The 115,343-nt window shown below is 61.0% G+C and carries 101 protein-coding genes and 7 pseudogenes (1 of these 108 running past the window's edge); 56 read left to right on the top strand and 52 right to left on the bottom strand.

Going from position 1 to position 115,343, the window contains the following annotated elements; all coding sequences use genetic code 11:
- The 5 genes from FJ949_RS23540 to FJ949_RS23520 all read right to left on the bottom strand — a co-directional run.
- On the bottom strand, window positions 1–933 hold the 5' portion of the coding sequence (locus FJ949_RS23540; protein ID WP_140499644.1) for a succinylglutamate desuccinylase/aspartoacylase family protein. The gene continues 84 nt to the left of window position 1, outside the view; the window shows 933 of its 1,017 coding nt (coding positions 1–933); the start codon lies at window positions 931–933; its stop codon lies off the left edge, out of view.
- Window positions 934–1,012: 79 nt separating this feature from the next.
- On the bottom strand, window positions 1,013–1,801 hold the full coding sequence (locus FJ949_RS23535; RefSeq protein ID WP_056570895.1) for a transporter substrate-binding domain-containing protein: 789 nt from the start codon (window positions 1,799–1,801) through the stop codon (window positions 1,013–1,015).
- Window positions 1,802–1,836: 35 nt separating this feature from the next.
- A complete protein-coding gene (locus tag FJ949_RS23530) occupies window positions 1,837–2,568 on the bottom strand; it encodes an amino acid ABC transporter ATP-binding protein (protein ID WP_140499643.1) in 732 nt (243 codons plus the stop codon).
- Complete coding sequence (locus tag FJ949_RS23525) at window positions 2,555–3,205, bottom strand: amino acid ABC transporter permease (protein ID WP_140499641.1); 651 nt, start codon at window positions 3,203–3,205, stop codon at window positions 2,555–2,557. The genes FJ949_RS23530 and FJ949_RS23525 overlap by 14 nt, the downstream gene beginning before the upstream one ends.
- Window positions 3,202–3,873, bottom strand: coding sequence for an amino acid ABC transporter permease (locus tag FJ949_RS23520; RefSeq protein WP_140499639.1), 672 nt, complete (start codon window positions 3,871–3,873; stop codon window positions 3,202–3,204). Before FJ949_RS23520 ends, FJ949_RS23525 begins: the two co-directional genes overlap by 4 nt.
- A gap of 120 nt (window positions 3,874–3,993) precedes the next feature.
- Between FJ949_RS23520 and FJ949_RS23515 the strand changes: the two genes are divergently transcribed.
- Complete coding sequence (locus FJ949_RS23515; protein WP_181165404.1) at window positions 3,994–4,755, top strand: IclR family transcriptional regulator; 762 nt, start codon at window positions 3,994–3,996, stop codon at window positions 4,753–4,755.
- Between the two features lie 6 nt (window positions 4,756–4,761).
- On the opposite strand, the gene FJ949_RS23510 is transcribed toward FJ949_RS23515, so the two are convergent.
- Together FJ949_RS23510 and FJ949_RS23505 are read right to left on the bottom strand one after the other, a co-directional pair.
- On the bottom strand, window positions 4,762–5,919 hold the full coding sequence (locus FJ949_RS23510) for a Xaa-Pro peptidase family protein (RefSeq protein ID WP_140499635.1): 1,158 nt from the start codon (window positions 5,917–5,919) through the stop codon (window positions 4,762–4,764).
- Complete coding sequence (locus FJ949_RS23505; RefSeq protein WP_140499633.1) at window positions 5,919–7,118, bottom strand: RidA family protein; 1,200 nt, start codon at window positions 7,116–7,118, stop codon at window positions 5,919–5,921. Before FJ949_RS23505 ends, FJ949_RS23510 begins: the two co-directional genes overlap by 1 nt.
- A 123-nt stretch (window positions 7,119–7,241) precedes the next feature.
- On the opposite strand from FJ949_RS23505, the gene FJ949_RS23500 reads away from it, so the two are divergent.
- Window positions 7,242–7,838, top strand: a complete 597-nt coding sequence (locus FJ949_RS23500; RefSeq protein ID WP_140499631.1) for a TetR/AcrR family transcriptional regulator — start codon at window positions 7,242–7,244, stop codon at window positions 7,836–7,838.
- A gap of 91 nt (window positions 7,839–7,929) precedes the next feature.
- Here FJ949_RS23500 and FJ949_RS30845 read toward each other — a convergent pair.
- The 5 genes and pseudogenes from FJ949_RS30845 to FJ949_RS23480 all read right to left on the bottom strand — a co-directional run.
- Window positions 7,930–8,163 (bottom strand): annotated as a pseudogene (locus FJ949_RS30845) (transposase); the annotation flags it as partial.
- Between the two features lie 148 nt (window positions 8,164–8,311).
- Window positions 8,312–8,570: pseudogene (locus FJ949_RS30840) on the bottom strand (IS110 family transposase); the annotation flags it as partial.
- Window positions 8,571–8,791: 221 nt separating this feature from the next.
- Window positions 8,792–9,727 carry a choline/ethanolamine kinase family protein gene (locus tag FJ949_RS23490; protein ID WP_140499629.1) on the bottom strand — a complete coding sequence of 312 codons (936 nt, stop codon included), beginning with the start codon at window positions 9,725–9,727 and terminating at the stop codon, window positions 8,792–8,794.
- A gap of 9 nt (window positions 9,728–9,736) precedes the next feature.
- Window positions 9,737–10,822: a phosphotransferase gene (locus FJ949_RS23485; RefSeq protein ID WP_140499627.1), complete on the bottom strand. Its 1,086-nt coding sequence runs from the start codon at window positions 10,820–10,822 to the stop codon at window positions 9,737–9,739.
- 132 nt (window positions 10,823–10,954) lie between these two features.
- On the bottom strand, window positions 10,955–11,719 hold the full coding sequence (locus tag FJ949_RS23480; protein WP_140499625.1) for a DeoR/GlpR family DNA-binding transcription regulator: 765 nt from the start codon (window positions 11,717–11,719) through the stop codon (window positions 10,955–10,957).
- A 471-nt stretch (window positions 11,720–12,190) separates the two neighbouring features.
- Here FJ949_RS23480 and FJ949_RS23475 point away from each other — a divergent pair, with 471 nt between their 5' ends.
- The 7 genes from FJ949_RS23475 (at window position 12,191) to FJ949_RS23445 (ending at window position 22,135) form a co-directional block, all read left to right on the top strand.
- Complete coding sequence (locus tag FJ949_RS23475) at window positions 12,191–13,744, top strand: ABC transporter substrate-binding protein (RefSeq protein WP_140499623.1); 1,554 nt, start codon at window positions 12,191–12,193, stop codon at window positions 13,742–13,744.
- Window positions 13,745–13,801: 57 nt separating this feature from the next.
- Window positions 13,802–14,791: an ABC transporter permease gene (locus FJ949_RS23470; RefSeq protein WP_140499621.1), complete on the top strand. Its 990-nt coding sequence runs from the start codon at window positions 13,802–13,804 to the stop codon at window positions 14,789–14,791.
- Complete coding sequence (locus tag FJ949_RS23465; RefSeq protein WP_140499619.1) at window positions 14,791–15,705, top strand: ABC transporter permease; 915 nt, start codon at window positions 14,791–14,793, stop codon at window positions 15,703–15,705. The genes FJ949_RS23470 and FJ949_RS23465 overlap by 1 nt, the downstream gene beginning before the upstream one ends.
- Window positions 15,702–17,573, top strand: a complete 1,872-nt coding sequence (locus FJ949_RS23460) for an ABC transporter ATP-binding protein (protein ID WP_140499617.1) — start codon at window positions 15,702–15,704, stop codon at window positions 17,571–17,573. Before FJ949_RS23465 ends, FJ949_RS23460 begins: the two co-directional genes overlap by 4 nt.
- A 79-nt stretch (window positions 17,574–17,652) precedes the next feature.
- Complete coding sequence (locus FJ949_RS23455) at window positions 17,653–19,236, top strand: GMC family oxidoreductase N-terminal domain-containing protein (protein WP_140499615.1); 1,584 nt, start codon at window positions 17,653–17,655, stop codon at window positions 19,234–19,236.
- A gap of 34 nt (window positions 19,237–19,270) precedes the next feature.
- Window positions 19,271–20,707, top strand: a complete 1,437-nt coding sequence (locus FJ949_RS23450) for an aldehyde dehydrogenase (RefSeq protein WP_140499612.1) — start codon at window positions 19,271–19,273, stop codon at window positions 20,705–20,707.
- Window positions 20,708–20,725: 18 nt separating this feature from the next.
- On the top strand, window positions 20,726–22,135 hold the full coding sequence (locus FJ949_RS23445; RefSeq protein WP_140499610.1) for an amidohydrolase: 1,410 nt from the start codon (window positions 20,726–20,728) through the stop codon (window positions 22,133–22,135).
- 41 nt (window positions 22,136–22,176) lie between these two features.
- Here the strand turns inward: FJ949_RS23445 and FJ949_RS23440 are convergent, their stop codons facing one another.
- On the bottom strand, window positions 22,177–23,028 hold the full coding sequence (locus FJ949_RS23440) for an ISNCY family transposase (RefSeq protein ID WP_181172145.1): 852 nt from the start codon (window positions 23,026–23,028) through the stop codon (window positions 22,177–22,179).
- Window positions 23,029–23,227: 199 nt separating this feature from the next.
- Between FJ949_RS23440 and FJ949_RS23435 the strand changes: the two genes are divergently transcribed.
- Both FJ949_RS23435 and FJ949_RS23425 read left to right on the top strand, forming a co-directional pair.
- A complete protein-coding gene (locus tag FJ949_RS23435; RefSeq protein WP_140499605.1) occupies window positions 23,228–24,121 on the top strand; it encodes a S8 family serine peptidase in 894 nt (297 codons plus the stop codon).
- A 424-nt stretch (window positions 24,122–24,545) separates the two neighbouring features.
- On the top strand, window positions 24,546–25,319 hold the full coding sequence (locus FJ949_RS23425) for a hypothetical protein (RefSeq protein WP_140499601.1): 774 nt from the start codon (window positions 24,546–24,548) through the stop codon (window positions 25,317–25,319).
- A 904-nt stretch (window positions 25,320–26,223) separates the two neighbouring features.
- On the opposite strand, the pseudogene FJ949_RS30835 reads toward FJ949_RS23425, so the two are convergent.
- Window positions 26,224–26,660 (bottom strand): annotated as a pseudogene (locus tag FJ949_RS30835) (transposase); the annotation flags it as partial.
- A gap of 12 nt (window positions 26,661–26,672) precedes the next feature.
- Between FJ949_RS30835 and FJ949_RS23420 the strand changes: the two are divergent.
- On the top strand, window positions 26,673–26,963 hold the full coding sequence (locus tag FJ949_RS23420) for an FCD domain-containing protein (RefSeq protein WP_140499599.1): 291 nt from the start codon (window positions 26,673–26,675) through the stop codon (window positions 26,961–26,963).
- Here the strand turns inward: FJ949_RS23420 and FJ949_RS23415 are convergent.
- Entirely contained in the window at window positions 26,923–27,930 is a 1,008-nt protein-coding gene (locus tag FJ949_RS23415) for a LysR family transcriptional regulator (RefSeq protein ID WP_140499597.1), read from the bottom strand. The genes FJ949_RS23420 and FJ949_RS23415 overlap by 41 nt on opposite strands.
- Before the next feature lie 122 nt (window positions 27,931–28,052).
- Here FJ949_RS23415 and FJ949_RS23410 point away from each other — a divergent pair, with 122 nt between their 5' ends.
- Entirely contained in the window at window positions 28,053–28,751 is a 699-nt protein-coding gene (locus FJ949_RS23410; RefSeq protein ID WP_140499596.1) for an HAD-IA family hydrolase, read from the top strand.
- 31 nt (window positions 28,752–28,782) lie between these two features.
- Complete coding sequence (locus FJ949_RS23405; protein WP_140499594.1) at window positions 28,783–30,078, top strand: FAD-binding oxidoreductase; 1,296 nt, start codon at window positions 28,783–28,785, stop codon at window positions 30,076–30,078.
- A 20-nt stretch (window positions 30,079–30,098) separates the two neighbouring features.
- On the opposite strand, the gene FJ949_RS23400 is transcribed toward FJ949_RS23405, so the two are convergent.
- The 9 genes from FJ949_RS23400 to FJ949_RS23360 form a co-directional block, all read right to left on the bottom strand.
- Window positions 30,099–32,141, bottom strand: coding sequence for an NADH:flavin oxidoreductase (locus tag FJ949_RS23400; protein WP_140499592.1), 2,043 nt, complete (start codon window positions 32,139–32,141; stop codon window positions 30,099–30,101).
- Between the two features lie 142 nt (window positions 32,142–32,283).
- On the bottom strand, window positions 32,284–33,075 hold the full coding sequence (locus tag FJ949_RS23395; RefSeq protein WP_281405127.1) for an amino acid ABC transporter ATP-binding protein: 792 nt from the start codon (window positions 33,073–33,075) through the stop codon (window positions 32,284–32,286).
- Window positions 33,059–33,898 (bottom strand): ABC transporter permease subunit, encoded by an 840-nt coding sequence (locus FJ949_RS23390; protein WP_140499590.1) that lies wholly within the window; start codon window positions 33,896–33,898, stop codon window positions 33,059–33,061. Before FJ949_RS23390 ends, FJ949_RS23395 begins: the two co-directional genes overlap by 17 nt.
- Window positions 33,895–34,641 (bottom strand): amino acid ABC transporter permease, encoded by a 747-nt coding sequence (locus FJ949_RS23385; protein WP_140499588.1) that lies wholly within the window; start codon window positions 34,639–34,641, stop codon window positions 33,895–33,897. The genes FJ949_RS23390 and FJ949_RS23385 overlap by 4 nt, the downstream gene beginning before the upstream one ends.
- Window positions 34,642–34,689: 48 nt before the next feature.
- Window positions 34,690–35,550, bottom strand: coding sequence for a transporter substrate-binding domain-containing protein (locus FJ949_RS23380; protein WP_140499585.1), 861 nt, complete (start codon window positions 35,548–35,550; stop codon window positions 34,690–34,692).
- Window positions 35,547–37,133, bottom strand: coding sequence for an FAD-dependent oxidoreductase (locus FJ949_RS23375; protein ID WP_140499583.1), 1,587 nt, complete (start codon window positions 37,131–37,133; stop codon window positions 35,547–35,549). Before FJ949_RS23375 ends, FJ949_RS23380 begins: the two co-directional genes overlap by 4 nt.
- Window positions 37,134–37,202: 69 nt before the next feature.
- Window positions 37,203–38,153, bottom strand: coding sequence for a LysR substrate-binding domain-containing protein (locus FJ949_RS23370; protein WP_224646640.1), 951 nt, complete (start codon window positions 38,151–38,153; stop codon window positions 37,203–37,205).
- A gap of 198 nt (window positions 38,154–38,351) precedes the next feature.
- Window positions 38,352–39,890, bottom strand: coding sequence for an FAD-dependent oxidoreductase (locus tag FJ949_RS23365; RefSeq protein WP_140499581.1), 1,539 nt, complete (start codon window positions 39,888–39,890; stop codon window positions 38,352–38,354).
- 201 nt (window positions 39,891–40,091) lie between these two features.
- Complete coding sequence (locus tag FJ949_RS23360) at window positions 40,092–40,943, bottom strand: transporter substrate-binding domain-containing protein (RefSeq protein ID WP_140499579.1); 852 nt, start codon at window positions 40,941–40,943, stop codon at window positions 40,092–40,094.
- A gap of 280 nt (window positions 40,944–41,223) precedes the next feature.
- Between FJ949_RS23360 and FJ949_RS23355 the strand changes: the two genes are divergently transcribed.
- From FJ949_RS23355 to FJ949_RS23330, 6 genes and pseudogenes are all read left to right on the top strand, one after another.
- Window positions 41,224–42,018, top strand: coding sequence for a LysR substrate-binding domain-containing protein (locus FJ949_RS23355; protein ID WP_140499577.1), 795 nt, complete (start codon window positions 41,224–41,226; stop codon window positions 42,016–42,018).
- A 99-nt stretch (window positions 42,019–42,117) separates the two neighbouring features.
- Window positions 42,118–42,894, top strand: a complete 777-nt coding sequence (locus tag FJ949_RS23350; RefSeq protein ID WP_140499575.1) for an FAD-dependent oxidoreductase — start codon at window positions 42,118–42,120, stop codon at window positions 42,892–42,894.
- Window positions 42,869–43,402, top strand: coding sequence for an FAD-binding oxidoreductase (locus FJ949_RS23345; protein ID WP_140499573.1), 534 nt, complete (start codon window positions 42,869–42,871; stop codon window positions 43,400–43,402). Before FJ949_RS23350 ends, FJ949_RS23345 begins: the two co-directional genes overlap by 26 nt.
- 92 nt (window positions 43,403–43,494) lie before the next feature.
- Entirely contained in the window at window positions 43,495–43,878 is a 384-nt protein-coding gene (locus tag FJ949_RS30830; RefSeq protein WP_246680027.1) for a DUF1403 family protein, read from the top strand.
- A 58-nt stretch (window positions 43,879–43,936) separates the two neighbouring features.
- A pseudogene (locus FJ949_RS30825) lies at window positions 43,937–44,089 on the top strand (DDE-type integrase/transposase/recombinase); the annotation flags it as partial.
- Window positions 44,090–44,321: 232 nt separating this feature from the next.
- Window positions 44,322–45,419 (top strand): GSU2403 family nucleotidyltransferase fold protein, encoded by a 1,098-nt coding sequence (locus FJ949_RS23330; RefSeq protein ID WP_140499571.1) that lies wholly within the window; start codon window positions 44,322–44,324, stop codon window positions 45,417–45,419.
- A gap of 731 nt (window positions 45,420–46,150) precedes the next feature.
- On the opposite strand, the gene FJ949_RS23320 is transcribed toward FJ949_RS23330, so the two are convergent.
- Window positions 46,151–47,029, bottom strand: coding sequence for a GNAT family N-acetyltransferase (locus tag FJ949_RS23320; RefSeq protein ID WP_140499567.1), 879 nt, complete (start codon window positions 47,027–47,029; stop codon window positions 46,151–46,153).
- Window positions 47,030–47,256: 227 nt separating this feature from the next.
- On the opposite strand from FJ949_RS23320, the gene argE reads away from it, so the two are divergent.
- The 5 genes from argE to FJ949_RS23295 all read left to right on the top strand — a co-directional run bounded on the left by argE (window position 47,257) and on the right by FJ949_RS23295 (window position 52,461).
- Window positions 47,257–48,381, top strand: a complete 1,125-nt coding sequence (gene argE, locus FJ949_RS23315) for an acetylornithine deacetylase (RefSeq protein WP_140499565.1) — start codon at window positions 47,257–47,259, stop codon at window positions 48,379–48,381.
- A gap of 17 nt (window positions 48,382–48,398) precedes the next feature.
- Window positions 48,399–49,322: a glyoxylate/hydroxypyruvate reductase A gene (locus FJ949_RS23310; protein ID WP_140499563.1), complete on the top strand. Its 924-nt coding sequence runs from the start codon at window positions 48,399–48,401 to the stop codon at window positions 49,320–49,322.
- Window positions 49,323–49,336: 14 nt separating this feature from the next.
- Window positions 49,337–49,693, top strand: a complete 357-nt coding sequence (locus tag FJ949_RS23305) for a cupin domain-containing protein (RefSeq protein ID WP_140499561.1) — start codon at window positions 49,337–49,339, stop codon at window positions 49,691–49,693.
- A gap of 229 nt (window positions 49,694–49,922) precedes the next feature.
- Window positions 49,923–50,966, top strand: coding sequence for a tartrate dehydrogenase (locus FJ949_RS23300; RefSeq protein ID WP_140499559.1), 1,044 nt, complete (start codon window positions 49,923–49,925; stop codon window positions 50,964–50,966).
- A gap of 19 nt (window positions 50,967–50,985) precedes the next feature.
- A complete protein-coding gene (locus tag FJ949_RS23295; RefSeq protein WP_140499557.1) occupies window positions 50,986–52,461 on the top strand; it encodes an NAD-dependent succinate-semialdehyde dehydrogenase in 1,476 nt (491 codons plus the stop codon).
- Window positions 52,462–52,617: 156 nt separating this feature from the next.
- On the opposite strand, the gene FJ949_RS23290 is transcribed toward FJ949_RS23295, so the two are convergent.
- Window positions 52,618–53,307, bottom strand: a complete 690-nt coding sequence (locus FJ949_RS23290) for a haloacid dehalogenase type II (RefSeq protein ID WP_140499555.1) — start codon at window positions 53,305–53,307, stop codon at window positions 52,618–52,620.
- 321 nt (window positions 53,308–53,628) lie between these two features.
- On the opposite strand from FJ949_RS23290, the gene FJ949_RS23285 reads away from it, so the two are divergent.
- Both FJ949_RS23285 and FJ949_RS23280 read left to right on the top strand, forming a co-directional pair.
- Window positions 53,629–54,468, top strand: a complete 840-nt coding sequence (locus FJ949_RS23285; RefSeq protein WP_140499553.1) for a GNAT family N-acetyltransferase — start codon at window positions 53,629–53,631, stop codon at window positions 54,466–54,468.
- A 13-nt stretch (window positions 54,469–54,481) separates the two neighbouring features.
- Window positions 54,482–55,858, top strand: a complete 1,377-nt coding sequence (locus FJ949_RS23280; protein ID WP_140499551.1) for an aspartate aminotransferase family protein — start codon at window positions 54,482–54,484, stop codon at window positions 55,856–55,858.
- Window positions 55,859–56,031: 173 nt separating this feature from the next.
- Here FJ949_RS23280 and FJ949_RS23275 read toward each other — a convergent pair whose 3' ends face one another.
- The 6 genes from FJ949_RS23275 to FJ949_RS23245 form a co-directional block, all read right to left on the bottom strand.
- Window positions 56,032–56,508: an Lrp/AsnC family transcriptional regulator gene (locus FJ949_RS23275; RefSeq protein WP_140499549.1), complete on the bottom strand. Its 477-nt coding sequence runs from the start codon at window positions 56,506–56,508 to the stop codon at window positions 56,032–56,034.
- Between the two features lie 10 nt (window positions 56,509–56,518).
- Window positions 56,519–57,592, bottom strand: a complete 1,074-nt coding sequence (locus FJ949_RS23270; RefSeq protein ID WP_140499547.1) for a tartrate dehydrogenase — start codon at window positions 57,590–57,592, stop codon at window positions 56,519–56,521.
- 80 nt (window positions 57,593–57,672) lie between these two features.
- A complete protein-coding gene (locus FJ949_RS23265; protein WP_140499545.1) occupies window positions 57,673–58,998 on the bottom strand; it encodes an FAD-binding oxidoreductase in 1,326 nt (441 codons plus the stop codon).
- A 794-nt stretch (window positions 58,999–59,792) separates the two neighbouring features.
- A complete protein-coding gene (locus tag FJ949_RS23255; protein WP_140499543.1) occupies window positions 59,793–60,857 on the bottom strand; it encodes a cupin domain-containing protein in 1,065 nt (354 codons plus the stop codon).
- A 21-nt stretch (window positions 60,858–60,878) separates the two neighbouring features.
- Window positions 60,879–61,871, bottom strand: a complete 993-nt coding sequence (gene pdxA, locus FJ949_RS23250; protein ID WP_140499541.1) for a 4-hydroxythreonine-4-phosphate dehydrogenase PdxA — start codon at window positions 61,869–61,871, stop codon at window positions 60,879–60,881.
- Entirely contained in the window at window positions 61,868–62,914 is a 1,047-nt protein-coding gene (locus FJ949_RS23245; RefSeq protein WP_140499539.1) for a four-carbon acid sugar kinase family protein, read from the bottom strand. The genes pdxA and FJ949_RS23245 overlap by 4 nt, the downstream gene beginning before the upstream one ends.
- 73 nt (window positions 62,915–62,987) lie before the next feature.
- Between FJ949_RS23245 and FJ949_RS23240 the strand changes: the two genes are divergently transcribed.
- The 8 genes and pseudogenes from FJ949_RS23240 (at window position 62,988) to FJ949_RS23205 (ending at window position 73,600) form a co-directional block, all read left to right on the top strand.
- Window positions 62,988–63,875, top strand: coding sequence for a LysR family transcriptional regulator (locus FJ949_RS23240; protein WP_140499537.1), 888 nt, complete (start codon window positions 62,988–62,990; stop codon window positions 63,873–63,875).
- Window positions 63,876–64,666: 791 nt separating this feature from the next.
- A complete protein-coding gene (locus FJ949_RS23235) occupies window positions 64,667–66,331 on the top strand; it encodes an ABC transporter ATP-binding protein (protein WP_140499535.1) in 1,665 nt (554 codons plus the stop codon).
- A gap of 23 nt (window positions 66,332–66,354) precedes the next feature.
- On the top strand, window positions 66,355–68,025 hold the full coding sequence (locus tag FJ949_RS23230) for a peptide ABC transporter substrate-binding protein (protein WP_140499533.1): 1,671 nt from the start codon (window positions 66,355–66,357) through the stop codon (window positions 68,023–68,025).
- Between the two features lie 80 nt (window positions 68,026–68,105).
- The gene (locus FJ949_RS23225; RefSeq protein ID WP_140499531.1) at window positions 68,106–69,056 is read left to right on the top strand and encodes an ABC transporter permease; all 951 of its coding nucleotides are present in this window, start codon (window positions 68,106–68,108) and stop codon (window positions 69,054–69,056) included.
- Window positions 69,057–69,088: 32 nt separating this feature from the next.
- Window positions 69,089–69,967, top strand: coding sequence for an ABC transporter permease (locus FJ949_RS23220; protein ID WP_140499530.1), 879 nt, complete (start codon window positions 69,089–69,091; stop codon window positions 69,965–69,967).
- 55 nt (window positions 69,968–70,022) lie between these two features.
- A complete protein-coding gene (locus tag FJ949_RS23215) occupies window positions 70,023–71,333 on the top strand; it encodes an FAD-binding oxidoreductase (RefSeq protein ID WP_140499527.1) in 1,311 nt (436 codons plus the stop codon).
- A gap of 62 nt (window positions 71,334–71,395) precedes the next feature.
- Window positions 71,396–72,006, top strand: a pseudogene (locus tag FJ949_RS30820) (IS481 family transposase); the annotation flags it as partial.
- A gap of 271 nt (window positions 72,007–72,277) precedes the next feature.
- The gene (locus FJ949_RS23205; RefSeq protein ID WP_140499813.1) at window positions 72,278–73,600 is read left to right on the top strand and encodes an FAD-binding oxidoreductase; all 1,323 of its coding nucleotides are present in this window, start codon (window positions 72,278–72,280) and stop codon (window positions 73,598–73,600) included.
- 438 nt (window positions 73,601–74,038) lie between these two features.
- On the opposite strand, the gene FJ949_RS23200 is transcribed toward FJ949_RS23205, so the two are convergent.
- Entirely contained in the window at window positions 74,039–74,977 is a 939-nt protein-coding gene (locus FJ949_RS23200) for an ornithine cyclodeaminase family protein (protein ID WP_140499525.1), read from the bottom strand.
- Window positions 74,978–75,109: 132 nt separating this feature from the next.
- On the opposite strand from FJ949_RS23200, the gene FJ949_RS23195 reads away from it, so the two are divergent.
- The 5 genes from FJ949_RS23195 (at window position 75,110) to FJ949_RS23175 (ending at window position 79,417) form a co-directional block, all read left to right on the top strand.
- Window positions 75,110–76,138, top strand: a complete 1,029-nt coding sequence (locus tag FJ949_RS23195) for a GNAT family N-acetyltransferase (RefSeq protein ID WP_224646636.1) — start codon at window positions 75,110–75,112, stop codon at window positions 76,136–76,138.
- Between the two features lie 11 nt (window positions 76,139–76,149).
- Window positions 76,150–77,328: an alanine racemase gene (locus FJ949_RS23190; RefSeq protein WP_140499523.1), complete on the top strand. Its 1,179-nt coding sequence runs from the start codon at window positions 76,150–76,152 to the stop codon at window positions 77,326–77,328.
- Window positions 77,329–77,385: 57 nt separating this feature from the next.
- Window positions 77,386–77,577, top strand: a complete 192-nt coding sequence (locus FJ949_RS23185) for a hypothetical protein (protein ID WP_224646634.1) — start codon at window positions 77,386–77,388, stop codon at window positions 77,575–77,577.
- Window positions 77,574–79,028: an aldehyde dehydrogenase family protein gene (locus FJ949_RS23180; RefSeq protein ID WP_140499521.1), complete on the top strand. Its 1,455-nt coding sequence runs from the start codon at window positions 77,574–77,576 to the stop codon at window positions 79,026–79,028. The genes FJ949_RS23185 and FJ949_RS23180 overlap by 4 nt, the downstream gene beginning before the upstream one ends.
- Window positions 79,029–79,171: 143 nt before the next feature.
- Window positions 79,172–79,417 carry a DUF982 domain-containing protein gene (locus FJ949_RS23175; RefSeq protein WP_140499519.1) on the top strand — a complete coding sequence of 82 codons (246 nt, stop codon included), beginning with the start codon at window positions 79,172–79,174 and terminating at the stop codon, window positions 79,415–79,417.
- Between the two features lie 252 nt (window positions 79,418–79,669).
- Here the strand turns inward: FJ949_RS23175 and FJ949_RS23165 are convergent, their stop codons facing one another.
- Both FJ949_RS23165 and FJ949_RS23160 read right to left on the bottom strand, forming a co-directional pair.
- Window positions 79,670–79,990 carry a hypothetical protein gene (locus tag FJ949_RS23165; RefSeq protein WP_140499517.1) on the bottom strand — a complete coding sequence of 107 codons (321 nt, stop codon included), beginning with the start codon at window positions 79,988–79,990 and terminating at the stop codon, window positions 79,670–79,672.
- Window positions 79,991–80,005: 15 nt separating this feature from the next.
- Window positions 80,006–80,215, bottom strand: a complete 210-nt coding sequence (locus FJ949_RS23160; RefSeq protein WP_140499515.1) for a hypothetical protein — start codon at window positions 80,213–80,215, stop codon at window positions 80,006–80,008.
- Between the two features lie 958 nt (window positions 80,216–81,173).
- Here FJ949_RS23160 and FJ949_RS23150 point away from each other — a divergent pair.
- The 4 genes from FJ949_RS23150 (at window position 81,174) to FJ949_RS30535 (ending at window position 84,221) form a co-directional block, all read left to right on the top strand.
- A complete protein-coding gene (locus FJ949_RS23150; protein ID WP_140499810.1) occupies window positions 81,174–81,383 on the top strand; it encodes a hypothetical protein in 210 nt (69 codons plus the stop codon).
- 696 nt (window positions 81,384–82,079) lie between these two features.
- The gene (locus tag FJ949_RS23145; protein ID WP_140499513.1) at window positions 82,080–82,613 is read left to right on the top strand and encodes a sigma-70 family RNA polymerase sigma factor; all 534 of its coding nucleotides are present in this window, start codon (window positions 82,080–82,082) and stop codon (window positions 82,611–82,613) included.
- A 28-nt stretch (window positions 82,614–82,641) separates the two neighbouring features.
- Window positions 82,642–83,385, top strand: a complete 744-nt coding sequence (locus FJ949_RS23140; RefSeq protein ID WP_224646632.1) for a hypothetical protein — start codon at window positions 82,642–82,644, stop codon at window positions 83,383–83,385.
- A 548-nt stretch (window positions 83,386–83,933) separates the two neighbouring features.
- A complete protein-coding gene (locus FJ949_RS30535; RefSeq protein WP_140736593.1) occupies window positions 83,934–84,221 on the top strand; it encodes a hypothetical protein in 288 nt (95 codons plus the stop codon).
- A gap of 706 nt (window positions 84,222–84,927) precedes the next feature.
- On the opposite strand, the gene FJ949_RS23130 is transcribed toward FJ949_RS30535, so the two are convergent.
- The 6 genes from FJ949_RS23130 to FJ949_RS23105 all read right to left on the bottom strand — a co-directional run bounded on the left by FJ949_RS23130 (window position 84,928) and on the right by FJ949_RS23105 (window position 90,912).
- A complete protein-coding gene (locus FJ949_RS23130; RefSeq protein WP_140499507.1) occupies window positions 84,928–85,353 on the bottom strand; it encodes a hypothetical protein in 426 nt (141 codons plus the stop codon).
- A gap of 809 nt (window positions 85,354–86,162) precedes the next feature.
- Window positions 86,163–86,879, bottom strand: a complete 717-nt coding sequence (locus FJ949_RS23125) for an ABC transporter ATP-binding protein (protein ID WP_140499505.1) — start codon at window positions 86,877–86,879, stop codon at window positions 86,163–86,165.
- Entirely contained in the window at window positions 86,876–87,619 is a 744-nt protein-coding gene (locus FJ949_RS23120; protein ID WP_140499503.1) for an ABC transporter ATP-binding protein, read from the bottom strand. The genes FJ949_RS23125 and FJ949_RS23120 overlap by 4 nt, the downstream gene beginning before the upstream one ends.
- On the bottom strand, window positions 87,616–88,602 hold the full coding sequence (locus tag FJ949_RS23115) for a branched-chain amino acid ABC transporter permease (RefSeq protein WP_140499501.1): 987 nt from the start codon (window positions 88,600–88,602) through the stop codon (window positions 87,616–87,618). The genes FJ949_RS23120 and FJ949_RS23115 overlap by 4 nt, the downstream gene beginning before the upstream one ends.
- An 8-nt stretch (window positions 88,603–88,610) precedes the next feature.
- Window positions 88,611–89,483 carry a branched-chain amino acid ABC transporter permease gene (locus FJ949_RS23110; protein WP_140499499.1) on the bottom strand — a complete coding sequence of 291 codons (873 nt, stop codon included), beginning with the start codon at window positions 89,481–89,483 and terminating at the stop codon, window positions 88,611–88,613.
- Window positions 89,484–89,643: 160 nt separating this feature from the next.
- Complete coding sequence (locus FJ949_RS23105) at window positions 89,644–90,912, bottom strand: ABC transporter substrate-binding protein (protein ID WP_210239474.1); 1,269 nt, start codon at window positions 90,910–90,912, stop codon at window positions 89,644–89,646.
- Window positions 90,913–91,587: 675 nt separating this feature from the next.
- Between FJ949_RS23105 and FJ949_RS23100 the strand changes: the two genes are divergently transcribed.
- The 4 genes from FJ949_RS23100 (at window position 91,588) to FJ949_RS23085 (ending at window position 95,689) form a co-directional block, all read left to right on the top strand.
- Complete coding sequence (locus FJ949_RS23100; protein WP_140499498.1) at window positions 91,588–92,397, top strand: SDR family oxidoreductase; 810 nt, start codon at window positions 91,588–91,590, stop codon at window positions 92,395–92,397.
- 111 nt (window positions 92,398–92,508) lie between these two features.
- Window positions 92,509–93,945 (top strand): glycosyl hydrolase, encoded by a 1,437-nt coding sequence (locus FJ949_RS23095; protein WP_140499496.1) that lies wholly within the window; start codon window positions 92,509–92,511, stop codon window positions 93,943–93,945.
- Window positions 93,946–94,732: 787 nt separating this feature from the next.
- A complete protein-coding gene (locus FJ949_RS23090; protein ID WP_140499494.1) occupies window positions 94,733–95,128 on the top strand; it encodes a hypothetical protein in 396 nt (131 codons plus the stop codon).
- A gap of 138 nt (window positions 95,129–95,266) precedes the next feature.
- Entirely contained in the window at window positions 95,267–95,689 is a 423-nt protein-coding gene (locus FJ949_RS23085) for a hypothetical protein (protein ID WP_140499492.1), read from the top strand.
- 688 nt (window positions 95,690–96,377) lie between these two features.
- Here the strand turns inward: FJ949_RS23085 and FJ949_RS23080 are convergent.
- The gene (locus FJ949_RS23080; RefSeq protein ID WP_140499490.1) at window positions 96,378–96,605 is read right to left on the bottom strand and encodes a hypothetical protein; all 228 of its coding nucleotides are present in this window, start codon (window positions 96,603–96,605) and stop codon (window positions 96,378–96,380) included.
- Window positions 96,606–97,892: 1,287 nt separating this feature from the next.
- Here FJ949_RS23080 and FJ949_RS23075 point away from each other — a divergent pair.
- From FJ949_RS23075 to FJ949_RS23065, 3 genes are all read left to right on the top strand, one after another.
- Window positions 97,893–98,792, top strand: a complete 900-nt coding sequence (locus tag FJ949_RS23075; RefSeq protein ID WP_224646627.1) for a class I SAM-dependent methyltransferase — start codon at window positions 97,893–97,895, stop codon at window positions 98,790–98,792.
- A 542-nt stretch (window positions 98,793–99,334) separates the two neighbouring features.
- A complete protein-coding gene (locus FJ949_RS23070; RefSeq protein WP_224646625.1) occupies window positions 99,335–101,956 on the top strand; it encodes an EAL domain-containing protein in 2,622 nt (873 codons plus the stop codon).
- A gap of 44 nt (window positions 101,957–102,000) precedes the next feature.
- Complete coding sequence (locus FJ949_RS23065) at window positions 102,001–102,243, top strand: hypothetical protein (RefSeq protein WP_140499486.1); 243 nt, start codon at window positions 102,001–102,003, stop codon at window positions 102,241–102,243.
- 421 nt (window positions 102,244–102,664) lie between these two features.
- On the opposite strand, the gene FJ949_RS23060 is transcribed toward FJ949_RS23065, so the two are convergent.
- A complete protein-coding gene (locus FJ949_RS23060) occupies window positions 102,665–102,877 on the bottom strand; it encodes a hypothetical protein (protein WP_224646616.1) in 213 nt (70 codons plus the stop codon).
- Between the two features lie 144 nt (window positions 102,878–103,021).
- Between FJ949_RS23060 and FJ949_RS30420 the strand changes: the two genes are divergently transcribed.
- Together FJ949_RS30420 and FJ949_RS23055 are read left to right on the top strand one after the other, a co-directional pair.
- Window positions 103,022–103,192, top strand: coding sequence for a hypothetical protein (locus FJ949_RS30420; protein ID WP_181165432.1), 171 nt, complete (start codon window positions 103,022–103,024; stop codon window positions 103,190–103,192).
- 383 nt (window positions 103,193–103,575) lie between these two features.
- Window positions 103,576–103,797 (top strand): DUF768 domain-containing protein, encoded by a 222-nt coding sequence (locus FJ949_RS23055; RefSeq protein ID WP_140499484.1) that lies wholly within the window; start codon window positions 103,576–103,578, stop codon window positions 103,795–103,797.
- Window positions 103,798–104,037: 240 nt separating this feature from the next.
- On the opposite strand, the pseudogene FJ949_RS23050 reads toward FJ949_RS23055, so the two are convergent.
- From FJ949_RS23050 to FJ949_RS23030, 5 genes and pseudogenes are all read right to left on the bottom strand, one after another.
- Window positions 104,038–104,220: pseudogene (locus FJ949_RS23050) on the bottom strand (transposase); the annotation flags it as partial.
- A 62-nt stretch (window positions 104,221–104,282) separates the two neighbouring features.
- Window positions 104,283–104,714 carry an EF-hand domain-containing protein gene (locus FJ949_RS23045; RefSeq protein ID WP_140499482.1) on the bottom strand — a complete coding sequence of 144 codons (432 nt, stop codon included), beginning with the start codon at window positions 104,712–104,714 and terminating at the stop codon, window positions 104,283–104,285.
- 853 nt (window positions 104,715–105,567) lie between these two features.
- Window positions 105,568–105,933, bottom strand: a complete 366-nt coding sequence (locus tag FJ949_RS23040; RefSeq protein ID WP_210239475.1) for a response regulator — start codon at window positions 105,931–105,933, stop codon at window positions 105,568–105,570.
- 106 nt (window positions 105,934–106,039) lie between these two features.
- On the bottom strand, window positions 106,040–108,721 hold the full coding sequence (locus FJ949_RS23035; protein ID WP_140499480.1) for a PAS domain S-box protein: 2,682 nt from the start codon (window positions 108,719–108,721) through the stop codon (window positions 106,040–106,042).
- Window positions 108,722–109,087: 366 nt separating this feature from the next.
- The gene (locus tag FJ949_RS23030; RefSeq protein WP_224646613.1) at window positions 109,088–109,846 is read right to left on the bottom strand and encodes a Crp/Fnr family transcriptional regulator; all 759 of its coding nucleotides are present in this window, start codon (window positions 109,844–109,846) and stop codon (window positions 109,088–109,090) included.
- 512 nt (window positions 109,847–110,358) lie between these two features.
- On the opposite strand from FJ949_RS23030, the gene FJ949_RS23025 reads away from it, so the two are divergent.
- A complete protein-coding gene (locus FJ949_RS23025; protein ID WP_140499798.1) occupies window positions 110,359–110,685 on the top strand; it encodes a low affinity iron permease family protein in 327 nt (108 codons plus the stop codon).
- 93 nt (window positions 110,686–110,778) lie between these two features.
- Window positions 110,779–112,029 (top strand): phospholipase D-like domain-containing protein, encoded by a 1,251-nt coding sequence (locus FJ949_RS23020; protein WP_246680026.1) that lies wholly within the window; start codon window positions 110,779–110,781, stop codon window positions 112,027–112,029.
- A 561-nt stretch (window positions 112,030–112,590) separates the two neighbouring features.
- Here FJ949_RS23020 and FJ949_RS23015 read toward each other — a convergent pair.
- The 4 genes and pseudogenes from FJ949_RS23015 to FJ949_RS23000 form a co-directional block, all read right to left on the bottom strand.
- A pseudogene (locus tag FJ949_RS23015) lies at window positions 112,591–113,099 on the bottom strand (DUF892 family protein).
- 116 nt (window positions 113,100–113,215) lie between these two features.
- A complete protein-coding gene (locus FJ949_RS30810) occupies window positions 113,216–113,440 on the bottom strand; it encodes a DUF4142 domain-containing protein (protein WP_246680025.1) in 225 nt (74 codons plus the stop codon).
- 245 nt (window positions 113,441–113,685) lie between these two features.
- Entirely contained in the window at window positions 113,686–114,243 is a 558-nt protein-coding gene (locus tag FJ949_RS23005) for a DUF1003 domain-containing protein (protein WP_140499474.1), read from the bottom strand.
- Window positions 114,244–114,607: 364 nt separating this feature from the next.
- Window positions 114,608–114,841 (bottom strand): hypothetical protein, encoded by a 234-nt coding sequence (locus FJ949_RS23000; RefSeq protein ID WP_140499472.1) that lies wholly within the window; start codon window positions 114,839–114,841, stop codon window positions 114,608–114,610.
- A gap of 307 nt (window positions 114,842–115,148) precedes the next feature.
- Between FJ949_RS23000 and FJ949_RS22995 the strand changes: the two genes are divergently transcribed.
- A partial coding sequence (locus tag FJ949_RS22995) for a Ku protein (RefSeq protein ID WP_348642177.1) occupies window positions 115,149–115,343 on the top strand: 195 nt, incomplete at its 3' end.

Genomic DNA, 115,343 nt, shown 5'->3' with positions numbered 1-115,343 from the left:
GACGATGCCGTCCGAGAGGTAGCGCACGGTCTCGGGCGCGCGGCCGGGGTCGGCCAGGTCGTGGATGCGGCCGGCGTCCTGGCCAGCATGGACCTCGGCGCCCAGCGCGTGGAACGGTTCGAACACGCCATTGGTGGTGGCCAGCACATAGCCGTCATGGCCGGGAATGCGCAGGATGTTTTCGGGCCTCGCGGCAGGCGGCCTGCCTGTCGGCGGCAGCACGCCGAGGTGGCTCAGCACATTGCGCACGCCCTTGCGGCAGATGCCGAGCGCGTCGAGCGAGACCGTGCCGGCGCCGGCCATCTCGGTGCCGACCGTGGTCAGCCCGGCCCGCACCGATGTGGCCGTGGAGGTGCGCGGCTCGCCGAGATTGTCGATGACGACGGTGAGCGGAGCATCGAAGGCGAGCACCGCCTCCGTGTTGCGCTTGCGGTGGGCGGCGTCGGGCGCCGGCTCGATGATGGCGCTGGGCAGGATGTTGAGCGAGGAACCGCCGGAGTGAAGATCCATATAGGCATGCCCAAGCGGCATGACGACGTCGCTGACATAGGCCGAGATCTGCTGGGTGATGGTGCCGGTTGGATCGCCTGGGAACGTGCGGTTGAGGTTCAGCCCGTCGACGGGCGAGGTGCGGCGGCCGGCCAGCACGGCCGGCAGGTTGATCGCCGGCAGGAAGATGATGCGGCCGCTGACCATGCCCGGGTCGAGATCGCGGATGAGTTCGCCGAGCGTGATCGGCCCCTCATACTCGTCGCCATGGTTACCGGCCTGCAGGATGACGGTCGGCCCGCTGCCGTTCCGGATCACCGCGAGCGGAATGCGGGTCGCGCCCCAGGCGTCGTCATGCGGCGAATGCGGAATGTCGACGAAGCCGATCTGCTTGCCGGAACGGTCGAAATCGATGGTGGTGCGGGCGGTGGACATGCGGGCCATGTTTCTCTTTGAAACTCTAGGGGATGGAGGTGGCGAGGGAGAGGCGGCGAGGGCGGAAAGGCCCCCGCCGCCGAAGAAGTCAGATCGGCGGCAGGGTCGGCAGCGTGGTGCCGATCCACTTCTGCGACAGCGCCGAGAGCGAGCCGTCGAGCATGCCGAGATGGATGTAGGTGTCGAGCCAGCGAAGCAGCTCCGGGCTGCCCTGCTGGATGCCGATGTAGCAGGGCGAGAATTGCAGGATGAATTTGGGTTTCAGCTGCACCTTGGCGTCCTTGTCCATCAAATCCTTGGCCACGACATCGGCGGTGGCCAGCAGTTGCGCCTGGCCGGAGGTGAAGGCGGCTGCGGCGGTGGCGTCGTCGTCGAAGCGCACGATCTTGGCGTTGGGCGCGGCCTTGGTCAGTTCGAGATCCTGCGTCGTGCCGCGCGCCACCGCGATGGTCTCGTCCTTGAGCTCGGCCGGGCTCTTCACCGTGATGCTGTCGGGGCCGAAGACGCCGATCGAAAGCGCCGCATAGGGCGAGGTGAAGGCGATCTGCAGCGCGCGTTCCGGCGTCGCGCCCATGGCGGCGATGACGATGTCGAGGCGGTCGGTGACCAGATAGGGCACGCGGTTGGCGCCGGTGATCTGCTGCAGTTCGAGCTTGACGCCCAGCGCCTCGGCGATCTTCCTGGCCATGTCGACATCGAGGCCGACCGGCTCGTTCTTGGCGTCGACCGAACCGAAGGGCGGCACGTCGATCGGCACGCCGATGCGCACCGTGCCAGCGGACAGGATTTTCTGCAGGTCGGCCGCTCGCGCCGGCATTGCCGAGACGGCGCCGGCCAGGAGCACGGCTGTGACGATCCTGGTGAGATGCTTGAACATGGAACTTCCCCTTTTTCTGGTTGGACTTTCTTTTCCTAGTGAAGGACGGCGCTCAGGAAGCTCCTGAGTTCGGCCGTACGAGGCTCGAGCAAGGTCTCACGCGCTGGCCCATCCTCGTGGATGCGGCCCTCGTGCATGAAGATCACGCGGTCGGCGACGTTCTTGGCAAAGTTCATCTCATGGGTGACGAGCATCATGGTCATGCCTTCGCTGGCGACGCTTTCGAGCACGCGCAGCACTTCGCCGACCAGTTCGGGGTCGAGCGCCGAGGTGATCTCGTCGAACAGCATCAGGGTCGGCTGCATGGCCAGCGAGCGCGCGATGGCGACGCGCTGCTGCTGGCCGCCGGACAATTCGTCGGGATAGGCAAGCAGCTTGTCGGCGAGGCCGACCTTGGCGACCACGGCGCGGGCGACTTCGCGGGCGGCCGGCGTGTCGAGCTTGCGCACCAGCTTCAGCGCCAGCGTGACGTTGCGCTCGACATTAAGATGCGGGAACAGATTGTAGCTCTGGAATACCATGCCGGCGCGCTGGCGCAGAAGGTTGAGGTCGGCCCTGGGCGCGGTGACGTCGATGCCGTCGACGACGATGCGGCCGGCCTGCACCTTCTCCAGCCCGTTGATGCAGCGAAGCATGGTCGACTTGCCCGAGCCGGAGCGGCCGATGACGGCGACGATCTCGCCTTTTTCCACGTTGAGCGAGATGCCCTTCAGCACCTCGATGGCGCCGAAGCGCTTGCGGATATCGGCGATTTCAACGAGCGACATGAAGTCTCCTTTCCAGCATGCGGGCGAGCTGGGAGAGGGAAAAGCAGATGACGAAATAGATGGCGGCGGCGGTGAGGTAGACCGGCAGCGGGGCAAAGGTCGCGCCGCTGATGATCTGGCTGGCGCGGGTCAGTTCGACGAAGCCGATCAGCGCGGTGAGCGAGGTGTTCTTCACCAACTGGACGAGGAAGCCGACGGTCGGCGCGACGGAGATGCGGATCGCCTGCGGCAGCACGACATGGCCGAGGCGCTGCGCGTAGGTGAGGCCGAGCGCGGCACCCGCCTCCCATTGCCGCTGCGACACCGATTGCAGGCTGCCGCGCCAGATCTCGCCGAAGAAGGCCGAAGCGTAGATCGACAGGGAAAGTGCCGCCGCCGTCCAGGCGTCGACCGAGAGGCCGATCAGCGGCAGGCCGAAGAAGAAGACGAAGAGCTGGCCGAGTAGCGGCGTGCCCTGGATCAGGTTGATCCAGGCGATGGCCAGCCAGTTGAGCGGCTTGAATGGGATGACGCGCAGGACGGCGACGACGATGCCGAGCAGCCCGCCGCCCACCGTGGCGGTGAGCGCCAGCAGCATCGTCCAGCGCGCGGCCTCGATCAGGTAGACGATATCGGTGCCGCCAAATTCGCGGATCATCGGCGCGGCCTCCTGACGAAGACCATCCAGTAGACGCCGGCGAAGAAGGCCCGGAAGCCCAGGGTCAGCACGAGATAGGAAATGGTGATCAGCGTGTAGGTCTCGAAGGAGCGGTAGGTGCGCGAGTCGATGAAGGCGGCCTGGTGGAACAGCTCGGTGGCGCCGATGGAGGAGACGACGCTGGTGGTCAGCATGATCAGCACGAACTGGCTGGCCAGCGCCGGGTAGATGGTCTTGACCGCCTGGAACAGCACGACATGGCGGAAGGTCTGGCCGGCGGTGAGGCCGAGCGAGCGGCCAGCCTCGACCTGGCTCTGGCGCACCGACTGGAAACCGGCGCGCAGGATCTCCGCGCCATAGGCGCCCATGTTGATCGACAGCGCGATCAGCGCAGCGGTGTTGGCGCCAAGCTTGATGCCGATCGAAGGCAGGCCGAAGAAGACGATGAACAGCTGCACCAGCAGCGGCGTGTTGCGCAGCGCCTCGACATAGACGCGAGCGCAGGCGCGCAGCGGCATCAGCGGGCTGATCGAGGCCATGGCGACGATCAAGCCGATGGCAAGGCCGCAGAGCATGGTGACGACCGAGAACTGCAAGGTCAGCAGCACGCCTTGCACAATCTCGGGGATATAGCGCAGCAGGACATCAAATTTGAAATTATAGCTCATGGAAGTAGAGCGTCCCCCTATGCAACTCCAGGCAGATCGCTATTTTCCGCTCGGATTTGCTGGACACCACGCTATTCGCTTCATATGTGACGTCAAGCGTCATCTATGAAGCGGATGCAAATGACGGACGACAAGCTGAATTACAGCGCGCCGGCCCTGGAAAAGGGGTTGGATATCCTCGAATTGCTGGCCAATGCCGGCCAGCGCATGGGCACGCGCCAGATCGCCGAGGAACTGGGGCGATCGAAGAACGAGATCTTCCGCATGGTCCATGTGCTGCTTGCGCGCGGCTACCTCCAGCGCGATGAGGGCGGCGAGGGGCTGATGCTGTCGAACAAGCTGTTCGGGCTTGGCATGCAGACGGCGCGCGCCCGCGACCTGGTCAGCACGGCGGCCCCCATCGTCGAGCGCTTCGCCGAGGAGGTGCACCAGGCGGCGCATCTGGTCGTCGCGCATCGCGGTGAAACCGTCATCATCGCGGCGGCATCGGGCGGGGCGGACATGAACTTCTCGCTCAAGCTCGGCTATCGCCGGCCGCTGGCGGATGCCCATTCCGGCCTGGTGCTGATGGCGTTCCAGCCCAAGCCCGTGCGTGACCGGATGATCGCCGAATGCCTGATGCTGATGCGTGAGCCGCCGGACCCGACGACGCTCGCCGCCGAACTCGACGCGGTGCGCGAGCGCGGCGCCATCATCCACGAGAGCCGCGACATCATCGGCGTGACCGACGTCGTCTGTCCGATCATCGCCGGCGACGGGCGCGCCGTGGCCTGCGTGACGGTGGCGGCGGTCAGCCGACGCAGCGCCGCGCCCAATTTCGAGGCCATGCTGGCGCGGCTGAAGCTCGCTTGTGCCGAGATCGCGCATGAGCTTGGAGGGTAGGGAGGCTCAGCCCGCGACGATGATGTCGCGCGGCGTGCGGGACAGCACCTCCGCACCGGCCGTGGTGACAAGCACATTGTCGATGATGCGGGCGCCAAGGCCTTCGGCGCCGATATAGACCGGCGGCTCGATGGTGACCACCATGCCGGCCTTCAGCATGTGCGGGCTGTCGCCGATCATGTGCAGCGGCTCGGCCCAGCTCGGCGGAAAGCCTGGCCCCAGCGCATAGCCGGACGTGTGGACACGGCAGGCTTCGAGCCCGGCCTCGCCGATGACGGCGCGGGCCGCCTGGTGCGGCACGGTTGCCGGCACGCCGTCGCGAATCGCCGCGATCATGGCGTCGCCGGCGCGCAGCACGATGTCGTGCAGTTCGGCCATGCGCGGCGTCGGCTTGCCCAGCGCGAAATTGCGGCCGATGGTGGCTGTGTAGCGGTTGAAGGTGGCGCCGAATTCGAGATTGCCGAAATCGCCATGTTCAAGCCGGCGCGCGGTCGGCGCGCCGTGGCTGTAGGCGGAGCGCGGGCCGGAGACGAGGTTGATCGGGCTGGCGGCGATGCCGCTGCCGTTGCGCAGCAAGGTCTCGTGGATGGTGCCGGCCAGCGCCAGTTCCGACAGGCCCGCCGCGAACTCGCCGGCAAAACGCTCCATGCCAAGGTCGGCAAGGGCCGCCGCGCGCCTGATATAAGCGATCTCGGCCGGCGACTTCACCAGCTTCAGGCCGGCGATCAGTTCCGTCGCCTCGGCAAGCAAGGTATCGCCGATGACGGCGCGAAGGCCGAGACAATGATGTGGGTGAAGATAGTAGGCCGGCACTTCGAGGCCGACGCGCCTGCCTAGCACGTCGTGGCGCCGCGCCACGTCGGCGAAGGCCGCGACCGGATCCTCGTTCTCGCCGCCGCCGAAGCCATGCACCTCGTCGGCACCTGAATCCGTTTCGAATTCGTGCACTTCGCCCTGGCGTGTCAGCACGACGAGCGGCTCGTTGCGCGCGCCGACCAGCAGGCATTGGAATTCCTGGTAGCTCTTGGCGTCGCTGCCGGTCAGCCAATGGATGGAGGCGGGGTGAACGGCAATCAGCCAGTCGAGGTCGCGTGCGGCCATGGCGGCGCGGACACGCGCCAGACGATCGGCGAATTCGGCGGCGGTGAAATCGTGTTTCGACATTAGCCTCGCGTCACCGCCATCGCCTCGATCTCGATCAGCAGGTTCTCGAAGGCAAAGCCGGCGACGCGGATCGCAGTCACCGCCGGACCGGGCTCGGGGAAGAATTCGCGCTGCACGCGGGCAATCACCGCGCGCGTCGCCTCGATCCCGGCCCAGCTGCCTTCGGCGTGATAGTAGATATAGAGCTTGGCGACGTCGCTTTCGTCGAGCCCGCCTTCGGCCAGCGTGCGGCGGATGAACTCGAAGACGTTGCGGGTCTGCGTCTCCATGTCGTCGCCGACGGCCTGCGCCTTGTTGTCGGCCGAGATCTGGCCGCCGATCAAGGCGAGCCCGCCAATCTTCCAACCTTGCGTGAACTGGGTGTTGGGAATGCTCCAGTCCCAATGGTTGGCCGGCTGCAGGCGCTGCTTGTCGTCGCCGAGCATGCCGATGCCCTCGACCTGGATCAGTTCGCCGGCATTGCCCATGCCCTGGATGCGCAGTCCGGCACCGGCCGCCGAAGGCACCGACATGTAGCGGCGGCGCACATTGGTCATCTTCTCCCAGTAGTCGGTGACCTCGCGGCCTTCGCCGAAAAAGCGGAAATAGGTGTTCTGGCGCATCAGGCTGTGGCGGTCGCCGCCGCCCGACCGCAGCATGGTGTCGAGGTTGCGGAAGGCCTCGTCGGTCTGCACCTCGATGTCGCCGAGCCCGAGCACATTGCCTTCGGCATCGAGCGAGCGCTGGCCGCCGACAAACAGCATGTCGCCGACCTTCCAGCCATGGACGAAGGGCAGCTCCCTGCGCCAGCGCCAGTGACCCGGGGGGTCGAGCAGTTCGCGCTTGCCGCCGATCACCACCCAGGCGTCGACCATCAGCAGCGCGCCCTCGCGGTCGAGGCCGCAGCGGATTTCGGTGGTGGTCGGGCCGGGAGCGGTGAAACAGCCGGCGCGCACGGCATCGAGTTCGTCGAGCAAGGCGCCCACGGCATCGGCCTTGCAACTGAAATAGATGTTGTGCTTGACCACATCGGTCATGCCGGCGCCGGCCTGGGCGAGAAGGGCCGCCAGCCGATCGAAAATGACGCGCGCCTGACCCGTTATGCCGGTTGCGACGATATTGCCGCTGGCGTCCGTCGCCATCAGCCCGCCGATGAAGACCAGGTCACCGGCGCGGACGGCCTGCGGCGCCGATCCTTCGATATCGCTGAATGTCCGCATCCGCACCACGTATCCTCCCGCTGATTTTCTACTTACTTACCTGCAAGTCAGTGTTCCGTCAAATGCTGGGGATGCAGCAAAGCTTCGGCGTCCACGGCCAAAGCATTTGGCTATGATGGAAGCATGGACGAGACCGACACCAGACAGGCGATCAAGGATACGGCGCTGGAGCTTCTGGTGCGCCACGGCTATCGCGGCACCAGCTTCGGGGATATTTCGGCGGCGCTCGGCACGACGCGCGCCAACATCCACTATCATTTCGGCAACAAACAGGCGCTCGTCGACGAGGTGCTTGACGACTACATGCAGGCGACGCTGAGCGGCTTGCGGGCTGTCTGGTCGCATGAGGGGTCAAGCCTCGAGGAGCAGGTCGAGGCGATGATCGCCTACAGCCGCGCCCGCTTCCGGCATTTCAACCCAGCCGGCACAGAAGGGCAAAACTGGAGCCTGATTTCGAGGCTGCGGCAGGATGCCGACCTCCTTGATGCCGACGGCCAGAAGATGCTCGGCCATTTCAGCGCGGAGCTCTCGGCGTTGTTTGCCGGCGCGCTGTCGGCGGCGGGCCGGCGCGGCGAGTTGTCGCCGAATGTCGTGCCCGGCGACGCCGCGCTGCTGTTCGCGGCGATCGCCGACAACGCCGCGCCAATTACACTGGGCGAAGGTGGCTTTGACGCGTTGGAGAAGACCTATCGCAGCCTGATACGGATGATCCAAATCTGACTCACCGAAACGACAATGTGAAACCCCATGTTATAGCAGTGAGCCTCGCTTCCTCTGACATTCTGTCTGAAGAATTGGTCGTCTGCTCGGCTTACCTTGAGACATTCTCGGTTGCTGGCTTAATCAGCCCCGCAAGTGTGATCTTGGTCATGAGCTTGTGCTTGGACTTGTCGTGGTGGCGATAGTCCTTCCAGCGGAAGCTGACCAGAACTCCATGATCCAGGCTCACGAGGCGGCTGTTGGCGATGGCGACGCGGTAGGTGTAGCGACCAAGGTAGGCGAGGACCTGTTTTGGACCGCCGAACGGGGGCTTGGCGTAAACGACCACTCGATCCGCTTCAGTCCAGCCAGTTGGGCGCAGAAAGTAGCAGGGTCGGCCAGGCTAGCGAGATCGCTGAAGAAGCGAAGCTGGCCGGCGTCGAAGGCGTCTCGGAGGCGCTCTAGGAATAGGCGGTGACAATCGGGCGGTTACTCTATGCTGATGGTTTCGTCAGGAGAGCTCCTTCTATAACGACTCCGGAATTCACGTATTTCCACAGCGCAACAAACAGTTTCCGAGCGAGGGCGACCATGCCGCCTTCTTGCACCGGCCACCATTCGGGATGACTCGCGCCCTGAACCACTGGCTCAGTGCGAATTGGGTTGATGGGGCACCCAGACCCACGCAACCTAGACAAGCGTCGGCCGGAGCCTAGGATTGCCGGACTTCGAGACTCCCTGCTCGCAATTAATTAATCTGCCCACTCTGCTCAACCGGCCACGGTCTTCCTCCTCCGGCGTTGGCACTCGCAACATTGCGCAAACCCGAGGCTCCCGCGGTTGTGGCCAACAACGAAGCTGACGGACTGCTTTCAGCGCAGAAAGCAGTCATTCCACCGGTGGCCTCCACTGCCCAGATGTAGCAACAATCCTCGAATGGCAAGGGAAGCCTCGAGCCAGAAGCTGGCGGGCTCCTACAGGGACGTGAGGGCGCGGTCCCAATATGGATTCTGAAGGGTCGAGCGCAGGCGCATCTGCTTCCACACGCCGTATTTGTAGAAGTCGAAGTCGATGCTCGAGGTAATGTTCTGGACCATGCACCACAGCGACCATTTCAAGTCGCCCAGCATCTGGTAGACAAACATGCGCGCCTTGGTGCTGGCTTCGACGCGACCGAAATAACATTCGATCGCCTCATCCTGCATCGCGTCGCTCAGGACCATTTCCCCACACCAGGTGGCGAGATCGCAGCAGCGGTCGTTGTTCGACGCGTATTCGAGGTCGACGATCAGGATCCTGTCTTCAGTCAGCAGGAAGTTAGCTGGTGCCGGATCGTTGCAGCAAGGAACGATGTCCAGTCCTGACGCTTCCAGCGCGGCGCGAGCGGTGCGGTACTTCATGTGAATGGTAGGAAAATCGTGCGGGAAGGCCGCCCCGAGCTCACGCAATTGAACGATATGTTCATCGATCATGTCAAACAGGGTCTTGGTTAAGCGAAGCGGGGCAGAATTGTTGAAGGTGCGGAACAAGTTAATAGTGGGCGCCCTAATCTCGGCGGAGTGGAAGTCGCGGGTGGTGCAGGGACGAGACCGCTCTACAAAGTCGCTGATTTCCACGCCGCGGTCGCTGAGATCACTATAGATCCGAGGCCCGATGCCAAGTTCGTGCGCGCGCCTGCCGGCCTCGAGCGAAGCGCTCCGATCGATAAACTTCTCGGTCCCGGGGCCTGGCATCTTAAGGAAAAACGTCTGACGCTCACCTCCGATCCTGACGTGCCAGTTAGAATTGCTAAAGCCCCCGAAGATTGGCCGGTAAAAGATGTCTTTGCCCTGCCATGGGGGTACCAAGGAAAGCATTGTTTCCAATGCCAGTTCGGAGGCCGATTGGCCTTCTCCGCACTTCCGTTCCATGAAGGGTTCTCAGAGCATTCGGGCGTACGAGCCGAAATCGAGGCTTCCGAGCGCGGCGCGGCAGCGGATGAAGCGCCAGAACCCGTAGCGGTAAAACTCGACATCCTTGCGCTGCGAGGTGGCGTCCATCACGAGACCCCAGAGACCCCATGCGAGATCGTCGGCGATCGCGTAGAGACGCACGCGACGGAGACTTGCCGGCCTCGGCGTGCCTTCGAACATTTCGAGGGCCGGGAGGAAGTCCTTCTCGTCTTCGAAAACCTCGTTGATCAGGATCCCGATCTCATAATAGGGGTCGACGTTGCCGGCACCGTCGAAGTCCACGAGCTCGATGCGACCATCCGGCCCGATGAGGATGTTCGAGGCCAGGCCGTCGGCATGGGAGGGCACACTGTCGACCCCCGATGCGGCGATCATGCGCTCAAAGCGCAAAACCTGCTCGAACAGGACCGGAAGGTCGGGAGGAGCCTGGGCCACGAGCCGATCGCATTCCTGCTTCAGCGCGCGGATCCGGTCGAACGGCGACACCGGGATCGTGAAGCGCAGTCCGCCGTGGACCCTGCGCTTAACACCTATCACCTCATTGAGGACGTCCAGCTTTTTCAGGTCGCTGACACGGGCGGTCGCCCAGCCGTCGCGATATTCCATGATGCAGGTCGCGCGCCGCGCATCGATGGCAAGGATCTTGGGCGCGCAGCCGAGGCCGGCCGCTTTGCGCTGCGCATCGAAGGATGCGGCCGCATCGATGAAGCGGCGCTGGTCGGGCTGGATGGTTTTGAGCAGGAGCGACGGATGCTGGCCATCGACCGACAGAAGCAGGCGGGTGCTGTCCACGCCACGATGCGACGGGACGAGAATGCCCGGCTCCATCTCCTGTGCCGATCTGCACAGCTGCGGTCCGGCACCAGAGCAGGCGGGCTCGTCGGGCGTCACAAGACAGAGGTCGGCCGGCGCCGTGAGGTCATCCGCAAAAAGGGAACGGACTTCTTTTGTTGCGGACGGGAGACGATGAATGTCCGTCGGGCCGATGCGGCGATCCATACCCTTTCGCGACAGACCAATTTCCATGAAGCCAGCGGAACCCTTGTAATCCAAGCAAGCACAACCGACCAGCGACGGCCCGTCCACGAAAGGGAGCGGGGGACAGGCGCGCCAGCAGGAAACGCAATGCTATATCTATGCGGGCGTGAGTAAAGTGCCGACGTGCCTATCGGCGCCGAGATGCACTTAAACGCGGATGAGGTCGACGCCCAGTTCGGCGAAGCGCTGGACGAATTCTTCGCCGACACCCTTAGTGGTGATGACATGTTGGGCGTCGGCAAGGCCGAATGCACGAACCGAGCCGAAGCGTCCGAACTTCGATCGATCGGCTACCATGACGGTGGTGCCGGCCTGACGCCTCGCCTCATCGTGCAGTGCAACCTCGTCCTCACCAAAGCCCATGAAGCCGTGATCGACATGGACGGCGCTGGCACCCATCAAAGCCAGGTCGAACCTGTGCCCTTTCAGCGCGGTAATGGTAGAATGCCCGAATGTGGCCTGATATTCCGGCACCATCGGACCGCCGAGCACGCGGACACTGGTGCCCCAGCCGTGGGAGAAAAAATGCGCCGCAATGGCGATGGAGTTCGTGAAGATCGTCAGGTCTGCATGCTTGTCAAGGTGCTTCACGCAGGCCAGCGTAGTGGTTCCCGAACTGACGAAGATCTTCATACCGTTCTGGATAAGGCTGGCAGCCCTTTCGGCGATCAAGTTTTTTTCCGGCGCATTGACCCGGCTGCGCTCGCCAAACGGCTTGTCCCCCTCTTTTGGCGTCAGTACCGCACCGCCGTAGACGCGCCGAGCCAAGCCATTTGTTTCGAGTAGACGCAGATCGCGCCGGATGGATTCCGGACTGACTTCGAGGCGATCGGCGAGCAGATTGACACTCGCGCGCTCATTCGCGCGCAGTATTTCCAGGATTTTTTCCTGGCGAAACTCAGAAAATCTCATGGACCGAATCTGCCTGTGACCATTTGGGTCTTTCCGGACTTAACATATCCCCGAGCACGTCGAACACTGCGAGATGCCGGAAGACCGAAAATCCCGGCGCCAAGCTAGCCGACATGCTCAAACCAGTCAAATCCGTCTTAGTCGCTCAACAGTCCTAGGGTCTAACAGCCTTGAGATTTAGACCTGTTCGGGACTGGGCACTCGCCGAGAGTAGGCCAAGCCGCGCTTGACCACAGGCAAATGTGTCGATATTGGTGTTTTTGACCGATTTGTGTGTTTTGAGAAATTGGATCGGTTTGAGGATGGATCTGGCGTCCAGTCAGGATTTGGAAGGCTCGTCTGGCAATGGCGAATAAGTGCCATGCTGCAGGTCGAAGCATGGAGTTCAACGGGCCGGCGCCGAGCAGGTCCTAGAAAACTAAACCGCACATCGGCAAAACAACTGCCGATACAAAAAGGGGAACAGGATCAATGATTACGCGTAGAGACATTATGGTTGGCGCGGGCGCGCTTGGCGTGGCCGGCGTGCTCGGCAAGCTCGCGGTGCCGGCCAATGCGCAGGGCAAGAAGTCACTCGTGCTCGCGTCGATGGGGCCCGTCACGGGTAATTGGGATCCGACTTCCCACACGACCCTTGGTCAGGGCAATTTCGAAAAGTTCGTCTTCAATGCGTTGACGCGTGCCCCGATGCGGGACGGCGAGGCGGACCTGCTCGAACCCGCGCTGGCGGAAAGCTGGAAGCTGATCGACACCAACACGTTCGAGTTCAAGCTGCGCGACGGCGTGAAATTTCACGACGGCAAGGAATTCAGCGCCGAGGACGTAAAGGCGACGCTCGAATACTCCTGCGACCCGGCCCGCCCGGCGGCTTCCTTTTGCCCCGGAAAGGTCGATGTCGAAATTGTCGATCGCCTTACGGTGCGACTGCACACCGAGAAGCACGGCTATCCGGCATCGGCTTGGTGGTTTATTTCAAGCGTGATCCCGATCCTCTCGGCGAAGGATGTTGCTGATCCGAAGATTCTCCAAAAGCGTCCGAACGGCACGAACGCCTTCAAGTATGTCGAGACCAACGGCGACAAAAATATTCTTCAGGCCTATGACGACTTCTTCGGCGGGCGTCCGAAGATCGATGAGGTCGTCTATGCCTATGTTCCGGATGCCAACACGCGGGTTCTCGGCCTCTTGAACGGCCAGTACCACATCGCCGAACGTCTCGAGCCGGAACAGTACGCATCGCTCGCCGGAAATCCGAAGGTCACCACTCGCAAGGGTCTCACGACCGAGAACAAATATCTGCATTTTCGCTGCAACAAGGCGCCCTTCGACGATCCGCGCATCCGCCTGGCGGCATGCCATTCGATCGATCGCAAGCAGATCCTCGAACTGATGGGCGAAGCGGCGCTCGAGTCAAGCTGTTACGTCTCCCCGATGAAGTTCGGCTTCACCGACATCAAGGGATATCCAGACTACAATCCCGAGGAAGCGCAGCGTCTGCTGGCCGAAGCCGGCTTCCCGAACGGGGCGGGGCTGCCGCAGCTCGAATATATCACTTCGATCGGCTTCTATCCCAAGACCAAGGAGTATGGCGAACTGATCGCCGCGATGCTCCAGGAGCAGGGCTTCAACGTGCAGTTGACGGTGCTCGAGCCAGCGGCCTGGGAAGTGGCGATCTATCGCCGCGCCGACGGTCAGGGCCAGGGCCATATGTGCGACGTCGGCTGGATGACGCCGTCGCCTGAGCCGGACCTCGTCCTGCGGCCCAACTGGCACTCCAGCGCGGCGCTGATTTCGGGCATCAATGATCCCGAGATCGACGCGGTCCTGGACAAGGAGCGCAACGCGCCCAATCCGGAACAGCGGCTGAAGATCCTCACCGAGGAAACCTTCCCGACGATGGCCAAGAAAGTCCCAAGCTTCTCACTGTTCTCTGCGCTCACCTTCCACGGCGCCGCCAAGAACCTTGAAGGCGCGGTCTACCTGCCCTACGGACCTATCGACCTGTCGAAGGCGGATCTCGTCTAACCTTTGGCCCAGCAGCGTCGCCATCCGGCGGCGCTGCTCCTTCGTGAGCCTGCCGTTATGCTTTTTGCAATAGACTTCTTCGTTCGCCGTCTTGCCCAAGGCGTGATCATTGTGGCGGGCATCGCCCTGTTGATCTTCACCCTGCTGCGCGTGGTGCCCGGCGACCCCGTGCGGCTGATGCTCGGCCCGATGGTTTCGCAGTCCGTGGCGGAGCAGACGGCCAAGGAGCTCGGCCTCCGGGATCCGATAATCGTCCAGTTCGGGCGGTATATGACCCAGATCGTCCGCGGCGATTTCGGCCGATCCTTCGTGCGCAGCGCCCAGGGCGGCAGCACTGGAGGTTCGCGCGGCGAATCGACCTTCGATGCCAGCAACCGGGCGCCGGTCATTGATCTGATCGGCGCGACATTGCCCTACAGCCTGCTGCTGGCCGGCCTGGCCTTCCTGATCTCACTGTCGATCGCGGTTCCGCTCGGCATCTGGGCCGGCCTTAACGCGGGCAGGGCGCCCGACCGATTCGCGCTTTACCTGAGTTCGGTCCTCGTCTCGCTGCCCAATGTATGGCTCGGACTGGTGTTCATTTATTTGTTGTCGGCCAGGACTGGCTGGCTACCTGCAATCGGCTACGAGAACTGGACCTATGCGATCCTGCCGGCCTTGGTCCTGGCGGTGGAACTGATTCCGATCATCGTCCGGTCGCTCTCGGTTTCGGTCTCCTCCAACCTCCTCGAGCCCTATGTCTATGTTGGCCAAATCCGCGGGCTGACCCGACGGCGCATGATCTCGGCGCATGTTCTGCGTAACTCCGGGATACCCCTTCTGAACGTGTTGGGCATCCAGGCGGTCGGCCTGATCCTCGGCTCGCTGTTCGTCGTCGAATACCTCTTCAACTATCCGGGGATCGGCCTGCTCATGATCAATGCGGTGTTCCAGCGCGATTTCCCGATCATCCAGGCGATCGCGATCTTCGCCTGCGCCGGGCTCGTCGGTGTGAACATCCTCGTCGATTTCGCATCGACCACGATCGACAGAAGGCTCCAGTACTGATGTCCGAACACACCATCGTCGACGCGGAAGTCAGCGTTCCCCCAAAAGCCCGAAGCCTCGGCGCTAATATCTTCCTTCAAGCATTCAAGACGCCGGAGTTCCGGGTCGGGGCGGTCATTTTCATCGCCGTGATCCTGCTCTCGGTCGCCGCGCCGGGGCTGCTCGGCCTTTCCGCGACGAAATTCAACGTCGGCCTCAAGTTCTCGCCGCCCTGGCCTGCCGAAGGTTCGGTCTGGCCTCATTTCATAGGGACCGACCAGTTGGGCCGCGATCTTCTAGCCCGATCGCTGATCGGCCTGCGGAACGCCCTGATGATCGGCATTACGAGCGTCATCGGCATGTTCGTTCTAGGTTCGGCGGTCGGGATGGTGGCCGGCTATGTCGGCGGCTGGACCAACCTGATCCTGATGCGCATCACGGATGCGCAGATGTCGATCCCGGTGATCATCCTCGCCATCACCATCCTCGGCGTGACGCGGCCGACGCCGCTGACGGTCATCCTCGTCTTCATCCTCGCGGGCTGGCCAGGCTACGCACGCGTGGCGCGTAGCGTCACCATGTCCGAGCGGCGCAAGGAATATGTGCGCGCCGCCAAGATCCTCGGCGCATCGGACGTCCGGATACTGCTGGTGCATATCGCGCCGAACATCCTGCCCCCGATCGCATTCGTCGCCGTGCTCGACGTCGCGCGCATGATGATCTTCGAAGCCATCCTCGGGTTCATCGGCATCGGCATCCAGCCGCCCACGCCTACATTCGGGACGATCATCGCCGACGGCACCAAGTATCTCCTGAATGCGTGGTGGATCACCACCATTCCCGGCCTGCTGCTGGCGATATCGCTGTGCAGCATCAACCTCATGGGCGGTGCCCTTGAGCGCTCCCGCAACAAGCTACTCCAAGGTGTCCTATGAGCGGGGAGAGTGTAAGCATTCTCGAGATTTCGGGCCTGTCGGTCGATCTAGCGTTGCCAGGCGGCGCAAGGCGCGCTGTTCTTCAGGACGTCAATCTCTCGGTTTCCCAGGACGAGGTCCTCGGCATCATCGGTGAAAGCGGCTCGGGTAAGACCGTCCTGTCGCGCGCACTCGTCAACTGGATAAGCCCGCCGCTGGTCGTGACCGGCGGGACGATTGCCTACCATGGCCGCAACCTGTTCGATCTCGCGCCCGCCGAGATGCAGAGATTGCGAGGGCGCAAGGTGGCCTATATAGGCTCCGACCCTGGCAGCGCACTCGATCCGACCATCCCGGTCGGACAGCAGATCATCGAGAAGCTGCGCGCCGTCGAGCCGGGCATTTCGACTGCGGAAGCCAAGGCGCGCGTGCTTCGTGTCCTCGACGCGGTCCGCATTCCTTCCCCGGCGCAGCGCTTTCACGAATTTCCTTTCCAGTTCAGCGGCGGGATGATGCAGCGCGTGCTGATTGTCGATGCCCTGGTCACCAACCCTGACCTGCTCGTCGCTGACAACATCACGCAGCCGCTCGACGTGACGGTCGCCGCCCAGATTCTTCGCCTACTGAGGGATCTCCAGCGCGATTTTCGCACGGCGGTCATCTTCGTCTCCTCGGCGCTCGGTGTGGTTAACGAGATCGCAGACAACGTCCTCGTGCTCGCCGATGGCCGCGTGGTCGAGTGCCAGCAGACCCGTAAACTGATCGACGAACCCCAGCACAACTACACGCGCAACCTCATCAAGAGCGTGCCGCGCATCTGGGGCGCCGAGCAGGTCACCGCCGCGCCGGGCTTGGCCAAGGACGACACACGCGAAATCATCCTTTCGGTCCGCGACGTCTACCGTTCCTACGCAACCAAGGACCGTGAGAGGCTGTTTGCGTACCGGGTTGTCCAGGCCGTCCGGGGCGTCTCGTTCGACGTCTACAAAGGCGATAATCTTGGCATCGTAGGCGAATCCGGTTGCGGGAAGTCGACGCTTTCGCGTCTACTCAGCCGCCTCGAAGCACCCAATCGCGGCCAGATCCTGTTCAAGGGCCAGGACATCGCGCATCTCGGCCGAAAGAAGCTGCTTGATCTGCGCCGTCGGTTCCAGCTGCTGCTGCAGGATCCCTACAACGCCATCCCGCCACATTTGGCCATTGGCCGGACGATCGCCGAACCGCTGCGCATCCATGGCGGAATGAGCGCCAAGGAGATCGGCGAGAAGGTCGCCTACACGATGAACGAGGTGGGGTTGCGCCCCGAGCTGACGGACAAACTGCCGGTAGGGCTCAGTGCGGGCCAGCGGCAACGCGTCAACATCGCCCGCGCCATGGTGCTGGACCCGGAACTCCTGATCCTCGACGAGACGCTGTCGGCACTCGACCAAGTGGAACAGGGCAAGCTGCTCGATCTTTTCGAGCGTCTGCAGGCCCGCCACGGCATGACCTACATCTATATCTCGCACGATCTGAGCATGGTGCGCCGCGTCTGCAATCGCGTGGCCGTGATGTATCTCGGTCGCATCGCCGAACTCGCCGGCAACGAGGCGACGTTCTTCGATCCCGGCCATCCCTACACGCGAGCCCTGCTCAGTGCGGTTCCGGCGATCGAGCACAAGCCCTACGACACGGCGACCTATCTCCTTGAAGGCGAGCCGCCGGACCCCATCGACATTCCTTCCGGCTGCACCTTCCGCACACGCTGCCCGTTCGCTTTTGACCGCTGCGTCACGGAGGATCCGGCGCTGCTGAAACGAAGCGACGTGGATTACGCCGCGTGCCATCTCGTCGAGGCCGGCTTGTCGGCGCCAAGGCTGATGCCGGCGGTCGATCTGAGCGGCCCGTAACAGCGGCGCAGTCCCTGACCGTCCTGGGCGCCCCCGACCCCGGCGCGGTGCCCCGCAATCCCGATGAGGCAAGCGTATCATGGAATTCGACTATATCGTCGTAGGTTCGGGCAGTGCGGGTTCACCGCTCACCGCCAGGCTTGTCGAAAAGGGTGCGAGCGTCCTTCTCCTCGAAGCGGGCAAGCGCGAGAAGCTCCACCTGACGCGCGTACCGGCCGCGCTCATGTATACGATCGGTAACAACCGGTACGACTGGAACTACGTCACCGAGCCTGATCCGAGCCGTAACGGACTGCAGGAAGCCTGGCCGCGCGGGCGGGTTCCGGGTGGTTCGTCGGCCATCAACGGGATGATCTTCATTCGTGGCGCGGCCGGCGACTACGACGCTTGGGAGGCGCTGGGAAACAAGGGATGGGGCTGGGCCTCCGTGCTTCCCTATTTCCGCAAGATGGAGACGGCGGACGACGACAGGGACAATTCTCACCGCGGCGGGATGGGTCCGCTCCGGGTTTCATCGCTGCGCTGGAAACACCCACTATCGCAGAAATTCATTGACAGCTTCGTCAATGCCGGCGTGCCCCGCAACCCGGACCTGAACGGGAGCTCGCATGAAGGGGTCGCCTGGAATCAAGGGTCCACGACAGGGGGCTTGCGTCATTCGGCGTTCGACGCCTTCGTCCTCCCACGTCTCAAGGACAATAAGTTGACCTTCATGGACGACGCGCTGGTGGAGCGTATCGTCATGGAGGGTAAGCGGGCCTCGGGCGTGGACATCATGCGCGGGGACAAGACAATCCGGGCAACAGCACGCCGCGGTGTGGTCCTGTCTGCAGGCTCCATCAACTCGCCACAGCTCCTAATGCTTTCGGGCATCGGCGATCCGGCCGAACTGAGTCGCCATGGCATCGAAGTGCGCGTCGCCAGCCCCGACGTCGGGCGCAACCTGATGGAGCATCCGGGCCTCTATGTCCGCGCCGAAATGGACGTCAAGACGGGCAATGCCTATGCGTCGGCCCTGGGCCGGCTGCGCGCCGCCGGGCAGTGGGCGCTGTCGCGCAGTGGCGTGCTGAGCGTGCCGACCGCGCAGGTGCTCGCCTTCCTCAAATCCACACCCGAGCAGGAGGTGCCCGACCTCCAGTTCCACCTCTTCCCGTTCGGCTATTTCAGCGAAAGCGGACGCCTGCGCGTCCCCACGCGCAATCTCGTCACCATTCTGGCGAACGTGAATTACCCCAAGAGTACTGGCCGTCTGGAACTACGCAGCAGCGATCCGCGCACGCCGCTCGCGATTTATCCGCGGCTCCTCGACCACCCAGACGACCTGGACTGCGTTCTACGCGGACTGGCCTGGATTCGCCGCCTTGCTTCGACGCCGCCATTCGGAAACCACGTGCGCGAGCTGATCGACGTGCCGCCCGAGGGGGCCGGCCGCGATGCGGAGGAGCAGTATGTGCGCAAGGCAACGGTCCCCTTCCTTCACCCGGTCGGGACCTGCCGGATGGGGATCGACGATAAGGCGGTGGTGACGCCGGAACTGCGCGTGCGCGGCACCGAGAGGCTGTGGGTGGCGGATGCCTCGATCTTTCCGCGCCACATCGCGGGCAACACCAACGCGACTGCAATCATGATCGGCGAGCGGGCGGCGGATCTCATCCATCCCTGATCCCAGGCAAGCCGGAACAGGAGCCAGACGGGCAATGACCAGGAATTTCAAGCACAATTTCATCGGCGGCAGGCGCGTCGACCCGCTCGGCCCGGAGTCCATCGAAGTTCGTTCGCCCTACGACGGCAGCCTGGTCGGCACGGCTCCGCTCGCCGCACAGGCGGACATCGACCTTGCCGTCGACGTGGCGCGCAAAGCGTTCGACGAAGGGCCGTGGCCGCGCATGCCGGTAGCCGAGCGCATCGCGGTCATCCGTAAATTCACCGACCTCTACGAGGCGCGGTCCACGGAATTTGCCCGACTGGTCACGGCAGAAATGGGCGCTCCCGCGTGGTTCGCCGCGGCGATCCAGGCCCTGATCCGTGATCAGGGCCTGGCTTATCTGACCGCGGCCGAACACTATCCCTGGGAAGTGAAGCGCGAGGGCTTCCCGAAAGGGACGTCCATCTGGATCCGCGAACCAGTCGGCGTGGTTGCCGCCATCATCCCCTGGAATGCACCGCATCAGGTCGCGCTAGCGAAACTCTTTCCGGCTCTGCTTGCCGGATGCACGGTGATTCTGAAATTGGCGCCGGAGACGGCGATTGACGGCCAATATCTGGGCGAACTTTTCAGCGAAGCCGGACTGCCGGACGGCGTGCTGAGCATCCTGGTAGCGCACCGGGAAGTGAGCGAGTATCTCGTCACGCATCCGGGAGTGGACAAGATCGGCTTTACCGGGTCGACCGCCGCCGGAAGCCGCATCGCCAGCCTCGCCGGTGCGCAGCTGAAGCGAGTCAGCCTAGAACTGGGTGGCAAGTCCGCGGCGCTCGTCTTAGACGACGCGGATATCGGCGAAACGGTCGAGGCGCTGCGTTACCGCTCGTTTCCGAACAACGGCCAGGTCTGCGTTGCGCAGACTCGGATACTCATATCGCGCCGGCGCCACGATGCCTTCACCTCGGCGCTGGTGGACAATGTTACGGGTATGAAGATCGGGAATCCGGCCGACCCGCAAACTTTCCTCGGTCCGGTTGCTGCCGAGCGCCAGCGCCAGCGGGTCAGTGACTACATCCAGTCTGGGCTGGAAAGCGGCGCGGAACTTGCGACGGGCGGCCTTGGAATGCCGGAAGGCATCAATCACGGCGCCTTCGTGAAGCCGACGGTTTTTGCCAATGTCGACAACAACTCACGCATCGCCCAGGAGGAGATCTTCGGCCCAGTCGTCTGCGTCATCCCCTATGACGGGGTGGATGAGGCAGTGCGGCTCGCCAACGAGTCGGAGTACGGTCTCTCCGGTTCGGTTTGGACGAACGATACTGACCAGGGTCTGGCGATCGCCCGCCGCATCCGCAGCGGCGGGCTGACGATCAACAACGCGGCCTCGGACCTGCTCTCCCCCTTTGGCGGCTTCAAGCGAAGCGGCGTGGGACGCGAGTTCGGCCCGGAAGCCATCAATCACTACATCGAGCACAAGACTGTCGCAGTCTGAGGGAGTTCCGGAGCGATAATGAGCAACGGCCATGGAATATGGATGCATGTCGACGGTCAGGCCGGGCGCTTCATCGAACTGAGCGACAGGGTTTGGGAAACGCCCGAACTGAACTATCAGGAACATCGGTCGTCGGCCGAGCATCTGAAGGCGCTTAACGATCAGGGCTTCCGAGTTGCTACCGGCCTTGCCGGCATGCCGACGGCCATCATGGGCGAGGCAGGCGAAGGCGGCCCGGTCATCGCCTTCCTCGGCGAGTTCGATGCATTGCCGGAGTTAAGCCAGGAAGCCGGCGTAGCGGAACACCGGCGTCTTTCCGGCAATGGACCGGGACATGGCTGCGGACACAATCTGCTCGGGGCCGGCGCACTGCTCGCCGCTACGGCGACGAAGGATTGGCTGGCCGCGAACAGCCTGCCCGGGCGTGTACGCTATTATGGCTGCCCGGCCGAGGAGGGCGGATCGGGCAAGGCGTTTATGGTTCGCGACGGGGTTTTCGCTGACGTCGACGCGGCGCTTTCCTGGCACCCCTTCTCGTTCGCGGGCGTAATGGAGCCGGCCTCGCTCGCTTACGCGATCCTTGATTTTTCTTACACTGGACGGTCCGCCCATGCTGCGGGCTCGCCGCATCTCGGCCGCAGCGCGCTCGACGCCGTTGAGCTGATGAGCGTCGGCGTCAACTATCTGCGCGAACACATCCCCTCCGATTGCCGGGTTCATTACGCCTATCTCAATGCGGGCGGTCCGGCGCCGAACATCGTGCAGGCGGCCGCAATTGTGCGCTACATGGTTCGGTCGCCGCGAGCCTCCGAGGTGTTGATGCTAGTCGAGCGGGTCAAGCGCATCGCGGAGGGTGCAGCGCTGATGAGCGAGACACAAGTGGAGTCGCGCTTTGTCTGTGCGATGAACAGCCTGCTTGGCAATCGCGTTATGGAGGGAGCGATGGCGCAGAATTTCGAGATGCTGGGGCCGCCGGAATTCGATGCGGCTGACCAAGCGTTCGCGGGGCAGATCCAGGCCACGCTGACAAGGGAGCACATCCAATCAGCCTATGCGATGTTCCGGCTTCAGGAGAGTGACAGCGCTCTCAGCGACGGTATCGTCGGCGCCGCTTCCGGTGGCAAGCAGATGCTTGGATCGACTGATGTCGGCGATGTGAGCTGGGCCGTACCGACCGTGCAGGCATATGGCGCGACCTATGCCATCGGCACGCCTTTGCACACATGGCAAGTAACGGCGCAGGGCAAATCGCCACATGCACACAAGGGCATGATCCATGTTGCCAAAGCGCTGGCGGCGACGGCGGCGGACCTCTTTAGCCACCCCGATCTGCTAGCTTCAGCTAAGGAGGAACATGCAGCAAGGTTGGCGCGCGATCCCGCAGTACAGATCCTGCCGCCCCACCTCGCGCCCCCGTTGGACGGCTAGATGTATGATGCCGGGCATCGTGCTCATCTTTGTCGTCCTAATCAAAGGAACCGCTGGAGCGAAGCGACATACTTTGCCCGAAGATGGGCGGCCTCGATGTCGGCAATTCCGGCCAGCGCCAGCTCCCTCGGCAGCCGATCCTGCAAGGTGGAGAACATCCGCTCCGAGCGGCCTCGCGCTTCAGGGGAATAGGCTGGAATATGTTCGATACCCAGCCGCTCGAGCGCCCGGCCGACCTGGGTCAGCCGGCTTTTGTCGACCGCCTCGCCGGCCTTCAGCGTCACGAAATAGTGGCTGCCGCGATCGCTGTAGAGGCTCGATGGCAATCCCTTGGCGACGAATGTCTCCAGAAGGCCCTGAAAGCTCGACGCCGTGCCTTCCTCCTCGATCAGGAAAGCCGAATAGATCGTGCTCGTCGCATCGTCCATCGTCACGATCAGGTCCAGCATCGGCTCACCCGCCAGCCATCGATGACGGCTGCCATCCTGATGCAGCATCATCCCCTCGCAAGGCTTCCTCTCCCGCTTGCGCCGGTGAGCACCGCGCCGCTTGGCCCGTTCCACAAGGCCCGCCGCGTGGAGCTGCGTCTTGATGAAGGTGTAACCCCAGCTGAAATGGTGATCGCGCAGCAGGTGCTCGTGGAAATGCTTCACATTCCAGCCGAGGTAGCGATGACGGTAAAGCTCCAGCATCTCCTCAATCGCTTCCGCCGGCACCCGACGCGTCGAAAGCTTGCCCAAGCGCCGATCCAGCAACCCTGCTTCCCCAGCCTCTTCGTACCGGTCGCGGTAGCGTCGGAATTGCCGCTCCGACATGCCAAGCAACTCCCCTGCCTCCATCATCGAAAGATCGCCGCCATTCCAGCGCTCCAAAACGTCCCGAAACTTCTGCATTCTCCGGTCCTGTAGCCACGCTGCCCGCTTCATCCCCAGCCTCCATCCGCTGGCGATAAAACCGGACAACTCACGTGCTACCTAATCCGGACAACTCATCTGCTTACGACATTGCAACCGGATGGGGTTGCGTTATTCCTTGCGGCGTGTAGGATAAAAAAGATGCTGGGAGGTCGATCGCGACGATCGTCCAACGCAGATGGCGCCCTCTGCTTCTTTAGCCTTAGTCAGCCTCACCGCGTTGATGGAACGCGGCAGCGGTAGCCCGGAAGTGAAGATCGGGCTCATCGATGGACCTGTCGTTACCCAACATCCCGATCTGACAGGCGAACACCTCCACGAGATCCTCGGAAGCAGCGGTGGCACATGCACCCAAGCTAACAGCGCGGCGTGCCTACATGGAACGTTTGTGGCCGGCATCTTATCGGCCCGGCGGAGTTCCGCTGCGCCCGCCATTTGCCCCGACTGTACCCTACTCATACGCCCTATTTTCACCGAGACGACCGCCGGGCGCGAACATATGCCCAGTGCAACACCCCGGGAGCTTGCCACGGCGATTGTCGAATGCATTGGCTCAGGCGCGCGAGTAATCAATTTAAGCCTCGCCCTTGCGCAACCTTCAGTTAAAGACGAGCAGGCGTTGGAAGAGGCGCTCAATCTCGCCGTCAGCCGCGGCGTCATAATCGTTGCAGCTGCGGGCAACCAAGGCACGCTTGGAAGTTCCGCCATCACCCGCCACCCGTGGGTCATCCCGGTGGTGGCCTGTGATTTTCGAGGTAGGCCGATCGACGAATCGAACCTGGGTAGTTCCATCGGCAGGCGGGGTTTTCGCGCGCCCGGCGACAGCATTACCAGTCTCGGCAGCGAGGGCCAGTCGCTTGCGCTCGGTGGAACAAGTGTTGCGGTGCCCTTTGTGACCGGTGCGATTGCACTTCTATGGTCGGAATTTCCTTCTGCGACCGCGGTACAAATCAAGCTCGCCCTGACCCAAGCTTCCACCTCGCGACGTGCTTCCGTCGTTCCACCTTTACTGGATGCCGCGGCGGCCTACCAAGTACTATTGGTGACAAATGGGAGGAGGCGAACAGCGTGACAAAGGCAAATGAAGGCAACGACTCGCCAAACCAGAGCGAACATCCGCCTTACCGGGTACGCCTGCCTGGATTTATCACCGACGAGGAAATCGGGTTAGGCGATGCGGTTGGACGAGCTACCTCCTATCTGGGGATACAATCCTGCGGAGGCTGTGAACGCCGGGCGGCCGCGCTAAACCGCCGGTTTGTCTTCACCGGCCGTGCCCATTAACCCAGATCCATTGATCTGTGATGTGATGAATGAGGATTACTATGGAACAAGAATCGACAGAACGGTCGACAGGTCATGATGAGGCAAGATGCGATGCCGCTGTGTTCACGGCCGCCTACGGTCCCGCTGGGGAGGAAAACCTCCGATCGTCGTCGACCTCTCCACTCTCGAGGGAGACGCCCTGCCCAACCTGCGCAGGAGGCGCGAACTCCATGTCCCTCTCTTATGTTTACGCCATTGGTCGGGTCGAAGCGCGTTTCCCGAACCTCGCCGCGGAAAAGGAATTTGCCCAGGCGACAGGACGCACGGAGACCGCCGGGAAGACCGATCAACAGACCTTCTACGCCGTGCTATCCAAGCGCGAGCACCGCTACCTAGTGCGCCAACTATGCTGGGTCCTGACCATCCAGGGGCTGGAAACTTACCTACTGCAGCCACGCGATCCGGCGGACATTGATCTGCTGGTGGAAGCCACTCGTCCCGCCCCTAGCCCTAATGACATCGATGTTGTCATCGGTATGCGCGGTCCCATCGCGCCGCCGCAAATGTGTAATGGCCTGATGGTACCCATCGTCGCATTCGATCAAATCTACTCCTTCGACCGCGACGCCCTTATCAAAGCCATCCCGAAGCCGGAGAAAACCACTGCCCAGCAGTTCGGACCGGCGGCCGAGGAACTGTTCGGCAGGATCATGCAGCTGACGGACAATGCCGGCGCGACCGACGAGCACCGCGCCTTGAACTACCTGGCCATGCGCTATCCCGCTATCTATGGCAAGGCCGCTGAGGAATTTGGGCGGGACTTTTCGTTGACCGGGGTGGAAGTGCGCCCCTCGCCCTTGAGCGCCACCCGCAACATCGTTGACGTGATCTTCTCTTATACCAACCGCAACAGCGATTTTACAGAGAAGTTCTCTACGCGCTGCGACGTAACCGAAGAATTTCCGTTCCTCGTCGCGAAGATGTCGCCGTACTATGACCGTTAAATCTAAGTAAGTGTAAGGAGATACAAAATGAATATGCCTGGATTTACTGCAGAAACATCGCTATGCAAGACGAGAGGTCACTACCAATCTGCAATAAACCAACCACACAACAATATTGGAGAAGGAGTGATGGCTCAATTGCGCGGCGGCGGCGGAGGCATGATTGGGGGAGGTGGTGTGCTCTTTGGGTTTTGGTCATGCCTTGCATGTACTACTGCTTGTTCAATACTTACTGCTGGCGATATACCGGCATGTTTGACCGCATGTTATGCGTCTGGCTTCTGCTAAGCGCAATTCAGAAGCTTCGTTCGCAAGATCCGGATCGCCCGTTCATGCGGGCGCTCCTTGGTTAAAGCGTTCCTGCATGTTGGCGGACTGAAGGAGACCCCGTTTGTGTCGACAAATCGGGAGTTAGTCTGGTCAAATGCTATGATCGATAAAACCAACAAAGGAGGCGATCAAAATGAATATTCCTGGATTTGCTGCAGAAGCCGCTCTCTTACAAGAAAGAACCGGGCGCTACCGACTCATGCGATTTCCGATTCAAGCAGGGCCAATTACGCCGAGTCATGAAGGACGTTTCCGCAAACCGGTGAATCCCCAAGCGCTGAATTGGGGAGGAAGTCGACCGGGGAGCTGTGTGGACCGTTGTTTGGCGTCGTGCCCAAGGGACTCCGTCGGTGGAATCGAGGTCGCGTGTGCCCTCAACTGCCTTTGGATCTGCTCCGGATCTCGAGTTCTTGGGTATGCTTCCTTTGCCGCCACCTGAGTGCCGGTGCCCGTGGGCAAAGTTGGCGTCCGCGGACCCCATCCTAGTGGCAATCCGTATCGACATTTTCTTTTGAGGTATTTTGATAGTCACTTCCTCCTCTCGCTCAGCCAAACCGGTTGAGAACCGCTTCTCCATGCCGATCTCGATGTCGACCATGTTGAGCCAACTGGCGTGCTTGGGCGCATAGTGGAATTCGATGCGCCTGAGCAGGCGGCGCGCTTCCGATGACGGGAAGGCCGCATAGAGGACGGCGGGCGTGTGTCGACAGATTGACCAGCACGATCTGATGTACTCGGCCTTTGGGAAGTGGAGATCGACGAGTGCATGCAGAGCGCGAAGTCATCGGAGGTTCGCCGCTCGGTCACCTTGACGTTCCCCCATGACCGATGGGCATCGAGGCAAACGAAGAGATTGGCGGTTCCGTTGCGGCGATACTTCGTAATCGATACGCTGCGGCTTTCGCGATGCGGCGCCGTTCGGCTGGCGAAGTTCGCCGATGAGCTGGATCGGGCTCTTGTCGAACAAACGACCGGTCGTCGGGGGATCGGGAGCTGAGACGCCTGGTCGAGGCGCAGCGCCAGATGACGCATGATCCCGTCCGGTTGCAGATTTCCGACGCCGAATTCCACCACGCCATCTATCGGGCCGACGGCAATCCGCTTGTGGCCGATTTCTGCACGAGATTGTATTCGTTCGGCCTGGAATTCCGCCGCCGGGTGCTTTCGGCGGACGGCGCCGTGTCACTGAGCGTCCACGATCACACCCGAATACTCGACGGCTTTGAAAAGGGCGATGCCGCCGCAGCCGCTGGAGCAATGGAGAAGCACCTTATCAGAATCCACCGCACGATGCTGGATGTGATGAACTCCTGATCGGATTACGGACATTTTCCTGGCGCGCTGGATCGGCACCAAATTCGAGGCCAGGATACTGCGCGTCGACGCGCTTCATATCGGTGGTGAATTCGGCATCCATCCAATCGCAGATCTCGGAAACTACAGGGGTCTCCTGCTTGCGGGCGATGACCAGTTCGCACGTCCGGCCGGTCTTCATGACCGGGCCTACCGGCACCAGGACCCCGCGCGCCAGGTGATGCGACACGACGTTGAGCCAGCCGAGAGCCACGCCCTGCCCGAGCAGGGCGGCCTGGACCACGACTGTATAGTCCGAAAACTGCAGCCCGCCCGCCGTGCCATTTGCCGTGTTCTCCGAAAACAGGCCCGACCAGTCCGGTTCTGCCGTGCTGAGATTGATGATCCTGTCGAGCGCCGGCATGAATGCGCCGGTGGGCGCCTGTTTTTCCGGCAGGTGAGGAGCGCGGATCGGCACCAGCAATTCCGGCATCAGCTTGCGCGCGACGTGCCGGGCGTTGCTGCCATGATCAAAGCGCATCGCAATATCGACACCGTCCACGGCTCCGCCAAGCGGTCCGCTGATCAGCTGGAAGCGGATATCGACTTTCGGGAATCTCGACTGGAACAGCGCCAGCCTGGGCATGAACCAGTGCGTGGCGAAGGCAGACGACACCGAAAGAACCACTGTCCGCATTCCCGACTGCCTTGACTGCTGCACCCGCAGGACTGTTCGCTCGATTTCGTCGAAGCTGCCCGAAATTCCCGAAAAAAGCACGCTGCCCTGCTCCGTCAGGACGGCGCCGGAAGCGGTCCGGTGGAAAAGCACGACGCCCAGATGGGCCTCCAGCCGCCCGATCGTGCGACTGACAGCCGGGCCGGTGACGCAAAGTTCCTGTGCGGCACGAGCAAAGGTCCCGCAGCGTACGGCCGCCTCGAAGGTCACGAGCGCATTGAGCGAAGGAAGCAGGTGTCGAAGGCGGGACATTACAAAATGTAAGCTCCCCGATCAGCATTTGTGGAATTGCGGCGACGCACCCTCTTCTGTTCATTGAACGCAAGCTTCCGCCGGTCGGAAGCCGGTTTCAGCGTGGAAGAGAGGCAGGTCTGATGTCCTTCAAGCAATTCAAAGTTTTGACATTCGACGTCGTGGGGACGCTCATCAATTTCGAGAAAGGCATTCTCGACGCGTTCCGCTCGATCGGCGGAAAGGCTGCCGAGGGGCTGAGCGACGACGATCTCTTCGCCCCCTATCTTGAAGGGCGCGTCGATCATCCCGGCCGCTCCAGCCAGGTGATGGCGGACGTCTACCTCCATGTGGCGCATAAGCTCGGCCTGCCTGCGGACCAGCGCTCGGCCGACGCTTTCCAGATTGCCGTGCTGCGCTGGCCGGCATTCGAGGATTCCGCCGAGGCACTCAAGCGGCTGCGCCGGCATTTCCGCCTGGTCGCCATGACGAACGCCGACCGCGTCGCCTTCAGCGCCTACTCGCACACGCTGGGGACCCCTTTCCACGATGCCGTCACGATGGACGACGCCAGATGCGCCAAGCCTGACCCGCGCTTCTTCTCGCATAATCTCGGGCGGCAATCCGCCTTCGGCTATCGCCAGGAAGACATACTGCACGTTGCACAGAGCCAGTATCATGATATCGGCGTTGCCCGCTCGCTCGGTTACAAGGTCTGCTGGATCGAGCGGCGGATGCACCAGGAAGGCTATGGCGGCACACCGCATCCGGGCGAAGTGACGAAGCCGGATTTCCATTTCGCCACACTGCGCGACCTCGCCGACGCCGTCGAGCGGGAATAGCTCCGCCGGCGCCCAAGGGAGGACGATGCCGATGCCGGACCTGGCACATCCACGATCGCTGTGGCTGGAAACGGCCTCGCCCGCGCCGCCGCCGGTCGCGCTTGAAAACGCGGTCAAGGCCGATATCGCCATCATCGGCGGCGGATATACCGGCCTCAATGCCGCCTTGCGCGCCATCGAGCGCGGCCTGCATCCCGTCGTTCTGGAAGCGGTCGAAATCGGCTGGGGCGCTTCCGGCCGCAATGGCGGGGTCGTTTCCACCAAGTTTCGCGCCTCGCTAAGCGACATCGCGGCGCACCATGGGCTTGAAGCGGCGCGGCGCATGCACCGCATCGGCCATGATGCGATGGATCGCGTCGAACGGAATATCCAAGAACTGGGTCTTGCCGACGCCGGCTTCATCCAGACCGGCAATTTGCGTTGCGCCCACAACGAACTTGCCCAGAAAAGGCTCGTGGCCGAAGCGGAGACGGCGCGGGGTATGTTCGGCGATGCCAGCCTGACCATACTTAACGCCAGCGCGGTGCGCGAGGAAACCGGTTCGGCCGATTTCGTCGGCGGCGTGCTTTCCACCCATGCCGGCATCGTTCATCCGCTGAACTATGCGCGGGGGCTTGCCGGGGCAGTGCGCACGGGGGGCGGCGAGATCTTCGAGAATTCGGTCGTGGTGGCACGCCGGAAGGACGGCGACCGCACCGTTCTGACGACGGCGCGAGGCCAGGTCGCAGCCGGGCATGTCTTGATCGCCTCCAACGGCTATTCCGACATTACCGCCGCCACGGCGCCGGTGCGCGGAACGGTGATCCCCTTCCGCAGCGCCATGATCGCGACCGAGCCGCTTGGCGCCGACCTCAGGGTCACGCTGATGCGGCACTGCCGCAGCTACAGCGAGACGCGGCGCATGATGCGCTGGTTTCGACCCGCCGGCGACCGGATGCTGTTCGGCGGGCGCGGGGCCTTCGGGCGCGAAGATTCCGCCTCCGCCTTCCAGGCGCTCGAAAGGGCGCTGAAGGAGATGCTCCCCCAGCTTGCCGGCACCGCGATCACCCACCGATGGTCGGGGCTCGTGGCCATGACCATGGACAGCCTGCCGCAGATCGGCATGCTCGACGAGCGGACCGGTTTCGCGCTCGGCTACAACGGGGCCGGCATCGCCATGTCGGGCCTCATGGGCCGCCGCGCCGTCGACCTGATGCTGGGAGACAGGCCGGAACTCGGCCTGATGCAACGCAACGAGCCGCAGTCCATCCCCTTCTATTTCCTGCGCGAGCCGGCGGTGCGCACAGTGGCGGGCTGGTATCAGTTTCTCGACCGCATCGGCCGCTGACACCGCCGGCGCGCGCACCGTCACAGCGCGCTGCATATGCGCAAGGCGTCCAGCACCGCGGCATGGATGTTGCGGCTCGAAACCGCGTCGCCGATACGGTGCAGTTCGAAGCCGCTTTCCCGCAGGCGCGGTTGCGGCGCCGCCTTAACCATGGCGTCGAGATCGGTGACGCCATCATTCGCCGACTGGCTGCGCAGCGCAAAATAGGCTTCATCCATGGGAATGCTGCCCTGCTCGACGATGACCTGGTCGACAAGGACGCTCGTCACCTCCCGCGAGATTTCATTGACGAAACTGGCTTCCAGCCGGTTGTCCTTGCGCTGAACCGCGAAGAGCCGGCTCTCGAAGACTGGCCTCACGCCAAGCTGCAGGAAGCGCTTCTTCCAGCGCAGTCGCTCGGCATAGGTCAGTTCCTCCGAAAGCTGAGCATCGATCGAGACATAGGCGACCTCCGCACCTGCCTCTCTGGCTTGTTCGGCAGAAAGCGGCCCTGGATGCCGTCCGGTTCCGTCGTAAATCATGACTTCGCCATGCAACGGCACCTGTCCGGTCAAGACGTCCCATGTGTTGAGACAGAGTTCCGCGCCTTCCTGCAGGTCGATCTGCGGCAGGCCGCCCGTGGCGAGGATGACGACATCCGGTTCAAGCGCCGCGATATCGGCGCTTTCCATATAGGCGTTGGTATGGACGGCAACGCCGAGACGCCGTAATTCCGCTTCGCGCCACTCGACAATGCCCATGAGGTCGCGACGCCAGGAGCCGGTCGCGCCGATCCGGATCTGCCCGCCGAGATCGCCACCCGCCTCGTAGAGCGAAACGGCATGGCCGCGCTGGGCGCTGATACGCGCCGCCTCCAGGCCGGCCGGTCCGCCGCCGACGACGACTACCTTGCGGGCAGGGCCGTCAGTCTTCTGGATGATGTGGCGCAGCGTCAGTTCGCGGCCTGTCGCGGCATTGTGCAGGCAGGAGGGGCGATACAGCGACTGGCAATGCGTGGCGCCAACGCAAGGGCGTATCTCGGTCTCGCGGCCGCCGGCGAGCTTCTCCACCAGATGGGGGTCGGCGATCTGGGCGCGCGTCATGCCCGCCATATCCAGCCTGCCTTCCGCCACCGCGAAACGAGCCGAAGCGACATCGGCAATGCGCGCGGCGTGGAACACGGGCAACCCGACCTCGTGGCGGAAGGCGCCGACCGGTTCGACCCATGGAGCCAGCGGCGAGCCCATGCCGGGCATGTTCTCCTCCGTAAGCGCGCGTGTCGTATCCATCGTGCCGTAAATGGCGTTGAAGAAGTCAACGCTCCCCGCCGCCTTGAGCATCAGGGCCGCCTTGACGCATTCCTCGACGTTCAGGCCGCCATCGGGGCCTTCGTCGACGACAAAACGTATGCCGACGAGGAAATCATCCCCCACGGCCTTGCGGATCGCTTCGTGCACCATCAGGCCGAAACGCAGGCGGTTCTCAAGCGCGCCGCCGAAACGATCCGTGCGGCGATTGGTCAATGGCGACAGGAATTGCCCGATCAGATGCCCCGCCGCCAAGGTCTCGATCCCGTCCAGACCGCCTTCCTTGCAGCGCAGGGCAGCCTGGGCGTAAGCCTTCACGACACGGTCGATGTCGTGCTCGTCCATCTCCTTGGGGATGCTGCGGTGGAGCGTCTCGCGCACTGGCGACGGTCCGATCGTGGAAAGCCGGTCGCCGGCATAGGGATCGCCGCGGCGACCCAGATGGGTGATCTGGCACATCAGCGCAGCACCGAGATCATGCATGCGCGCGCTGAAGCGCTGGAAGTGCGGGATGATCGCATCGGTGCCGACATTGAGCTGCCGGAAGATGTTGGGGGAGTCCAGGTCGACGTTGGACGAGCCGCCGAACATCGACAGCGCCAATCCGCCGCGCGCCTTCTCCTCGTGATAGCGCTGATAAGCTTCCTCGGGCATGCCGCCGACTTCCAGCCCGCAGGCATGGCTGGTGCTTATAATACGGTTGCGCAATGTCAGCTTCTTGATGGTCAGCGGCTGCAGCAGCGGATCCCTGGTAATGGTCTTGACCGGCCCGTTCATTTCATTCTCCTGCCGAATTCCGGCCGAGCACGATCGATCGCGCAGACGGATCGGTCCGCACGCCGCCGTTGCCGGCCTGTTGGTTCAATTTCCGAGGCCCAAGGCTCTTGGGCCTAAACTCCTAGTCCGAGGGCCTGCGGCCCTAAAGAACCTGACTCAAGAACTGCCTCGTCCTGGGATCCTTCGCCTTGGTGAAAAACTCGTCCGGTGGGCCGTGCTCCACGATCACGCCCCGGTCGGTGAAATAGATGTGGTCCGCCACCTCACGGGCGAACCCCATCTCGTGGGTGACGAGAATGCAGGTCATGCCCTCTGCCGCCAGTTCCCGGATCGTGAGCAGCACCTCCTTCACCGTCTCGGGATCGAGCGCCGCCGTGACTTCGTCGAACAGCATGATGTCGGGGCGCATGGCCAGGCTGCGCGCAATGGCGACGCGCTGCTGCTGGCCACCCGACAGTTCTCCCGGATAGGCGTTTTCCTTGCCCTGCAGGCGGACTTTGGCGATCAGCGCGCGGGCGCGCTCCTCGACTTCCCTCTTCGGCTCCTTCAGCACCAGGACCGGCGCCATCATGACGTTCTGCAGGGCCGTCTTGTGCGGGAAGAGATTATATTGCTGGAACACGATGCCGACTTTCTTGCGCAGCGCGAGAAGATCGAGCTTGGTGTCGTTCACCTCCTGCCCTTCGACCTTGATCGAGCCCTTCTGGACAGGACTGAGCCCGTTGATGCAGCGGATCAGCGTCGATTTACCCGAGCCGGACGGGCCGATGACGCAGATCACCTCGCCTTTGCGGACATCGAAGCTGATCCCCTTCAGCACCTCCAGGGCGCCGAAGGATTTGTGCACGTCGCGCAGCGATATGATCGGCATGTCCGGCGACCAGCCTGATTTCAGCTTTGCTTCGTCGGTATTCGATTTAACTTGCAACGACATATTTTCGCTCGAGCTTCCGCGTCCAGATTGCGATCGGATAGATGTAGGCGAAGAACAGGCACAAAAGAAAAAGATAGAACGGAATGAGGAATTCCGGCCGCGCGCCCGCCGCTTCCATGGCGGCCTGGGCATTGCCGACCGCCTCGTGCACACCGAGGATCGAGGCCATCGGCGTCGCCAGCGCCAGCAATGCGTACCAATTCATCCATGGCGGAATGGCGCGCCTGACGCATTGCGGCAGGATGATCCAGCGCAAGGTCTGGCCACGCGTGAAGGCAAGGCTCTCCGCCGATTCCCACTGGCCCTTCGGGATGGAGTTGATGGCGCCGCGCAGCACCTCGCTGATATTGGCCATCACCGGTAGCGAAAAGGCGAAGGTGGCCTTGATCCAGTCCGGTATCGCCACCGTTCCGAGGCCGGGCAGGCGCATCTCGAACGGCACCAGCAGCATGACCGTGAACAGGATCACCAGCCACGGCGAATTGCGGAACAGATGCGTCACGAACCATGCGGGCGTCCGCAACAGCTTCGAGCGGCTGACCCGCAGCAATCCCAGCCCGATTCCCAGCAGGGTCGCGACCGCCATGGCGATGAAGCTCATCAGGAGATTAAGAGCGAAACCCTTGAGAATGAAAGGCAGCCACAGGATCAGCGTGGAAATGGCCGACGGGGCCTGCTGCTGGGGGTCCGATTGGGCATAGGCGAAGGCAAGCGAGCCGAAGAAGGCGAGGACGAGCCACAGCCCGTGCCGCCAGTGGATGCGCGAGCAGAAGCTGCCTTCTGCGAAGCGGCGCCTGTCGATACGAAAAGCCGCGCCGCTCATTGGCCGTATCCCGGCAGGGTCAGCCTGTGCTCGATGAAATGGAGCCCGGCGGCCAGGAGCGAGACGACGAGCACATAGAACAGGAACAGGAGCAGCATCATCTCCGGCACGTTCACATTGTCCGACCACACCTGGTTCAGCGTATAGGTCATCTCCGGGACGGAAATGACGTAGGCGAGCGATGTCGTCTTGGCGAGACTGACGAGATTGTTGGTGAGGGCCGGCAGGCTGATGCGGAAGGCCAGCGGTAGGGTGACATACAGGTATATCTGCCACTTGCTCATGCACAGGCTCTCGGCTGCTTCCTTCGTCGATCCCGGCACCGCCTCCAAGCCGGCGCGGAAGATCTCGACATTGAAGGCGCCGCCGAAAATGCCGAGCGAGATGATCGCCCAGGCGAAGGACGAGATCAGCGGCTGGTAATAGCCGCCAACATCGACCTGCGGCGTGAAGGCGCCGAGAGCGAAATAGAAGAACAGGAGCTGGATCATCGGCGGCGTGTTGCGGAATGCCTGGATATAGGCATCCATCAGGACCCGCAGGACGGGAGACCGGGCGCTTTGCGCCCAGGCCCCCAAGACGCCGATCACCAGCGACACGACGATCGACCAGAAGATCAGCTGTAGCGATATGCTGATGCCGGACAGGAAGCGCCCATATTCATAGCTGTCGTAGAAGACGATGAAATTGAGGCCCGTGCGGTCGTAGAGATCCTGGAAGAAGGGCGCGATCAACTGGAACATTTTAGCTCCGGCAGCCGGTCATCGATCAGCGTTTCGCAGAGCATCGGCTCAGTTGCCGCCCTTCAGGTAGCTCGTGTCCCACTCAGCCTTCTTGTGCTGCTCGGCGATCCACTGCGACGGCTTCACCTTCCATTTCTTTTCAAGCTCGACCAGCTTTCCGGACGCTTGCCAGCGATAGGCCATGCCTGCCATGAACACGCCCAAGGCCTTGTCCACTTCCGCCACGGGCACCGCGGCCGCCCAGGGATTGTCGAAGAGAACGGAAACAGGCATCTCATAACCCTTCCACTCGCCCGAAGCGAGGTCGGCCATAATGCTCGCATCGTCATAGACCCAGGCGATGCACTTGCCGGAGCGCAAGGCTTCCTTACCCTCCGTGTTTCCGGTGAAGGCGACGACCTTGGCGTGATATTCCGTCTCCACCAGCTTGTTGTAGTAGACGCCCTGCTTGGCGCAGACCGGCTTGTCGGCGATGTCCTTCCAGTCCTTGATGACACCCTCCTTGGCCAGCAGGGTCGGACCGGACGTCCAATAGGCCGGCTCGATGATGCCGACCGCCTTGCGCCGCTCAGTGGTGTCGTACATGCCGCCGATGATGACGTCGATCTTGCCCTGCTGCAGGAACTGCATGCGGTTGGCGGACGTGACCACGACCGGCTCAAGCTTGACGCCGAGCGCATCGGCCACCGACTGGGCGAGGTCCACCTCGATGCCTTGCATCGAACCATCCGGCGATGGGAAGGACCAGGGCTTGAACGCGCCGAGAACGCCGACACGCACGGCGCCTCGTTCCAGAATCTGCTGCAGATGCGATTCGGCCGCCTGCGCGCTGCTGGCGGGAAGGATCGCACTTGCGGCCAGCGTGACTGCAAGGGCGGCGATGGTTGTCAGTGCTGATCCGATTTTCATGCTTCTACATCTCCCATTTTGTGTGCTGCCGGCTGAATTGGAAGGTCCGATGCGGCGCGGAACGCCGTCTTCTGGTATCGGATGAACCCGTCGATTTCACTGACGGTCCGCTCCGGCGCCCAGCCGACCAGATCGGCAATGGCGTCGGCAGCCTCCTCGACCTCGGCGCGGTCGAGATGGCGGCGCCAGGCGAGGCCTGTCCTCGTATAGAGAATACCTTTCAGGTCGCGGGCATGCTCGACCGAAACCGCTGTGCGGAAAGCGGCGCGCCTGCCTTGCGAAAGCGGCCTCGAAATTGCGAACTCCGCACCGCTGTCGCCTGTCTCCGGGATCCGCCTCGCCACGGACTTGCGCGTCGGCTTCAGTTGCTTCTCGACGATCCGCAGCATCTCGCGCCCTGCGCTCAGATGGCTCATGACCGGCCCTGCCGTCATCGCGAAGATACCCGGCCTGCCGGCAGATGCGAGATCGTGGATCTGACGCGTGCGCCGCCCCATCGGCTCGGCTGCATCGAAGGTGAGCGGCCGCACGCCGGCCCAGGTGAATTCGACGTGGCGGCGGCCGAGCCGCAGGCCGGGAAGCATGTGATTGGCTTCCGCAAGCAGGAAATCGATGTCTTCGTTGGTGGCTGCGGCACCGGCGGCGTCGCCGTCGAAAGGCGTCTCCGTCGGCCCGAAATAAAAGCAGTCGTCATGCGAAGGCAGACAATAGAACGGCATACCGCTGCGGTTGATCGTGGCGATGCCGTAGCCGCGATAGGAATCCGGCAGCCTGACCGCGATATGAGCGCCCTTGGTGCCGCGAACAAGGCAGGGCGCTGGCTTGCCGGCGACGGGATTGGCGTTCACCGCGTCCACCCAGGTGCCGGCCATGTTCAGCACGACGGACGCGCGAACCTCGGCCGCTTCCCCCTTACCGTCGCACAGTTCGACGAGCCAGCCTTCCGGCTTCCTACGTATAACGGAAGCTTCGCAGAACAGGCGTATTTCGGCGCCGTTTCGCTCGGCGTCGAGGGCGGCATCCACGCACAGCCTGTCCGGCCAGTCCATGATGTATTCACGGTAGGTGGCAATCGACCGCAGACTTTCGGGGTCCCGCAGGTCGTTTGCGAATGGCAGGTGGGTTTCGAAATCACTCTTCAGCCGACGATAGGCGAGCGCCGGTTCCGGTGGCCCGAGACGGCGCAGGATGCGGAAACCGAGATCCAAATGCCAGCCGCGGACGGGGCTCTCCGGATAAATCGGAAAGCACATGGTGAAGGGCTTGCACCGTTGCGGGCTCCGCCCGACAAGTTCGGTTCGCGCTTCCATCCCCGCCCGCGCCATGCGCAAGGCCGCGGCGAAGCGCTGCGGATGAAACGCAAAGGTGCGGATCGGGTTGGGCGTTTCGAAATACCGAAGGCCGCAATGCAGGATGCGCGAGGATCGGCTGGAGGCGCCGGCGGCGAAATCGCTCCTGTCGACCAGGAGGACGCTGTAACCCGCTGCGGCCAGTTCCCGCGCCGCGCTCGAACCGTTGATGCCGGCGCCGACCACGACGACATCGTAGTCCCGGCCCTGCATCTCGGTAATTCTAGGCGACATTGGCGGCCTGTTTTCCTGGACGGTCGATCACGCCAATAAAGCGCTGATACCGAAATGTTCAAAATAGAATTATCGGCGATTGATATGCGTAGTGTGCATATCGTCCTGGTCCGGCAATTGTCTCAGGATCCGATCGCGCTTTTGCGCCATCAGCTCCAGCAGGGCATCGGCGGCGGGGTTGGGCCCGCGCGACTCCGGGCGCAGCAGGGCAACGTTAAACGGGATCTTCGGCGCGAAGGGGATCAGCCTGACCCGGTCGTCCAACTGCTCGACCGCGGTGTAGGGATCGATGATCGCAATACCGATCCCGTGCTTGACCATTTCATAGGCCGACACCGAAAAGGTCGTCTCATAGGCGGCATCCACCTTGACGCTGCTGGACAGCAGCGCCTGATCGAGGAGATGCCGTGCCGAGACGAAGGAAGTCCAGGAAATGAATGGCCCCTGGCGCAGGTCGGCGGGGCCGAGCCGGCTGCGCCCGGCGAGCGGATGATCGCGCGGAACGGCCGCGATGTAGGGCGCGTCGCTGAAGACTTCGGTCCGGAACCCCGAGCGCTTGAACGGTGTTTCCGCCAGTCCGAAATCGATCTGCTGCGCGGCCGCCCATTCCTCGATCTTGACGGACATGCGCACGTTCAGCGTGACCTTGGTCTTCGGCCAGTCCTTCCTGAAATCGGCCAGCAGATGCGGCACGAAATTGATGCCCAGCGCTGGCATGACCGCAAGGCTGATCTCGCCGCCTTCCCCGCTTGCCAGCCGTGCTGCGAAGCTGCTCAACGCATCCAGCGAGACATAGGCCCGCTCGATCTCGTCGAGCAACAGATGCGCCACGGAGGTCGGCGTGATCAGGCCCCTGCGGCGCTCGAAAAGCGAAACGCCAAGCTCGTATTCCAGCTTGTCGAGAAGCCGGCTGACGGCCGGCTGGCTGCGCCCCAGCAATTCGGCCGCGCCGCTGACGGTGCCGGTGAGCATGACGGCGCGAAATGCCGAGTAGTGCAGAAGGTTCAACGTACTTGTCATGGCGCACCGGTCTTCCCCGGACTCCCTGCAAAGCCATTCGTCCCGCAATCGCGATTCCCGCGATCGCGTACCGGCTGTGTAGCATCTATCCATCAGCAGGCTGTCATTATCTTTGACGGCTTCAAGGCGCGGACTGTCCTGTTCCTGTAAAGAGGGCATAAGAGACTGCCTCTGGTGGCAGGTGGGCCCGATATTGGGTCAAGCGGGCGGATCAATGTGCAGCCGATGGGCGATAACCTCCCGGGCGGAAGCAGCTTCCTGCCGCTTCCTCTGCGCCGACCATGAACGCGCGTTGGCAAGCACCTCGACTGCCAGGTCCACGTCTTCGCCAAGCGGGTCGTCGTTCCAGACGAGGCCGCTGCGGCGTACCAACAGATCGTCGATGGTCTCGGCATGTTCGCTCTCCACGCCCCGTTGCATGATCGAAAGCTTGTCCTCGCGTGAGCTGTTCCCGGTTTCGCGCGGAACGCTCCTGGAAGCGAAATCCGGCTGCTGGCTCGGCCGTGACGGTGCCAGTCCCTTGCTCAGTGCCGTCAATGCGAGCTGCCCTGCCGAGCGATGGCTCATAATCGGCCCTGCCGTCATGGCGAACAGGTTGGGCGCTCCTTCAGGACCGAAGTCGTGCAGTTGCCGCGAACGTGCGCCCATGGGCTGCGCCGGATCGTAAGTGAGCGGCCGCACGCCCGCCCAGCCATAGAGAATGTCGGACCGCCTGATATCGAGCGTCGGCAGGAGATGATTGGCTTCGCCGAGCAGGAACTCGAAATCCTCCTCAGTCGGATGGATGTCGTCGGGATCGCCGTCATACAACGTTTCGGTCGGTCCGAAATAATGCAGGCCACGCCACGGGATACAGTACAGCCCCTCATTCAGCCGGTTGAGCGTTGCGATGCCGAAACGGCTGCATTCGGGCGGCAGGCGGACCACGATGTGCACGCCCTTGGTGCCGGTGATGCGACGACCGATCCGCCCGGCCTCGACGCGCGCATTAATGCGGTCGATCCATATCCCGCCCATGTTGAAAACACTGCGCGCGACGACGTGAACGGGCCGGGCGGCAGCATCCAGCGTATCGCCGAGCTCCAGGTGCCACAGATCGCCCTGCTGCGCCGCATGGGTGACTTCGGTATAGTTGCGCACCGACGCACCCAGACGCTGCGCTTCCAGCACCGCATCCACCACCACCCGTTCGGGCCAGTCGAACTGGTACTCGTCGAACATGGCGACCGACTGAAGCGCCTGTTTATCGCGCAGATGTTGGAGAAGCGGCATCTGCGCGACTTCTGCGCCCGATAGCCGGCGGTAATTGAGCGGCACCTCGCGGCCGCCCAAGGATTTCAGGATGCGGAACGCCGCATCGATCTGCCAACCCCTATAAGGGCCTCCACGGTAGACGGGAAAGCAGAAGGTCATGGAGCGTGTGCGGTCGGGCGTGTCGCGGACGAATTGCGCCCGTGACTGCATCGCCGCCCGCGCCATCCGGCATGCGGTCAGGAAGCGCTGCGGCTGGCGCACGAATTCCCAGACGGATTTTCCGGGCGCAAGATAACGCAGACCACAATGAAGGAGCCGCGAAGACCGTCCGCTGGCGCCGGCGGCGAAATCACTCTTGTCGACGAGCAGCACCGAATAGCCGGCAGCACTGAGGCAACGCGCAGCTTCGGCGCCGTTGATGCCGGCACCAACGATGGCGACGTCGAAGACTGATCCGGAAAGTTCATCGAGTGAAAGACGCATGATATCCCTGCTCGTTTGCAACTATGGATCCGCTTGGCGCAGACGCCCGCGCCGGGCCGATCGAACCAAGAGTTGAAAAAAATCGACCGGAGAACCGCGTCCAACGGTCTCAAGATGGAGTTTTCCGTCTCCGGCCGCCCACTCGACAAAGGCTGCCTGTCGACCGCGAACCGGCCTGGCGGCGCGCCTGTCGCGTTGAGACTACTGGCTGTCCATTTTCGTGTTGTCAGCCTCAAGCAGCTTTTCGTGTTCGGCTTCGAACCACGGATCCGCGACCACTTTCCATTTCTCGGCAAGTTCGATGAGCTTGCCGGAGGCATGCCAGCTATGGCTCATGCTGGTCATGAATTTTCCCCAGATGCCGTCGCGCTCCTCCAGTGGAACGCCTGCCGCCCAATAGCTGTGATAACGGGATTTCAGGGGCATTTCGTAACCATCCCAGCCTTCGGTTCTCAACGACTGCTGGATCGCCGTATCGTCCGACAGCCACGCTGCGCATTTGCCGCTGCGCAGGGCCTGTTTGGTTTCCGTATTGCCGGAAAAGGAAATGATCTTGGCGTCATAGGCCTGAGCGATCACGGTATTGTAGAAAAGGCCTTGCTTGGCGCAAAGCGGCTTGCCGCTGAGATCCTCCCAACTCTTGATCAGTCCGGCCGTGGCCATGACATTGGCGCCCGATACCCAATAGGCTGGCTGCACCATCCCGACGACCTTGCGTCGCTCCGGCAGGTCGGACATCGCCCCGAGGATGAGGTCGATCCTTCCCTGCTGCAGGAGTTGCATGCGGTTGGCGGATTCGATCTGAACCAGTTCCAGCTTGACGCCCAGCTTTTCGGCGACATCCGCAGCGAGATCAGGCTCGATCCCGACGAGCCTGCCATCGGGGTCACGATAGGACCAGGGCGGATAGGCACCCTGCACCCCGACCCGCAGCGTGCCGCGTTCAAGGACTTCCTTGAAGCGATCATTGGCCGCGTCCGCCTTTGCGGCAACTCCCGCAAGGACCGCGCCAGCCACGACGGCGATCGACGTGAACTTCACCCATAAATCCATTGCCCAATCCTCCCATTGCAATTATTGGCGACAAATGTCGCGGTCCGGCGATTGGTCACCACCTCATCAATCGGACTTCGCGCCGATCCCATTGTCAAATAAGGGGAATTATGGACGCTATGCAGTTCTGTTATAGGCTGCAAAGGAGAGGCGGGTTGAACATCAGGCAACTCGAAGCCTTCAAGGCAACGATGACTGCAAAGACCACCATCGGGGCCGCGGAGCTTCTCGGCGTTTCCAGCCGGCCGTAAGCCGGCTTCTGGGTCAATTGGAAACATCTTTGTCAGTGACCCTGTTCGACCGGTCCGGCGGGCACCTCAATCCCACGCCGGAAGCCCTCCTGCTGCATGAGGAGGTTCTTCGTGCCTTCGTGTCGATCGACAAGATCCGCGAGATCGCCCGCGAAATGCAGGTCGCCAATTCCGGGATGGTCTCGGCGGCGTCGCTGCCGATGCTGGCAATGGACTTTATGCCTTCCGCAATCGCCCGCTTCACGGCAAGCCGGCCGGAGAGCCGCATTTCGCTGCGTATCCAGATGTCGCCGCGCATAGAAGAACTCGTCGCCAGCCAGCTTGTGGATGTCGGCATCGCCGAATATCCCTTCGACCGCTCCGGCATCGAAATCGAGGAATTCTGCTCCGCGCACTATCTAATGGCGGTTCCAAGCCATCATCGGCTGGCGCAGAAGGCACGGCTGACGCCGGAAGATTTACGCGACGAACGCTATATCTCCATCACCCACAATCATCTGGGGAGGCAACTCGCCGACCAGATTTTCGACCGCTACGGCGTTAAGCGCCGCATTGTCCTTGAAGCCCAGCTTTTTAGCACCATCGCCAACATGGTGGCCAAGGGGCTGGGAATCGGATTGATCGACCCCTTCACGGCGTTCGATTTTCGCGAGCATCCGGGAGTGCGCTCCATTCCCTTCGAGCCCGCGGTCAGCCTGCGTCTCGGCATGCTTTATCCGACACACCGTTCCCCCTCGCGCGTCGCGCGCGAATTCATTTCCAGCCTCAAGGCATCGCGCCGCGATGTCCTGCGTCAGATCGACGACATCTTCCACCGCAATTGAAGCCGGGCGCGCATCTATGCCGATCCGGCATAGCCCTATGCCACGCGCTGCTGCCTTCTCCTGTTATTGTCGCGGCGAAGGATCGGGCAAGGAACATAGATGGGCACCTTTCAAACGGACGTGGCCATTGTCGGTGGAGGAATTGTCGGCTGCTCGACCGCTCTTTCCCTAGCCCGCAAAGGGAGGTCGGTAACAATCTTCGAGCGCGGCAAGATCGCTTCCGAACAATCCAGCCGTGCCTGGGGTTTCATCCGCCGGCAAGGACGGCATGAAGCCGAGCTGCCGCTCGCGGTCGAAGCCTTGGAACTGTGGGCGGACTTGACCTCGAGATACGGCACACAGGCGACGCAGTTCACCCGCAGCGGAATCCTGGTCCCCGCGGAAACCGCTGCCGATGAGGATCGGATCCGCAGCGGCCACGATATTGCGCGCAGCTTCGGCCTTTCGACGCGCCTGCTGGATGCCGCGGACGTTCGTCAGACAATCCCCGAATTGGCTGGGCAATGGCGCGGCGGACTTTTCACCGCCGACGACGCCCATGCCGATCCGGCTCTTTCGACCCGGACCATCGCGGCTGCGGCACGCGAAGCCGGAGTCACTATCCTGGAAGATACACCGGTTTTCCGGCTCGACCTCGACAGGCAGGACAGACCGAGGCTCCTGGCGTCTAACGGGATCTTCGAAGCAAAAACCGTCGTTTTGGCAAACGGCATCGGCGCACCGGTGCTGGCCGCTTCGGCCGGCCTGCACCTGCCTATCCAGATCGTCAAATCCTCCGTCGGCCGCACCTGGAAGGCAGCACCCTTCACCCGCATCGCGATGTGGGGTCCCCGCGTTGCATTCCGCCCCTATGGGCGGCGATTTCATTATCGGTAACGGCTATCGCGGCATGGGAGTCGATTACGAAATCACCGTCGACTCCTTTCGTTGCATGCGCCATTTCATACCCGCCTATCGCAACAACTGGCGTCAACTGCACCTCAGCATCGGAGCCGATTTCCGTCATCAATTGGCGGCGCGCTTCAGCCGCCGTAATGCCGTGCAGGCGCTGCCGGAGCCGAAGCCCAATATGCGCAAGGTGATAGCCAACCTTGCTGGCTTCCGGCAGATCTTTCCGCATCTGAATACGATCGAACTGCAGAACGCCTGGGCCGGCAGGCTGGATATCACGCCCGACGTCATTCCAATCATCGATCGGCCCAAGCCAGAGCTCGAACTCTTCGTGGCGGCCGGCTTCAGCGGCCACGGCTTTGCGCTTGGACCATCCATCGGCAAACAACTCGGCGAATGGGTCACACAGGGCAGCCCCTCGATCAATCTTTCCGCCTTTGCTCTTTCCCGGTTCGAAAAGGGCATCGTTCACAAAGCGCAACAGGCGCTTTGAGGTCGTGTTGGTTCACGCCGCCCCGCCTTAGACTTAACGGCGGAGCCGGGCTTGACGGACTTGTCAGACAGGCCGGAGCCGAGCTGACCGCGATGGGAAGCGCCGCCGCCAGCATGCGGCTCGCCGGCCGCGCCGAGGACGAGGACGCCCTGCGCGACCCCTGGTACCTGCGCCCGGCCGGGGCCGATCCCGGCCCCGCCGGCGCGGTTCTTGGCGCCTGGCGGCAGCTGTCCGTGCAGCCGCCCGCTGGCAGCGCCGACCGACTCGAAAGGATCGTCGACCAGCTCGGGCTCCATTGGGACCGCGCGGCGCTCGCCGACCTTTGCACGGAGATCGAAAAACTGGCGGGATCGCAGCGGCCGGTGCCGTTCGCTGCAAACGGCAATCGCCGCCCGCGTCGCCGCGATGCGGCCCGACTCCGAGCTTTTGGCCTGATGGCTTGCCGACCTGGTGCTGACAGCACCAGCCCACCCTGAGGCTGTCGTTTCCTTTGACAACTCAAATCGCTTGCAGGATCGTTCCCGGCGTCGGCTGAAGCCGATCCGGATCCGGAAGAGTAAATACCTGAGTAACCGGATCGAACAGGACCATCGGCGCATCAAGCGCCGCATCGGGTCAATGCTCGGCTTCAAATCACCGGCATCAGCCGCGACCATCCTAAACGGCATCAAAATGGTTCACATGATGAGCGGCGGTCACGCGGTGCCTGATTGATCGGCGCGGCTCCAGCATCGTTGGCGGTAGCATTGGCCAGAGGCGGGCGCATCGATCGCCATGTGTGGCATGACGGGTCTGCGTGAACCCTGGATGATGCGGTGGCGTTATAAGACCTCTGCAATTTTCTTATAACCACCGCTTGCGTCGCTTGAGCTCATCCAGTTATAAGACAAACTCATTTTTCTTATAACGGAGCCGGCGCATGAAGACGGTCGATCTCGTTTATCGCACGATGTATGCGGAACTCGTTCAGCGCTGCCTTGATGCATCGTTCGAAACCGACTTCTCAACGGTGGGAAATTTCGTCCGGGTTCCGGTGAAGGGGCGGGATTATTGGTATTTTGAGGAAACCCAGCCTAAGAAAACGCGGAAATATGTCGGCCCGTCCGACGATCCCGAGATCATGAAACGCGTTGCAGCCTTCCAAGAGATCAAGGAAGACCTCCGTAGCCGTCGGAAACTCGTCTCCACACTGACTCGCGAAGCAGGGCTGACTGCACCGGACCGGTTCACTGGCGATGTCGTTGGAGCCATGGGAGCAGCAGGAATCTTCCGTCTAAGAGGCGTGCTCGTCGGTACGGTTGCCTTCCAGACGTATGCGGGGCATCTCGGCGTAAGATTGCCCGGTGCCTCATTGCAAACCGGCGATGCCGATTTCGCGCAGCACTATTCGATCTCGTCGTCAGTCGAAGACAGCCTGCCGCCGATCCTGGAAATTTTGAGAGAGGTTGATCCAACCTTCAGGGAGATCCCTCACAGGTCGGATCCCGGACACGCGACGCAATTCGAGAATGCAACGAGGTACAAGGTCGAATTCCTTACACCGAACCGGGGATCCGATGACTACACCGACCATGCCACTCCGATGCCAGCACTGGGCGGAGCTTCGGCGCAGCCCTTACGTTTCCTTGATTTCCTGATCCACGAGCCCATCCGGACCGTGATGCTGCATCGGTCAGGGGTGCCTGTAACCGTGCCGTCGCCGGAACGCTATGCAGTTCACAAGCTCATCGTCGCTTCTCGCAGGCAATCAGATGCAAACGGCGTCGCCAAGCGCGAAAAGGACGTCCATCAGGCCAGCCTCCTTATCGAGGCACTGGAGGCCACCCGTCGCAAGGACGACCTTGCAACAGCGTTCTCGGAAGCGTGGGGCAGGGGGCTGCACTGGCGCGAGGCGATGCTGAAGGGGCTGGGCCTGATGCCGCCGAAGAAACGACAGGAAATTGAGGAGACAGTCAGAAAGGCCCTTGTCGAGATCGGCGAGGAGCTGGACGGTTTCAACTCAGCCGTGAAGTCGTAGCAGCAAAAAGGGCGAGACCCGAAAGCCCCCCTTATCGCTTGGATTGAGGAAGACCCACGTTGATCAGGACCGCGTACGAGGGAGTATACCGTAGCTGTTGAGGTCTGGTCGCCGTGTCTTCGTCCGAACCGCATGAAAAGGCAGACTGGTGTGACATCCGAAATTAGCTGTCGTCGGAGCGCGGAACCACCGGGATAGCGGTCGCCGCTACCAACGGGCGAACATATGCTTGTCAGCTCTTGCAGGCGGTCGATGCCCTCGGAGCTTTGTCTGCACTGGAATAGCTCGGGTACGTTTTCTTGCCGACAGCCGTCATCTTAACTCCGTCGGGCTTCATAGAGACTTCCGTGCATGTCTTGGTGCTCGTGTCCTTGGCGACCCAATAGTGCGTCGCCGCAATTGCGGGAGCACCCAACAAGCCTACCAGTATGGCGGCGACTACAATGGTGCGCATCGCGCACGAGCACGACCAGCCGCTATGGGGCCGGCTTGTGTCAGTGGACCACTGAGCTGGAACGGGGACCGCTACACCGTCTTCGGCGAGGCCTTCGCCAAGTCGAGCCTCAAGAGTTCGGCGACAGCCGCTCGATCGGCGCCAAGCTATCTCAGTCGGATGCTGGAGGCCGGGCGCTCGCGACAGAAACAAGCGAAACGTAGCGCCTATGCTTGGCCCTCGCTTTCGAGCAGGCATTTACTCCTCATGTGATGAAGAAGACCCTGAAAATACTGGCTCAGCTCAATGCGTGGCCGGCCAGTCCATAAACCCACGGTCCGTTTTCTTCCCGGTTCAGGAAGCGACGCCCTTTGGACATTGTCGTAACGGTCTCGGCAATGCCAAGGCCGCACTGCTCGAGAAACGTGGCAAACATGCCATCCTTCTCCCGGGTATCGACTCGGGCGAACCGTCCTGCAAGATTTCTCAGATGGACGGCTGTGAGATGGACCGCGTCCAGATCACTGCGCGCGACCATCGGGCCGATCACGTAGCCACGCCCGAACTCGCGACACATGGAGTAGCCGACGATCTCGCCGCCACGGCTCAAAGTGCAGATCGAGGCATCCGCTGAGAGCAATGCGAGCAGCCTCTCGCGGTTTGTCCCAAACGCGCGCGTATCCAGCTCGATGATCTCATTCAGCCTGTCGCTCGGCAGCGTCTGCAATTCACCTTCCAAATCAGGCAGGGCAGGGAGTGCCGGCGGAACCTCCCCCTGTCGCATATATACGATGGCCTCGGTCGTGAAGCCAAGTGAGACATAGAGGGGATAGGCGACATGGGTGGCGTTGAGCGCCAAATTGCGATCGCCACACTGCTCAAGCACTTGGTCCATGAGCCATCGGCCGCCGCCTTGGGCTTGTGTGCGGGGCGTTGTGATGACTACGCCGATGGTGGCGAAATCGTCCCCTTGCGGAAACCACATCGCGCTGCCGAAAACCCGGCCAATGCCGTCTACGGCAACGATGCCGCGGCCGGCACGGCGCAGAAGATCCCAGTCCTTTGGCCGATGCGGCCAGCGGACTGAGATCGACAGCGCGTGCAGCAACTCGACGTCAACATCATCGATGTCCCGCGCGACCAGTTCGAAAGACTTCAGGCGCACTGATCTCTGCATTTCAGTCGACCTGCTCCTCATATCCAACTCGCGAGCACGTCCTGTCGTCGCTGACGGTGCCGCAGCCGTCTTTTGCCTTATGATTGCACCCGAAAGCCAGCAGGTTTCGCTGGTTCCGGGCCAATATTCGAAATCTTCGGCCAAAGCATAGCTTCATTCGGCACGGAATGCTCTCGCCTGCTGCCACACTTGTCGCATCCAGCGAAGTGCGAGTGGAGCGGCGCCCGGTGAATGTCGAAGAAATTCTAGCGACGCTGATCGCGTTCCCCTCGGTCGTGGGCTCGCCCAACGGCGCGATCGTCGACTGGGTGCGTGAATATTGCGAGGCGGCCGGAGCAGAAACGACCGTCCTTTGCGGCCCCGAAGGCGACCGGTCCAACCTGTTTGTCACGATCGGGCCGCGGCGGGCCTGCGGCTACATCTTGTCGGGCCACCTGGATGTCGTGCCGGCCGGTGAGCGGGAATGGAACTCGGATCCCTTTGTTCTGCGCCACGATGGCGCCAGGCTTCATGGCCGGGGCACCTCCGACATGAAGGGCTTTCTTGCCTGCGTGCTGGCCGCGCTGCCGCGGCTTGCGGCGACGAACTTGCAGCGGCCCATTCATCTCGCATTCTCCTATGACGAGGAGGCGGGTGCCCGTGGTGTGCCGCATCTCATCGCCGCCCTGCCAAGCCTGTGCGAGAAGCCGCTTGGCGCGATTATCGGTGAGCCGAGCCGGATGGAAGCCGTGCGGGGGCACAAAGGCAAGGCGGCCGCGCGGCTCGAGGTGATAGGACGGTCCGGCCATTCTTCACGGCCCGAGCTGGGACTGAATGCCGTGCATGCAATGTCAGGTCTCGTCACGCAGATCGTGGCCTATGGTCAGACCCTCGCGGATGGGCCGTTCGACACGGATTTCGCGCCTCCATACTCGTCATTGCAGGTTGGTGTCATCGCTGGCGGCCAAGCCGTCAACATCATCCCTGATCGCTGCACCGCCGATATCGAGCTCCGTGCCGTGCCGGGTGTTTCCCCATCATCATTGCTTGAGCCGGTAAAGGCCCAGCTAATCGCGCTCGGTGACAGCGGCTTTGACGTGGCGTGGCATGAGCTGAGCGCGTATCCGGGGCTTTCGCTCCCGCAGGAGAGTGGTTTGGCAGCCCTTCTGACCGAGTTGACGGGGCGGGAGCCTCTGTCTGCGGTGAGCTACGGCACGGAGGCTGGTCTCTATCAGCAGGCCGGCATCGACGCGATCATCTGCGGTCCCGGCGATATCAGCCGGGCTCATCGTGCCAACGAATATATTGAGATCGGCGAACTTGTTGCCTGCCAGAGCATGATCGAGCGTCTCGGCAAGCGCCTTGCCGCATAGCGGGAGAGGGCGGTTTCATGGCTTTTCTTTTCAATTCCGACCCGGTGCGCGCAGCAGTCTTCCGCAAGGTTTTCGCACGCGAGCTCCCGGACGTCGAATTGTTCCACAGCAGCGAATGTGTCGACCCGGAGAAGGTGCGCTACCTCCTGACTTGGACGGCACCAGATGATATCGCGCGCTATCGCAATCTCGAAGTGCTGTTTTCGCTTGGCGCCGGCGTCGACCAGTTCAAGCGTGAAAGCCTGCCTCCGGAGGTGAAGCTGGTGCGCATGGTCGAGGACGGCATCATTCGCATGATGCAGGAATATGTCGTTCTCGGCGTGCTGAGTCTCCACCGGGATATGGTGGCGTATCGTGAACAGCAGAAGCGCCAGTCGTGGCTCGGTCTTGCCGCTCCGCAAGCCGCCGAGCGCCGCGTGGGCTTTCTCGGCCTCGGCATGCTGGCGCAGGCGGCTATCGAGCGATTGCTGCCGTTTCGCTTTCCCCTCGCTGCCTGGAGCCGAAGCAGGAAGGAGATCAACGGCGTCACCTGCTTCTATGGAGCGGATCAGCTTGCCGGTTTCCTCGCACGGACGGATATTCTCGTTTGCCTGCTGCCGCTGACGGAGGAAACCCGTGGCATTCTCGATGCGGAACTCTTTTCCCTGCTGCCGGCCGGGGCGAGGCTGCTGCATGTCGGCCGCGGGCCGCAGTTAGACCAAACCGCCCTGCTTCAGGCTCTCGATAGCGGGCACCTTGATGCCGCAATGCTCGATGTCACCGATCCCGAGCCGCTGCCGGACGGCCATCCGCTCTGGCGGCACCCGAAGGTGGCGATCACGCCGCACATCGCTTCCATAACGCAAGCAGATTCCGCGGCGCAATCCGTCGTGGACAATATCCGGCGCCACCGCGCCGGGGAAGAACTGATCGGCCTCGTCGATCGGACACTCGGCTACTAACAGGGAAACATGACATGTCACTTCTGATCACGATCGACACAGATCCAGCCTTCGCGCCGAAGCAGGCATTACCGGCTCCAGAGCGGCTAATTTCGGGCAATCCATCCTTCAAGACGTGGGCGCAGGATGCCTCGAAAGGCGAGAAGGTCCTGACCGGCGTCTGGGAGGCGACGCCCGGCGAGACGCATTCTATCAAGGGCACTACCTGCGAATTCTGCCACATCGTTTCGGGTCTCGTCGAGATCGAGGAGAAGGGCGGTGAGACCAAGACTTACCGTACCGGAGACAGTTTCGTGATGAAGCCCGGCTTTGTCGGCGTCTGGCGCACGATCGAAACCGTGCGCAAGATCTACGTCAGCGTTTACGACTGAGCTCAACGCTCAAGGTCCGGCCGAATAGTGCGCGCGGCGGTTCCAGAACAATCGACTTTCCAGGTTCCGCCCGACGCGATTCGACGCGGCCGGGCGGCTCATTCTCGGCGAAAAAAGCGGCGTGCTGTCGACTATTGTTCCGATGAAACCAGGTACGAGATGCCGAATGTCGCTGCCGTGTTGAGCAAGCTGCGACCTTCGGTGCCCATCGGTCTCTAGGAGGATCTCAATGAAGGCTTACACGATAGCGCTCATTCCCGGCGACGGCATCGGCAAGGATGTGACCGAGGCGGGATGGCAGGTGCTGCAGGCGGCGGCAAAGCGAGGCGGTTTCGCCCTTGATCCTACGAAATTTCCATGGTCGTGCGCCTACTATCTGGAAACCGGTGCGATGATGCCGCCTGACGGCGTCGAGATGCTGCGGAAGTTCGATGCGATTTACCTCGGCGCTGTGGGATGGCCAGCGAAGGTGGCCGACTCCGTATCGCTTCACGGACTGCTCCTGCCAATCCGCAAAGGATTCACGCAGTATGCCAACATACGGCCGCACAGGCTGTTGCCAGGCGTTCAGGGCCCCCTTCGTCGTGAGGGTTTCGATATACTGTGCATCCGCGAGAACACGGAAGGCGAATATTGCGGCGCCGGTGGGCGCATTCATTCCGGTACGACCAAAGAGGTCGCGATCGAGACGGCAATCTTCACGCGTGAGGGCGTCGAAAGAATCCTCCGTTTCGGTTTCGAACAGGCGCGGACGCGTCGTAAGCAGCTCGCATCCGTCACCAAATCCAACGCGCAGAGACATTCCATGGTTTTCTGGGATGAGGTCACGCGCGAGGTCGCGAAAGACTATGCCGATGTGGAGGTCTCGCCCTACCACGTCGACGCCATTGCCGCCCGCATGGTGCTGGCGCCTGAAAGCCTCGACGTGATCGTCGCCTCGAACCTTTTTGGCGACATCCTCACCGATATTGGAGCGGCCATCCAGGGCGGACTCGGTTACGCCGCCTCCGCCAATATCAATCCCGATCGCAGCGCGCCCTCCATGTTCGAGCCTGTCCATGGTTCGGCACCTGATATCGCGCATCTCGGCATCGCCAATCCGATCGCCGCGATCTGGTCCGGCGCCATGATGCTCGGGCATCTGGGCGAGGAGCAGGCCGCGGCCGAAGTGATGTCGGCAATCGAGTCCGCAACCGCACGCGGAATAGGCACGATTGCGGGTAAGGACAGCACTGAAGCAATCACGCGGGCCGTGCTGGCAGGACTAAGCTGAAAGAGCAGAGGAAAAGACCATGAACGCAATTACGAAGATTGGTTTCCTGAAAGATGGGGATCTGTTTCGCCAGCGGGGGCTGATTGGCGATGTCTGGCAGCATGCGTACAGCAACGCGACTGTCGATGTGACCGATCCGGCCAGTCTGGAGGTGCTTGGAACCGTGCCCGACATGGGCCGAGATGAGACAAGGGCTGCAATAGATGCAGCCCAGGCGGCGTTCAAGGACTGGAAGGCCAGGACCCATGCCGAACGCGGAGCGCTTCTGGAACGCTGGCACAGCCTGATACGGGAAAATGAAGAGGACCTGGCGTTGCTGCTGACGCTGGAACAGGGCAAGCCTCTGGCGGAGGCACGCGGTGAAATCCGCTATGGCGCCTCCTTCGTGAAATGGTTCGCCGAAGAAGCACGCCGGATCGGTGGCTCGACCATTCCGTCGCCAACGCCCGACCGCCGCATTCTGGTGCTGAAGGAGGCCGTCGGCGTCTGTGCCATCGTCACGCCATGGAATTTCCCCAACGCGATGATCACGCGCAAGGTGGCGCCGGCGCTGGCCGCGGGTTGTACGGTTGTCATTAAGCCGTCGGAATTCACGCCATTCTCGGCGCTGGCGCTCGGCGTTCTGGCGGAACGGGCAGGTATTCCGGCCGGGGTGATCAACATTGTCACCGGCATGCCCACCGAAATCGGCAACGAACTGATGGCCAACGAGACGGTGCGCAAGATCTCGTTCACCGGCTCGACCCGCGTAGGAGCGCTGCTCATGCGTGGCGCGGCCGATAGCATCAAGCGGCTCAGCCTCGAGCTCGGCGGCAACGCGCCCTTTATCGTGTTTGACGACGCCGATCTGGGCAATGCAGTCGAGGGGGTGATCGCATCCAAGTTCCGCAATGGGGGTCAAACCTGCGTTTGCGCGAACCGGATTCTGGTGCAAGCGGGCGTTTACGACGCTTTTGCCGAAAAGCTGAGCCAGCGCGTAGCGGGGATGAAGGTTGGCGCAGGGACCGATGACGGCACTGAGATCGGCCCGATGATCAACGCGGCCGCGATCGACAAGATCGAGCGTCATATCGCGGATGCACAGGCGAAAGGCGCGCGGATCATCGCCCAGAGCGAGACAGTGCCGGACGGCAAGCAATATGCACGGCCCGTCGTGCTGGGAGAGGCTACGACCGAGATGCTGCTGGCATCGGAAGAGACGTTCGGTCCGGTGGCGCCGCTTTTTCGCTTCGAGACGGAGGAAGAGGCTATCGCGATCGCGAACGGTACGCCATTTGGCCTTGCTGCCTATTTCTATACGGAGAACCTCAAGCGCTCGTGGCGTGTGGCCGAGGCGCTGGAGTTCGGCATGGTCGGGCTCAACACCGGCCTCATCTCGACCGAGGTTGCGCCTTTCGGCGGTGTCAAGCAGTCAGGGGTGGGGCGCGAAGGATCGCAGCTCGGCATCGAGGAATATCTCGAGGTCAAGACGCTTCATGTTGGCGGACTTAACTAGTTGTCTTGCAAGCAGGTGGAGACACCTGCAGCTTCCAAAGTGTTGGAACAACAAGAAAGGGGCGGTGAAAACCGCCCCTTTCTCCGTATTGCGACCAGTGATCATTAACGTGGTGGGAGGGTATCAGCCTGGCGCGACTGCACTAACAACAGACGTTCAGGCGAATTCACGAACGGGCTCCAGCCCGACGGCGCCGGCCAGACCGCCGATGTCCTTGATCTCGGTGTATTCGTAGAAGGGGTTCGCGGGCTCGTGGCCGCGATTCACCCAGACCTTGCTCTTGATGCCAAGATCATAGGCGGTCATGAGATCGTAGCGGAACGAGGACGACACATGCGTAACGGCTTCCGGGCCGCAGCCGAGCTTGTCGAACATATACTCGAAGCCCTTCATATGCGGCTTGTAGGCGCCGGTCTCCTCGGCCGTGATGACCATGTGGAAAGGTGCGCCGAGTTTCTCCACGTTCGACATGATCAGGCTCTTCATGGAGTTCGACAGGATCACCAGCGGAATCTCCTTGGCGACCTTGGCCAGCCCCGCCGGTACATCCGGGTGCGGACCCCATGTCGGGATTTCCGCATAGATGCGCTGGGCGTCCTCAGGCCGGAACGTCACATTGTTGCGCTTGCAGGCGCGCTCCACGGAATTGTGCACGACCTCGCTGTAGGGCTTCCAGGCGCCAAGAACCTCATCGAGACGATAGGCCGAGAAGTCCTTGATGAACTGCGCCATCACGGTTGCGGATAGTCGCGCGCCATAAACGCGTCGCGCCGCGCCGGCCATGTCGAAGTTGGTCAGCGTGCCGTAGCAGTCGAAAATGATATATTTCGGTCTGAACTGGGTCATGGGCGTCGATCCTTCCAATCTTTCGGCACTGCGTGCCTTTAACAGCGAGGATCATAATGAGAGCCGAACAAGACGAGTCGCCGCATTCGATGCGCCCCGAAGCAGATTGTTTCGTATCGCGGTAGAGCCTTGGCAGAGAGTTGCGCCCGAGACCGTTTCGGTCTGCGAGGGGAGCGCGATCGGCCCGCTGTCCGTCCGCATAACATGCGGCGCCGGCGGCAAAGGAAAGTCAAAACACCTATCGCTCAGCTCCTGGTCGGAAGGAACTGCTGTCTGCGGCAGCCTACCTTGAGCTCAGAGAATTCAGGCCCGGACTGAACCATGACCACGCAGCAAATTACGCTGGAAACGATGACATTCGCGCATCTGAGGGATGCTGTCGAATTATCACGTCATGTTGGATGGCCGCACCGTCGTGAAGACTGGGAACTGATGCAATCGCTCAGCCAAGGCGTCGTTGTCCAGGAGGAAGGACGCGTGGTGGGGACGATCTTGATGACGCCCTATGGCGACGATGCCGCCACCGTCAACATGGTCATTGTCGATGCCGCAATGCGTGGTCGCGGGCTCGGTCGCAAGCTGATGGAGGAGGCGCTTGCCAAGGCAGGCGGGCGCACCTGCTATTTGGTGGCGACGCAGGAAGGGCTCGCGCTCTACGAGAAGCTGGGATTCGTCGCGACCGGCAAGATCGTGCAACACCAGGGCCTGGCGCCGTCTGTAGACGCACCGGCACATGTGTCATGGGGCAAGGACAGCGACCACGCGCGCCTTGTTGCTCTGGATCGCGCGGCGTTTGGTCATGACCGGTCGGCGCTCATGCGCTCGTTGCGCGAGCGCGCGAAGTTCGCCGTCGTTCGCAATGAAGGCAATGTTCAGGCGTTTGCCGCAGTTCGTCGGTTTGGCCGAGGGCTGGTGATTGGGCCGGTGGTGGGGAGGAAGCTTCACGAAGCGAGATGCCTGATCGACTTCCTGCTGGCCGACAGTGCGGGCGAGTTTGTCCGTATCGACACCGACGAATCCACGGCTCTCGGCGAGTGGCTCACCCGTCGCGGGCTGGCCCACGTCGGCGGTGGCATCACGATGCGACGAACCGCAGACGAGCCGAAGGTCGAAATCAGGTCACACCAAACTTATGCGCTCGTTAGTCAGGCGCTAGGCTGAATCGGAGGAAGAAATGCTGGCCAACTCATTGATCGAACTCGATCGTGCACATCTGGTTCACCCATTTTCAAGCTATCGGAGCCATGAAGAAACGGGCGTGCGGGTGCTCAAATCCGCCAAGGGCGCAACGGTGACCGAGGCAAGCGGGAAAACCTTGCTGGACGGGTTCGCGGGTCTCTGGTGTGTCAACATCGGATACGGGCAAGAAAGCGTCGTCGAAGCAGCGGCGAAGCAGCTAAGAGAGCTTCCTTATGCGACAGGATATTTCGGGCTAGGATCTGAGCCCGCCATTCGTCTCGCAGCGCGCCTTGCCGAACTGGCGCCTGGCGATCTGAACCATGTCTATTTCACGCTGGGCGGTTCCGACGCGATTGACAGCACGATCCGTTTCGTTCGCTATTACTACCATGCCAAGGGGACGCCGCGAAAAGACCAGTTTATCTCGGTCGAGTATGGCTACCATGGATCCTCTACGGTTGGCGCAGGTCTGACCGCGCTTCCGGCTTTCCATGCTGGCTTCGGCGTGCCTTACGACTGGCAGCACAAGATACCTTCGCACTACGCCTATCGCAATCCGGTCGGTTCCGACCCGCAGGCGATCATCAACGCATCGGTCGCGGCACTGCGGGACAAGATCGCCGCACTGGGTGCTGATCGCGTCGCGGCTTTCTACGCCGAACCCATCCAGGGTTCGGGCGGTGTCCTGGTTCCACCGGCAGGCTGGCTGAAGGCACTGCACGCCGTGTGCAAAGAACACGACGTCTTGTTCGTTGCCGACGAAGTCATCACCGCCTTCGGCCGCACCGGGCCCCTGTTCGCATGTGAGGAAGACGAGGTCGTGCCGGATTTGATGACCACGGCAAAAGGACTGACGTCGGGCTACGTGCCGATGGGCGCCGTCTTCATGACCGACCATGTTTACAATACGATCGCGGACGGGGCCGGCAAAACGGCTGTCGGCCACGGCTATACCTACTCAGCCCATCCGGTGAGCGCGGCGGTCGGGCTGGAATGCCTGCGTCTCTATGAAGATGGCTTGCTCGAGAACGGCCGGAAGGCCGGGAGGCGCCTGATGAAGGGCCTCCGCTCGCTCGCCGATCACCCGCTGGTTGGCGATATTCGCGGTCGCGGCATGCTGGCCGCGGTCGAACTGGTGACCGACAAGGCGCGCAAAACGCCGCTGCCGGCGGCGGCAGATCCGGGACGCCGCATCTTCGACCGCGCTTGGGAGAATGGCCTTGTCATTCGCGCCTTCAACAGCGGCATTCTCGGCTTTGCACCACCGCTCTGCTGCACGGACGACGAAATCGATGGTATCCTGGAACGCACCCGGATGACGCTGGATCAAACCCTCGAAGACAAGGATGTGCGGGCGGCGATGAAGGGCTGATCCTCGCCATCGCCGGAGCTCCCCCGTCCAGGCGGCAGACGCCGAGCGGGGACGAAGCAAACCCTCAGGGTGGTGCCGCACTCCGCCAGGTGCCAAGCAAGTTGCAGCTATGGGACCTCAGCAGAAGAAAACACCGGCGCGCGCTCCAGGTGTTCAGACCGCGGAGCGGCTTTTCATTTGTCGAAAATGACATCGAGAGGCAAATGGGATTTTACGATCGGTGACTTCAGCACGACGAAGCTGAAATATTTGTCGATCCCGATATCCAGTTCGAGCATGCGCTCCATGATCGTCTGATACTCGCTTATGCCCGCTGTGACGAACTTCACAAGATAATCATACCCGCCCGAAATCAGATGGCATTCGATGACGGAATCCACTTTCTGAACGGCTGTGAGAAACCTCGCGAAGTCGTTTTGTTGATGGTGCTTGAGCGTGACCTCGGTGAAGATCGTTAGAGTCTGTCCGAGCTTGGACACATCGATCTGGGCGGAATAGCCGGTAATGAAGCCTTCCGCCTGAAGCTTTTTCACCCGCATCAGGCAAGGGCTCGGCGAGAGGTTGACCAGGTCGGCAAGCTCGACGTTGGTGACCCGCCCGTTCTTTTGCAGTTGGGATAAGATCTTGATGTCGATCTTGTCGAGCTTCATCGCAAACCTGTCACACGTTCGAACTGCGGATCGTCCGGCAGACGGCGTCCGTCACGTCCTGCGTGGTCGCTGTGCCACCCACGTCCGGCGTCAGCACGCCCTCACTGGTCACTGTTTCCACTGCGCTCATCAACCGGACGGAGGCTGCGCTTTCGCCCAGATGTTCGAGCATCTGGGCAGCGGTCCAGAAGGTGGCGACCGGGTTGGCAATACCTTTGCCGGCGATGTCGAAGGCCGATCCGTGAATTGGCTCGAACATCGAGGGATAGCGCCGCTCGGGATCAATGTTGGCGGTCGGTGCAACGCCGAGACTGCCCGCCAGCGCGCCCGCAAGGTCCGACAAAATGTCGGCGTGAAGATTGGTGGCGACGATCGTATCGAGGCTGCGAGGTTTGAGTGTCATACGCACCGTCATAGCATCAACCAGCATCTTGTCCCACGAGACGTCAGGGAACTCTTGCGCCACCTCGGCTGCGATTTCATCCCACATTACCATGCCGTGACGCTGCGCGTTGGATTTCGTAACCACAGTCAGGAGCTTTCGCGGCCGTGACCGCGCCAGCCGGAATGCATAGAGCATGATGCGCGTGACCCCGACGCGCGTGAAGATCGCGACTTCGGTTCCGACCTCCTCTGGGAGGCCGCGGTGGGCACGGCCGCCATGGCCGGAATACTCACCCTCTGAATTCTCCCGCACGATCACCCAATCCAGATCGCCGGGGCCAACGCCCGCCAGCGGCGAAACGATGCCCGGCAATATCCTGGTCGGCCGCACATTCGCGTATTGATCAAAGCCTTGGCAGATCGGCAGCCGGAGACCCCAAAGCGTGATGTCGTCGGGCACATCGGGAGCGCCGACCGCACCAAAGAAGATGGCATCGAAGCGCTTCAGTTGCGCCACTCCATCTTCGGGCATCATCCGGCCATTGGCCTTGTAGTAGTCCGAGCCCCAGTCGAAGTGCTGGACGCGCAGCTTGAAGTCGCCGCAGCGCTGCTGCAGCGCCTCAAGCGCCTGGAGACCGGCGGCGATCACCTCCGGGCCGATCCCGTCGGCAGGAATGGCGGCAATCTCGTATTCGCGCATCGTCACTTCCCTGTTTTCAGCACGGCTGCTCGCAGCCTTAATCTCGTGTGCGACCGATTGTTACCTGTAAGTTGATCTTCTCAGAATTCAGCGACCTTGCCCCACGCAGCGGTCTTCAGGCGTTCGGGCCTATAAGGACGCGGGTCGACAATAGGCTCGCTGCCTGTAATGATGTCGGCGATCATATGCCCCGCGCCGGGGCCAATGCCGAAGCCGTGACCACTGAATCCCGCCGCCAGGATGAAGCCCGGAATCCCCTCCACTTCACCGATCGCGGGAATGCCGTCGGGTGTACTGTCGATATAGCCCGCCCAGGCATCGGAGATTGCGACGCGCTGGAGTTCGGGGATCAATTCACAGGCTCTTCGATATGTCAGTCGAATCTGTCCCATGTCGGGCTTCGGGTCGAGAATCCGGTTCCGTTCCATTGGCGTAATATCGTCAAGGCCCCATTTGCGCAGGCTTTCATGGCCTTGGCGCCAGCCCTCGAAGGCGCCCGGGGCGAGATTGCGCCAGCGGCGGGCGAACATCGGGATAAACTCGCGGCTGAACCTGAACTGCTGCGGCGTTGGATCGACGCGAGCCCGCCCGCTGATAGCCAGCGTGTATCCACCGTTGCTGCGCCGCGTCAGCGAGACGCTCGCTGTATGCAGGGCATCGGGCAGGCCGCTTGCGCCTGGCGCCACGGCTAGAATGGATTGACGCACGGCAGCTTGCGGGAAGCGCATACCAAGCTGGTTGCAGAAGGAGGAAGCCCACGCGCCTCCGGACATGACCGCGGTCTTCGTACGGATGGTTCCCGCTTCCGTAACGACGCCACTGACCCTGCCAGCGCTCAACTCCAGCCCGCGCGCCGCGCAATGCTGATGGACGGTACCGCCGGCCGCCATGGTACCGCGGGCGGCAACCGGCACTGCCTTGGACGGATCCGCCGTTCCGTCAGTCGGTGAGAAAACGCCGCCCTTCCACTTGCGTCCGGTCACCTTGCCCTTCTCGGTGGCTTCCTCCGCGCTCAGCACATGCGTCGTAACGCCCACTGTCCCGGCGAAGTCACGCCACTTCGCCCAGCCCGCCAGCTCATTTTCGTCTTGTGAGAGATAGAGGAGCCCGCACCGGCGAAATCCAGTGTTCTCGCCAGTCTCCTGTGCCACCTTCTCCCAGAGATCGAGGCTCTTGGTCGCCATCGGCAGCTCGCGCGCATCACGGTTCTGCTGGCGGCACCAGCCCCAGTTTCGACTGGACTGCTCGGCGGCCACCCGCCCTTTCTCGACCAGGGCGACGCTGAAGCCGCGGCGTGCGAGATAATACGCCGTGAACACGCCCACGACGCCGCCGCCGATCACGACGACGTCCGCCTCGCGGGGCAGGGAAGGGCTGCACTCGATGTGCATTAGCGGCGCGGGCATCTACGGGACTCCGGTTACTCTGAAGCATTCTAACCCGCGCCGAGAATAGACAGGCTGCGGAGTTGTGTGCCTGGACGGAATATCCTGCGGTTAGTGAGCCTTAGGACATGCAAATTATTGCGTGAAAAGCTCGCTGGCGTCCCACCTCACACAGGGGAGGTAGGCTGAAGCCTCAAAGCCATCTCGTGTGAAGGGGCGTCGATTGCGTAAGCGGCCTATGGGGTCGAATCCCACGTGCCCGCATGGCAATCCGCGCCGTCGCTGGAGAAGACGTTGTCGCTGCGGCATTGCGGGGCCGGGCCAAGCAAGGCCTCGGCCGGTAGCGAAGCAGACGGCTTGATGTCGGCGTCGGCGAACAGTTGGACAAGGCCGGGCTTCGTCGGTTTGTCGCAAGCGGCTGCGCAGAACGAAAACCGCACGCCTGATCCGCTCTGGATCCGAAGCGCGGTGCCACATCCGATGACAACGCCGCTTGCGGCCCGAGCACCAGCGGGCCGTCCCGGTCGCCGTGGGGATCAGCTCTCCTTCCACCACGACGATGGTTTCGATGTGGGGGAAGCTTGCGACTTCGAGCTCACCAATAAAGCTGGTTCGGCCCACGATCATCGAGTCCGGTCCTTCCCAGGCGATTTCGCGATGCCCCACCAAGGGGTCGTCCTTGCCGAACGCTGCCCTGCGGAAAGAGCTTGCAACGGGTGCGCCGTCGGCGCGATGCAGCACTATAGCCACGGTCATGATTGCTCTTGCGCCTTGCGTCATGATTTCACTGAAACCTAGCAGTCGGTTCCGTCGTGCTAAGCAGTCAACTGAGATCGCTCAGAGTGTGCGAGATCAGTTCCCGCGGGTGGGTAGCAGGGTAGAGCGGTTGACGTTGCCAGCAACACTTCACATCCTTCCTCGCCCAAGGCCACCGCACTGTGCTCAACGCCATATGGAACGACGATGAACTCTCCGGGTTCGATGATCTCTTCACGGTCACGAAATTTCATGAGCAGGCGTCCCCGGTGAACGAAGAACAGCTGATCGTCGTGCTGCCGAAATGACCAGTTAGAGCTTCCCTTGAACAGGGCGACCTGGATTTGCATGTTGTTGACATGCACCTCGACTTTAGGCTCCCAAGGCGCGTGCAGCCCGGCAAACTCAATTGACAAATTCTTCTTGTGAATTGGCGAAAGGTGCTTGTTCAGGGCAGCGACGTCGCGAATGATCGCGGTGAGTTGGCTTGGTAGGTCATTCCCATTGGCCGGGTACTTGCCATCCAAAGCCGCAGTCCCAATCGTAAAACCAGCTGCGCCTGCGCTTTGGACGACTGCGATTCGTTCAGGGGTGTCGATCGAACCTGCAATGTAGACAGGCTTGGTGACCGCAGCGCAGACAGCCTTCATCAACTCGGGCACGTTCTGCGCCGAACGGTATGCCAGCAGGTCCAGGCCATGCACTCCATCGCGCCCTGCAATCGTCTTGGCACTTTCGACAATTTCGTCGATGGCGCCTTCAAGCACGCTCGGATGACCGGCAATCCGACCCGGAAACGGGAAGTACTGGATGCCGGTGTCCCTGAGGATCGGCAGCACATCGTCGACCCGCGTGCCACCAAGAAGAACGTCAACGCCGATTGCGGCAGCTGCCTTTGCCGAAGCAATTTCGCTTTCGCGGTCCAGTGACACGACTTCCAGATAGGAAGTTGCACCGCCCGTCCTGATGGCTGCATTGAGGCCTTTCAGCTGCTCGATCGGCACGCCGATGTCCTTGAACCCGATGTGCCGCACGCCAAAGCTGAGCGCGGTTTGAAGTTGCTGCGACGCGTCCGGAACCGTGCGGTCATTGCGCGTAAGCATGAAGATAAAGCGTAACCCCATCGATGGTGGTTCCTTTCGAATCTAGTTCGTTTTGGTTCGCGCCGCTACCAGCCGCTTGGCGTAGGCAAGCGCCGTTTCCAAGCTGGCCTGGTCTGCAATCCCCCGGCCCGCGATGTCGAAGGCCGTGCCATGATCTGGGCTGGTGCGGACGAACGGCAGGCCAAGCGTGATGTTCACGCCCTTTTCCAGCCCGAGATACTTCACAGGGATCAGCCCTTGATCGTGGTATTGTGCCACCACAACATCGAATCGGCCTTGACGTGCTTGCATGAAGACGGTGTCGCCCGGATAAGGGCCAGTGGCGTCGATGCCCTCGGCTCGGGCCGCGTCGATTGCAGGTTGTATGATCCGGATTTCCTCGTCCCCGAAGAGGCCGCCTTCACCTGCGTGCGGATTGAGACCTGCTACGGCGACACGCGGGATCGCGAAGCCGAGAGCTTTTCCACCGTCGTGGGCGAGCCGAATGGCGGATAGCTGAGCGTCGAAATCGCCCTGTTCGATCGCCTTGCTCAGCGACGTGTGGATCGTGACGAGCACCGTGCGGATGTCATCGTTCGCAAGCATCATCGCCACGCGCTTGGCGCCGCCGTAGTCGGCCAGAATTTCGGTATGGCCGGGGTAGCGGATTCCCGCGCTGGCCATCGCCTCTTTATTGATCGGGGCCGTGACGATGCCGCTCACTTGTCCGGACTTCGCTGCTGCGATCGCTGCAACGATGGCGTCGAAGGCCGCCTGCCCGGAGATCGCGCTGATACGCCCGATTGGTGGGGACCCGGTAATGCGGGTGGTTTCGATAACTTCAATTCGCCGCGGCTCGAATTGAGCTGCATCGGCAGCGTTGATGCGTCGCACCTCGATGTTCAACCCGAGCCGGCGTACAATATCCTGCATGACAACATAGCTGCCGAACACGACGACGCGTTCGCCGCCCTTCGCAAGCACCTTCGCCACGATCTCCGGTCCAATGCCGGAGGCGTCGCCCATCGTGAGAGCAAGCGGGGGAATGTTCTTCATTGGGTTGCTCCACGTATCCGCGCGACGGCGCGCGTCAGGGCGTCGTCACTGCCAAAGCCACCGGCCTTCATCGCGAACAGGAGCGAGCGCCCATCGCCAAGCCTGGCGAGACCAAGTGGGAATCCGGGATCGAGTTCTTGCAGGATCTCGAACTCACGGACGTTGAGAAGATCCAGGATCGCGTCCATCGTGTCGCCGCCGGTGGCGATCAAAGCGCCGAAGCGTGGGCTTTGAAGCTCTTGCGCTGCGTCTTGTGCGATACGGCGCAGCACCGCTGCCGAGTCCGCCTCGCGCGCCCTTGGTCCGCGCAGCAGCATCACGCCCCTGACCTCCTGGAGTTGGTCTGCCTGCTGATGACTGCGCAAATTTGCGCTCCCAATGACGACCAAGACATCGCTACTGATGCCATCGAGCAATGGCGGTGGGGTCTTCGCTTGCACAAAACGCCGCGATAGGGCTGCAGCCATTCCGGGAGAACCAACCCAAAGGACCGACTCTGGATCCTCGATGGAAGCAATCTGCGAATCGAGTTCTTCCTGCGTTTCTGCATCAAGCAGCCTGACATTCTTGATGCAGTTGGGGACCAGGTCGACTAGCGCGGAATGCCGCACGGGATGCACGGGGTCATGGCTATACGCACTTTCCGACACCGGGATGCCGTCAACGAACTGAATGCCCCTCACTGTCGTACGTCCGGCCTGGGGGAACGCCGGCGCGAAGAGCAGCGATTTGCGGCCGCTCGCCGCAAAACATGCTTCAAGCTCCTCCGTTATGTGGCCGCGTAGAGTGGAGTCCACCGTTTTATAGAGCACGGCACGGCTGGCAAGTCGTGCGGTCAATCGAGCGACCGCCTCGAACGCTTGCGACGAAGTAGCAGACCGCGAACCGCTATCGACTGCGATTACCGCTGCCGCTTGGTTCGGAAGCTGGCGTCTGCCGATCGATGCAGTCAAGCCGCGGGCGACGAAAGGTGCTGCGCCATCTGCCGCGCTGGTGAGGTCATCGGCGAGGACCGCTATGCTGGGTTGATGATGGGTGCGCATGCATCAATTAACAAAACGTCGCCAAGTATGAATAGCGATAGTTTCTGACGAAATCGGTGATAGATTGTCACTGATGGATCGCTCGGACATACCTTCGCTCGACGACCTGCGAGCGTTCGAAGCAACAGCGCGGCTGGGTTCGGTCCGGCTTGCAGCAGACTCGCTTGCGCTCACGCACGGCGCCGTGAGTCGCCGTATCACCAAACTCGCCCATGACATCGGGGTCAGGTTGTTTGAAAAGAATGGGCGAGGCCTGCGGCTCACCCCGGCTGGCGAGACACTCAACCTGACTCTCGGGAAGTTCTTCGGTGAGTTGGCCACCACAGTGCAAAGCCTGCGTACCGCCAATGCCGGGAAGAATGCCCTTGTGCTCTCCTGCGAGCCTTCAGTTGCCATGCGTTGGCTTATTCCGCGCCTGGCGGCGCTTCAAGTGGCGCATCCGAACATGGCCCTCCACCTCTCCGTGGGTGGTGGGCTTGTGGAATTTCGCAAGAAACAGGTCGATCTCGCTATTCGACGGCTGGACTTCGCTGTGCCCGAGACATGGAACGTCCGGACCCTTTTCCCCGAAACGGTTGGGCCCGTTATGAGGCCGGAAGTGGTGCCAGCGTTCGAACGTGGCGACTATCTCGCTCTCGGGTCGAAGACTCGACCTGACGCGTGGGCGCAATGGCTGAAGACCCATCCGTCGGCGCGTCGACCCACAGAAATGCGATACTACGACAATCACGCGCTGATCGTCGAGGCAGCGTCCGCAGGCTTGGGTGTAGCCCTCAGTCCGCTCGTACTCGCGGTTGACGATGTGGAACGAGGAAGCCTGGCGGCGCCTGCTGGCTTTGACCCCGACGGCAGTCAATATGGGTTGATATGGTTGGGGTCGAGTGAACTGCAAGGTGTGGAGTTTGAACTCGCAGAGTGGCTCCAAGCGCAGTTCAGCGGCCTGAGCCCCCAGCACCTTTGAAAGAGCGCCCTGCGAGCTTCGCCTAGCTGAATGTGGTCGACCGGCATCGAAAAGCAGCAACCGAGCATTGATAGGCCGGGTAGAGTTTCTCGATGAGCGGCACAGTTTGCCGTGCTTGGTTCCGCACTACCATTTTACAGGCATCCTGATGAGGCATCGCATGGGCGCATCACGGGCTTCGTACAGGTGACGCCGGTTACTACCTACCTTCAACGCCTGGATGGGTGCCAATCCATTTCAAATGCGGAAAATCCCGGCGCGGCGGATCGTGCAAATTCCTGTGACAAGGAATGCCGTGCCCGCCTTGGACAGGTCGGCACGGCGGCTGGCCTCATTGCTCATTCATTTTTGGGGCAATCACTCTCAGACTCTCACCTATCCCACGCTATCATCATCAGGCCAAACAGAGTGAAATGCCAATTCGGACGCTCTTTTCAGAAGTTCGTGCTGCTCGCGGGCCAAGTTTCGATGACTCTGCGGAAACAGAACAGTCAAACTGGCTGAAAGAACGGAGCCAACCTCTTTATGGCGGGCAGGCTCCAGAGGACATCCGATAAGGCACAGTTTGCCCCATCGGTGAGTTCTCCAAGAAAAGGGAACACAGTTCGGTACACGGCCGGATTTTCATAAGGGAGTGGCCTGGATGAGCAGAACCCGTCTCTCGCGGCCTCAGCGTGCGAAGCGTCGAGATGCCCAGGCTACGGCTGTTGCGGTGAGGCGCTTCTGCTCAAAGGGCGATGATGCGGTCCGCAACAGCGTGGACCCGCTCGGTTGAAGGGGATCTGATCCAGATGGTCGCAAGCATCCAGGCTGTTGCCCCCCATGACATAGCGCTTTCGGTGCGCGATCTGACCGTAAGCCTGCCGGCCGGGATGGAGCGGGTCCATGCGGTCGAGAATATCTCGTTCGATCTGAAACGCGGCCAGATCCTCTGCATCATAGGCGAGTCCGGATCAGGCAAGTCGGTCACGGCGAACGCGATCATGGGGCTCCTGCCCAAGGTGATCCGCCTCTCATCGGGTTCAATACAGTTGGAGGGGATGAACATCATCGGCATGTCGCCCGACAAGCTGCGCAACCTGCGTGGTCGGGTCGTGTCGATGATCTTTCAGGATCCGCTCTCGGCGCTCAATCCCCTGATGACCGTGGGCGCGCAGATTGACGAGGTCATGGCCGCGCATGGATACGGCACGCCAAAAACCTGCCGCGACCGCGCCATCGAGCTGCTCACTGAAGTGGGCCTGCCTGACCCCGAACTCATGTATCATCAGTACCCTTTCCGGCTTTCGGGCGGGCAGCGACAGCGCGTCATGATCGCCATGGCCTTGGCGCTCGAGCCGACGGTGCTGATCGCCGATGAGCCAACCACTGCGCTCGACGTGACCACCCAGGCACAGATTCTGGAGTTGATCCGCGACATTCAGCGCCGCAAGGGCATGAGCGTGATGTTCATCACCCACGATTTTGGCGTGGTGGCGGAGATCGCCGACAGCGTCGTGGTGATGGAAAAAGGTCACATCGTCGAGCAGGGCAGCGCCGAGCAGGTGCTGAAGTCGCCCAAGCATCCCTATACGCAGCGCCTGATCGCGGCCGTACCGCATCTGACCGGCGAAGATCGCCCTCGTGCGGAAGCCGCCAGCAAGGAACCGATCCTGAAAGTCGAAGGTCTGGTGAAGACCTATCGTGGCGGCAGCGCGCTATTCGGAGCGCAGCGGATTGTGATGGCGGTGAACGAGGTTTCGTTCGAACTGGCGCAAGGCCGCACCCTGGGCGTCGTAGGCGAGAGCGGTTCAGGAAAATCCTCGCTGGGCCGGCTTCTGATCAAATTGCTGGACAGCGACGGCGGCGAGATTTTGTTCGAGGGATCTGACATCGCCAAGCTTTCCGAAGCGAAGTTCCGCCCACTTCGACCGCGGATCCAGATGATCTTCCAGGATCCCTTCGCGTCTCTGAACCCACGCTCAACGGTCGGCCATATCATCACGGTCGGTCCGGTGGCACACGGAATGCCTTACGCCCAAGCGCGCGAGGAAGCGCGGGCGCTCCTGGCCCATGTCGGTCTCGATGTCGGCGCCTTCGGCCGCTATCCGCACGAGTTCTCGGGTGGGCAACGCCAGCGCATAGGCATCGCGCGCGCGCTGATGTTCAAACCGAAGCTGCTCATTGCCGATGAGGCGGTTTCCGCGCTCGACGTGTCGATCCAGGCGCAGATCCTGCAGCTTCTGGACCAGATCCAGCGCGAGACTGGCGTATCGATGGTCTTCATCACGCACGACCTGCGAGTCGCCAGCCAAATCTGCGATGAAATCGCCGTGATGCAGAAGGGCCGGATCGTCGAGCGCGGACCGCCCTCGCAGATATTCCTGAACCCGCAAGCAGCCTACACGCGCCAACTCGTGGCGGCGATTCCGGGGGAGCGGCCAGGCAATGCCCGTCCCATTGCAGCAAACGCATGAAAAATAACAAGAGAGGAACTACGATGACCAAAAATGCAACGACTACATCCAACTATTCGAGACGCCAGGCACTCCGACTGATGGCGCTAGGTGGGGCTGCAGGCTTGATCGCGCCCAATCTTCTGGGCAAGTCCGCTTTCGCCAAGACCCCTGCCACGGGCCCGGCCGGTCGCGTCGTCGTCGGCCTCTCACAAGAGCCGACGGTGTTCAATCCGCTGATGGCGCATATCGAAGTCGATGACGCGGTCCATTTCTCGGTTTTCGATGCGTTGGTCAGGATGGATGCCGAAGGTGTCCTTCAGCCGAACCTCGCGGCCGAGGTGCCAAGCCAGAAGAACGGCGGCATTTCGGAGGATGGTCTCAACTGGCGCATCCGGTTACGTGACAATGTTCGCTGGCACGACGGCGAGCCCTTCACGGCCGAGGACGTGAAATTCACCCTTGAGCTCATCACCAACCCGAAATTTCGCGCTTGGCGTACAAGCGGCCATTCGCTCGTGCAGGACATTACGGTGGTTTCGCCCACCGAGATCACCTGGCGGATGAAGGAGGCTTTTGCGCCCTATCTGTCGTTCCTGGCCGAAACCTTCATAGTGCCCAAGCACATCCTGGGGAAAGAGGGCGATCCGAATACAGCGGCGTTCAACCAGGCGCCGATCGGCACCGGCGCTTTCAAGTGGAGCCAACGGGTAGCCGGCGACCATATCGAGCTCGTCGCCAACCCCGAGTATGCCGGCGAGGGCCCCTATGTCGAGCAGCTCATCTTCAAATACATCCCCGATATGACGGTGCTCTACACGCAGTTCAAGAGCGGCGACGTCGACCTGGTCGATCAATCCTACATTACCGCCGACCATTATGCTGAAGCCCGCGAATTGCCAGACCGCGTGGTGACACTGGAGACCGGCGCATCCGTGGAGTCGATCTACCTCAATCTGGGGCGCCCGCAGTTCAAGGACCTGGCAGTGCGCCAGGCGCTTTACGCCGCAATGGACAGGAAAGCGATCGTTGACACGATCTATTACGGCGTGGGCACTCTCACCGAGACCTTCATGCCGAAGGAGTCCTACTACTACAATCCGAACCTGCCCGCGCAGGAATTCAATATGGACCGCGCGCGACAAATTCTGGATGAGGCCGGCTGGGCGCCAGGCCCGGATGGAATTCGCGCCAAGGATGGAGTGCGACTGTCCTTTGCCAATTCGACGACGTCAGGCAACAATCTTCGCGAGCAGACGCAGCAGTTCCTGCAGCAGACGTTTGCCGAGATCGGCGTCGAGATGACGATCTCGAACTTGCCGGCTGCGGTCATGTGGGGCGAATTCTGGCTGAAGTCGCAGTTCGACACCGCCATGGTGGGCGTTACCTATCTGATTGCCGCGGACCCCGACGCCACAAACCGCCTCCATACGAAGGCAATCGCTGCTCAAGGCGGGCACGGTTCGAACACCGGGCAGTATTCCAACCCCGAAGTCGATGCCCTGCTTGAAAAGGGTGCTCGCAGCTTCGATCAGGAAGAGCGGCACGGGATCTATAACCGCGTGCAGGAAGTGGTGCGTCATGATCTGCCCTTCCTGCCGCTGTTAGCGATCACCAACGTGCTCGGACGCAAGGCAGGGTTGGACGGTTTCAAGCCCAATGCCAACACGCGCACCGCGTCGTGGCATGCCGCAGACTGGCGCTGGAAGGCCTGATCCATCCTATTGCCGTCGCCGGATTTCACTGCGGCGACGGCAACAGCCTAAAATCGCCAACCCACAACGGAGGACTCAGAATGCGCGGCTTCCTGCTCAATCGCCTCTCGCAGAGCCTGGTGCTGCTTGTGATCGTTTCGATCATCGGCTTCGGCATTCTGAACCTCCTCCCGGGCGGCCCACTGGCGCAATTCGGGCTCGATCCCGGAATGACCCAGCAGGATATCGAGCGGCTGAAGGGATTGCTTGGCCTCGATCGGCCTATATGGATCCAATACCTGGACTGGGCATGGCGGCTGCTGCAGGGCGACTGGGGACACTCCTTCCGCGACGGAGCGCCGGTATTGCAGATCATTGGCAGCCACGTGTTCGCCACGCTGCTGCTGATGGGATCTTCAACCGTGATTGCGATCTCCATTGGCGCCTGGATTGGAATTCGGGGCGCCACACGCCGCTACTCGCTATTCGACTATCTAGCGACTGTCGGTGCCATGATCGCTTTGTCGGTCCCTACCTTCTGGTTCGGACTCGTCGGCATCTACATCTTTTCCCTGAAGCTGGGCTGGCTGCCCGCGGGCAATATGTCCGAGATCGGAGATGCCTCGATCCTGGGATATCTCCACCATTTGATCCTGCCAAGCATCGTGCTGTCGCTGGTCCATGTCGCGATCTGGAGCCGCTACATGCGGACGGCGACCCTCGACGCCATCAGCCAGGACTTCGTCAAGACGGCTCGGGCCAAGGGATTGAGCGAACGGCGGATTCTGATGAGGCATGTCGTCGGCAACGCACTCTTGCCGATGATTACCTTGGCCGGGATGCAACTTCCCAGTGTTCTCACCGGCGCTCTGGTGACCGAAACCGTCTTTACCTGGCCGGGAATGGGACGGTTGTTCCTGGATAGCCTTGGCTATAGCGACTATCCGGTTGTGATGGGGCTTTTGATGTTCTCGGCCATCCTCGTTCTGCTTGGAAACCTAATCGCCGACATTGTCGTCGCTATTGTCGATCCACGTATTCGCCTGGCTTGAGCGCGCAACTTCCCCGACAGGAGACAGCCGATATGACCGCTCTCACCGCAAATGCAGCTCCAAGCCGATGGACAAACAACCGCGCGGCGCTTCGTTTCATGAGACACCGCCTGGCGCTGCTCGGGTTGGCGATGATCATTTTCCTCGTGCTTGCTTGCGTGCTCGGCCCCCATCTACTGCCTTATGACTCACTGTATATCGATCTGCGGGCCCGCTTTGCCCCACCGCTGACGGGCCACCACTTTCTGGGCACTGATCCGCTTGGCCGCGACCTTGCGGCAAGATTGTTGATGGCGGGACGAATCTCGCTGCTGGTGGGTTTCTTCGCCATGGTGTTGTCGACCCTCGTCGGCACGCTTGTCGGCGTGATCGCCGGCTATCGCGGCGGCTGGATCGGGGCGACGCTGATGCGCACGGTCGATGGCTTCCTGTCGTTCCCTTCGATCTTTCTGCTCCTGGCGCTGGCTGCGGCACTGAAGCCCAGCCCTGTGATGATCACCGTCATCATCGCCCTCACCAGTTGGATGGAGGTTGCCCGTATCGTGGAAGCGGAAGTCCGCTCGTTGCGGGAACGCGAGTTCGTCCTGGCCGGGCGCATGCTGGGATTGAGCGGCACCCACATCATGTTCCGCGAGATACTGCCCAACGCCATGGGACCCATTATCGTTGCTTCCACCCTGACGGTCGCGCGCGCCATTCTGATGGAAGCCTACATCAGCTTCCTGGGCTACGGAATTCAGCCGCCATTGCCCAGCTGGGGCAACATGCTCAACGGCGCCCAGCAATATCTGGGCAGCGCACCTTGGCTGGCCATCATTCCCGGAGCTGCAATCACCATCGCGGTGACCAGTTTCAATTTCATTGGTGACGGACTGCGTGACGCGCTGGACGTCCGGGACGACCATATTTGAAGTGCCGCGAGCGGCCGCTTTCTTAATCCCTGGAACATCAAGAGAAGTCAGTCACGTGCAAGAGCCCAAAGTCGCCGAAAAGAACACGCCCTACTGGTGGGAAGCGGCGCCCGTCATGCCGCTGCCGCGGCAGCCGCTGGCAAAGAAGCTCGATGTGGTGATTGTCGGCGCCGGCTATGCCGGGCTTTCGGCTGGGCTTGTGCTGGCGCGCGAGGGGCGCTCGGTCGCCGCTTTCGATGCGATGCATCCGGGCGAGGGTGCTTCCACGCGCAACGGCGGGATTACGAGCGGCAGCATCCGGCCGGACCATGCCACGATCACCCGGCGCTTCGGTGAAGAGAAGGCCATGGCGATCGAGGCCGAGGGCAAGATCGCGCGCGAATTCCTCTACGACTTCATCAAGACCGAAGGGCTCGACTGCGACTTCCGGCTGGTTGGCCAGTTCAAAGGCGCTTTCGGGTATCAACAGTATGAGATAATGGCGCGTGGCGCCGAGACACTGGCGAAGAAACTGGGGATCCAGTCCTACGCCGTTCCGCATGCCGAGCAGCGAAATTATATCGGCACCGATTTCTACCGCGGTGGAACCGTCCGGATGGACATTGGCGCGCTGCATCCCGCAAAATTCCACGCTGAACTCCTGCGGGTGGCGCTCGGATCCGGGTTGACGGTCCATTCGCATACAGCGGTCAAATCGATCGAGAGGAATGGTTCGGGGTTCCGCGTCACGACACCGGCAGGGACGGTGGATGCACGGCAGGTTCTGGTCTGCACCAATGGCTATACCGACGGCGCCGCTCCGTTCCTGCGTCGCCGCTTGGTTCCGGTCCGCAGCCGGATCATCGTGACCGAGGAACTTGCGCCCGATGTCATGGCGCAACTGATGCCGAAGCTGATGACGATCACCGAAAACCGGCAACTCGGTTTTTATTATCGTCCCTCGCCCGACGGGAAACGCATTCTGCTGGGCGGGCGCGACAGTTCTCGCGTCGGCGATCCGGTGGCGCCGAAACTTCTGCTACGCAAGGGCTTGGTGAACCTTTTCCCGGAATTGGAAAACGTCCGCCTTTCGCATTGCTGGTTCGGCAACGTGGCGATGAACCGCGATATGCTGCCCCGCATCTTCGAGAAGGAAGGTGTGGTCTATGCCACCGGCTTCTGCGGTTCGGGCGTGGTCTGGGCGCCATGGATCGGCATGCGTGCGGCCCACAAGCTGATGAGGCATGGCGAGCAGTCCCGCACGGCGTTCGACTTTCGACCGCCTTCGGCCATCCCGCTCTATCGCGGCGATCCGTGGTTCATGCCTGCGATTATCCAGGGCTACCGGTTGCAGGACCGTATCGCCTTCTGGCGCGCCAGCCGCTGACGGCCAAAGGTGACGGCCTTTTTTGACTATTCGTCGCTGCGGCCCGGCTGGAGGCACCGCGGAGCTTGAGGGCGCTGGCGAAGCGCTATGGAATCAACCAGAAGACCGTCGCGAAGTTGCAGAGTCGAATCTGTGTCCTCGATCTGCCGATTGGGCCGAAGGAGGCGCGGTCGACCCTGCTCACGGTCGATGAAGAGGCCGTCATCGTCGCCTTTTGACGCTATACGCTGCTGCCGCAGGATGACTGCTTCTATGCGTTGCAGCCGACGATCCCGCATCAGGGCAAGCAGCACAAGTTCGTCGCCATCTATCGTACCTCGAAGGGCGCCTTCATGGAATTGCATGAGAAGGCCACCACTGTCGTCTCCCGAGAGTTCCTGCTCCGGCTGATCGCGGCCGTTCCCCATAAGATCCACACAGTGCTCACCGACGATGGAATCAGTTCACCACACCTAATGCCGGAGGCTCGGCCGTGCCGCAGATCAATGAGGCTATCGCCAACGGCGAACGCTTCTGGGCGCACGCCTTCGAATATGCCTGCGCCACGAACGACATCGAGCACCGTACGACTAAGGCCAAGCATTGGACCAATGGACAGGTCGAGAGGATGTACCGCACGATTAAGGACGCCACGGTCAAACGCGTCTACTAGGGAAGTCACGATCAGCTCAGGTAACACCTCGGACTTCTTCGCCGACTACAACTTCGCACGCAGGCTCAAGACCCTCAAGCGCGTTCCAACGGGCTCGCGAAGCGGTTACGCCGCCCTGCGCCGAACTGGAACTCGGTCGGGCTTGAGCAGATCGTATCGGTCAAGGGATCAAGAAACCGCACATCTGGCGAAGTCCTAGATGATTTCGGCACATTCTTTCGAGCGCACGATGCGATGAAGGGCTGATCGGAACTTTGCTTCCGCATTCATGGCAGCCGAGGTTGGTTGGAACATGTCGCCCCGAGTCGAGCGCATTCACAGCGATGAGCGTCTCCCGGCCGAAGTCGACGTCGTCATCGTCGGCGGCGGCATCCTCGGCTCTACGGCCGCCTATTTCCTGGCGAAGCGTGGCCTCTCTGTGGCTCTGCTAGAGAAGGGCCACGTCGCCTGTGAACAATCGAGCCGAAACTGGGGTTGGTGCCGTCAGCAGAACCGCGATCGGCGCGAACTGCCGCTCTCGGTGATCTCCATGCGACTGTGGGACGAGCTGACGCGCGATATCAATCGGGACCTTGGATTTCGACGCTGCGGTCTCGTCTATGCGACTCACGACGAGGCTGTGCTCGCCGGCTGGGAAAGGTGGCGCGAGGTCGCCAGGGAGTACGAGGTCGACACCCGCATGCTGAGCCGGGCGGAGGTGGCCGAGCGCGTCCCCGAAGCACGCGACAAATGGGTCGGCGGGACCTATTCAGACCGGGATGGTAAGGCAGAACCTGCGCTCGCCGCGCCGGCTATCGCCGAAGGGGCCAGAGCTCTGGGCGCCACCATCCACCAGGAATGCGCCGCGCGGGCGCTCGACTTGGCCAATGGCAAGATTGCGGGCGTGCACACGGAGAAGGGCTACATCAGAACCGGCGCGGTGCTGTGCGCCGCTGGCGCCTGGTCCTCGCGCTTCCTTAGGCCGCTCGGGATCAGTTTCCCCCAAGCAAGCATCCGGCAGACCGCGCTGCGTTCCACCCCGACAATCAACATAGGCGAGGCGGTCTCCACACCCTACTGCACGATCACGCGCCGACTGGACGGCAGCTATACGCTTGCGATCAGCGGCAAGGCGAACCTCGAAATCACGCCCCAAGCTATCCGGTATAGCCGGGAATTCATGCCGCAATTCTTGCGTCGCCTAAAGAACGTCAGGCTCGGCATCGGCCAATCGTTCCTTTCGGGGCCGGATTCAATGCCGGCGCTGCTGACCAGCGACGATCGGATCTTCGAACAGAATCGGGTGCTGGATCCTCCACCCTTAAAATGGCTGGTAAGCCAAGTGGTGGAGAGTGTCCGGAAGACCTTCCCCCAACTCGGCGACATAGAGATCGATAGTGCCTGGGGCGGCTTCGTCGATTGCACGCCGGACGCAGTGCCTGTGGTGTCGCAGGTGGACGCGGTGAAAGGTCTCGTCCTCGCGGCGGGCTGCTCGGGCCACGGCTTCGGTTTGGGCCCGGGGCTTGGCTATCTGGCCGCAGAGCTGGTCGTAAACGACACGCCTTGCGTCGATCCTACACCGTTCCGCCTGTCGCGTCTGGTCGACGGCTCGAAGCTGGACATCGCCGCTATCTGAAGATCAGTGGGAAGTCAGGCCTGACGCGCACCAACAAGCGCCGCTATGGCCTGCAGGACAAGATCGCCTGGTGGCGGGCCCAACGCTGACGGCTAAAGCTGGCGGCCCATTGACCATGCGGCGCTGCGGCCCGGCTGAATGATCGCGTCTGCAACGAAGACCATCACATGCACTACATCTCCACACGCGGCCATTGGTTGGGACTAGCCTCAAGGGGGCGATCTACGGCACGAACGTCCATGGCAGAATTCTGATGGCGACGATGACGCTGGTTTCTCACTCAGGCTATCGAATCTGGGACTTGGTTGCCATTCGGTCGTTGGCGGTGGACCGGAGTCTTGAGCTCCATGCGGCGCCATGAACCACGGCTCGGCTGTAAAGGTCTTTTCCAGTGCAGCGGAAAAATTCGTCGGCTGGGATCTGCCGGTGTGAAGGCGGTCAGTGGTGGGACGCTTTCGCGCGGATCAGCGCGTTGGCCATGTAGAGATCCTGGAGAGAGATACCGGAACTGTCGAAGACAGTGATTTCATAGTCGAAGCGGCGTCCGGGGGCACGCCTTTCAATGACGTCGCCGATTGGTGTTATCGCATGCACGCCGGCATCGATCTCGTCGAGCACGTGTTGGAACTCGCCGATCTGGACGGACTGGGAAAGCAGATCACAAAAGAGACGTGCTCTGGGAAATAGTTCTCTCGGCAATTCGCACTTGCCCGGAGCATCCGACCCCATGCTGACGATATGGGTTCCGGGTCCCACCCAAGCGGAATCGAACAGGGCTTCGCGTGAGGGTGTCACTGTGACCACGATGTCGGCTGCGCGGACGGCTTCTTCGGGCAAGGCAGCGCGCGCGTCCAGGCCCCTTCTCGCGATCTGATCGAGAAGAGCGTCGCGCCGTGGTGAAGGCCGGGCGACGACCAGCACGGTTTCGATTGGGCGGATGCGTGCCAGCGCCATCACTTCGAAGCCCGCCTGATTGCCGGCGCCGAATATCGCCAGGACCTTGGCTTGCTTGCGCGCAAGGAAATCGGCAGCAACCGCGTCGGCTGCGGCCGTCCTGTAGGCGTTGACCTTCCCAGCCTCGATAACGGCGCGGAGCCGACCTGAATGCTGATCGAGCAGCACGATTGTGGAGTTGTGGCGGGGAAGGCCACGTGCCGGGTTGCCCGACCAGAAGGAGCCAATTTTCACCCCGGTTAGGTCATCCGACGAACCGGATTTGATTGAGAAGGTATTGGTTGCCTCCTGTGTGCGCCCGAGAACAGCGGGAAAGATCCAGCTCCGCCGCGACGCTGCTGCCACGAAAGCCTCCCGCGCCGCCTCGAAAGCAAGCTCATGCGTGACAAGGGCGGCCGATTCCTCCTCGCTGATGTAGATCATCCAAAGTTCCCCATGTGCGTCAGTCGTTTATCGCTGGTTGCAGCTACGGCGTTACCGAGGCTGAAATCGCACCCCACGGCGAACGATGCGGACCTCAGCCGATCGCAGGGCAACCAGGCGGAGCGATTCTAGGTGCCCGATAGTCCTCGCCTGATTTGCGCAATTTGGGATGCCGAGGAACTGCTTAAAACGAACAATCCCGCTGAATTGAAAGCGCAAAACAGCAGCGAAATCTGTCCGCCGGACGCCACTCTAAGGTGCGACTTCAATCCTGGATCGAATGACAGCGTTGCACTTATGGCAATTGAGCATGGCACAGACATCGTCAGCAACCAGATGGAGCTGATGAAATTGGAGCCCCGCCATTTGCCGGGCGCGCTGAAGCTGTCGCAGGAGATGGGCTGGCCCTATCGCCTGGAGGATTGGGAATTTGCCGCAATGGTTGGAAATGGTCTGGTCCTGGAGCGGGGAGGACACGTGATCGGCACGGCCATGTCCTGGAGCTACGGACCGACCTATGCTTCCGCCGGAATGATCATCGTCACCGGCTCCGCGCAAGGCGGCGGCAACGGCTCCCGGCTCTTTGATGGATTGCTTGCGGCTACACAGGGGCGCCACGTGCTGCTCAATTCGACCGAAGAGGGGCTCGCGCTCTATAAACGGCGTGGCTTCACTGCCTGGGGCACTGTACTTCAGCACCAGGGCCCGCTGACTGTTGCCGTGACGCAGACGACCCCTGACATCCGTCAGGCGACGGTCTTAGACCTCGCGGCAATCCAGGCCTTCGACGAACGGGCCACCGGCATGCCCCGGACGGCGATGGTGGCTGCGCTCGCCGATGCGGGCAAGGTCGTCGTTATCGAGCGCGCGGGGCGGGTTGCCGGCTACGCCATCGCCAGGAAGTTCGGGCGCGGCTATGTTGTCGGCCCCTGTGCGGCCGAAAGCGTGGAGGACGCGCGGCTTCTGATCCTGGCCCAGCTTTCGAAGCTTCGCGATCAATTCGTTCGCATCGACGTCTATGCCGAGGATGGATTGGGCGACTGGCTTGAGAGCCTCGGCCTCAAGCGGACCGGCAGTGCCACCGCTATGGTCAAAGGGCAACGACCCGTTTCTGACGGGCTGGCCCACATGTACGCATTGGCAAACCAGTCGTTCATTTAGGAAACAAGGTCATGGACAATAGGGCGGCAAATCTATCAGGGAGCGCGACGGCGAAGAGTATCGACGCCCTTGTGACGCCGACCCTGCTGCTGGACCGCGGACGGCTCGGACGCAACATTCAACGCCTCGCTGAACGCGCCAAGAAGCTCGGCGTGGTGCTGCGTCCGCACATGAAGACGGCCAAGAGCATCGACGTCGCTTGCGACGTGTTTCCACAGGGACCCGGTCCCATCACGGTCTCGACCGTCGCCGAGGCGGCGTATTTCGCGGACCACGGCTTTCGCGACATCACCTATGCCGTCGGCATCTCGCCGGCTTCGGCAAGGCGCGCCATGGAGCTTTGTCGCCGTACCGGCGCCGATGTGAAGCTGCTTCTCGATTGCGTGGACCAGGCCGACGCCCTGGCCCGAGTGCGCGAAGCCACCGGCATGACGCCCTCGGTCCTCATCGAACTGGACTGCGACTACCATCGCGGTGGCTTGAGGCAGGACGACCCAAGATTGCTCGACGTGGCCAACAGGGTTGTCGCTGCCGGTGCCAAGCTCGTCGGCGTTCTCGCTCACGCGGGCGAATCCTACGGCTTGAACACACCCAATGCGCTGGTCAAGGCAGCGGAGAACGAGCGTTCAGCCGCCGTGCGCGCCGCTGAAATCCTGCGCGCTTATGGCCACGCCTGTCCGGTCGTCAGCGTCGGCTCGACGCCGACAGCGCATTTCGCCCAGAACCTGGAGGGTGTCACGGAGCTGCGCGCCGGCGTCTACATGTTCTTCGATCTCGTCCAGCATGGGGTTGGCGTCTGCGACCGCGACGATCTCGCAATTTCCGTTTTAGCCACCGTTATCGGCTCCAAGCCGGAAAATGGATGGGTGCTGGTTGACGCTGGGTGGATGGCGCTATCGCGCGACCGGGGAACCGCAAACCAGCAGATCGACCAGGGTTACGGCGTGGTCTGCGACGAAAAGGGGCGCGTGCTTGAAGATGTGATTGTGGCCCAGGCCAGCCAGGAACACGGTATCCTCTCCATTCGTGCCGGTTCCGGGAAATCCATGCCCGAACTGCCGCTCGGGTCTCGGGTCCGGATCCTGCCCAACCATGCGTGCGCGATGGCTGCCCAGCATGACTTCTACAGCGTCGTCAACGGGGACAGCCCCAAGATTGAAACGCGTTGGGAGCGGATGCGCGGCTGGTAGACGCGCGAACACACGCCTCGGACGAGCCCACTCTAATCAGCACTGGCGGTCAAGAAAATGAAATTTGCCTCTTACTGGTTGGATAAGTCGACGCTGATAGGCAGCACCATGACTGATGTCATGGATGGGCGCCCCGACCTGAACCTCTGGAAGGATTTCGAATGGCCAGCGATACCCGGCTATTTCGGGCGCCCCTGGTTCCTGCCGGTTCTGGGTGCCTATTCCCGTATTAAGGATCTTGTCGCGTGATCCCGCCCCTCGAACATCTGTCGCGCAACGGCCACCTGGACAAGTTCTTCATCGACGGTCGATGGGCCGAGCCACGCGGCACCGCCAAGGGCTTGGTGGTGAACCCCTCCACCGAAGAGGTTGTGGCTCGGTTTCCGCTCGGAAACAGCTTGGACGTGGATGCGGCCGTTGCAACGGCCCGCCGGGCATTCGCCGCCTGGAGCCGGACCACACCGGAATATCGTGCCGGTCTGCTCGACCGCCTGCAGGCGCTGGTCGAGGCGCGCAGTGAACTGCTTGCGCAATGCCTCACCCTCGAAATGGGCGCGGCGATTGGATATGCGCGCACCGCCCAGGTGCCGCTGGCGATCGCGCATATCAAGGTCGCTCGCGATGTGGTGACAGCCTTTCCCTTCGTCAAGCAGCGGGGCCAAACCGCCGTCACCCACGAACCGATCGGTGTCTGCGCCTTGATCACGCCATGGAATTGGCCCCTTTACCAGATCACCGCCAAGGTTTCGCCCGCGCTCGCGGCAGGCTGCACGGTCGTGTTGAAGCCGAGCGAGCTTTCTCCCCTGGACGCTCTGCTGTTCGCCGAGGCGATCGAGGAAGCCGGCTTCCCTGCCGGCGTTTTCAACCTCGTGCAGGGTGATGGTCCGGGCGTAGGTGCTTGTCTCGCCTCCCATCCCGATGTCGACATGATCTCCATTACCGGGTCCACCCGCGCGGGCATTGCGGTGGCCCAGGCGGCAGCGCCGACGGTCAAGCGTGTCGCGCAGGAGCTCGGCGGCAAGTCGCCCAACGTGATCCTGCCGGACGCCGATCTCGACCGCGCCGTTTCCCTGGGCGTAGCCGCCGCCTTCCGCAATCTCGGCCAGTCATGCAGCGCTCCGACACGCATGATCGTGCCACGTCCGCTGCTCACCGAGATTGAGGCAATCGCCAAGAGGGTCGCGGCCCAGATCGTCATTGGCGATCCTCTTTGCGAAGCCACCACTCACGGTGCGATCGCCAATCGTGCCCAATTCGACCGCATCCAAACCATGATCGGCGTCGGCATATCGGAAGGCGCCAAGGTCGTCATCGGCGGACCTGGTCGTGCACACGATCTGAACGTCGGCCTCTATGTGAAGCCGACGATCTTTTCGGCCGTGCGCACTAACATGCGCATTGCACAGGAAGAGGTTTTCGGTCCAGTTCTCTGCATCATCCCCTACGACACAGTTGATGAGGCCGTCAGCATTGCCAATGACACGGTCTATGGTCTGGGAGCCCATGTGCAGGGCAATGATATGGACGCCGTCAGAGACGTCGCATCGCGCATTCGCTCCGGTCAGGTGCATCTCAACTACCCGGCCTGGGATCCGCACGCGCCGTTTGGCGGTTTCAAGCAGTCCGGAAACGGACGCGAATATGGGATCGAGGGCATGCTGGAATATCTGGAGGTCAAATCCATCCTCGGCTATTTCTAGGCGATCTTTGCCCGGCGCAGAGGCGCGCCGTCGGAGCCATTCATGCCAAGAGTACAAGAGACCGACGGTGAATTGGTCGAGATCATCATGAACGAAGCCAAGTTTCGCGGCCAGTTCGTCCTGTTCGACCTCAGAGAGCCTTTATGAGCCTCCATTGGTTCAATCCCCCGGTCTCTATCAGGACTGGCAAGCCTGGCATGACGTATAGCTGCAACAACGTCGAGGGTGCAGCTCGGGAGCTCATGGGGTGGAACGATCGCGGCCCCAAATGGGACCTTGCGGTACGCGCCTGCCTGTCCTGTTTGGCTGGCGACATGACACCTGAGGATGTCCGCCAGGCGTTCATTGCCGCTGCTGAGGAGGGAGGCAAGCTGCTTGCCAGCGGTTGAGACTATAGCTTACTCCATGTCTGGCACGTCGCCACCCACAAACAGCGTCGTCGGCTCCCGTATTCGCGCAGTACCGGGTTGGCTTCACGCGACCTCGCAATGACGCCGGCATGGTTCCCCGCCAAGTCCTTGCGGTCCATATCGCCCGATCTCCAGTCGGCTGGTCCGAAGACAGGCCGGAGGTCGCCAGTCTCATCGCGGCCAAAGGCGGTGACGACGATTAGCTTCGGGGCTTTATGTTGCGGCATCAGGTTATCTGAGATGGGGGTCCTCTTTGGGCTGGAGCAAGAGCCGGTGGACGTTGAGCGGTGGAGGGGGCAGAACCTCGGTCATCTCGAATAGAGGCACCGATAGGCCGCCTTGCTCTGGCGCTGTGTGCTTTGACTTAAGGTCCGCTATTTCCTCGTCGCGTCTGGCAATTCGGCTTTCCAGATTGGCGATACGCTCAGTCAGCAAATACCGTCCAACAGCGAAGCCGCCGCCTCCAAACAGCACGGCAAACGTGGCAAAGGCTGCCGGGTTGGCCGCTACCAGCGCAGAGTTACTCTCAATGAAAGCGATAAGGTCATGCATTGAGGGTTGTCTGTCTCACCCCAGCACAGGCGGCGTAGGATCGAAGCTGATCGCCACGAGCCCCGGATGCCTGTGAGCGAGGGCGAGGATCTGTGTCTCAAGCTCGCAGTTGTAAGCCATGAGCGCCTTTACGGTCTCAAGGGGCGTTTCGTAGCGGGCGATGAGCTTCTCCGCCTCCGCGTGTAGTTCGGCTTTGGTTTCGGCGTCCAGGTGCATCGTGGCCATTGCAGTATTTTCCTAACGGGTTGCTCTGCGGGGTGCCGAGCGCGCGTCAAGGCGGTCCTGAAGGTAACCGTTGAGAACGATCATTTCCTTGAGGGCCTTCATCAACGTCGCCCTTGTGTACGGCAACGAACCTGTCGACGGTGGCTTGAAGGGCAGCCTCTTGCCGGCTGTCGAGTGACACAACGCAATCCACCTGAACGCCTCCTAATGTCGTGGACAGTGAACAAAAATGGAACAAAACTGTCAAGAGTGAAATGACTAGACGAGGAATAAATCCCTTTTTTTGGGCTCTGCCTGACAGGGATGGAAGACGGAAGCGCGGGCCGCACGCCGACACCTGAAGCGTGCGCGTCAGTGCCTTCATGGGCATGATCAAGTGAGCAGAGAAACGGTTGAGAGAATCGATGGGATGATCATAGCCCTGGCCGCGGAGGAGTGCTCTTTGTTTGCTTCCTCTTCCCCTTCGGCCATCGAACGACGCGGAACTCTGAGGCCGCCTCGTCCCTTTAAGGCATAGCTCTACCTGCTGAAGGCAACCAGGATGCCGAGCTCTTCCTGCATGGCGCCATGTGGCCCTCGATGCAGGAACTCGCAGTCCATCGAGGGGCCCCCGCTGGCTCCCGCCGGCGGGCTCTTCAGTCACCCAGCGAAACGAAGCCGCTTCCGGCAAGTCCGGAGACTAAAGGAGGTTCCGATGAGAGAGCACGGCGGCGGACCCGAAGATGACGAGGGCATGCAGTTGCTTGCTCGGCGGCTGGCTTGAGAGGTCGGCATCCCGGAACGAGAACCGCGCGGTCAAGCTCATTGGTACCGACTGGAGTTCTTTGGGCGCGAAGCCCGTTTCCTGAAAAACCAGCGCTGGCCATTGTGATCTCGGCCAGGATCGCTGCCCTTGAAGGTCTTGCACGGCCGGAGGTCTTGCTGCATGTTTTCGGTGTTGGATTCCCGGGAGAAAATCATGCCAATTCAACAAAAGGCGGCGGAGGCCGGTATTTTCGACGCATCTGAGTTGGCACTGCTTGGGCGGGTTTTCGACAACCTTAAGCTAGGCAACCCATCGCCGGATGAGCGCGAGTTCATTGCCTCCCGAATTATCGCGAATTACATGGCAGGTGTGGTCGACGAGGCGGAGTTGGTTTTGCTCTCGAAGCAGCCGCTTGGCCGTTAGCCAACTCGCGGAACTTACCGCCTGCCCAGTTTTTGCGCTTCGGGGCCTTGTCGGTCTTTTTCTTTGACGCGAACAACGCACTCTTTCCGAAGTTGGAGCGCCGGAAGCTTCGCAGCGATACTCCCAGCTTCCGCAGCCCGTCTCGCCCACGGCAATGGCTTGCGGCTGTGGTATCCGAGTCGGCAGGCAGAATGATAACCATTCGCGCCTGACGCCTCGGGAAGAGCGGTCTTCCCGCTACCAGAAACACAGAGCGCATAGCGCCAAGACTGCGGCGAAGGTGTTTGCTGTGAACTCGCCAAGTTGCATGACCATCCTCGTAAGGGACACGCGGTTAGACGAGTACCCGAAGATACCGACGAACAAGGGATCTTATTCCACGGTGCTTCGCAAAGGGCGGCAAAAAGATCGATTGGAATGGAATAATATCGGGCACAGCTCAGTAGATGGCCCAAGAACGAGCGTGAACGGAAATGCGTGGCGCGTAAACCGATCGTCACGATGATACAGGGAGCGGTAGCGAGTGCTGGAGGGTGGCTTGCCTCTCGCAGCTTGCAGGCGGGAGGAGCACGCTCCCATCGGCCCAGCGGTTGCCTGTCCCTGTCCCTGACCGCTGGGCCGATCCTCGGGTTTTCGGCCGGCAGACGATGAGTCCGAGTTGGAAATGGCGCTCGGGCTAACGCAGTATGAGACGGGATGAAAACGACGATCGACGTCATACCGCATCTGGAGGATCTTTGGCGCTACGGCCGGGTGCTCACAGGCAACGATTCCGACGCCGACGATCTGGTGCAGGAGGCCCTCGCCCGTGCGCTGTCGATGGCGGGCGGCTATGACACCTCCAGACCGCTGCTTCCCTGGCTGATACGGATCGTTCGGAACACTTTTTTGACCGGCGCTAGCCAGGCCAATGCCGACCGACGACGCTTGGCGTCCATCGCGGACATGTCCGACACTGCGTGGCCGCCATCGCAAGAACATTGCGCCGAGCTCTCCAAAGTCGGAAGGGCGCTCGCGCGAATGCCGGCCGATCAGGCCGAAATACTCCATCTGGTTGGAGTGCTGGGCTTTACCTACTCCGAAGCGGCCGAACTGCTTGGAGTGCCGCCAGGAACCGTGATGTCCCGGCTTAGCCGAGCTCGCGCTGCCTTGAAGCACAACATGGAAAATTTGGACGATGGAGCTTCCCCTCATTTGAAGGTCGTGGGAGGGCGTTATGTGGCCCGATAATCGTGTTTCGCAAGAGGATATCGGCCGCTTGCTGGATGGCGAGCTGTCGCCGTCGCAGAGATCCGAGCTGGAAGCCAGGCTTGCCCGCGATCCGGAACAGGCGGCAGAGGTTTTTGCCCACGCGCAGCGCATGGAAGCGTTGCGCAAGTCCCAACCCCGGCGGTTGTTTCCGCCCAGCGTGAGCCTGAAGAAAGCCAGGCAGCTGGAGAGGGCGTTTCGCCGCAGGAAGATGTTCACATTGCTCAGACTTCAAGTCGCGGCCGTCGCGCTGGTTGCGATCGGGTGGTCGGCCAACTCGCTGACCGTGCCGCTTCGCCAGGGAGGCAAGACAGCCGATGAGACCTTCATCCTGGCCGCCCGAGATGCCTTGCGGGTGGCACAACTGAATGCAGGTCCGGAGACGGGCACCGAGCCGAAGCAGGACAAGATCGAGCGACTGGTTGGCGCCGTCAACGTCAGCATGCCGACCCTTCCATCGGTATGGGTTGTGAAGGATGTCCAAGTACAGCCTTGGAACGGACAGCAAAGCCTGGTCGTGACGGCCGACACACCAAGCGTCGGTCGGATCACACTTGTCGCGGCTCCGATGAACGGCGAGGACGCCGTTTCGCCGACCACAGCGACCGACGGTCGCGTCCCGACAGTCTATTGGCAATCGGGAGGCACAGCCTACGCCCTGATGGGCTCGGCCGCGCCGGACCGGCTTGAGGTGGAAGCAAAGCAAATCGAAGTGGCAACGCGAAGAAACGTCTCTGCGAAGATCAGGGGCTAAAAGGTTGGCAATGGCAGAGGGAAACATATGCGCTCAGCAATTGGTCTATGGAACTCCGTACCGTTCGTGATCAGTTGGAAAGGTACAGGTTGGACTTGCTTTGATCGGTCGGCGACGGCCAGCGCGCCGATAGCAAAGACAGAGCAATGAACGTCCTGTCATTCGAAAGGCGGTATTTTCCCGCCACGTGCCCTGTCTGCACCGGCACGGCGCTCGAGGCCGACGTCACTCTTCGCAAGATCGAATTCCAATGTGCGTCTTGCGGAGGTTTCGAGATCACTTCCGCCGCGCGCTCTGCAATGAAAGGGCTGTCGCAGGAAAACCGTTCACTGTGGTTGTCGCAAGCTAGGCAACAGGGTTCCACGATTCCGCTGGTTGCTTGCGCAAACGAGACCCTCCTAACCGACCACTTTGATGACACAGGCTGATGTCCAAGGAAGTGCGACCGCGCGGGCACTTCCTGACGGCCCGGCACCAGGCTGGGGTGGTGTCGGGCCGTTTGCATCTTGGCGCAATGAGTTCCATCCCAGGGTCCTATTCTTGATATCGTGACGATCACCATGCGCAGATTGGAAGAGTACGAGGAAATTGGTCTCATAGGGTATCCCGGTGACGGAGAGTACATCGCCGTTCTGCGAGACAGCGAGCGCCAGAACTGGCTGCTCGGCGGTGAACGGTGTGGGCTGAACGGGACCCTCCTGGCGCATCAAGCAGCGGCTCTGCCCAGGTACTACCCGCACGGATCTCGCCTCGTTCTGGTGACGATAAGAGACAATTGGATTGTTGCGCTCCGGGACTACGGCGGCGCGGAAAACAGCCAAAACGCCAACGGATGATCGCGAGAAGGGCCTTGACTGCTGGGAAGAAGGATACGGCCAGGCGGCACACCGATCTTCAGGCCGCGGCCATGCTACGTGCTTCGACGATAGCCTTTGATGTGCGCACTGAAACGGCAATTTCGGAAGTCGCCGCCGAGATGAGCCTCGATCGGTTGGAGGTCATTCGCCTTGCGCTTCGAGAATGGCTGGCGATGCGCAAAAGCCTGCGCTTTCCCTCGGACATCCCGGAGTAGTTCATCATCCCTGGCTGAGGCAAGCCATGCCGCACAGGCACGTCAAGGCCGGCACAGTCTGGACTTCTACGAGCCGATCAACGTCCTCAAGCCCGTGGCCTCGATCTGGATTGTCGATGGACCTGAAATCAGGTTCGGCGTGGGCTGGCTGAAATTCCCCTTTTCAACACGCATAACGATCCTTCGGCCGCGCTGTGGCGAGCTGGTCCTGCATTCGTCTGTGAGATCTTGCGTCTGTGAGATCTTGCCCAAACTGCGATCGGGGATCGGAATGCTGGGATCAATTCGGTTCCTGGTTGCGCCGAACTGGTTTCACCGTTGGTGCCTGCCTGATTGGAAAGCTGCTGTCTCCCCAGATATGCTGGTGGCCACCGGCACCGGCCCTTGAAGCCACGCTTCATACATGGTCGCGCCTCCATTGCGACGGTCGCGCGACATAGCGCTGCCTGGCGAAAGTCCAAGATCGGCAATCAGCTCTTGGTGTTGTCCTGAGCTACGCTGTTCGCCGGGATTGTGTCCATCGCTGCCAATTTGTCCGCACATAGATCTGCGGCGCCTGGCACATCCTTCTTCATGCCGGCCGGTTTGACCCACCCTCCATCGCTGATGAAGCTGTCTCTCTGGTAGGAAGACGTATCCTTCAGCTTGGCCAGGTTGTCGCTCGCGTTGGACGCAGTGATGAATTTTTCCACACAAAGATTGGCCGCCAGTTCAGCCTTGGCCTTGATGGCGGATGTATTCGCCATTTCCGATGCCGTCCCTGCCGTCGTCCAGCCACCGGCGGTGAAGCCGACGATCATCGTCAATACAGCAGCACCCACTAGCGACCAAAACCAAAGTGTCTTGGAAGGTTGGTATTCGTCGAAGCGTTGCGACAGTGTTCGATCGGTTGTCATAGTTTCCTCCTTTTGAGATACGCTCTTCGTTTCAGGGTGATTTCCGCAGCCGTGGGCCGACAGTGGCCGGAATTCGAGCGATCATCGGCAGGACAATGCTCCCCGGCAAGATCGATCCAGTTCAGGAAACAGGGCAGGGGGATGCAGGGTCCGATTGGCAGCACTTTCGGGCGCGAGCACGTGGGCGCCGATCCTCTATCGTCCTCACCCATCTCCCGCACTCTGGCGCCTGAGACGACGTGCTTGAGCACCCGGAAATTTCCCAAAACGGCAAGAGCGGACAAACTTCACCTCGATGCTGCATATACCGAGCCTGCCGCCAAACTATTCCAAGCTAGTCTCGATTATGTGAAGTCGCGGTAGGCTCCGTCGCCAATAGCCGGAGCTGACGACATGGCGCAAACGGCGCCCTCATAGGATTGAGGCCCCGCAAACAGCCCGGTCAACTACGTCGGCAATCAACGGGAGGTGAATGGCTGCTCAGCAACTCCTTGCCTGGAAGCTGACGATCGGATTGCAGTCCCACCGCAGTCATCCAGTGGCAGATCAGTTGGATATCCGGCAACGTCCATAACCATCATCTTTTTTTGCTGGTCTGCGGGCATCTGATCGATCAGTTCGGCGCGCTACGGCTCCTGCTTCTCCATCTCATTCGATTGGCCGCTTCTTCAGCGGGTGTGGCGCGGATTGAGCAACCGGTTCCGCGAGGGGTAACAGAAAGGGCCAAAGGCTCTAATCGCCACTGGATCACAGTGCAGTGGCAGGTCAGGAAATAGCAATCCCCGACCGCAAGAGCAGAACTGCAAATCTCACGCTCCGCCCATATAGATGTCCATGATCTGCCGGTCGTCGCGCACGTCCTGAGGCCTTCCCTCGAAGCGCCTTTCGCCGGCCGCCAAGATGTAAAGTTTGTCTGCAATGGGCATGGCCTCGCGGATATTCTGCTCCACCATCACGATGCCGATGCCACCCGAGGTGAGGGTGGTAACGCGTTCGAGCGTCTCAATGACCATGGCCGGCGATAGTCCAGCGGAAGGCTCGTCGAGCAGAATGAAGCGCGGTTGCGAGACCAGCGCTCGCGCCAGCGCAAGCATTGCCTGCTCGCCGCCTGAAAGCGAACCGGCCGCGGTGCGCCGCCGCCGCGCCAAAGAGGGATATTGCTCGATCAGCGCCTCGATGCGCTGCTCGACTAACCGGCGGTCCGCGATGGCGTAGCCACCCATACGCAAATTTTCCATCACCGTCAGGCGTGGGAACACGCCGCCGCCCTGGGGCATCAGCACGAGCCCTTCGCGCACTATCTCATGAACGGCAAGGTTGGAGAGCGTTGTATCGCCCAGGCTCGCCCTGCCGCTCCACACCGGCAGCGCGCCGGCAATGGCCTTGAGCAAGGTCGACTTGCCACACCCGTTCGGTCCGAAGATGCAGGTGATCTTGCCAGCCTCCGCATTAAGCGAGACACCGTGGACGATCTCCTGCTTGCCATAGCCGGTGACGATGTTTTCTGCCGTGAGCGTGGCGCTCATTGCGGCCGCCCCAGATAGGTCTGCATGACTTCCGAGTCGCGAACAATGTCGTCGAACGAGCCGCTAGCCACGACACGGCCTGCGTCCATCACGATGATGCGGTCGCACACATTGCGCACCATCTCCATGTCGTGCTCGATGATCAGGAAGGTGACGCCGCGCTTGCGCAGCCGCGCGATGGCCTCAACGATAATATTCCGGATATTTGGATGCACGCCCGCCGTCACCTCGTCGAGCAGAATGAGCGAGGCCTGGCGCATGATGACGCGCCCGAACTCCAGCAGTTTCTGCTGGCCGCCCGAAACGTCGGAGGCGCGATTGTCGGCGACATGGTCCAGCTTCAGCAGCGCCAGTGTTTCGGCCGCCCGTTCACGCGCGCCCTGCCAATGGCCCTCGGCCGCTGCTGCCAGTAGGTTTTCTATGACGGTCATATTGTCGAACATGGCCGGAATCTGGAAGGTGCGGACAAGCCCCAGCCGCGCGATAACGTGAGTCTTTCGGCCGCCGATCTCGTGACCGTCGAAGCGGATCTGGCCGCGATCAGGGGTGACCGCGCCCGATACCAGGCTGAACAGTGTCGACTTGCCCGACCCGTTAGGCCCGATCAGGCCGGCGATCTCGTGCCGAGCGACATCCACGGAGACACCGTTGACGGCTTTGATGCCGCCGAAATGGCGGTAGAGTTCGCGCACGACGAGGATAGGGTCGCCGGCAGCCGTTCTGCTGTCGGCCACGCTCACTTGGGCCCTCCCTGGTCACCGCCGATCAGCTTGCCGACCGCCTTGTCCAGCACGGCGCCGGAGTTGGCGGCGCGCGTCGAAAACAGGCCGGCGATGCCGTTCGGCATGAACAGCACCACCAGCACGATGGCCGCGCCCAATATGGCGATATAGAAGGCGGTGTCGCCCCAATACATCCAGATCAGCCGGTTGACGACGAACAGCCCCACGCCGCCCAGTGCCGGCCCCCACAGGCTGCCCAGCCCGCCCAGCAGCACCATGACCACCATCTGGTCGGTGATGTCGCCGCCGAAGACGCTCTTCGGATTGATAAAGGTGACCCAGTAGGCGAAGATCGCGCCGAACACGGAGGCGGTGACGGCGCTGAGCACAAAGGTCTGCAGCTTGACCAGCGAAGTGTTGATGCCCATTGCCTCGGCCGCCAGTTCGTGGTCGCGCAGCGCCTTGACCTTCAGCCCAAAACGTGAGCGCTCGAACAGCGCCCAGGTGATTAGGTAGGTCAGCGCCGCTGCGGCGAACATGGCGAAGTAGAAGAAGCGCTCATCGAGAAACGGCGGCAGTCCAATTCCGCCGATGCCGCCGGTGAAGTCCATCACCGAGGCGAACTGGATAAGCACCTCGGCGAAGGCCCAGGTGGCTATGGCGAAATAAGCGCCACGCAGGCGGAGCGTCGGCGCTCCGATTATGATGGCAAACAGCGCTGTCACAACCATACCGGCGGGGACGGTGGCGAAGAAGGGCCAGGCGAGCTTGTCGCCCATCAGCAGCGCGGTGACGTAGGCGCCGAGCCCGAAAAAGGCCGAATGGCCGAAATTGATGTAGCCGGCATAGCCGCCAAGTATGTTCCAAGAGCAGGCCAGCCCCGCCCACATCAGTGCGCCGGTGGCGATACGCAGCCAATAGTTGTTGACCAGCATCGGCAGCAGCGCCAACACGCCGATCACCGCGATCAGCAGGAGGACGCCGGCCCAGCGTGGGTTCATGTCCGGTCTCACAAGCCGTGCCGCAGGATCCCGCGCGGGGATACGAGCAGGACGAGGAACAGCGTGGCGAATATCGCCAACAGTGAATAGCTCGACCCGACATAGGTCGCAACGAAGGCTTCGATGACGCCGAGCAGCAGCGCGGCGACAAGGGCACCGCCGACGGAGCCTAAGCCGGCAAGCACAGCCACGAAGAATGCGAACAGCGTATAGCGCAGGCCGACCTCCGGATTGACTGAAAAAATTGCACCCATCAACACACCGGCCATGGCAGTGATGCCTGCATAGAGTCCGTAAACATTGGCGCTTAGGCGGCGGATGTCGACGCCCATCAGCGCCGCGTTCTGCCGGTTTTCGGCCGTCGCTCGGATCGCCAATCCATAGCGGGTGCGGTAGAGGAATATGAACAGTCCGCTGGCGATGGCGACCGCGAACACCGCCGCCGCCACGCGGATCAGCGGCACCGTCAACGGGCCGACGGCGAGGCTCTCGCCGCTCAAGGCCGTCGGAACGCTGTGGGTATTGAAGCCCCACGCGGTCAGCATGCCGCCGCGCAGCAGCGTGAACAATCCGAAGGTCAGCGCCAGCGCCATCAATTCCGGCCGCGCCGTGCGGCTGTTGCGGACATTGTAGAGGATCGGCCCGATCAGATAGCCGATGGCGCCGAACAGCACGAAGGCGACCGGGATCGCAAGGAATCCGTCGACGCCCAGTCCAGCGGCCATGTAGTAGCCGAGATAGCCACCCAGTACGACCCAGCCGCCCACGGCGAAATCGATGACGTGCAGCACGCCGAAAGCGAGCTGGAATCCGATCGTAAAGGTGGCGATGACGCCGCCGATCAGAAGGCCGTTCAGCAAGGTCTGTAGGAAAAGATCCAAGGTGCAAACCGTCCCTCAGTAGGCAAGCGAAAGAGCGGGAATGCCATGGCGAGGCGAGCGCGCTCAACGGCATGGTCCGTCATTTTCCGCGCACGCGCAACCGTGGTTCCGCCTGGCAGAGTGATGGCGACGAGGCCGCCCACACCCTGTCCAAAACCGCCTATTTCCAGGCCGGCAGCGGGTAGGTGAGGTCTGCTGCCGCGGCTTCCTTCGGCCCCACCGCCACGGTCTTGCCACCCTGAATCTGGATCAGCACCGGCACCGGCTGGACGTTGTCGTGGTAGTGGTTGCCTTCCTTCTCGAACTTGATCGGCCCATAGAAGGTCTGGATGTCGGTGGCGGCTATCGCGTCCTTCAGAGCCACCCTGTCTTCGGGCGTGAGCGCCGGCTTCTTGCCAAGCCGCTTGACGGCATCGCCGAAAACGAGTCCGCTGGCCGCGCAGGCCGCTTCGGTATAGTCGGGCTCGTGTCCAGACTTCTTTTGCGCCATCTCGGCAAACTGCCTTGCGGTGCCGAAGACGTCGTCCTTGTACGGCACCGATGGCAGCCACACGGAGACGCCGCAGGTGCCGTCGGCGTCAGCGGCAAGCGCCTGGGCAAAGGCCGGGTCGGTGACGCCATAGTGCATTATCAGCGCCTTGGGCCGGAAGTTGAGCGACTTCGAGGTCTTGACGACGTTGATCAGCGGCTCCTCATGGCCGCCGACGGCGACGATGTCGGGGTTGAGCGCTGCGATCTTGGAGATGACCGGGGTCAGGTCGCCCGAGGCCGGTACCAATTCGTAGGCGACGAGTTCCAGTCCGGCTTCCTTGGCCCCGTCGCGAAAACCTTCGCCGGTTTCCTTCGAGAAGGGCTCGTTGACACCAATCACTGCAATCGTCTTGGCCGCTGGGTTGGACAGTTTCGCCAGTACGGCCAGCGACTTGCCTGCGGTGGTGTCGACGGCCGGGATGATGCCGAAGTTGAATTCCGGCTTGGCCTTCCAGACGTTTGGCGATTCCGCGGAGCCGGAAATCATTGGCACCTGGTACTTCTGGCAGATCGGCTGCACGGCGATGGTCGAGCCGCTGGTGTAGGGGCCGAACAGCACATCAACCTCGTTCTGCACGATCAGGCGCTCGGCGGCATCGGCTCCCGTCGCCGGGTTGCTCTGGTCGTCACCGTAGAACATGTCGACCTTGAAACGCTGGCCGGCGACCTCGACGCCGCCCTTGGCGTTTATGGCCTCTGCCCAGAGATCGTAACCGCGCTTGGTCAGGTTGCCACCGAGTATGTTCTCGCCCGACAGCGAGGTGATGACACCGGCCTTGAAGGTCGCCACCTGCGCGCGTGCCGTTCGCACGAACGGTATCCCCAACGTGCCGGCCGCCAAGGCGACGGCGCTGCCGCCGAGGAACCGGCGGCGAGAAACTTTGCTTTTGATGGACATCATTCAACTCCCTTTGTCCGACTGTCAGATTGGAAACCGATGATGTTCTTGTTCATACCACAAGACGCGGTTGTGCGGCCAGGAAGATTGCCTCACGAGGCGGCTTTGGGTCCGAGCGGTCTTCGCTGGATCGAAAAGACGGAGAGCTTTGCGGGAGCTACAGGAGGGTTGAGGATGAGAAGGACGGTTCACACCGAGCAAACGGGGTGGCGCCCAGGCTGAAGGAACGGGCTGGCACGACAGGCCGAGGTTCTCGTAGAGCGTGACGCTCCCGGCGCTGCTGGAAACGGCGGTCGCCGAATGGTCGATGCCAAGACAAGTTTCGCCGTCTGATCGATCGCCCGCTTGAACTTCAGCACCGTGTCCGGCGCGCTGAAAGACAGAAACAACACGCCCAACAGGCAGCGCACAGGGAACGTGGCGAGGATAGCGGGCGTCGGATGCTTTCTTCGGGCTCCGGCTGAAGTGCGCGATCGGCGCGCTCCCGACTCAGTCTTACATTGGAGCGTTGGATTGGTTCGCAAGCCGCGATCACATTCATGTTCCTGCGCGTTACCGCATTGTAATGGCGCCAGCCGGACCTTTTGGTCCGCGGTTGCGTTTCATGGGAGCCGGCTGACCTGGCAGTGGCGATAATTTTAGTTCCAGGCGAGCTTCTTTTCGAATGAGTTCTCCATGTCCGATCACAAGCCTCTGGCGCGGCAGAAAGCCATCGTAACGGGGGCTAATTCAGGCATCGGCGAGAGCGTTGCCGTTGCGCTTGGCCGGGCGGGCGCCGACGTGGTGGTGAACTATGTCGAAAACGAGAACGCCGCGAACGCCGTCGTGGACCAGATCCATCGGGCCGGCAGCAAGGCGATCGCCCACATGGCCGATGTCTCGATGGAAGACCAGGTTCGAGACATGTTCGAGCGCACGATGCGCGAGTTCGGCACCATCGACATCCTTGTCGCCAATGCCGGCCTGCAACGCGACTCGGCGTTTGCTGACATGCCTTTGGCGACCTGGACTAACGTTCTCGGCGTCAATCTGACCGGCCAGTTCCTTTGCGCCCAGGCTGCGACACGCGAGTTCCTGCGGCGCGGCGTGGTGCCGTCCGTCTCGTGCGCGGCCGGCAAGATCATCTGCATGAGTTCGGTGCACCAGGAAATCCCGTGGGCAGGCCATGCGAACTACGCCACCTCCAAGGGCGGCATCAAGCTGCTCATGGAAAGCATGGCGCAGGAGCTGGCCCCCAGACGCATCCGCGTCAACGCCATCGCGCCCGGTGCGATACGCACGCCCATCAATACCTCCGCCTGGGATACGCCCGGAGCGCTCAAGGGCCTGCTGACGCTGATTCCGTATGGGCGGATCGGCCTGCCGGAAGACATCGCGCGGGCAGCCGTCTGGCTGGCGTCCGACGATTCCGACTACGTTGTCGGTACCACGCTTTTCGTCGATGGCGGCATGACGCTCTTTCCTGGCTTTTCGACCAACGGCTGATCGGAATGGACGGCGGTCGGCGATGCGAGCTTCTTCCCTCGATCGCGGTGGTCAATCCCACACTGACAATCATCGCCAACGCGCGTCGTGTGGCGGATAGGAGCGGCTTACATGACGGCGACATTTTCATGTGACCTGAACGGACTGGCGACGGAACTGCCGCATTTCTGGGAACACACGATCGGCAGTGGGCACGCCACGCTCGGCCTGCGCGCAGACTGGCAGGCGCAACTGAAGCGGACGCATGATGAGCTCGGCATGCGCTATGTCCGCTTCCACGGCATATTGTGCGACGAGATGGGCACGCTGATCGGCGAGGGCAACACATTGTTCTATTCGTTCTTCAACGCCGATCTCATCTTCGATTATCTGCGCTCGATCGGTATGAGGCCGTTCGTCGAATTGAGCTTCATGCCCGTCGCCCTGGCGTCCGGCGACAAGACCGCCTTTCACTACCGCGCCAATGTCACGCCGCCGAAGGACTACGCGCAATGGGCGGTGCTAATCCGCAAACTGGTGAGCCACTGGGTGGGCCGCTACGGCCTGGACGAGGTGCGCCAATGGTTCTTCGAGGTCTGGAACGAGCCGAACCTGACCGCCTTCGGCAGCGGCAAGCAAAGCGACTATTTCGAGCTTTATCGCTATACCGCCGAAGCCATCAAAGGCGTCGATAAGCTGTTGCGGGTCGGCGGTCCGGCGACGGCCGATAACGCGTGGATCGAGGATTTCCTGAATTTCTGCCGGACCGGCGACCTGCCCGCCGATTTCGTCAGCACGCACCATTACCCGACGGACGATTTCGGCCAACCAGGCGACGACACCGAAGCGCAGCTCGCCGCCAGCAAACGCAGCGCCCTGCGCGACGAGGCGCGAGGCGCGCGCAAGCAAGCGGGCGACGTGCCCCTCTATTATACCGAATGGTGCACCTCCTCGAACCCGCGCGATCCCTTGCATGACGACCCTTATGCCGCCGCGTTCATCGTCAAGACCGTTCTGGAAGCGAACGGACTGGTTGAGGGATACAGCTACTGGACTTTCTCCGATATTTTCGAGGAGAATTATTTTCCCTCGCTGCCCTTCCAGGGCGGGTTCGGACTGTTGAACATCCACGGCATCGCCAAGCCGGCCTATCGTGCCTTTCAATTGCTGCATGGCGCTGGCACCGAGATGCTGCCGGTCGAGGGCGCTCACGAGACGGTCGACGCCTGGTTCGTCCGCGGCGACGGCGCGTCTACGCTGATACTGACGAATTTCGCCCTGCCGCGCCATCCGATCAAGACCGAGGAGGTGTTGTTCACGCTGAAAGCCGCGTCGACTGCGACCACGGCTTGCGTGCAACGCATCGACGCCGAGCACGCCAACGCCAAGCGCCGCTGGGAAGAAATGGGCAAACCCGAATATCTCGACGCGCCGACCGTGGATAGACTCAAACATCTTTCGGAGCTTCGCAGCGAGCCGGTCGCGAGCAAGAGCGAGGCCGGTAGCTTGGTCCTCAAAATTGCGCTGCCGCCGCTATCGGTCGCCGCCATTCGTCTGGCGAACACGTAAAGCCGAGGCCCGCTTTCGGAGACGTACGCTAGGCCGGCCGCTTCACGACGCTGACCACTTCTCTGGCTTGCATGAATTCAGGACGGCGTCTCGCGCACGCTGACCGTCCTCGGTATGGTTTGGCTTGCCATTCAAATCCATTGCCAGGTTGGCGTGGCAGCAAATATGCACGCCCCGTTCGGGTTCGGGCTGAACGGGGATTTTCGTAACGTGATAGCCTTGTCGTCGGAAACTTGTGGGGATTGGCGCCTTTAGGTCGCCAGAATCGCGATAGCTGTGGCATCGCTCGTGACCGCCTGGGGTCGACATCTGGCGCGCCTTGCCAGGTGGTTTGAATCGGACCGCCCAAACCCTACCAAAGTCTGATTCCGAAGCGCAAAGGTCTGAAGCGTGAAACAACGCAGGCGAGGTCACATTAGTAAGGCGACCGCCGATCACCAGTCCCTTCATCGCCGGTCGATTGAGTACCCGCTTCATGTGGCGGGTACTAATATGGTGGCTTGGCCGGCAGCCTGGTACATGATTTGTGTTCGCAGCGGTTTTGGTGAGTGTTCCTTGTTTTCGGCAAGCCGTTGTAGCCCAAACGACAGGCTCGATGGTGATCATGCTGCCCGTCCATACAATCGGCCCCGCTCTGAATGGCTGACTGCCAAGCGACATGGCTGACGAAGAACGGCTGGTCCTCAAGATCCTACAGGCCGGCACCCAAGAATTCCGCCGGCGTCGGCATTGAAGTGACCCATCAAATGTGCCTAGACTGGACAAACATCGCTGGGGAGGAATGGCGATGATGGCCACGCAAACAGATACCACTCGAATGCTGGTCGAGGCTGCGCGGTTGAGTGTTCGGCGTACCGGACTGGAGATTGACGAACTTCACCGGAGCCTGAGCTTTTCCCGGAAGGCCGTCGAAGCCTCGCGCCAACTCTTGAAGCGCCTTCATGAGCAGCAGAAAGATCGCCAGCCGGGATCGTGCTCCGAATTTATCGGGCAGGCGGCAAAGGCACCGAGCGACATCTCCGCATTTGATTGCGACATTCTGCGCGAAGTGTTCAAAAAACTGGTTTTGGAAACCAAAGTGCCGGAAGACAAATGGCGCGATCTGGCTACAAGCCTGATCGTGGAATTTACCGACCGCAAACAGATCGAACCCGCCTTGATAAACTGGATCATCCGCAAGTAGGCACTGCCGCCGTGGAGGGTTGCCAGCCCCCTCTCTCGTCGCGAAAAGTTGTTCGGCGAATCTCGCTGGCTGAACTTCAGGTCCTGCTTCGTCACTGCGTGCCCCTTAACGCCGGCCTTGCCGATCTCAGGCACCCGCATGAAGGAACTGCTTCTCGACCGCCCTAGTATCGCGCTCGCCTTCTGGTGGAACACGCTTCAGGACGAAGGGCTGTTGCGCGAACGCATTATCGATGAGGGAAGGCGCGACGCCTTTTCGCGCATTGGATTTCTGATATATGAAATTTTCGTGCGCATGCGGGCTTTCGGCGACATTGTTGACGAGAATTTTGAATTCCCGATTACCCAAGTGGATCTGGCGGACGCGACAGGCCTCACACCTGTTCACGCCCGATATACCGAGACCTGCGCCCGCAAGGACAAAGACAGGGATAACCGAGAGGCCATCGTCAAAGCTCCCCACAAGACGAACAATTGGGATCATGGTGCGGTCTATGTGACGGCGACGCAATCGGCGTTGAGTCGGAGCAAGGCGTGGAATAGGCAACGCCAGGGCAAATGAACGCGTCGGCCAAGACATGAAGCAGAGATCGACGATCTGCGGCGCAAGGGGCTCGTCATTGGCATAGCAGCCTAGCGGTTATGCTTTCATCCGCTAGGAAAGCGCGCGGAGCGCAGCGGCATCCTTGACTTCCGGCGAACGTCGGCAAGTTCGTCAAGCAACCGCTATATGATCCCTGCCGAAGCATGGAACGATTTCGAGCTGGCGATGTTGGACCCTCGCACTGTTCCCATTCAGTGCTGTGTTCCCGCTGATTGCCCGCCGCCGAAAGGTGGCGGGCTTTTTTAGCATCGTGGAACATACCTCCACCTTCGCAGTTTATAGCGTTCCGATTGCTGCGTGTGGGGAAATCATGAAGCGAGACTTTGCAGACCTGTGCGCTTGGGCGAGCGCACGGGGCGTTACAATCTACCAGCGTTCAAAGACAGTATGGATCGCGGCTGGCGGCTATCGAGGTCGCGATTTGGAAGTTAAGGGGCGGTCGCCAGCTATTGCCCTCGCACTATGGATTGAGGCTACCCGGTACCGAGGCTCGATGTATGGCTGTTCTTAGCAAACAATTTGCTCGCACCCGGTGCCGAGCCAAGGTGGCCGGCGCCCTTGTTGCGGGGGCGGGTGGGATAAGCCTGCTAGCCGCGCGGTGCGGCCTGGACCCTACAGCATGCCCACTACACGGGCAGGAGGGCACCTACCCCACCATCCGAAGCGGCATGTCATGACGGGAAATGATGCGTTCGAGTTCGCCTTCGTCCTCGATGCCGGCCTGAAACAGCGCCATCAGCTCACATGCTGCGTCGTTGGCCATGGCGGAATCCAAACTGCACCGTCTCTCTGAACAATACTGGATAAGAACCCGCTGCAGCAGTTCGAGATCGGTTGGATAAATGGCGATGTCTGCTGGATGATGCATGCGCATGCTGTGGTCCTCCGCAAGCCGATGCGTTTGTTCAGCAGCTTAAGGGGAGCCGCTGAGCACCCCCATCGCATCCTGCTCCTGCGCCGTCATTTAACTATGATATGCCCGCCCTGGATCTGCCGCCACCAGCCACGTCGCGGCTCTGTTTCCCGATCTTGTTCGTCGGTGGTCAACTAGTGCTCCCGAGGCATCGATCCCGCGCCGCAGGGAACACTTCCGCTTCCACAACGGAGAACCAATATGGCGGCCACTCGAAATTCAAACGACAATCGCATGCCAGAAAAGATGCTGCTCGGTACGGTGGAGATATCGCGCAAGCAAGCGGAGGATGAAGTCAGGGCACGACGCAGGTACAAAATGGCGAGGCGGGCTCGGGAATCAAGGCGAGGCCCGGCCATGCCTCGCATGGTTCTTGACGGACGCCACTAGCAGACCGCGGTTGCAGCCGCCTGGATCGACCTCTCTATCTAAGAGATGTGGCACCCTCGGCACCCCCGACCCGGCAGATCGGCACGACCTTTCACTTGGCAATATTCAATTCCCCAACTGCGATGCCGAACCTGCGAGCACCATAGGTTTCAGGGGATGCGCATGCCGCCGTGGGGCGTGCCAGGGTAGAGGTTGGTAGCCGCGGGGACGAACTGGGCTCGCGTTGCGGAACCGGGGTTCGTGTTCCCGAGACGACATGCTGAGTGCAAGTTCCGGGGATGCTGCCGACTTTCTCGGCCCACCCAGAAGGCGAAGACCGCAGCCTTCGCGTGGTTCCTGCTGTCGGATGCTGCTGCAGATGTGACCGGCAGGCAATACGTGGTCGATGGCGAGTTAACGATGCTGTAAACCGCGATCGCCGTTGGAGCTCTGGTAGCGTGGGCTGATCGACGGGCGGCGAGAACCGTGCCTACGCTGCCCGTTCAGATCCGAGCACTTCCGTTGCCGACTTGCCGAAATCGATCATGTGATGCTCGTTGGCATGAGGGGCACTCAGATGGGCTGTTGATGAGGCAAACCGACCCGATCCGATCAGGTCCGCGCGGGTCGTCGCAGACGAGCGGAAACTGTTCCCTCGTTAAGCATGCAGCTGGCGCTCTCTTCCGAGCTTGCAGAACTACTGCCAGGCGAGCGGTCGGCAACTGCCTGCTTTTGTATCATCATCAACTCAGTTCGAGCAACCTACACCTTCCCTCAGACCCCGCCGCTGTCTCCGCGATTATAGGCTTCGCGAACTGGCACATCGTCCGCCGACCTCAGATTGACGCACGGCCCTTTCGCTGCAAAGATATTAAGCATTTGTTTACCAAGCATCAGCAAGCGCTGACGATCGGAGGGGGTGTGGAATCGTTTCTGGGTACGAACCGCCTTAATTGGGATGATCGGGCCGAACTGCATTCGACTGACACAACGGGCAGCTACCAGATCGAAAACGTGCTGGCAGGGGGATCCAATCTCTATGAGCTTGAGACGAGCGAGCTCGGTAATATTGTCGGCAAGGATATCATCCATCTACAATGTCACATTGGGCTCGACACGATCAGCTTGAAAAATCTCGGCGCGCGCAGCGTGACCGGCCTCGACTTTTCACCGACTGCCATCGCCGCTGCGCGGGATTTCGCTTCCAAGGCAGGCACTGATGTGCGCTTCGTGGAAGCGCCGCTATTCGAGGCAGTCGAAGCGCTTGGCCGGGCCTTTGACGTCGCTTACGTGACTTGGGGTTCGGTAAACTGGCTCGACGACGTGGGCCGGTGGGCGCGAGTGGTTGCCGATCTCCTGCGACCCGGCGGTCGGCTCTATATGGCTGAGGGCCATCCGTTAATGTTCCAGTGTGATCGCAAGGCCGCGGCACTCGAGTTGAAGCACGACTGGCGAACGCCCATAGCTCAGCCGCTCGCCTGGAACGAGGAACTTACCTATACCGGCGACGACCGGCGCTTGAAGCATCCTCGCTACTATGAGTGGATTCATCCCATCAGCGATGTCGTGAACGCCCTGATTTCAGCTGGGCTCACGCTCGATTTTCTGAATGAGCATGACACGGTTTCGTGGCAGCACTTTTCATTTGCGGTGAGGGCCGGCAAGAATATGTACGGCTTGCCAAAGAACTCTCCCAGGATTCCGATGGCCTATTCCATCGGCGCGACGAAGCGGAGCGTCGGTATGATCCCATATCTCGCTGCTCCTAAATCCATGTGACGGTATGATCCCGCTTAAACGACTGTCGCCTGCGGTCAGGATTCTTTCCGAGCACAGGGCTCTTGCTACGACGCGCAGTCGAAGGCACCCGCCTGCCGAGCACCGGCTGGTCGGGCTTTCGACGGCGATCTGGTTTGCTAGGCGAACGCCCTCAGCTTGAGCGTAGCCGTTTCTAAATCTTGCGTATAGGCCAGCCGCGCCGTGTAGCGCGGCTTGTAAGGGGTTGGCAGCAGCCCAGGTTCGTGCCGTTTGTAGCCGTTTCGCCTGTCTTCTCTGATTGCGGTCAGGGCAGGTGACGAAGTCGCTTGTCGACGATTCCCATCAATATCAGTGTTGTCATCGGTGTCGTCGGCAGCGTGAAAACGTCGAGGGGACCGGCGTCGACCCGAGATGACATCACCGTCGGAAGTGCAAAGTTTTCAGAAGTGTGAAGTCTAAAATTAAGCAATCAACGCTAGTATTGTAGCACGAGTCCATCCGAACACCGGAACCACACAGGGAGTTCGACCCCATTGCCCCTTTTCGGCGCTAGGTTCGGCGGGATGAAGGATGCCGTTTTTTCTTCGGTGAATATTCCGGCCGCCATGGCGGTCTTGGTTATTGCCATCAGCGCAGCGTATGCGGACCATCAAAACAAAATCGTTTCGGACCAAGCCGCCCGCGCGGATGTCCTGGTCAAGGTAAATCTAATTCGCGCCAAGCTAGAAGGTAACATCAGCGGAAACCTCCAACTTGTGCATGGACTGGTCGCGACGGTCGTGACGGAACCCTATATGGGACAGCAACGCTTTGCTTCTCTCGCGAGAAACCTGTTCAGCGAAAACTCACAATTGAACAACATTGCCGGCGCGCCCGATCTGGTCGTTTCCTTGTTGTATCCGCTGAAGGGCAACGAGAAGGCGATGGGCCTCGACTACCGCAAGGATGATTGGCAACGCAAGGCCGCGCTAAGGGCGCGAGACGAGCGCAAGTTGATTCTTGCCGGCCCCGTCGACCTGAAGCAAGGAGGCCAGGGCTTCATCGGCCGTTTTCCGGTTTTCGTGTCGAGTGCGGGCAACAGTGAAAGATTTTGGGGCATCATATCCGCGGTCGTCGATGTGCAGCGCCTTTACAAGGCGAGCGGCCTGTTTGACGATGATCTCGGGATTGATATCGCGCTCATAGGGAAAGATGCCCTTGGCCCAAGCGGAGTTCAATTTTTTGGCTCTGCAGACATCCGCAAAAGCAATCCGGTGACGGCCGAAGTTCTGCTTCCGTCCGGTTCGTGGCAGATCGCAGCCGTCCCCAAAAACGGCTGGCCTTCGACCCCCAGCAACGCTTGGCTCTTGCGTACCATCATGGCCGCGGCCGGGGCGCTGATCCTGATCCCATTCCTGGTAGCAGGTCGGCTGCTTAGTGAAAGGCAGCGCAATTATACGGAACTGCGTCGATTGTCCCGACGCCTAGAACTTGCTCTGGAGGCGTCAGCCATTGGCGTTTGGGAACATGATCTCGCGACCAATGACCTGTCGTGGGATGATCGCGTGAACGAAATATATGGCAAGCCCAGCGATGGAGGTCCTCGCGGCTATTCGGATTGGGCGGGCGCAATTCACCCCCTGGATCTGGCCCGCGCCAACGCAGATTTCAACAGTGCTGTGGCCAGCGGCGGAACATATTCGTCGGAGTACCGGATTGTCCGTCCAGGTGGTGAAATTCGTTACGTCCGATCCAAGGCCACCATATACCAAGCCCCAAACGAGACGCCCAAGATGATTGGCGCGGAATGGGATGTAACGGCCGACGTCCTGCTCAACAGCGACCTGGTTCGCGCAAAACAGCTGTCGGAGACGAAAAATGCAGAACTCGAGTCTGCCAAGGCGCGCATAGAGCATATCGCACTTCACGACTCTCTGACGGGTTTGCCCAACCGTCGTTACCTCGACCAGGTACTGAAAGACTTCGTAGCAAAAGCTAGGCGAGACTGCGGTCATGTGGGCCTGCTTCACATCGACCTCGATCGGTTCAAGCACATCAATGATACACTTGGCCACGCCGCGGGTGACGCGATGCTGGTTCACGCATCTACCGTGCTGCGATCCAAGGTAGGGGAGGGCGGCTTCGTCGCTCGTATTGGCGGCGACGAATTCGTGGTCCTGTGCACTGTGCAGCATACTAAGCAACTGGGGCTGCTGGCTGACGACATCATCAGCAAGATGAGCGAACCTGTTTACTACCACGGCCACCGCTGCCGCTTTGGTGCTAGCGTGGGGATTGCAGTCGAGAACGACAATGACATCGAAGGCAAGCATCTGCTGGTGAATGCCGACATCGCGCTTTACCAGGCAAAGACGCGTGGGCGCAACCGATATGATTTCTTCACCGAGGTGATGCAAAGCGAGATCGTCGACACGAAGCGGATTGCCGACGAAGTTCTCGGCGGCCTGGAGCGCAATGAGTTCATAGCCTTCTACCAGCCTCAATTTAATGCAAAAACCCTCGAAATCGTCGGCGTCGAGGCGCTTGCGCGATGGAGACACCCAAAGCGGGGAATTTTAGCGCCGGATGCCTTCCTAAGGATTGCCGACGAGTTAAATGTCGTCTCGATGATCGATCGATCCATACTGAATCAATCACTTTCAGATTTTGCAAAGTGGTCCAATGCAAATCTCCATATACCACGGGTATCGGTCAACGTTTCCGCGCGACGTCTTCATGACGAAGAACTCATAAAGAGCTTAAGAAAATTAGATATCAAAAAGGGAACGGTTTCGTTCGAGCTTGTTGAGTCTATTTTCCTGGATGGCAGCGATGATTTGGTTGCATGGAACGTCAATCAAATAAAGGAACTCGGCATCGATATAGAGATAGATGATTTCGGCACGGGCTATGCCTCTATAGTCAGCCTGCTCAAGCTACAGCCCCGCCGGTTGAAAATAGATCGGCAGCTGATCATTCCAATCGTCAAATCTCCGCAACGAAGGCAGGTTGTGTCGTCGATCATTGAGATCGGCAAGTCCCTGGGTATCGAGATTATAGCAGAAGGTGTCGAGACGATGCAGCACGCACGGATGCTTGGAGATTTGGGCTGCGACATACTGCAAGGCCATGCCTTCGGCCATGCGTTGGATTCCGAGGGACTACAACTCTTTGTTCGGTCTCGGCGCCTGCGCGCAGTCAGCTAAGTGTCAGACGCGGCCCGGGTTAAATCGGCGGGCGATATCCAACAATGCTGCGCCATAGCTTTAACCCTATCGACCAGTTTGCCGGCAATTGGGATCACCAGATCCAGCGCGGGTGGCGGTTTTCCTCAGTGGACCCACGACAGGCTGAACAGGGCCGGGCTGTGGCAATGCGGGCGTCCACCCGCGTCTATAAAAGAGCTTCTGGCATCTCCAGACGGGGACGCTGGGCCCTTGTCAATGCCTTTCCCGATATCCGCCAGCAAATTGCCGAAAACCCGGAACTCTAGCCGCATCCGAGTGTGCGGGTTCGCGCCACCCCGCTTGCGCCGTGATGTAATCGGCGTCGACCAGATTGCAGGGCTCCTCAGTTTGCGTAGGCGGCAGCCTTTCGCCTCTTTTGCAACGAGCAGGTTCTGGCGGTCATTGCTTCTGATCCGACAATAATCCGCGTAGTTCGATAGTTAATCCGCGGGCATCGATGGCACGCCGTCCATGTTCTGGCGTCAGGTCGGGTGATGCGCGGCGATAGAGCTTCGTGTTGGCCGCGCTACTTCTCATCGGGGGATGCCTTCGCTGCCAGCGAGCGCGGCTCCTTCGGCCATTCCCAATCAGTTCCAGGAGTATGTCCTTGCCGTTCTCCAAACGGATTCCAGGCGGCCAGGACGCGCGGTCAAACGGCCTCCTACCTCGCCCTTTATTCACGCCGCTTCATTGAGCTTTGGGCTTAATCAGGTCGCGAAAAACATCAAACCAGAAAAGAAAATCGGCCGTCCGCCCAGCGAAATGTGCTTCCATGGCGCAGTAGACCACTGCCGTTGCCGCGTCTGGGCCATAGAGTTCCCGGGCCGCACTTGCAGCAGCAACTAGGTCGGCGGTATCCGAAAGCATTAGGTCGCGAGTTGCGTCGATCCTTGAAGTCATTTGGTAGTTCTGTGGCGGTGATGCGTCTCGTCAAGAAGGGCGGCCCAAATTCGTCAATACAATCCGCTCGCTTGCTCCGGCCGGCGGTTTTTTTTGCCTGGCGAAACCAAACCAGCGCTGCCACGTTCGGCCGTAGGAGGTTCGATGGAAGATGACGGCAGCGAACGCGAAGACGAGGGCATGCGGCTTCTTGCTCGGCGGCTGGCTAAAGAAGTCGGCATCTCGGAACGCCAGGCGCGTGACCTGATCAAGCTCATCGGCCCCGATTGGAATTCATTGCTGCGGGAGGCGAGGTTTTTGAGAGACCGCAACTAGGGACGTCAGGTGTTCAAGCAATACGCGGTTCGCGGCCAGAAATCGCCGGTATGCCGACGCGAGCAAATCGCCAGGCGTGCTGTTCTCACTGACCCGGCCTTAGCACCTCCTGCAGGTCGGAGCCGAAGGCTGAAAAAGGCGGTTCTTTCGCTGGAGTGAAAAATTGAATATGTGGCAGCCATGGCAAGTTATTTTCCACGAAACAGGATTAGCGGAACCTAAGATCTCTCCGCAGCTTGTTGCGGAATGGACGATCGAACCAAGCCTGAAAAGAGGGTGGCTCCGCCGCCGCCCGGCTGGGAGAACGGCAGGGGCATTTTGACAGCGGTCTCAGCGGTTGTGGTTGGGGCTTGCGCGCTGTTCATCTGGTGGTTGTTCTCTCGATGAGCACGCGTGGAACCAACTTCCTCCACAAATGGATATCAAGCAACATCCCGCAAACAGTCGGGGCGGATGTCAGCTCGGTTGCCCAACTCACCCAGAAACTTGTTTCGGATGCGAAAGCGGCTGGCATCAGCAGCACAGAAATCGAGGGAGATACCGTCAGTTTGTACAACGCAATCCTCGACGCAATAGTACCCCATGAGGCCGGCATGGCGGATTGAGGGGAACGTCCGAATCTCTCCGCCTCATCGCCTGATCAGCCGTCCTTGCCGCTCGCGGTTCAAGCACCTGTGACCGGGCTTCTCATGCCAAAAGAGAGCTGTCGCAGGCCGCGTGGCCACCTCCCGCCGCAGGCCAGGTGAACAAATGGTCCTCTTCGCGGCCATGTTCCCGGGACTTGGCGGGCCGAGACCGGACAGCTTTGGCGCCCGCGCAATTTTTCTGCCTCAAGCGTGTCGCGATTAATCGGCCTCATATCCGGCCGCTTTGAAGAAGTTTCTGCATTCGGCTGGCTCGAACAGGTGGCAGATATCGCCGAGAGCCTCGCAAAGCGTGTCGAAGGTTCTGGCCGCCTTCTTTCGCAGGTGCGCCTTGAGTTTTGAGTAGGCCATCTCGATCGGGTTGAGGTCGGGCGAGTATGGCGGCCAGGAACAGGAGCCAGGCGCCCCTTTGGGCGCTACTGCATGTCTCCACCTCCACGACCCTGTCAGAAGGATTGAATCTCCTCGAGGTCAATCCTGCCATCGCCGTTCTCGTCGACGGCGTCAAATATCCGCCCGATCACATCCTGGATCTCGCTGTGCGAAAGGGCTCCATCGCCGTCGGCGTCCATTATCGCAAACATTATTTGCATACGGGCAAAGTACATCATGCGGGGCCCCATGCGATCAGCCTTTCGAGATATCCTGCCCGCCTCGCGAGGCCCTTGTGCGATGTCCCGGTGCCAACCTTTGCGGTGCGGAGGTCCTCCTTCGGGACCGCCATCTCCCTGCAGCTTTTCCTGCAACATCTCGTCTATCATCTGGCGCATCATTTCACGCGTCTGGTCGTCGATATGTCCGGTGGGGCCGGGGGGCGGCGTGGATCCAGACTGCTGCGTTGGCAGCTTAAGGTCCGGTGTCCCGCTCGTCTGGGCCATCGCCGGCAAGCTCAACAAAACCAAAGCAGCGGCAAACTGCCGCCGGCCCGCATTGCGCTTTCATCGGCTTCTCCTTCCTTGGATGGTTGTGCCAAACTTCGGCGTTCACGGCCAAACTTGCTCCTCAAACTTTGGTTCCGATTCGCACGCTCGGCTAGCAGCCGAGCCGGATGCGTCGGTCCTTTCCGACTGACGGTCCGCGACGTTCAGGTCGGGCAGCGGGAGCACCTTCGCATGCGTCTGGAAAGCGGTCAGGAAGAGGGCGAGCAGTCCTGGAGCAGACATCGCCGAGAGACGGGCAGGACATCGAACGCGCATAGCCGGTGTGCAGCCTCTCCAGCGATCTATGGTAGTCGCGCCACCACGGGCCGATATTGACGGTCGGGAGATTGGCTAACCCACTCTGCGACGTCCATCGTAAGGTGTCCTTCCATGCGGGCGTGTTTGCGTGCACGATGTCGAGACAGCGTTTGGCGGCTTCGCCGAAGAAGCTCACATCGGAAATCCCTGCGACATACTCCGAGTAGCCAATCGCGCTGCCGTGGTGTGCCGATGCCCTTCGGCAGTTCCATGGCCACGGCCCGAAGCCGGACTTCGGTCGAAGTGACGGAGAGATTTGTCGGCACTATGGTATCTAACCAAACCCGGTATGATTGCAGGCCCATGCTATTGGCCTGATACCAGGCCTCCTGGGTTGTCAGGCCCAGGCAAAATGGATCCGGTGGTCTGTATGCGTACAGTCGCAATCGATCAGCCGGCCAGCTTGGAGCGTACCAATTCGCGATAGCAACGAAGATTACGTCCGTTAATTCAAAGCCAGGGCTTCGCCAGCACTGGCTGCCGGCTGTGACGCTCAGCCTTTGTTGTCGAGCTCCTGCAAACCGTTTTGGATGGCTTCGATGAGCATCGCCGTAGAGTAGGGTTTCTGAACCCAGCCGAGTGGTCTTGCCGCTTCGGCTCGAAGCTTTACGTCGCGGTCAGCGTGCGCGGTTGCGAAGATGCACCGTATGCCGAAGTCCCGGTAGAGTTCCAACGCTGCGTCAATTCCGTCCCGCTTGCCAAGCAAGCGGATATCCATCAGGGCAATCGCAGGCTGAGCCGAGCGCGCAATTATGATCGCCTCCTCGGCTGTGCTGGCTATCCCAGCCAACACGAAACCGGCATCGCTAAGACTAGCCTCGACATCGAGGGCTATGAGGTAGTCGTCTTCGACGATCATGATGCATGGTTTGCCGGAAATTCTCGCTTCTGCTCCAATCCCATCATCTCTGGAGAAAACCAACTGAGGTCTGAATGGCTGGTTCGACTCCCCCGTTCGGCCTGTCTCAAACATTGCCGTTTTTAAGGTCAAAGCCGTTCTCCCCGGGAGCCTGAGAAAAAATCACGATGCAACGAGACGGATCTCGCTCAACTTCGAAAATCCCACCAATCTGTCGCGCCAACCCCTCAACCAATCGCAAACCTGACGAGGAAGGACGCACCGCCCTCAGATCGAAACCTGAACCTTCATCCTCTACCGTCAATACCTGCTTTTGACCGTGCTGCTTGATCCCAACCCGAATGATGCTTGCCTTGCCCGCAGATCCATGTTTGACGGCATTGACCAAAAGCTCATTGAGTATGAGCGCAAGCGGCATCGCGATATCGTTGGGCAACTGGATGGGATCGGCGTCGCAAATGAGTTGGACGTTCGCTGGAAACACCTGCTTTGTCGTTTCGCAAATGGCCCCGAGAAAAAGTGGCGCGCTGAAATTGGATGCGTCTGGGGTGTCGTAGAGAACACGTTGAGCCGCAGCCATGGTTGCCACTCGCTTGCTCGCCTCGTCGAGCGTCTTGCGAGCCTCCGAATTTTGACTGGTCCTGGCCGCTACCGAAAGCAAGGACTTCAACATCATCATGTTGTTCTTAACGCGATGGTTGAGTTCGTTAAGCAGGATCCGCTGTTGTGTCTCAGCTTGCTTGCGCTCGCTGACGTCGACCAGCATGTTGATGCCGCCGACAATTGCTCCAGCTGCATCCCGCATCGGCGTCGGATAGGGAATGAATGGAATCCGCGTGCCGTCCGGCCGCTCGGCAATCGCCTCAACTCCCCGGACCGGCCGCCCTTCACGAAGGGAAACAGCCATTGGACACTGGTCGTGAGGAAGTGGCGTTCCATCTGGCCAATAGAGCTTCCAGGTGACGCACCATTCATCACTGCCGATCACCGGCGTGCGGCCGGCGAGTTCGACCGCTGCCTCATTGAAATAGGTGATCTTGCCCTGCTGATCGGTTGTGTAGATTGCTGCAGGGATGGCGGCGAGCAAATCCTGAAGGTGACGTTCACTGTCGCGCACCTTTGCCTCCGCGACTTTCTGCTCGGTTATGTCCCGGGCAATTTTGGAGGCGCCCACGATACGGCCCGCTGCGTCTCGGACAGGCGATATTGTCAGAGAAATGTCGACTAGCGACCCATCCTTGCGGCGCCGGATTGTTTCGAAATGATCGACAATTTCGCCATTGCGTATCCGACCCAGGATGAGCGGCTCCTCCCCCAGCCGATCCGGAGGGATGATGATCGTGATGGACTTGCCGAGCACTTCCGAGGCCGAATAGCCGAACAGCCGCTCAGCCCCGCGATTCCATGTCAAAATGATCCCATTCAAATCCTTGCTGACGATCGCGTCATGGGAAGACTCCACGATTGCTGCCAGCCTTTGAGCAGCAATTTCGCCCTTTATGCGTTCGATACCGAAACCGAGCTGACGAGCGATGGTCCGACCCGTTTCAATCTGCTGTTCCGAGTGCTCTTGAGGCTGGTCGAAGTAGGCCATGAATTTGCCCAGAAGCCGTCCACCTTGTGTGATCGGAATGAAGTAGACCGCACCAATGCCCTCAGTCCGGATCGCTTGTTTCAATTCTTCCGGCAAATCCGCTTGCTGTGCATCGTCGACACAGATCGGCTGCGGATCTTGGCTCTCCGCTGACCAAGGCGAGTGTCCTTCCACCGCTACGCGGTAAGTGTCGGACAGGCCACGCCAAGCCACAAACTTCATGCGCCCGTTTTTATCCAACAGCAATATCGAAGCACGCTGGCATTGGAGCGCACGTTGGATTGCATCGAGCGCCGGCGCATACACATCCTCTTGCGTGCGCGCATGCTGCAGCATTTCGGTGAATCGATGTATCGCACCCTGTTCCTCGGCACGTTTGGCAAGCGCCGCCTCAACCCGCTTGCGCTCGCTGATATCGTGCTGGACACGTACAGCGTATCGAAATGACCCGTCGCAGTCATGAACGCTCGACGAATTCACAACAGCCCAAAAAACTGATCCATTCTTGCGAACAAATCGCTTTTCAAGTGTGTAGCTGTCGATCTCGCCAGCCACTTGCCGTCGATACTGCTCGCGATCTGCTTCAGCATCGGCGGGAAAGGTGCGGTCAAAAATGGATCGTCCAATCAGCTCATCCTGCGTGTATCCCAAAAGGTCACACAGATGGGAATTTACCCGCAGCAGTTGGCCTTCGGCGTTTGCTTCCACAATACCAGCGGCAGCGTTCTCATAGGTGATGGCAAGGCGCCGCTCCTGTTCGCGGATAAGCTCCTGCGCCTTGACCGTTTCAGTCACATCGATGGTGATGCAGCGGGTATTGAGCAAGCGGTCACCCAATGCGCGAACGTTGGAGGTTATCTCTACCCAGCGGGTCGAGCCATCTTTGGCACGCAGCCGGGCGCGGTGGTTTTTAAGTTCCTCCCGCCGGGACAGGCGGTCCAATATGTCTCCAATAGCAACCTGATCTGCGTGGAAATCGCGAATGTTGCGGCCTACATATTCGTCGGCCGTGAATCCCAACATTTGCAATTCTGCGCGATTGGCACGCAGGATGGTGCCATCCTTCCCGACGAAGTGAAGTGCGATGGCGGCATTCTCGAAGAAATCCTCAAACTCATTGGTGAGTATCGGATCGGGAACCTCCGAGAGAGAGGCTACCTCGTCGACTTGAGCAGGAAGAATCCCTTGCTTCATTTGGCACCCCGTCTCCCACAAGCCCCTTCGAACGTTTGTGGGAATGAAAAGTTCCAAACCGACCGCTTTAATCGGCGCCAGACGCATCAGATCCCTTAGCCCAAGGTGCATGAACACCGCGGATCGCGTGCTTGAGGGCCGCCCGGATAGGTTCAATTGCAGCAGAGGAGCCTGAAGAAAATCGCCTGCCGTGCGGCCGAAGCACTATCCGTCAGCACGATTGTGCACGGGCCGAGGTGGATGAGGAGTGCGTCGGCAATTTGCCCGTTGGGGTCCTCCACCTGCCTCTCAAGCCGAGCGTGCCGTGCGCCATTGCTTGGGCCATCATTGCTGCTGGGAGGTGACGAAGCACGCGAGTAAAAGTCTCTATCGCGGCTCTTTGCGAAGATTGAGATAAGTCGCGTCGAACTCGGCGGCTCGCACCAAGCGATCCCAGTTCGTGATGGTCACGACCTTACGCTGCCAGGTGATAAGGCCAGCACGGCGCAATGCCATAAGCGTCCGATTGAGGTGGACAACCGACAGCCCCACCGTATCCGCCAGCATGCTTTGCGTGACAGGAAATTCGAATGACCATTCCCGGGTCAAGCCGACGACCTCCATACGCAGGAACATCTCGCAAATGATGTGCGCCAGGTGGGCCTCTGCGGACCGGCGCCCGAGGCACGCGATCCAAACCCTCTGAATGGCGGCATCCACCGCCAATACCGTTGTCAGCACGCGGAACAGATGCTGGTGGGTCTCAGTGATCCGATGCAGCGTATCATGCCCGATGAACGCCATGCGAGTTGGCGCCAAAGCAACGACGTTGTGGTCCATAACGTGCAACAGGAATGCATGCAGGTCAACGAAGTCGCCTGGAATGTGGAGGGCCGTTATCTGGCGCCTGCCGTCGGCGAAGGTGACATTTCTTCCCGTGATCCCCGAGACGATAACGCAGCTCTCCTTGGGTTCGGAGTGCTCCACGACGATTTCGTCGTCGACTTCGTAATCACGCACGCGCCAGGGGCCGTCCTGAAGTACTGCCCGGTCTTGGACCGTGAGATCGTCCCGTCGCTCCAGCACCTTGAACAACACGGATAAATCGAAACCTGATCTGTTCGGCAGTATCATCTCACCTGGCAAGCGGTTACCTCCTTAATGTCAAGCGGGCTCAAAAGCTCAGGTCAGGTAGTATCGCGTCCCATACCTCACCCCATCACTTGGAAGTAGTCACGTTCCGAGAATCGCCGAGTGTCGGACCAATATGATGGTACGACTGTCTGCGGGGTCGAAGGCGGCAAGCTAGCGATTCATTTTTTTCGCACGGACATCACAGTGGCGTCACCGAGCGCTCGCCCGCGTGCTGCACACCACCCACGCCGGCGAAGACAAGCTGCATCTCCCCTCATGATCTCCACCTAAAGAACGTAAAGCTGCACGACGCCGAAGGTTCCGCCACACATGAAGAAGGCTTCATATCTTGCCGTGGAGCGACACCTTCACGCCGCCGCATCCGACCATGTCACCAAGTTCCGGCTTCGTCCTAAACTGTGGCCACCCAAGATGTCGGATCAGCTTGCGGCAAAACCTTCAAGCACGTTTGTAGAGCTTGGGCCAAGAATGGGAACCCGCGTTGCAGTCGAAAGTTCTTGATGATGGCAAATCGCCCGATCACGAGCGTGCTCACCTCAATTGGCACGTTGACCTCTCGGCCGGCAGCATTCCTGGTGCTGCTGGCTTACGCGGCCCTTTGGCTATTTCTCGACAGGGCGAGTTTGAACTGGCACGGCGCGGCGACCCTGTTCACCTGGGCCATGACACTGTTCATTCAACGCGCAGAACATCGCGACACGCAGGCGATCCATGCCAAGCTGGATGAGATGTTGCGAACGAATAGCTCGGCATCGAACATCACCAGAATCGATGATGAGGAACCAGAGGAAATCGAAAAGCATCGCACTCGTAAACAGCAGGGCGATTGAGATGTGCCATGCGGACTCGCGGCGCTACGGGCGGGTGCGGACCCAGTGAGGTTTGGCGTAAACCGGGGAAGGCTGCTTAAGAGCCTCAAATACGTGGCCGTTGCCGTCATCGCCAGCCTGATCACTCTGCTGAGCATAAACTTGGCACCAGAGCCACGCATTTTGCGAACGCTTGTCCCGCACCGATTCGACGCGTCGGATCCCGAATTTGCAAGGAGCATGAGCAGTTATTCACAAGGACAGCTGTTCGATTCAAACGCGGTACAAACCCTTGTCAACGGAGATGAGATCTTTCCTTCAATGCTGCAGGCAATCCATGCGGCTCGGTCTACAATTGATTTCGAGACCTATATCTATTGGTCGGGGGTCGTCGGTTATGAGTTCGCGACCGCGTTGGCAACCAAAGCCCGGGAGGGTGTCGAGGTCCGTGTGCTCGTTGACTGGGTCGGCAGCCTGCCGTTCGATGAAGACCTGATCGAGATCATGACAAGCGCCGGCGTGCGGTTCCAGCGCTATAGACCTATTCATTGGTATACGTTGGATCGTGTAAACAACCGGACCCATCGCAAGCTGCTCATCGTCGACGGGCTGGTCGCGTTCACCGGCGGCGTCGGTATTGCCGACAACTGGCTCGGAAACGCCCGCAACCCAGATGAGTGGCGCGACACGCACTATCAAGTCAAAGGACCCGCAGTGTCTGCCTTCCAGGCGGCATTCGCGGAAAACTGGTTGGAGGCGGCCGGCGAGACATTGCAAGGTGAGAAGTTCTACCCACCCCCCGAATCTGCGGGGTCGCTTAGCGCTCAGCTGATCCTGTCATCGCAGCCAAATGGCTCGGAGAACATGGAACTGATGATGCTGGCGGCGATCGCTGCCGCCAGGGATCATCTTCGCATCGGAATGGCCTATTTCGTGCCTGACGATATTGCCCTGCAGCAGATCTTGGACGCCAGGAAACGAGGGGTAGCAGTCGACGTGATCGTGCCCAACTGGCTCACAGACGTGCCCCTGGTCCGAAAGGGCTCGCGGTACTTCTGGGGCGACTTGCTCAAAGCTGGGGTCCGGATCTTCGAGTTCCAGCCAACGATGTATCATCCCAAACTCCTGATCGTCGACGACGTCTGGACGAGCTTTGGCTCTGCCAACCTGGACGAGCGCTCTTTGCGACTGAACGACGAAGCCACGCTGAATGTCTACGGCCGAGATTTTGCCAAAACGCAGATCGACCTGTTCAGCCAGGATCTTGCGCGATCAAGGCAGATCAGTTTGGGCGAATGGGAAGCGCGCCCCCTGACCGAAAAAATATCGGACTGGCTTGCCAGCAGACTACACTCGCAACTCTAGAGCCTCTTGGTGGGCGAGTCCTCGCAAACCGGCATCTGCGCCCGTCAAATGGCTAATATGGTGCGCCACGCGCAAGAATGGGAGCAACCCCGCAATAACACCGAGCGGATTGCTCAACACGCGTCCTGCAACTTCATCGGTCGATGCATCCCCACCTCGTCGGTCACGTGGGCCCTTTGCGATCATGACAGTGAGACCCGAAAGTGCTCTCAACGATGGTGTATTAAGGTCCGCGCATGGGCGGCTGGAAGCCTGAGCGATCAGAGGCACCGGCATGTCTTAATGAGGACGAATACGCCCACTTGCGTAAGGCAGCGCCAAAAGCCCCAGGGCGATCCAGAAGCCGGGCTCAGCCATTGCGGCGAGATCTGACAGAAGTCGCTTCATGTTGCCCCACCCGTGCCCTGACGAATCCGCGGCCGATCATAAACTCGAGACAAGAGTCCGCTCTTGTGGGAGGAGAAGCGGGCTCTTAGCTGCGACCTAAGACCCAGCGGCCGGCGCAAGAGCCGCCCGCGGACCCGATCGCCAGAAAAAAAGTCCGCCCGCGCCATTTGGGCGTCACCGTTTTGCGGCATCGCTGTCGGCCGCGGCGCGAGACAGGAACATCTGCGTCGTCTCGGCGAGGTGGCTCTTGAGCCAATCCGCCATCGCTTCCTCTTCGCGCAGATTCTGCTCACAGACACGCGCCACCTCGGCCTCCCCTTCGGCGTGGGCCGCGGCGATGAGCATCATGTAGGAGGCAATCTCCATATGCTCGAAGTATAGCTGGCGAGCGAGCCCTTCATCACCTCGTCGCCGGCAAACACGCCGCTGATCGACTGGGCCATGGCGGTGAGCTTGCCGCCTGCGTCTTTCATCGCGGAGGATCCCTCTCCGATCCGGTCAAGACAGCTTTTGAGGCGTGAGGCCTGCTGTCGCGTCTCGTCGAGGTGCTGACGGATGCGGTCGCCGAGCTCCGGATAGCTCTCGAGGCGTGACAGTTGCCCGGAGAGCATCGTCTCCGCCTGCTCCTCCATAGCGTGAGCGTCCCTCAGCCATTGTATCAACCAATCGCGCGATTGTGTCATGAAGGTCTCCCTTGGGTTGCCTGCCCAAACCGCGAGCGGAGAGGATGGTTCCGCCCGGACTATGGCAGGCTCGGCCAGAGGGCTGTCGACGCGCGGATTAACCGCCGACGCGACGGTCACTTCTTGCTCTGGCCCGAGGCATCGGCCAATGCCGGGTTCACCAGCTTGCTGCGGATATCCCGCGCTATTTGCAGATGCTCCAGTACGGCCGGCAGAATATCGGAGGCGAAATGCTGGACATCCGGATCCTGGCCGGAGCCGATCTCCCATTCAAGGAGTTGCACAGTCTTCTGATGGTCGACGATCTGGCCGCTGATGTAAGCCAGATCGAATTCGACCAATGCCAGCTTCTGCCGGCAATGGCAGCGGCGAAGGGAGGCCGCTGATAAAGGTGCAGTGTGGAATACCGAATGGATCCGACGAGACACATGTCGTGCCAGGTATAGCGGCTGCGACGCAGGGAGCCATGTCGGAGGGGGCAAGTGTGCGAAGGGATCGTCTTTGTCTGCGGCTACTTTGTACCCGCCAGCCCTGCTGACAGCAAACGAGCGTTCATCGACACGGTGAGATACTGGCGACACCTCCTCTACTCCTCTGCCTCCATAATCTTGTCGAGAACAGCTTCAGGTGCCACGTCGCGCTTCAGTTCCTTCAATTCATCGTCCGCTTCCGTGGCAACATTCATGCGCTTGGCAATCTCCTCGACCATCTTGATGAGCTTGGTCGTCTCGTGTTCGTTGAGCAGGCTGACCTGAAGATCGAGGTCTGCTCTCGCATCGTCCTCAGCGGCCATCCGGTTCTGGTTGATGAGCACGAACGTGGACAAAAAGATCGCCTCCACGGATGCAATCATCGCCAGGATAACCAAGGATGGGTCCCAAGGCTGAACAAAGCCGACGGGCTTGATATTGAGGACGATCCAGCCCCCAAAGAAAACAAGATGGATATAGACGAACATCATGCTGCCTGCGAACTGGCTAATTGCTCCCGCGGCGCGTTGCTCCGCAGTGGCAGCGTTCGCATCGCGCTTCCGTCGTTGAACGATTGCTTCGATGTTGCGGGCCAAGGCAGGAGCGAGGCCGTCCGCGGGTGGTGTGGTTGGGGTGGCGGATCCCATGTCATTGCCTGAGGTGTTTGGGCGCATAGCTCTCTCCGTGTCTGCACCTGACCCACTTAACTGGTCGGTTGGCGTTTCGATCCATGCAGCCTCAGGAGCGCTGACGGACCTTCATCACGAATGGCTCACCCAATGAGACATACCTATCAGAGGTGTTCGGTAAGCGAGACGGTCAACGCCGCAAATGGGCCTGGCGACTTGCCGGTCGAAGGCCGCGATAGGATACGCGGATGAGGAGTCGCTAGCGAAACGGGAGGTTCTGATGGTAGTGGAGGCTGATGCAGTTGTGCAATCCGAAACAACATGGAGCGCTTCAGGACACTCTCCGACCAGACAAGGATCGCCTGCCGAGAGCGTCGCCAGATCGATGGATTTCAGCCCGGGGAGCGCTTTAAAGCGGGCGAAGTTCGAACCGTATAACTGCCTCTGCTATTGGTCGCTCCTCGTCGCGTATGATGAAAGCGAGTTCGCACTCATTGCCGTCATGGGGGAGTGTCTCTCTCGCTATTTCGGTCAAAGCCTTTACAGCTTCATCTGTAGCGGTCTCCGTATCGGGAAGTTCGCTCCCCTCGTTGTCTTCAGTAACGTTTCCATTTTCAGTAAGATCAAAAAAGAAGCGTGCCATGTTCGTGTATCCGTTCGGGGCCTTTCTGTCCGAACCTTGGCGATTTCAGAAGGTTCCAAGCTGGATTTTGTTGTGAGGCAGGATTTTTTTATCGCGTACGATCGCAATCGAGTTTCTGGTCCAAATCGTGCGTTGGCCTGACGTTCAATCCGCGGTGGCATGAGCGCCTCATTTCCTTGGAGCATGTGTCGTTGGATCAGGCCCACTCAACCCAGGCACAGTCGCCGGCGGCAATCCAAGTCAGGCGGGCGGAACATAACGATCTGGCTGACGTTTGTGCCGAGGATCGGCGCGACAGGAGGACTGCATGGCGGCCCCACGAGCAGTTTGGAAAGGGTTTCTGAAAGTCGGGTCCGTGTCGTGCGGAGTGAAGCTTGTGGGTGCAACCAGTGAGGCATCGAAAATCCACTTCAAGATTTTGAATCGGAAAGATGGATTGCCCGTCAAGGCTGCCTATGTTGACGAAGAGACGGGCGATGTCGTCGATAGCGAAAACCAAGTC

Source organism: Mesorhizobium sp. B2-4-1 (genome assembly GCF_006442185.1).
Taxonomy (GTDB): Bacteria; Pseudomonadota; Alphaproteobacteria; order Rhizobiales; family Rhizobiaceae; genus Mesorhizobium.
Note: the sequence above shows the minus strand (reverse complement) of the source record. Positions and strands in the feature narration are given on the sequence as shown.

Bases quoted from the DNA above. Each gene is read 5' to 3' on its own strand.
- FJ949_RS23535 (WP_056570895.1), bottom strand. From the start codon at position 1,801: ATGTTCAAGCATCTCACCAGGATCGTCACAGCCGTGCTCCTGGCCGGC.
- FJ949_RS23530 (WP_140499643.1), bottom strand. From the start codon at position 2,568: ATGTCGCTCGTTGAAATCGCCGATATCCGCAAGCGCTTCGGCGCCATC.
- FJ949_RS23525 (WP_140499641.1), bottom strand. From the start codon at position 3,205: ATGATCCGCGAATTTGGCGGCACCGATATCGTCTACCTGATCGAGGCC.
- FJ949_RS23520 (WP_140499639.1), bottom strand. From the start codon at position 3,873: ATGAGCTATAATTTCAAATTTGATGTCCTGCTGCGCTATATCCCCGAG.
- FJ949_RS23515 (WP_181165404.1), top strand. From the start codon at position 3,994: ATGACGGACGACAAGCTGAATTACAGCGCGCCGGCCCTGGAAAAGGGG.
- FJ949_RS23510 (WP_140499635.1), bottom strand. From the start codon at position 5,919: ATGTCGAAACACGATTTCACCGCCGCCGAATTCGCCGATCGTCTGGCG.
- FJ949_RS23505 (WP_140499633.1), bottom strand. From the start codon at position 7,118: ATGCGGACATTCAGCGATATCGAAGGATCGGCGCCGCAGGCCGTCCGC.
- FJ949_RS23500 (WP_140499631.1), top strand. From the start codon at position 7,242: ATGGACGAGACCGACACCAGACAGGCGATCAAGGATACGGCGCTGGAG.
- FJ949_RS23490 (WP_140499629.1), bottom strand. From the start codon at position 9,727: ATGGAACGGAAGTGCGGAGAAGGCCAATCGGCCTCCGAACTGGCATTG.
- FJ949_RS23480 (WP_140499625.1), bottom strand. From the start codon at position 11,719: ATGAGATTTTCTGAGTTTCGCCAGGAAAAAATCCTGGAAATACTGCGC.
- FJ949_RS23475 (WP_140499623.1), top strand. From the start codon at position 12,191: ATGATTACGCGTAGAGACATTATGGTTGGCGCGGGCGCGCTTGGCGTG.
- FJ949_RS23470 (WP_140499621.1), top strand. From the start codon at position 13,802: ATGCTTTTTGCAATAGACTTCTTCGTTCGCCGTCTTGCCCAAGGCGTG.
- FJ949_RS23465 (WP_140499619.1), top strand. From the start codon at position 14,791: ATGTCCGAACACACCATCGTCGACGCGGAAGTCAGCGTTCCCCCAAAA.
- FJ949_RS23460 (WP_140499617.1), top strand. From the start codon at position 15,702: ATGAGCGGGGAGAGTGTAAGCATTCTCGAGATTTCGGGCCTGTCGGTC.
- FJ949_RS23455 (WP_140499615.1), top strand. From the start codon at position 17,653: ATGGAATTCGACTATATCGTCGTAGGTTCGGGCAGTGCGGGTTCACCG.
- FJ949_RS23450 (WP_140499612.1), top strand. From the start codon at position 19,271: ATGACCAGGAATTTCAAGCACAATTTCATCGGCGGCAGGCGCGTCGAC.
- FJ949_RS23445 (WP_140499610.1), top strand. From the start codon at position 20,726: ATGAGCAACGGCCATGGAATATGGATGCATGTCGACGGTCAGGCCGGG.
- FJ949_RS23440 (WP_181172145.1), bottom strand. From the start codon at position 23,028: ATGCAGAAGTTTCGGGACGTTTTGGAGCGCTGGAATGGCGGCGATCTT.
- FJ949_RS23435 (WP_140499605.1), top strand. From the start codon at position 23,228: ATGGCGCCCTCTGCTTCTTTAGCCTTAGTCAGCCTCACCGCGTTGATG.
- FJ949_RS23425 (WP_140499601.1), top strand. From the start codon at position 24,546: ATGTCCCTCTCTTATGTTTACGCCATTGGTCGGGTCGAAGCGCGTTTC.
- FJ949_RS23420 (WP_140499599.1), top strand. From the start codon at position 26,673: ATGACGCATGATCCCGTCCGGTTGCAGATTTCCGACGCCGAATTCCAC.
- FJ949_RS23415 (WP_140499597.1), bottom strand. From the start codon at position 27,930: ATGTCCCGCCTTCGACACCTGCTTCCTTCGCTCAATGCGCTCGTGACC.
- FJ949_RS23410 (WP_140499596.1), top strand. From the start codon at position 28,053: ATGTCCTTCAAGCAATTCAAAGTTTTGACATTCGACGTCGTGGGGACG.
- FJ949_RS23405 (WP_140499594.1), top strand. From the start codon at position 28,783: ATGCCGGACCTGGCACATCCACGATCGCTGTGGCTGGAAACGGCCTCG.
- FJ949_RS23400 (WP_140499592.1), bottom strand. From the start codon at position 32,141: ATGAACGGGCCGGTCAAGACCATTACCAGGGATCCGCTGCTGCAGCCG.
- FJ949_RS23395 (WP_281405127.1), bottom strand. From the start codon at position 33,075: ATGTCGTTGCAAGTTAAATCGAATACCGACGAAGCAAAGCTGAAATCA.
- FJ949_RS23390 (WP_140499590.1), bottom strand. From the start codon at position 33,898: ATGAGCGGCGCGGCTTTTCGTATCGACAGGCGCCGCTTCGCAGAAGGC.
- FJ949_RS23385 (WP_140499588.1), bottom strand. From the start codon at position 34,641: ATGTTCCAGTTGATCGCGCCCTTCTTCCAGGATCTCTACGACCGCACG.
- FJ949_RS23380 (WP_140499585.1), bottom strand. From the start codon at position 35,550: ATGAAAATCGGATCAGCACTGACAACCATCGCCGCCCTTGCAGTCACG.
- FJ949_RS23375 (WP_140499583.1), bottom strand. From the start codon at position 37,133: ATGTCGCCTAGAATTACCGAGATGCAGGGCCGGGACTACGATGTCGTC.
- FJ949_RS23370 (WP_224646640.1), bottom strand. From the start codon at position 38,153: ATGACAAGTACGTTGAACCTTCTGCACTACTCGGCATTTCGCGCCGTC.
- FJ949_RS23365 (WP_140499581.1), bottom strand. From the start codon at position 39,890: ATGCGTCTTTCACTCGATGAACTTTCCGGATCAGTCTTCGACGTCGCC.
- FJ949_RS23360 (WP_140499579.1), bottom strand. From the start codon at position 40,943: ATGGATTTATGGGTGAAGTTCACGTCGATCGCCGTCGTGGCTGGCGCG.
- FJ949_RS23350 (WP_140499575.1), top strand. From the start codon at position 42,118: ATGGGCACCTTTCAAACGGACGTGGCCATTGTCGGTGGAGGAATTGTC.
- FJ949_RS23345 (WP_140499573.1), top strand. From the start codon at position 42,869: ATGGGCGGCGATTTCATTATCGGTAACGGCTATCGCGGCATGGGAGTC.
- FJ949_RS30830 (WP_246680027.1), top strand. From the start codon at position 43,495: ATGGGAAGCGCCGCCGCCAGCATGCGGCTCGCCGGCCGCGCCGAGGAC.
- FJ949_RS23330 (WP_140499571.1), top strand. From the start codon at position 44,322: ATGAAGACGGTCGATCTCGTTTATCGCACGATGTATGCGGAACTCGTT.
- FJ949_RS23320 (WP_140499567.1), bottom strand. From the start codon at position 47,029: ATGCAGAGATCAGTGCGCCTGAAGTCTTTCGAACTGGTCGCGCGGGAC.
- FJ949_RS23310 (WP_140499563.1), top strand. From the start codon at position 48,399: ATGGCTTTTCTTTTCAATTCCGACCCGGTGCGCGCAGCAGTCTTCCGC.
- FJ949_RS23305 (WP_140499561.1), top strand. From the start codon at position 49,337: ATGTCACTTCTGATCACGATCGACACAGATCCAGCCTTCGCGCCGAAG.
- FJ949_RS23300 (WP_140499559.1), top strand. From the start codon at position 49,923: ATGAAGGCTTACACGATAGCGCTCATTCCCGGCGACGGCATCGGCAAG.
- FJ949_RS23295 (WP_140499557.1), top strand. From the start codon at position 50,986: ATGAACGCAATTACGAAGATTGGTTTCCTGAAAGATGGGGATCTGTTT.
- FJ949_RS23290 (WP_140499555.1), bottom strand. From the start codon at position 53,307: ATGACCCAGTTCAGACCGAAATATATCATTTTCGACTGCTACGGCACG.
- FJ949_RS23285 (WP_140499553.1), top strand. From the start codon at position 53,629: ATGACCACGCAGCAAATTACGCTGGAAACGATGACATTCGCGCATCTG.
- FJ949_RS23280 (WP_140499551.1), top strand. From the start codon at position 54,482: ATGCTGGCCAACTCATTGATCGAACTCGATCGTGCACATCTGGTTCAC.
- FJ949_RS23275 (WP_140499549.1), bottom strand. From the start codon at position 56,508: ATGAAGCTCGACAAGATCGACATCAAGATCTTATCCCAACTGCAAAAG.
- FJ949_RS23270 (WP_140499547.1), bottom strand. From the start codon at position 57,592: ATGCGCGAATACGAGATTGCCGCCATTCCTGCCGACGGGATCGGCCCG.
- FJ949_RS23265 (WP_140499545.1), bottom strand. From the start codon at position 58,998: ATGCCCGCGCCGCTAATGCACATCGAGTGCAGCCCTTCCCTGCCCCGC.
- FJ949_RS23255 (WP_140499543.1), bottom strand. From the start codon at position 60,857: ATGGGGTTACGCTTTATCTTCATGCTTACGCGCAATGACCGCACGGTT.
- pdxA (WP_140499541.1), bottom strand. From the start codon at position 61,871: ATGAAGAACATTCCCCCGCTTGCTCTCACGATGGGCGACGCCTCCGGC.
- FJ949_RS23245 (WP_140499539.1), bottom strand. From the start codon at position 62,914: ATGCGCACCCATCATCAACCCAGCATAGCGGTCCTCGCCGATGACCTC.
- FJ949_RS23240 (WP_140499537.1), top strand. From the start codon at position 62,988: ATGGATCGCTCGGACATACCTTCGCTCGACGACCTGCGAGCGTTCGAA.
- FJ949_RS23235 (WP_140499535.1), top strand. From the start codon at position 64,667: ATGGTCGCAAGCATCCAGGCTGTTGCCCCCCATGACATAGCGCTTTCG.
- FJ949_RS23230 (WP_140499533.1), top strand. From the start codon at position 66,355: ATGACCAAAAATGCAACGACTACATCCAACTATTCGAGACGCCAGGCA.
- FJ949_RS23225 (WP_140499531.1), top strand. From the start codon at position 68,106: ATGCGCGGCTTCCTGCTCAATCGCCTCTCGCAGAGCCTGGTGCTGCTT.
- FJ949_RS23220 (WP_140499530.1), top strand. From the start codon at position 69,089: ATGACCGCTCTCACCGCAAATGCAGCTCCAAGCCGATGGACAAACAAC.
- FJ949_RS23205 (WP_140499813.1), top strand. From the start codon at position 72,278: ATGTCGCCCCGAGTCGAGCGCATTCACAGCGATGAGCGTCTCCCGGCC.
- FJ949_RS23200 (WP_140499525.1), bottom strand. From the start codon at position 74,977: ATGATCTACATCAGCGAGGAGGAATCGGCCGCCCTTGTCACGCATGAG.
- FJ949_RS23190 (WP_140499523.1), top strand. From the start codon at position 76,150: ATGGACAATAGGGCGGCAAATCTATCAGGGAGCGCGACGGCGAAGAGT.
- FJ949_RS23185 (WP_224646634.1), top strand. From the start codon at position 77,386: ATGAAATTTGCCTCTTACTGGTTGGATAAGTCGACGCTGATAGGCAGC.
- FJ949_RS23175 (WP_140499519.1), top strand. From the start codon at position 79,172: ATGAGCCTCCATTGGTTCAATCCCCCGGTCTCTATCAGGACTGGCAAG.
- FJ949_RS23165 (WP_140499517.1), bottom strand. From the start codon at position 79,990: ATGCATGACCTTATCGCTTTCATTGAGAGTAACTCTGCGCTGGTAGCG.
- FJ949_RS23160 (WP_140499515.1), bottom strand. From the start codon at position 80,215: ATGGCCACGATGCACCTGGACGCCGAAACCAAAGCCGAACTACACGCG.
- FJ949_RS23150 (WP_140499810.1), top strand. From the start codon at position 81,174: ATGCCAATTCAACAAAAGGCGGCGGAGGCCGGTATTTTCGACGCATCT.
- FJ949_RS23145 (WP_140499513.1), top strand. From the start codon at position 82,080: ATGAAAACGACGATCGACGTCATACCGCATCTGGAGGATCTTTGGCGC.
- FJ949_RS23130 (WP_140499507.1), bottom strand. From the start codon at position 85,353: ATGACAACCGATCGAACACTGTCGCAACGCTTCGACGAATACCAACCT.
- FJ949_RS23125 (WP_140499505.1), bottom strand. From the start codon at position 86,879: ATGAGCGCCACGCTCACGGCAGAAAACATCGTCACCGGCTATGGCAAG.
- FJ949_RS23115 (WP_140499501.1), bottom strand. From the start codon at position 88,602: ATGAACCCACGCTGGGCCGGCGTCCTCCTGCTGATCGCGGTGATCGGC.
- FJ949_RS23105 (WP_210239474.1), bottom strand. From the start codon at position 90,912: ATGTCCATCAAAAGCAAAGTTTCTCGCCGCCGGTTCCTCGGCGGCAGC.
- FJ949_RS23100 (WP_140499498.1), top strand. From the start codon at position 91,588: ATGTCCGATCACAAGCCTCTGGCGCGGCAGAAAGCCATCGTAACGGGG.
- FJ949_RS23095 (WP_140499496.1), top strand. From the start codon at position 92,509: ATGACGGCGACATTTTCATGTGACCTGAACGGACTGGCGACGGAACTG.
- FJ949_RS23090 (WP_140499494.1), top strand. From the start codon at position 94,733: ATGATGGCCACGCAAACAGATACCACTCGAATGCTGGTCGAGGCTGCG.
- FJ949_RS23085 (WP_140499492.1), top strand. From the start codon at position 95,267: ATGAAGGAACTGCTTCTCGACCGCCCTAGTATCGCGCTCGCCTTCTGG.
- FJ949_RS23080 (WP_140499490.1), bottom strand. From the start codon at position 96,605: ATGCGCATGCATCATCCAGCAGACATCGCCATTTATCCAACCGATCTC.
- FJ949_RS23070 (WP_224646625.1), top strand. From the start codon at position 99,335: ATGAAGGATGCCGTTTTTTCTTCGGTGAATATTCCGGCCGCCATGGCG.
- FJ949_RS23065 (WP_140499486.1), top strand. From the start codon at position 102,001: ATGCTGCGCCATAGCTTTAACCCTATCGACCAGTTTGCCGGCAATTGG.
- FJ949_RS23060 (WP_224646616.1), bottom strand. From the start codon at position 102,877: ATGACTTCAAGGATCGACGCAACTCGCGACCTAATGCTTTCGGATACC.
- FJ949_RS30420 (WP_181165432.1), top strand. From the start codon at position 103,022: ATGGAAGATGACGGCAGCGAACGCGAAGACGAGGGCATGCGGCTTCTT.
- FJ949_RS23055 (WP_140499484.1), top strand. From the start codon at position 103,576: ATGAGCACGCGTGGAACCAACTTCCTCCACAAATGGATATCAAGCAAC.
- FJ949_RS23045 (WP_140499482.1), bottom strand. From the start codon at position 104,714: ATGGCCCAGACGAGCGGGACACCGGACCTTAAGCTGCCAACGCAGCAG.
- FJ949_RS23040 (WP_210239475.1), bottom strand. From the start codon at position 105,933: ATGATCGTCGAAGACGACTACCTCATAGCCCTCGATGTCGAGGCTAGT.
- FJ949_RS23035 (WP_140499480.1), bottom strand. From the start codon at position 108,721: ATGAAGCAAGGGATTCTTCCTGCTCAAGTCGACGAGGTAGCCTCTCTC.
- FJ949_RS23025 (WP_140499798.1), top strand. From the start codon at position 110,359: ATGGCAAATCGCCCGATCACGAGCGTGCTCACCTCAATTGGCACGTTG.
- FJ949_RS23005 (WP_140499474.1), bottom strand. From the start codon at position 114,243: ATGCGCCCAAACACCTCAGGCAATGACATGGGATCCGCCACCCCAACC.
- FJ949_RS23000 (WP_140499472.1), bottom strand. From the start codon at position 114,841: ATGGCACGCTTCTTTTTTGATCTTACTGAAAATGGAAACGTTACTGAA.